Annotated in this window: 112 protein-coding genes, 1 tRNA gene and 1 other RNA gene (2 of these 114 running past the window's edge); 58 read left to right on the plus strand and 56 right to left on the minus strand. The window is 58.0% G+C overall.

Annotated elements, in window-relative coordinates; translation table 11 throughout:
* The 7 genes from QMG40_RS06420 to QMG40_RS06450 all read left to right on the plus strand — a co-directional run.
* Positions 1-34, plus strand: partial view of a carbon-nitrogen hydrolase family protein gene (locus QMG40_RS06420; RefSeq protein WP_283529191.1) — the 3' portion only. The gene continues 773 nt to the left of window position 1, outside the view; the window shows 34 of its 807 coding nt (coding positions 774-807); its start codon lies off the left edge, out of view; its stop codon occupies positions 32-34.
* Positions 35-97: 63 nt separating this feature from the next.
* On the plus strand, positions 98-610 hold the full coding sequence (locus QMG40_RS06425; protein WP_283529193.1) for an SUKH-4 family immunity protein: 513 nt from the start codon (positions 98-100) through the stop codon (positions 608-610).
* A gap of 77 nt (positions 611-687) precedes the next feature.
* Positions 688-1,104 (plus strand): CoA-binding protein, encoded by a 417-nt coding sequence (locus tag QMG40_RS06430; RefSeq protein ID WP_283529195.1) that lies wholly within the window; start codon positions 688-690, stop codon positions 1,102-1,104.
* 75 nt (positions 1,105-1,179) lie between these two features.
* Complete coding sequence (locus tag QMG40_RS06435; protein ID WP_283529197.1) at positions 1,180-2,070, plus strand: polysaccharide deacetylase family protein; 891 nt, start codon at positions 1,180-1,182, stop codon at positions 2,068-2,070.
* 64 nt (positions 2,071-2,134) lie between these two features.
* Positions 2,135-2,710, plus strand: a complete 576-nt coding sequence (locus QMG40_RS06440; protein WP_283529199.1) for a dihydrofolate reductase family protein — start codon at positions 2,135-2,137, stop codon at positions 2,708-2,710.
* On the plus strand, positions 2,707-3,111 hold the full coding sequence (locus QMG40_RS06445) for an MmcQ/YjbR family DNA-binding protein (protein ID WP_283529201.1): 405 nt from the start codon (positions 2,707-2,709) through the stop codon (positions 3,109-3,111). Before QMG40_RS06440 ends, QMG40_RS06445 begins: the two co-directional genes overlap by 4 nt.
* The gene (locus tag QMG40_RS06450) at positions 3,089-3,664 is read left to right on the plus strand and encodes a DUF1990 family protein (protein ID WP_283529203.1); all 576 of its coding nucleotides are present in this window, start codon (positions 3,089-3,091) and stop codon (positions 3,662-3,664) included. The genes QMG40_RS06445 and QMG40_RS06450 overlap by 23 nt, the downstream gene beginning before the upstream one ends.
* 29 nt (positions 3,665-3,693) lie before the next feature.
* On the opposite strand, the gene purL is transcribed toward QMG40_RS06450, so the two are convergent.
* From purL to QMG40_RS06475, 5 genes are all read right to left on the minus strand, one after another.
* Positions 3,694-6,003, minus strand: a complete 2,310-nt coding sequence (gene purL / locus QMG40_RS06455) for a phosphoribosylformylglycinamidine synthase subunit PurL (RefSeq protein WP_283530122.1) — start codon at positions 6,001-6,003, stop codon at positions 3,694-3,696.
* 9 nt (positions 6,004-6,012) lie between these two features.
* Positions 6,013-6,765, minus strand: coding sequence for a phosphoribosylformylglycinamidine synthase subunit PurQ (purQ, locus tag QMG40_RS06460; RefSeq protein WP_283529205.1), 753 nt, complete (start codon positions 6,763-6,765; stop codon positions 6,013-6,015).
* Between the two features lie 2 nt (positions 6,766-6,767).
* Complete coding sequence (gene purS, locus QMG40_RS06465) at positions 6,768-7,019, minus strand: phosphoribosylformylglycinamidine synthase subunit PurS (RefSeq protein WP_283529207.1); 252 nt, start codon at positions 7,017-7,019, stop codon at positions 6,768-6,770.
* 197 nt (positions 7,020-7,216) lie between these two features.
* On the minus strand, positions 7,217-8,134 hold the full coding sequence (locus QMG40_RS06470; RefSeq protein WP_283529209.1) for a 3-methyladenine DNA glycosylase: 918 nt from the start codon (positions 8,132-8,134) through the stop codon (positions 7,217-7,219).
* Positions 8,135-8,138: 4 nt separating this feature from the next.
* Positions 8,139-8,645: a MarR family winged helix-turn-helix transcriptional regulator gene (locus tag QMG40_RS06475; protein WP_283529211.1), complete on the minus strand. Its 507-nt coding sequence runs from the start codon at positions 8,643-8,645 to the stop codon at positions 8,139-8,141.
* Positions 8,646-8,759: 114 nt separating this feature from the next.
* On the opposite strand from QMG40_RS06475, the gene QMG40_RS06480 reads away from it, so the two are divergent.
* From QMG40_RS06480 to xdhC, 5 genes are all read left to right on the plus strand, one after another.
* Entirely contained in the window at positions 8,760-8,984 is a 225-nt protein-coding gene (locus tag QMG40_RS06480) for a hypothetical protein (protein WP_283529213.1), read from the plus strand.
* A 111-nt stretch (positions 8,985-9,095) separates the two neighbouring features.
* Positions 9,096-9,329, plus strand: coding sequence for a hypothetical protein (locus QMG40_RS06485; protein ID WP_283529215.1), 234 nt, complete (start codon positions 9,096-9,098; stop codon positions 9,327-9,329).
* A 348-nt stretch (positions 9,330-9,677) separates the two neighbouring features.
* A complete protein-coding gene (locus tag QMG40_RS06490; RefSeq protein ID WP_283529218.1) occupies positions 9,678-11,153 on the plus strand; it encodes a xanthine dehydrogenase small subunit in 1,476 nt (491 codons plus the stop codon).
* Positions 11,150-13,567: a xanthine dehydrogenase molybdopterin binding subunit gene (gene xdhB / locus QMG40_RS06495; RefSeq protein WP_283529220.1), complete on the plus strand. Its 2,418-nt coding sequence runs from the start codon at positions 11,150-11,152 to the stop codon at positions 13,565-13,567. Before QMG40_RS06490 ends, xdhB begins: the two co-directional genes overlap by 4 nt.
* Positions 13,568-13,569: 2 nt before the next feature.
* Positions 13,570-14,376 (plus strand): xanthine dehydrogenase accessory protein XdhC, encoded by an 807-nt coding sequence (xdhC, locus tag QMG40_RS06500; RefSeq protein ID WP_283529222.1) that lies wholly within the window; start codon positions 13,570-13,572, stop codon positions 14,374-14,376.
* 33 nt (positions 14,377-14,409) lie between these two features.
* Here xdhC and QMG40_RS06505 read toward each other — a convergent pair whose 3' ends face one another.
* The gene (locus tag QMG40_RS06505) at positions 14,410-15,696 is read right to left on the minus strand and encodes an aspartate kinase (RefSeq protein WP_283529224.1); all 1,287 of its coding nucleotides are present in this window, start codon (positions 15,694-15,696) and stop codon (positions 14,410-14,412) included.
* A 315-nt stretch (positions 15,697-16,011) separates the two neighbouring features.
* Here QMG40_RS06505 and QMG40_RS06510 point away from each other — a divergent pair, with 315 nt between their 5' ends.
* Positions 16,012-17,001: an ABC transporter ATP-binding protein gene (locus tag QMG40_RS06510; protein WP_283529226.1), complete on the plus strand. Its 990-nt coding sequence runs from the start codon at positions 16,012-16,014 to the stop codon at positions 16,999-17,001.
* The gene (locus QMG40_RS06515; protein ID WP_283529228.1) at positions 16,998-18,161 is read left to right on the plus strand and encodes an ABC transporter permease; all 1,164 of its coding nucleotides are present in this window, start codon (positions 16,998-17,000) and stop codon (positions 18,159-18,161) included. Before QMG40_RS06510 ends, QMG40_RS06515 begins: the two co-directional genes overlap by 4 nt.
* A gap of 113 nt (positions 18,162-18,274) precedes the next feature.
* On the opposite strand, the gene ilvD is transcribed toward QMG40_RS06515, so the two are convergent.
* Positions 18,275-20,167 (minus strand): dihydroxy-acid dehydratase, encoded by a 1,893-nt coding sequence (gene ilvD, locus QMG40_RS06520; protein ID WP_283529231.1) that lies wholly within the window; start codon positions 20,165-20,167, stop codon positions 18,275-18,277.
* Positions 20,168-20,245: 78 nt separating this feature from the next.
* Here ilvD and QMG40_RS06525 point away from each other — a divergent pair, with 78 nt between their 5' ends.
* Positions 20,246-21,082: a helix-turn-helix transcriptional regulator gene (locus tag QMG40_RS06525; protein WP_283529238.1), complete on the plus strand. Its 837-nt coding sequence runs from the start codon at positions 20,246-20,248 to the stop codon at positions 21,080-21,082.
* Between the two features lie 20 nt (positions 21,083-21,102).
* Here the strand turns inward: QMG40_RS06525 and recR are convergent, their stop codons facing one another.
* The 3 genes from recR to ffs form a co-directional block, all read right to left on the minus strand.
* Positions 21,103-21,702, minus strand: coding sequence for a recombination mediator RecR (gene recR, locus QMG40_RS06530; protein ID WP_283529240.1), 600 nt, complete (start codon positions 21,700-21,702; stop codon positions 21,103-21,105).
* Positions 21,703-21,778: 76 nt separating this feature from the next.
* Complete coding sequence (locus QMG40_RS06535) at positions 21,779-25,081, minus strand: DNA polymerase III subunit gamma and tau (RefSeq protein WP_283529242.1); 3,303 nt, start codon at positions 25,079-25,081, stop codon at positions 21,779-21,781.
* 83 nt (positions 25,082-25,164) lie between these two features.
* Positions 25,165-25,260: signal recognition particle sRNA small type (gene ffs / locus QMG40_RS06540), an RNA gene on the minus strand.
* Positions 25,261-25,435: 175 nt separating this feature from the next.
* Between ffs and QMG40_RS06545 the strand changes: the two genes are divergently transcribed.
* Positions 25,436-25,648, plus strand: a complete 213-nt coding sequence (locus tag QMG40_RS06545; RefSeq protein ID WP_283529244.1) for a hypothetical protein — start codon at positions 25,436-25,438, stop codon at positions 25,646-25,648.
* A gap of 338 nt (positions 25,649-25,986) precedes the next feature.
* Positions 25,987-26,074 (plus strand) — tRNA-Ser (locus QMG40_RS06550).
* A gap of 220 nt (positions 26,075-26,294) precedes the next feature.
* Here QMG40_RS06550 and QMG40_RS06555 read toward each other — a convergent pair.
* Complete coding sequence (locus tag QMG40_RS06555) at positions 26,295-27,182, minus strand: Cof-type HAD-IIB family hydrolase (RefSeq protein ID WP_283529247.1); 888 nt, start codon at positions 27,180-27,182, stop codon at positions 26,295-26,297.
* A 119-nt stretch (positions 27,183-27,301) separates the two neighbouring features.
* Here QMG40_RS06555 and QMG40_RS06560 point away from each other — a divergent pair, with 119 nt between their 5' ends.
* On the plus strand, positions 27,302-27,601 hold the full coding sequence (locus QMG40_RS06560) for a type II toxin-antitoxin system VapB family antitoxin (protein ID WP_283529249.1): 300 nt from the start codon (positions 27,302-27,304) through the stop codon (positions 27,599-27,601).
* Between the two features lie 136 nt (positions 27,602-27,737).
* On the plus strand, positions 27,738-28,415 hold the full coding sequence (locus tag QMG40_RS06565; protein ID WP_283529251.1) for a LytR C-terminal domain-containing protein: 678 nt from the start codon (positions 27,738-27,740) through the stop codon (positions 28,413-28,415).
* 49 nt (positions 28,416-28,464) lie between these two features.
* Here QMG40_RS06565 and QMG40_RS06570 read toward each other — a convergent pair whose 3' ends face one another.
* Genes QMG40_RS06570 through QMG40_RS06580 form a run of 3 tightly spaced genes read right to left on the minus strand, consistent with a single transcriptional unit; the run spans position 28,465 to position 30,615 of the window.
* The gene (locus QMG40_RS06570) at positions 28,465-29,091 is read right to left on the minus strand and encodes a TetR/AcrR family transcriptional regulator (RefSeq protein WP_283529253.1); all 627 of its coding nucleotides are present in this window, start codon (positions 29,089-29,091) and stop codon (positions 28,465-28,467) included.
* A 58-nt stretch (positions 29,092-29,149) separates the two neighbouring features.
* On the minus strand, positions 29,150-30,412 hold the full coding sequence (locus tag QMG40_RS06575) for a type II toxin-antitoxin system HipA family toxin (RefSeq protein ID WP_283529255.1): 1,263 nt from the start codon (positions 30,410-30,412) through the stop codon (positions 29,150-29,152).
* Positions 30,409-30,615 carry a helix-turn-helix domain-containing protein gene (locus QMG40_RS06580; RefSeq protein WP_283529257.1) on the minus strand — a complete coding sequence of 69 codons (207 nt, stop codon included), beginning with the start codon at positions 30,613-30,615 and terminating at the stop codon, positions 30,409-30,411. The genes QMG40_RS06575 and QMG40_RS06580 overlap by 4 nt, the downstream gene beginning before the upstream one ends.
* A 182-nt stretch (positions 30,616-30,797) precedes the next feature.
* Here QMG40_RS06580 and QMG40_RS06585 point away from each other — a divergent pair, with 182 nt between their 5' ends.
* The gene (locus tag QMG40_RS06585; protein ID WP_283529259.1) at positions 30,798-32,150 is read left to right on the plus strand and encodes an MFS transporter; all 1,353 of its coding nucleotides are present in this window, start codon (positions 30,798-30,800) and stop codon (positions 32,148-32,150) included.
* Between the two features lie 34 nt (positions 32,151-32,184).
* On the opposite strand, the gene QMG40_RS06590 is transcribed toward QMG40_RS06585, so the two are convergent.
* The gene (locus tag QMG40_RS06590) at positions 32,185-33,705 is read right to left on the minus strand and encodes a DUF5129 domain-containing protein (RefSeq protein WP_283529261.1); all 1,521 of its coding nucleotides are present in this window, start codon (positions 33,703-33,705) and stop codon (positions 32,185-32,187) included.
* Positions 33,706-33,883: 178 nt separating this feature from the next.
* Here QMG40_RS06590 and QMG40_RS06595 point away from each other — a divergent pair, with 178 nt between their 5' ends.
* Positions 33,884-35,938 carry a PhoX family protein gene (locus tag QMG40_RS06595; RefSeq protein ID WP_283529263.1) on the plus strand — a complete coding sequence of 685 codons (2,055 nt, stop codon included), beginning with the start codon at positions 33,884-33,886 and terminating at the stop codon, positions 35,936-35,938.
* Positions 35,939-36,073: 135 nt separating this feature from the next.
* Here the strand turns inward: QMG40_RS06595 and QMG40_RS06600 are convergent, their stop codons facing one another.
* The 19 genes from QMG40_RS06600 to QMG40_RS06690 all read right to left on the minus strand — a co-directional run bounded on the left by QMG40_RS06600 (position 36,074) and on the right by QMG40_RS06690 (position 50,828).
* Entirely contained in the window at positions 36,074-37,018 is a 945-nt protein-coding gene (locus QMG40_RS06600) for an FUSC family protein (RefSeq protein WP_283529266.1), read from the minus strand.
* Between the two features lie 48 nt (positions 37,019-37,066).
* Positions 37,067-38,311, minus strand: coding sequence for an ABC transporter ATP-binding protein (locus QMG40_RS06605; protein WP_283529268.1), 1,245 nt, complete (start codon positions 38,309-38,311; stop codon positions 37,067-37,069).
* Positions 38,312-38,342: 31 nt separating this feature from the next.
* Positions 38,343-39,185 carry a carbohydrate ABC transporter permease gene (locus tag QMG40_RS06610; protein ID WP_283529270.1) on the minus strand — a complete coding sequence of 281 codons (843 nt, stop codon included), beginning with the start codon at positions 39,183-39,185 and terminating at the stop codon, positions 38,343-38,345.
* Positions 39,182-40,138, minus strand: a complete 957-nt coding sequence (locus tag QMG40_RS06615; protein ID WP_459252969.1) for a carbohydrate ABC transporter permease — start codon at positions 40,136-40,138, stop codon at positions 39,182-39,184. The genes QMG40_RS06610 and QMG40_RS06615 overlap by 4 nt, the downstream gene beginning before the upstream one ends.
* Positions 40,139-40,149: 11 nt before the next feature.
* Positions 40,150-41,460, minus strand: coding sequence for an extracellular solute-binding protein (locus QMG40_RS06620; protein WP_283529274.1), 1,311 nt, complete (start codon positions 41,458-41,460; stop codon positions 40,150-40,152).
* Positions 41,461-41,802: 342 nt separating this feature from the next.
* Complete coding sequence (locus QMG40_RS06625; protein ID WP_283529276.1) at positions 41,803-42,810, minus strand: hypothetical protein; 1,008 nt, start codon at positions 42,808-42,810, stop codon at positions 41,803-41,805.
* Positions 42,807-43,232 (minus strand): PadR family transcriptional regulator, encoded by a 426-nt coding sequence (locus QMG40_RS06630; RefSeq protein ID WP_349361606.1) that lies wholly within the window; start codon positions 43,230-43,232, stop codon positions 42,807-42,809. Before QMG40_RS06630 ends, QMG40_RS06625 begins: the two co-directional genes overlap by 4 nt.
* A 405-nt stretch (positions 43,233-43,637) precedes the next feature.
* A complete protein-coding gene (locus QMG40_RS06635) occupies positions 43,638-43,853 on the minus strand; it encodes a hypothetical protein (RefSeq protein ID WP_283529279.1) in 216 nt (71 codons plus the stop codon).
* Positions 43,854-44,370: 517 nt separating this feature from the next.
* Positions 44,371-44,577: a hypothetical protein gene (locus QMG40_RS06640; RefSeq protein WP_283529281.1), complete on the minus strand. Its 207-nt coding sequence runs from the start codon at positions 44,575-44,577 to the stop codon at positions 44,371-44,373.
* A 34-nt stretch (positions 44,578-44,611) separates the two neighbouring features.
* The gene (locus QMG40_RS06645; protein ID WP_283529283.1) at positions 44,612-45,388 is read right to left on the minus strand and encodes a hypothetical protein; all 777 of its coding nucleotides are present in this window, start codon (positions 45,386-45,388) and stop codon (positions 44,612-44,614) included.
* A gap of 1,076 nt (positions 45,389-46,464) precedes the next feature.
* Complete coding sequence (locus QMG40_RS06650; RefSeq protein ID WP_283529285.1) at positions 46,465-46,791, minus strand: hypothetical protein; 327 nt, start codon at positions 46,789-46,791, stop codon at positions 46,465-46,467.
* Between the two features lie 250 nt (positions 46,792-47,041).
* Positions 47,042-47,803, minus strand: a complete 762-nt coding sequence (locus QMG40_RS06655; RefSeq protein ID WP_283529287.1) for a potassium channel family protein — start codon at positions 47,801-47,803, stop codon at positions 47,042-47,044.
* A 9-nt stretch (positions 47,804-47,812) separates the two neighbouring features.
* Positions 47,813-48,064 carry a recombinase family protein gene (locus QMG40_RS06660; RefSeq protein WP_283529289.1) on the minus strand — a complete coding sequence of 84 codons (252 nt, stop codon included), beginning with the start codon at positions 48,062-48,064 and terminating at the stop codon, positions 47,813-47,815.
* Between the two features lie 273 nt (positions 48,065-48,337).
* Complete coding sequence (locus tag QMG40_RS06665) at positions 48,338-48,865, minus strand: DUF427 domain-containing protein (protein WP_283529292.1); 528 nt, start codon at positions 48,863-48,865, stop codon at positions 48,338-48,340.
* Between the two features lie 271 nt (positions 48,866-49,136).
* Positions 49,137-49,472, minus strand: coding sequence for a GntR family transcriptional regulator (locus QMG40_RS06670; protein WP_283529294.1), 336 nt, complete (start codon positions 49,470-49,472; stop codon positions 49,137-49,139).
* Positions 49,469-49,846: a hypothetical protein gene (locus QMG40_RS06675; protein ID WP_283529296.1), complete on the minus strand. Its 378-nt coding sequence runs from the start codon at positions 49,844-49,846 to the stop codon at positions 49,469-49,471. Before QMG40_RS06675 ends, QMG40_RS06670 begins: the two co-directional genes overlap by 4 nt.
* A gap of 117 nt (positions 49,847-49,963) precedes the next feature.
* Positions 49,964-50,146 (minus strand): hypothetical protein, encoded by a 183-nt coding sequence (locus QMG40_RS06680; protein WP_283529298.1) that lies wholly within the window; start codon positions 50,144-50,146, stop codon positions 49,964-49,966.
* A 77-nt stretch (positions 50,147-50,223) separates the two neighbouring features.
* Positions 50,224-50,361 (minus strand): hypothetical protein, encoded by a 138-nt coding sequence (locus QMG40_RS06685; RefSeq protein ID WP_283529300.1) that lies wholly within the window; start codon positions 50,359-50,361, stop codon positions 50,224-50,226.
* Between the two features lie 41 nt (positions 50,362-50,402).
* Positions 50,403-50,828 carry a PLD nuclease N-terminal domain-containing protein gene (locus QMG40_RS06690; RefSeq protein WP_283529302.1) on the minus strand — a complete coding sequence of 142 codons (426 nt, stop codon included), beginning with the start codon at positions 50,826-50,828 and terminating at the stop codon, positions 50,403-50,405.
* 84 nt (positions 50,829-50,912) lie between these two features.
* On the opposite strand from QMG40_RS06690, the gene QMG40_RS06695 reads away from it, so the two are divergent.
* Complete coding sequence (locus QMG40_RS06695) at positions 50,913-51,299, plus strand: DUF4229 domain-containing protein (RefSeq protein ID WP_283529304.1); 387 nt, start codon at positions 50,913-50,915, stop codon at positions 51,297-51,299.
* Between the two features lie 9 nt (positions 51,300-51,308).
* Here the strand turns inward: QMG40_RS06695 and QMG40_RS06700 are convergent, their stop codons facing one another.
* From QMG40_RS06700 to QMG40_RS06710, 3 genes are all read right to left on the minus strand, one after another.
* Positions 51,309-52,187: a 1,4-dihydroxy-2-naphthoate polyprenyltransferase gene (locus QMG40_RS06700; RefSeq protein WP_283529306.1), complete on the minus strand. Its 879-nt coding sequence runs from the start codon at positions 52,185-52,187 to the stop codon at positions 51,309-51,311.
* Positions 52,188-52,273: 86 nt separating this feature from the next.
* Positions 52,274-53,416: an AMP-binding protein gene (locus QMG40_RS06705; RefSeq protein ID WP_283529308.1), complete on the minus strand. Its 1,143-nt coding sequence runs from the start codon at positions 53,414-53,416 to the stop codon at positions 52,274-52,276.
* Between the two features lie 12 nt (positions 53,417-53,428).
* Positions 53,429-54,382 (minus strand): 1,4-dihydroxy-2-naphthoyl-CoA synthase, encoded by a 954-nt coding sequence (locus tag QMG40_RS06710; protein ID WP_283529310.1) that lies wholly within the window; start codon positions 54,380-54,382, stop codon positions 53,429-53,431.
* Between the two features lie 359 nt (positions 54,383-54,741).
* Here QMG40_RS06710 and QMG40_RS06715 point away from each other — a divergent pair, with 359 nt between their 5' ends.
* The 5 genes from QMG40_RS06715 to secA2 all read left to right on the plus strand — a co-directional run bounded on the left by QMG40_RS06715 (position 54,742) and on the right by secA2 (position 60,775).
* Positions 54,742-56,181 (plus strand): choice-of-anchor A family protein, encoded by a 1,440-nt coding sequence (locus QMG40_RS06715; protein WP_283529312.1) that lies wholly within the window; start codon positions 54,742-54,744, stop codon positions 56,179-56,181.
* A 132-nt stretch (positions 56,182-56,313) separates the two neighbouring features.
* Positions 56,314-56,922 carry a GNAT family N-acetyltransferase gene (locus QMG40_RS06720; RefSeq protein WP_283529314.1) on the plus strand — a complete coding sequence of 203 codons (609 nt, stop codon included), beginning with the start codon at positions 56,314-56,316 and terminating at the stop codon, positions 56,920-56,922.
* The gene (locus tag QMG40_RS06725; protein WP_283529316.1) at positions 56,919-57,599 is read left to right on the plus strand and encodes a tyrosine-protein phosphatase; all 681 of its coding nucleotides are present in this window, start codon (positions 56,919-56,921) and stop codon (positions 57,597-57,599) included. Before QMG40_RS06720 ends, QMG40_RS06725 begins: the two co-directional genes overlap by 4 nt.
* Before the next feature lie 195 nt (positions 57,600-57,794).
* Positions 57,795-58,286: a nucleoside deaminase gene (locus tag QMG40_RS06730; protein ID WP_283529318.1), complete on the plus strand. Its 492-nt coding sequence runs from the start codon at positions 57,795-57,797 to the stop codon at positions 58,284-58,286.
* Positions 58,287-58,402: 116 nt separating this feature from the next.
* Positions 58,403-60,775, plus strand: coding sequence for an accessory Sec system translocase SecA2 (gene secA2, locus QMG40_RS06735; protein WP_283529320.1), 2,373 nt, complete (start codon positions 58,403-58,405; stop codon positions 60,773-60,775).
* A gap of 54 nt (positions 60,776-60,829) precedes the next feature.
* On the opposite strand, the gene QMG40_RS06740 is transcribed toward secA2, so the two are convergent.
* Together QMG40_RS06740 and QMG40_RS06745 are read right to left on the minus strand one after the other, a co-directional pair.
* Entirely contained in the window at positions 60,830-61,771 is a 942-nt protein-coding gene (locus QMG40_RS06740; protein ID WP_283529322.1) for a hypothetical protein, read from the minus strand.
* Between the two features lie 172 nt (positions 61,772-61,943).
* Entirely contained in the window at positions 61,944-62,702 is a 759-nt protein-coding gene (locus tag QMG40_RS06745) for a M50 family metallopeptidase (RefSeq protein ID WP_283529324.1), read from the minus strand.
* A 249-nt stretch (positions 62,703-62,951) separates the two neighbouring features.
* Between QMG40_RS06745 and QMG40_RS06750 the strand changes: the two genes are divergently transcribed.
* Positions 62,952-63,248 (plus strand): hypothetical protein, encoded by a 297-nt coding sequence (locus QMG40_RS06750; protein WP_283529332.1) that lies wholly within the window; start codon positions 62,952-62,954, stop codon positions 63,246-63,248.
* Positions 63,249-63,251: 3 nt separating this feature from the next.
* On the opposite strand, the gene QMG40_RS06755 is transcribed toward QMG40_RS06750, so the two are convergent.
* The gene (locus QMG40_RS06755) at positions 63,252-63,968 is read right to left on the minus strand and encodes a hypothetical protein (RefSeq protein WP_283529339.1); all 717 of its coding nucleotides are present in this window, start codon (positions 63,966-63,968) and stop codon (positions 63,252-63,254) included.
* 171 nt (positions 63,969-64,139) lie between these two features.
* Here QMG40_RS06755 and pta point away from each other — a divergent pair, with 171 nt between their 5' ends.
* Entirely contained in the window at positions 64,140-66,245 is a 2,106-nt protein-coding gene (gene pta, locus QMG40_RS06760; protein ID WP_283529345.1) for a phosphate acetyltransferase, read from the plus strand.
* Positions 66,245-67,384 carry an acetate/propionate family kinase gene (locus QMG40_RS06765; protein WP_283529351.1) on the plus strand — a complete coding sequence of 380 codons (1,140 nt, stop codon included), beginning with the start codon at positions 66,245-66,247 and terminating at the stop codon, positions 67,382-67,384. Before pta ends, QMG40_RS06765 begins: the two co-directional genes overlap by 1 nt.
* A gap of 19 nt (positions 67,385-67,403) precedes the next feature.
* On the opposite strand, the gene QMG40_RS06770 is transcribed toward QMG40_RS06765, so the two are convergent.
* The gene (locus tag QMG40_RS06770) at positions 67,404-69,635 is read right to left on the minus strand and encodes a S9 family peptidase (RefSeq protein ID WP_283529359.1); all 2,232 of its coding nucleotides are present in this window, start codon (positions 69,633-69,635) and stop codon (positions 67,404-67,406) included.
* Positions 69,636-69,837: 202 nt separating this feature from the next.
* Here QMG40_RS06770 and QMG40_RS06775 point away from each other — a divergent pair, with 202 nt between their 5' ends.
* The 4 genes from QMG40_RS06775 (at position 69,838) to paaZ (ending at position 75,010) form a co-directional block, all read left to right on the plus strand.
* A complete protein-coding gene (locus tag QMG40_RS06775; protein ID WP_283530126.1) occupies positions 69,838-71,055 on the plus strand; it encodes a thiolase family protein in 1,218 nt (405 codons plus the stop codon).
* Positions 71,055-71,870, plus strand: coding sequence for an enoyl-CoA hydratase/isomerase family protein (locus QMG40_RS06780; protein ID WP_283529368.1), 816 nt, complete (start codon positions 71,055-71,057; stop codon positions 71,868-71,870). Before QMG40_RS06775 ends, QMG40_RS06780 begins: the two co-directional genes overlap by 1 nt.
* A complete protein-coding gene (locus tag QMG40_RS06785) occupies positions 71,867-72,793 on the plus strand; it encodes a 3-hydroxyacyl-CoA dehydrogenase family protein (protein WP_283529376.1) in 927 nt (308 codons plus the stop codon). The genes QMG40_RS06780 and QMG40_RS06785 overlap by 4 nt, the downstream gene beginning before the upstream one ends.
* Before the next feature lie 87 nt (positions 72,794-72,880).
* Positions 72,881-75,010: a phenylacetic acid degradation bifunctional protein PaaZ gene (gene paaZ, locus QMG40_RS06790; protein WP_283529385.1), complete on the plus strand. Its 2,130-nt coding sequence runs from the start codon at positions 72,881-72,883 to the stop codon at positions 75,008-75,010.
* A gap of 32 nt (positions 75,011-75,042) precedes the next feature.
* On the opposite strand, the gene QMG40_RS06795 is transcribed toward paaZ, so the two are convergent.
* The 3 genes from QMG40_RS06795 to QMG40_RS06805 form a co-directional block, all read right to left on the minus strand.
* Entirely contained in the window at positions 75,043-75,657 is a 615-nt protein-coding gene (locus QMG40_RS06795) for a TetR/AcrR family transcriptional regulator (protein ID WP_283529392.1), read from the minus strand.
* Between the two features lie 63 nt (positions 75,658-75,720).
* Positions 75,721-77,043, minus strand: a complete 1,323-nt coding sequence (gene paaK / locus QMG40_RS06800; RefSeq protein ID WP_283529406.1) for a phenylacetate--CoA ligase PaaK — start codon at positions 77,041-77,043, stop codon at positions 75,721-75,723.
* Complete coding sequence (locus QMG40_RS06805) at positions 77,040-77,480, minus strand: hotdog fold thioesterase (RefSeq protein ID WP_283530128.1); 441 nt, start codon at positions 77,478-77,480, stop codon at positions 77,040-77,042. Before QMG40_RS06805 ends, paaK begins: the two co-directional genes overlap by 4 nt.
* 281 nt (positions 77,481-77,761) lie before the next feature.
* On the opposite strand from QMG40_RS06805, the gene paaA reads away from it, so the two are divergent.
* Genes paaA through QMG40_RS06835 form a run of 6 tightly spaced genes read left to right on the plus strand, consistent with a single transcriptional unit; the run spans position 77,762 to position 82,645 of the window.
* Entirely contained in the window at positions 77,762-78,829 is a 1,068-nt protein-coding gene (gene paaA, locus QMG40_RS06810; protein ID WP_283529415.1) for a 1,2-phenylacetyl-CoA epoxidase subunit PaaA, read from the plus strand.
* Positions 78,830-78,831: 2 nt separating this feature from the next.
* Entirely contained in the window at positions 78,832-79,182 is a 351-nt protein-coding gene (paaB, locus tag QMG40_RS06815; RefSeq protein WP_283529451.1) for a 1,2-phenylacetyl-CoA epoxidase subunit PaaB, read from the plus strand.
* Positions 79,179-80,090 (plus strand): 1,2-phenylacetyl-CoA epoxidase subunit PaaC, encoded by a 912-nt coding sequence (gene paaC, locus QMG40_RS06820; protein ID WP_283529468.1) that lies wholly within the window; start codon positions 79,179-79,181, stop codon positions 80,088-80,090. The genes paaB and paaC overlap by 4 nt, the downstream gene beginning before the upstream one ends.
* 5 nt (positions 80,091-80,095) lie before the next feature.
* Entirely contained in the window at positions 80,096-80,641 is a 546-nt protein-coding gene (gene paaD, locus QMG40_RS06825) for a 1,2-phenylacetyl-CoA epoxidase subunit PaaD (RefSeq protein WP_283529485.1), read from the plus strand.
* Entirely contained in the window at positions 80,641-81,831 is a 1,191-nt protein-coding gene (gene paaE / locus QMG40_RS06830) for a 1,2-phenylacetyl-CoA epoxidase subunit PaaE (protein WP_283529502.1), read from the plus strand. The genes paaD and paaE overlap by 1 nt, the downstream gene beginning before the upstream one ends.
* 31 nt (positions 81,832-81,862) lie before the next feature.
* Positions 81,863-82,645, plus strand: a complete 783-nt coding sequence (locus tag QMG40_RS06835) for an enoyl-CoA hydratase/isomerase family protein (protein ID WP_283529508.1) — start codon at positions 81,863-81,865, stop codon at positions 82,643-82,645.
* Positions 82,646-82,716: 71 nt separating this feature from the next.
* On the opposite strand, the gene QMG40_RS06840 is transcribed toward QMG40_RS06835, so the two are convergent.
* Together QMG40_RS06840 and QMG40_RS06845 are read right to left on the minus strand one after the other, a co-directional pair.
* Complete coding sequence (locus QMG40_RS06840; protein ID WP_283529514.1) at positions 82,717-83,550, minus strand: SDR family oxidoreductase; 834 nt, start codon at positions 83,548-83,550, stop codon at positions 82,717-82,719.
* Positions 83,547-85,229, minus strand: a complete 1,683-nt coding sequence (locus QMG40_RS06845) for an FAD-binding oxidoreductase (RefSeq protein WP_283529521.1) — start codon at positions 85,227-85,229, stop codon at positions 83,547-83,549. The genes QMG40_RS06840 and QMG40_RS06845 overlap by 4 nt, the downstream gene beginning before the upstream one ends.
* 17 nt (positions 85,230-85,246) lie before the next feature.
* On the opposite strand from QMG40_RS06845, the gene QMG40_RS06850 reads away from it, so the two are divergent.
* The 3 genes from QMG40_RS06850 to QMG40_RS06860 are packed head-to-tail and all read left to right on the plus strand — an operon-like array spanning position 85,247 to position 88,433.
* A complete protein-coding gene (locus QMG40_RS06850) occupies positions 85,247-85,945 on the plus strand; it encodes a TetR/AcrR family transcriptional regulator (protein ID WP_283529528.1) in 699 nt (232 codons plus the stop codon).
* Positions 85,945-87,516, plus strand: coding sequence for a glycerol-3-phosphate dehydrogenase/oxidase (locus tag QMG40_RS06855; protein ID WP_283529535.1), 1,572 nt, complete (start codon positions 85,945-85,947; stop codon positions 87,514-87,516). The genes QMG40_RS06850 and QMG40_RS06855 overlap by 1 nt, the downstream gene beginning before the upstream one ends.
* Entirely contained in the window at positions 87,513-88,433 is a 921-nt protein-coding gene (locus QMG40_RS06860; protein ID WP_283529541.1) for a diacylglycerol/lipid kinase family protein, read from the plus strand. Before QMG40_RS06855 ends, QMG40_RS06860 begins: the two co-directional genes overlap by 4 nt.
* Before the next feature lie 31 nt (positions 88,434-88,464).
* On the opposite strand, the gene QMG40_RS06865 is transcribed toward QMG40_RS06860, so the two are convergent.
* Positions 88,465-89,007, minus strand: coding sequence for a CGNR zinc finger domain-containing protein (locus tag QMG40_RS06865; RefSeq protein ID WP_283529550.1), 543 nt, complete (start codon positions 89,005-89,007; stop codon positions 88,465-88,467).
* Positions 89,008-89,388: 381 nt separating this feature from the next.
* Between QMG40_RS06865 and QMG40_RS06870 the strand changes: the two genes are divergently transcribed.
* Positions 89,389-89,613: a hypothetical protein gene (locus QMG40_RS06870; protein ID WP_283529557.1), complete on the plus strand. Its 225-nt coding sequence runs from the start codon at positions 89,389-89,391 to the stop codon at positions 89,611-89,613.
* A 10-nt stretch (positions 89,614-89,623) separates the two neighbouring features.
* Positions 89,624-90,820: an MFS transporter gene (locus tag QMG40_RS06875; RefSeq protein WP_283529576.1), complete on the plus strand. Its 1,197-nt coding sequence runs from the start codon at positions 89,624-89,626 to the stop codon at positions 90,818-90,820.
* Positions 90,821-90,854: 34 nt separating this feature from the next.
* Here QMG40_RS06875 and QMG40_RS06880 read toward each other — a convergent pair whose 3' ends face one another.
* Positions 90,855-91,757, minus strand: a complete 903-nt coding sequence (locus tag QMG40_RS06880; RefSeq protein WP_283529593.1) for a phosphatase PAP2 family protein — start codon at positions 91,755-91,757, stop codon at positions 90,855-90,857.
* A 59-nt stretch (positions 91,758-91,816) separates the two neighbouring features.
* Between QMG40_RS06880 and QMG40_RS06885 the strand changes: the two genes are divergently transcribed.
* Both QMG40_RS06885 and menD read left to right on the plus strand, forming a co-directional pair.
* On the plus strand, positions 91,817-92,806 hold the full coding sequence (locus tag QMG40_RS06885; RefSeq protein ID WP_283529600.1) for an o-succinylbenzoate synthase: 990 nt from the start codon (positions 91,817-91,819) through the stop codon (positions 92,804-92,806).
* Between the two features lie 63 nt (positions 92,807-92,869).
* On the plus strand, positions 92,870-94,630 hold the full coding sequence (menD, locus tag QMG40_RS06890) for a 2-succinyl-5-enolpyruvyl-6-hydroxy-3-cyclohexene-1-carboxylic-acid synthase (RefSeq protein WP_349361607.1): 1,761 nt from the start codon (positions 92,870-92,872) through the stop codon (positions 94,628-94,630).
* A gap of 107 nt (positions 94,631-94,737) precedes the next feature.
* Here the strand turns inward: menD and QMG40_RS06895 are convergent, their stop codons facing one another.
* From QMG40_RS06895 to QMG40_RS06910, 4 genes are all read right to left on the minus strand, one after another.
* Positions 94,738-95,541: an amino acid ABC transporter ATP-binding protein gene (locus QMG40_RS06895; RefSeq protein WP_283529617.1), complete on the minus strand. Its 804-nt coding sequence runs from the start codon at positions 95,539-95,541 to the stop codon at positions 94,738-94,740.
* Entirely contained in the window at positions 95,538-96,512 is a 975-nt protein-coding gene (locus tag QMG40_RS06900) for an amino acid ABC transporter permease (RefSeq protein WP_283529633.1), read from the minus strand. The genes QMG40_RS06895 and QMG40_RS06900 overlap by 4 nt, the downstream gene beginning before the upstream one ends.
* A gap of 3 nt (positions 96,513-96,515) precedes the next feature.
* Positions 96,516-97,451, minus strand: a complete 936-nt coding sequence (locus QMG40_RS06905; RefSeq protein ID WP_283529640.1) for an ABC transporter substrate-binding protein — start codon at positions 97,449-97,451, stop codon at positions 96,516-96,518.
* Positions 97,452-97,630: 179 nt separating this feature from the next.
* Positions 97,631-99,013 carry an isochorismate synthase gene (locus QMG40_RS06910; RefSeq protein ID WP_283529649.1) on the minus strand — a complete coding sequence of 461 codons (1,383 nt, stop codon included), beginning with the start codon at positions 99,011-99,013 and terminating at the stop codon, positions 97,631-97,633.
* Positions 99,014-99,127: 114 nt separating this feature from the next.
* Here QMG40_RS06910 and QMG40_RS06915 point away from each other — a divergent pair, with 114 nt between their 5' ends.
* From QMG40_RS06915 to QMG40_RS06925, 3 genes are read left to right on the plus strand one after another with little or no spacing between them, the layout of a single operon-like run.
* Positions 99,128-99,868 (plus strand): demethylmenaquinone methyltransferase, encoded by a 741-nt coding sequence (locus tag QMG40_RS06915; protein ID WP_283529657.1) that lies wholly within the window; start codon positions 99,128-99,130, stop codon positions 99,866-99,868.
* 17 nt (positions 99,869-99,885) lie between these two features.
* Positions 99,886-101,205 carry a geranylgeranyl reductase family protein gene (locus QMG40_RS06920; RefSeq protein WP_283529665.1) on the plus strand — a complete coding sequence of 440 codons (1,320 nt, stop codon included), beginning with the start codon at positions 99,886-99,888 and terminating at the stop codon, positions 101,203-101,205.
* A complete protein-coding gene (locus tag QMG40_RS06925) occupies positions 101,205-102,308 on the plus strand; it encodes a polyprenyl synthetase family protein (RefSeq protein ID WP_283529672.1) in 1,104 nt (367 codons plus the stop codon). The genes QMG40_RS06920 and QMG40_RS06925 overlap by 1 nt, the downstream gene beginning before the upstream one ends.
* A 6-nt stretch (positions 102,309-102,314) precedes the next feature.
* Here QMG40_RS06925 and QMG40_RS06930 read toward each other — a convergent pair whose 3' ends face one another.
* From QMG40_RS06930 to QMG40_RS06940, 3 genes are all read right to left on the minus strand, one after another.
* A complete protein-coding gene (locus QMG40_RS06930) occupies positions 102,315-102,926 on the minus strand; it encodes a hypothetical protein (RefSeq protein ID WP_283529679.1) in 612 nt (203 codons plus the stop codon).
* A 62-nt stretch (positions 102,927-102,988) separates the two neighbouring features.
* Positions 102,989-103,408 carry a hypothetical protein gene (locus QMG40_RS06935; protein ID WP_283529687.1) on the minus strand — a complete coding sequence of 140 codons (420 nt, stop codon included), beginning with the start codon at positions 103,406-103,408 and terminating at the stop codon, positions 102,989-102,991.
* Positions 103,409-103,458: 50 nt separating this feature from the next.
* Positions 103,459-104,109, minus strand: a complete 651-nt coding sequence (locus QMG40_RS06940; RefSeq protein WP_283529691.1) for a trimeric intracellular cation channel family protein — start codon at positions 104,107-104,109, stop codon at positions 103,459-103,461.
* 110 nt (positions 104,110-104,219) lie between these two features.
* On the opposite strand from QMG40_RS06940, the gene QMG40_RS06945 reads away from it, so the two are divergent.
* Positions 104,220-105,164 (plus strand): ABC transporter ATP-binding protein, encoded by a 945-nt coding sequence (locus tag QMG40_RS06945; protein ID WP_283529711.1) that lies wholly within the window; start codon positions 104,220-104,222, stop codon positions 105,162-105,164.
* A gap of 1 nt (position 105,165) precedes the next feature.
* Complete coding sequence (locus QMG40_RS06950) at positions 105,166-106,386, plus strand: ABC transporter permease (protein WP_283529721.1); 1,221 nt, start codon at positions 105,166-105,168, stop codon at positions 106,384-106,386.
* Positions 106,387-106,391: 5 nt separating this feature from the next.
* Here the strand turns inward: QMG40_RS06950 and QMG40_RS06955 are convergent, their stop codons facing one another.
* A complete protein-coding gene (locus QMG40_RS06955; protein WP_283529728.1) occupies positions 106,392-107,744 on the minus strand; it encodes an NAD(P)/FAD-dependent oxidoreductase in 1,353 nt (450 codons plus the stop codon).
* A gap of 363 nt (positions 107,745-108,107) precedes the next feature.
* Between QMG40_RS06955 and QMG40_RS06960 the strand changes: the two genes are divergently transcribed.
* From QMG40_RS06960 to QMG40_RS06985, 6 genes are all read left to right on the plus strand, one after another.
* Complete coding sequence (locus QMG40_RS06960; protein ID WP_283529734.1) at positions 108,108-108,794, plus strand: sirohydrochlorin chelatase; 687 nt, start codon at positions 108,108-108,110, stop codon at positions 108,792-108,794.
* A gap of 190 nt (positions 108,795-108,984) precedes the next feature.
* Positions 108,985-109,806, plus strand: a complete 822-nt coding sequence (locus tag QMG40_RS06965; RefSeq protein WP_283529741.1) for a hypothetical protein — start codon at positions 108,985-108,987, stop codon at positions 109,804-109,806.
* Between the two features lie 169 nt (positions 109,807-109,975).
* Positions 109,976-111,712 carry a nitrite/sulfite reductase gene (locus QMG40_RS06970; protein ID WP_283529759.1) on the plus strand — a complete coding sequence of 579 codons (1,737 nt, stop codon included), beginning with the start codon at positions 109,976-109,978 and terminating at the stop codon, positions 111,710-111,712.
* A 17-nt stretch (positions 111,713-111,729) separates the two neighbouring features.
* A complete protein-coding gene (locus tag QMG40_RS06975) occupies positions 111,730-112,458 on the plus strand; it encodes a phosphoadenylyl-sulfate reductase (protein WP_283530132.1) in 729 nt (242 codons plus the stop codon).
* A complete protein-coding gene (gene cysD / locus QMG40_RS06980) occupies positions 112,455-113,393 on the plus strand; it encodes a sulfate adenylyltransferase subunit CysD (protein WP_283529767.1) in 939 nt (312 codons plus the stop codon). Before QMG40_RS06975 ends, cysD begins: the two co-directional genes overlap by 4 nt.
* Positions 113,393-113,394: a 2-nt sliver of a sulfate adenylyltransferase subunit 1 gene (locus tag QMG40_RS06985; protein WP_283529774.1), read on the plus strand. It continues 1,372 nt past the right edge of the window; only 2 of the gene's 1,374 nt are visible here; only part of the start codon is in view: it crosses the right edge, with 2 bases visible at positions 113,393-113,394; the stop codon falls past the right edge of the window. Before cysD ends, QMG40_RS06985 begins: the two co-directional genes overlap by 1 nt.

Consider the following 113,394-nt stretch of genomic DNA (forward strand, 5'->3'; position numbering starts at 1 on the left):
TGAAAGTAATTCAGTGGTGGTCCCTGCCAGCTGAAACTCGCCGTTGACGCCAGCGACCAGCTGTCATTAGTGTCAAGAGTACGAGCAGGAGGCAATCATGAATGACGAGAAGATTTGGGCAGTGCTGGAAGTGATGTATCCAGGGGCACTTGAAGATGTGCCGTTGGATGGGCAATGGCTCAAGCCACCTTTTGCCGATGATGCATCCGGGCGTGCAATCGTTTGCAACGACGAGGATTTCCAGTTCGTGGTTGTCGATCGCAGCAGCACCGCCCTGATGTATGTCTGTGAAGATGAAGAGACTCTCATCGCCTCTTCTTTGGAAACCTTTCCGGCCATTGTGGCGGCGTGGGCTTCCATTGACAGGGACACTGTTGGGCCGGAAGATGATGAGGACTTTTCCGAGGTAAAAAAATCTTTCCACACCCAATTGCTGGCCCTTGATCCTGGTGCAGCGGCACCCAATGAGTTCTGGGCGGCTTACACGGAAGAGCTCACCAGCACCGATTACGTGGACATTGATGACCTGCCTGAAGAGGACGAAGAGCAAGAAACCGACTCCGGGGACAACGACCGGCCCGGCACGGGTGAATCATTCGTTGACGCCTAAATAAAGAAGCGAAATATTGTTCCTAACCGCGACCGTCACGAACGGACTGAGGCGACCACTGCGGTTACGCTTCAGATATGGCACACATCAATGACCCGGAGCTGATCCGTACACTTATGACCACCCCGGGGCGCTGGGCCGTGGTGGGACTTTCCAATAATCCTCAGCGTGCTGCTTTCGAGGTGGCCCGCTTTCTGCAGCGGGACCTTGGCCAGGAGATTATTCCCGTGAGCTTAAAGGGTGATGACGTCCATGGTGCACAGGGCTATAAAACACTCGCCGCAGTGCCAGGGAGCATTGATGTGGTTGATTGCTTTGTGAATTCTTCCCGAGTGGGGGAGGTTGTGGATCAGGCTATAGCCGTGGGTGCCAAAGCGGTTTGGCTTCAGCTGGGTGTGGTTGATGAGGCTGCCGCCGCGCGGGCAACCGCAGCCGGACTAGACGTGGTTATGGACACCTGTCCCAAAATTGAAGCCGGACCCCTGGGGCTTTAACCTCAAAGTCCACTCCCGTCATGCATCTTTGCAGGCAGTACCCCCACGCGCCCATACCCAGCCCGAAAAGAAGACATGCCACGCCATCTTCACCAATCCCGCCGCCTCAACCGCGTGATCGGTTCGCTGAGTATTGCCTTCGTCCTGTTTCTGGCCGCAGTGGGCGTTTGGTACGTGCTCACCACCTCCGCAAACTCCACAGCGGCGTCTCCGGCGGCAGCGCTCTCTCCTGCCCCAACCCCGGCGAGAGAAACTCCTTGGGCACCTGCGCGGGCTTCAACACCGTCCGCACCTGTTCCGACCCCTGACGCTAGCCCGGCCACAGGACATGCCGATACTCTTGACGGATTGATTCCGGACTACGTGCTGCCGCCCATCGAAAACGGGATGGTCCCTGTACTGACCAAAATTCCGACAGCACAGAAGGTGGTGTTTCTGACCCTTGATGATGGAGCTGTGAGGCGGGACTCGGATCTGTTGCTGCTTGAAGAGGAACGCATCAAAGCGTCGCTGTTTTTGGCACACACTTTCATTGCCTCGGACCCGGCTTTTTACCATAAGTATATGGCGGGCGGACACCTGGTTGAGAACCACAGCATGAGCCACAATTTGGGATTCATCAACTTGAGCTACGAACAGCAGAAGGCTGAAATCTGTGGCATGGCCGACTTTGCGGAAAAACAGTACGGCCGGCGTCCGGTCCTTTTCCGGCCACCCGGGGGACCCTACACTCAGGCAACACGACAAGCAGCAGCTGCGTGCGGCATGAAAGCGATCGTGGACTGGGAAAGCAAGGCAAATGCGGGGGGAATGGATTATCAAGTGGGAGCGGCGCTGCGACCGGGTGAGATTGTGCTGATGCATTTCCGCCCAGAGTTCCCTGCTGACCTGGCTGCTTTTGTGAAAGCACAGAAGGCGGCAGGTCTGAAGGTTGTGCTGCTGGAGGACTATTTGGGTGTGAAGTAACTTTCCGCCCCGTAGCCCGGAAGTGGACGAGCGGTGACCCTCGCCAAGCTGTAGCGTTAGATCCATGACGGCAATTATTTACTACACTGCGGCAACGTTGAACGGCTTTTTGGCTGATTCAAACCATTCACTGGAGTGGCTTTTTGCTGTGGATGAAACGGATGGGCCGGACCTTGCCGCGTTCATGGACACGGTGGGTGTTTTCGTTGAGGGAGCATCAACTTACGAATGGGTCTTAGCGGCTGAGAACCTGATTGCAGAACCGCAAAAGTGGCAGCAATATTACGGCAGGAAACCCACCTACGTCTTCACTAGCCGCACGTTGCCCGTGCCCGAGGGAGCCGACGTTCGCTTCGTTAACGGTCCTGTGGCTCACGTGCTGGCGGAGATCAAGGACGCTGCGCGGGAGAAGAACGTTTGGGTTGTAGGAGGAGGAGACGTGGCCGGTCAGTTCCTTGACTGCGATGCTTTAGATGAAATCACTCTCACAGTGGCTCCGGCGGCACTGGTTGCGGGGATGCCGTTGCTACCCAGGACACTCGGTGCCGAGCGGCTCAAGCTCCGTAGCGTCAGCCAACAAGGCGAATTCGCCGTCCTGAACTATGAGGTCCGTCCTGGCGTAAATGGGGCCCAGCCATGAGTATCAGTGTGGATATCTTGCGTGCTGCAGCTCTGGCTCTGACGGGTGCATATGAAGACTTCCCGTTTGGGCCGGAAATTAGTGTTTTTAAGGTCAAGGCGCCAAGCGGGGATCGCCCAGGAAAAGTGTTTGCGTTAGGTGATCTAGAGGGTGAGCCGTTGCGCATCAGCTACAAATGCGATCCTGAGCTGGCCCCAGTGCTGCGTGCGGCGAATCCCGGAATTACCGGTGCGTACCATATGAACAAAAGGCATTGGAACTCCGTGGATACCTCGTTGGTGGAGACCCAAATGGTCCTGGACATGCTGGAGGATTCTTACGATCTGGTGGTGGATGGCTTGTCCAAGAAGCAACAAGTTTCGTTGAAATGGAGTGCGCGTGTCGGAAAAAACTATTCCTAGTTTGAACTACCCATACCTTGGATTGACCCGTTTGGCGGCACAAAAAAGTGTTGGCGAAATGGAATGGCCGCAGGGCTTTGACCACGTCGATAAGACTATGGCGGTTGGAGCGGGATCCGAGGCTTACACAGCGCTGGCCGAGGGCATCATGACCTGGGAGATTCAACGGCGTTCCGGTCTGCAAGTCTCGGCACCGCCGCGGGCGGTAGTTGGTGCCCGCGTTGTCAGTGGGTTTGGGGTGGGCAGACTCCGGCTTCCGGCACCCTGCGAAGTGGTCTGGGCGCTGGAATCCAAGACGCTCTCTGGGCCCGACGGCAGTGAGGTTCAGATGACAGGTTTTGGGTATGGCACTTTGCCTGGGCATCCGGCGTTGGGCGAGGAGGCGTTCATCGCGATGAAAGCCTCTGATGGTCGCGTGTTCTTTAGATTGTTGGCTTTCAGTAAGCCTGCAGGGTTTATCTACGCCTTGGGCGCCCCTGTTACAAAACTCGCCCAAGCCGGTGTTAGCCGGTCGTATCAAAAGGCCGCACGCACACTAGCAGGAGGTTTTTAGCCACAACTGGGCCCCTCGAAGTTGGGGAACTAGCCGAAGTATTTCGGCAGGGTGCCCTCGTGTGCTTCGCGGAGTTCGTCCAGTGAAGCACTGAACAGGCCCTGTATGTCCAGGGCTTCACCAGCGGCGTCAACAACACCAATGCGTGCAACCGGGAAGTTCCGGGCAGTGCACATGTCGTTGAAACGCACTTCTTCGCTGCGTGGAACCGCCACAATGGCGCGTCCCTGTGATTCGGAGAAGAGCAGGGTGAATGCGTCGACGCCGTCACGGGCGCCTACTTCATCCAGGGCCACGCGGGCACCGGTGTTAAAGCGCAGCGCCGACTCAACCAAGGCTGCGGCAAGGCCGCCTTCGGAGAGGTCGTGGGCTGAATCGATCATGCCGTCACGGGAGGCGTTGATTAGAATCGCACCCAGTTCGCGTTCGCGCTCAAGATTCACAGCCGGCGGGAGCCCGCCCAAGTGCCCGCGCAAGTTGGCCCATTCGGAACCGTCCAGGTCATTTGCGGTGTTACCCAGCAGATAAATTGCCTGGCCATCCTCAGTCCAGCCCGACGGCGTGCGGCGGGCAACGTCGTCGAACTTGCCCAACACGGCTACCACGGGGGTGGGGTGGATGGGTATGGAGCCAGTCTGGTTGTAGAGCGAAACGTTGCCGCCGGTGACCGGGATGCCAAGCACCATGCAGGCGTCGGAGAGGCCCCGGATGGCTTCGGCCAGCTGCCACATAACATCGGAGTCCTCTGGGGAGCCGAAGTTCAAGCAGTCGCTGACAGCCATGGGGATGGCGCCGGAGGTGGCAACGTTGCGGTAAGCCTCAGCCAGGGCAAGCTGGGCACCGTGGTACGGGTCAAGGAAGGTGTACCGGCCGTTGGCGTCGGTGGCCAGGGCAACACCCAGACCGGTCTGCTCATCAACACGGATCACACCGGCGTCGTCCGGAAATGCCATGGAGGTGTTGCCGCCCACGTAGCGATCGTACTGGTTGGTGATCCAGTCTTTCGAGCACAGGTTGGGGGAGGAAATGAGTTCTAAGATGGCAGCTTTGAGTTCCCCCGGTGTGGCGGGGCGGCCAGCGTCCTGAACTGACCCGGTAAAGGTGTCAGCCTGCAGAGCATCCTGCCATTCCGGACGGGCATAGGGGCGGTCGTACACAGGACCGTCGTGGGCCACCGTGCGGGGATCGACGTCGACAATGACCGCGCCGTCCCACTTGATGATTAACCGGCCCGTGTCGGTGACTTCGCCAAGCCAGGAGTACTCCACGGCCCACTTATCCATGGCCGCTTCAAATGCGGCAACGTTCTCCGGTGAGACAACAGCCATCATGCGTTCCTGAGACTCTGACATGAGGATTTCACCAGGTGTCAGGGAAGGATCGCGCAGCAATACGCTAGTCAGCTCAACTTCCATGCCGCCGTCGCCGTTGGAGGCCAGTTCACTGGTGGCGCAGGAAATACCAGCGGCGCCCAAGTCCTGGATACCTTCAACCAAGGATCCCTTAAACAGTTCCAGGCAGCATTCAATGAGGACCTTCTCGGCGAAGGGGTCACCGACCTGAACGGCCGGGCGCTTGGAGGGCTTGGTGTCATCGAAGGACTCTGAAGACAGGATCGAGGCCCCGCCAATGCCGTCGCCACCTGTGCGTGCGCCAAAGAGCACCACTTTATTGCCCTTACCGGAGGCATTAGCCAGGCGAATATCCTCGTGGCGCATGACGCCAACGGCCAGCGCATTAACTAGAGGATTGCCCTGGTAAATAGAATCAAAGACCATTTCGCCGCCAATATTCGGCAGGCCTAGCGAGTTGCCGTACCCTCCGATTCCAGCCACTGCACCGTGCATAACCCGGGCTGTGTCCGGGTGGTCAATGGCGCCAAAACGTAGCGGATCCATGACAGCCACCGGGCGTGCACCCATGGAAATGATGTCGCGGACAATGCCGCCAATGCCAGTAGCTGCGCCTTGGTAGGGCTCAATCATTGATGGTGAGTTGTGGGATTCAATTTTGAACGTCACCGCCCAGCCGTCGCCCAAGTTGGTGACGCCGGCGTTTTCGCCAATCCCCACCAGCATGTCTTTCTTCATCTCCGGCGTCACCTTTTCGCCGAACTGCCGGAGATGATTCTTGGAAGACTTGTAGGAGCAGTGCTCGCTCCACATGACCGAGTACATGGCTAGTTCCGCGGCGGTGGGGCGTCGCCCCAGAACTTTCACGACGTCGTCGAACTCGTTTTGCTTCAGACCAAGCTCGGCCCAGGGAAGCTCAACCTCGGGGGTGTTGGCCGCATTTTCAACTGTGTCGATGTTGAATTTTTTTGCGGACTCTGTTGAAATCTCGCTCATTTACTTATCTCCCAGAAGTGTGTTCAGCACTGAGGTGAAGAAACCTAAGCCGTCGGTGCCGGTGTGGCCGGGGCCGTACCCTTGTTCAACGGCGTGTTCCGGGTGCGGCATCAGGCCCACCACGTTCCCTGCCGCATTGGTGATCCCGGCAATGTCGCGTCGGGAACCGTTGGGATTGCCGCCCAGGTAACGAAAGGCCACCCGGCCCTCAGCTTCGAGGGCGTCAAGAGTTTTCTCATCCGCAATGTACTGACCGTCCTGGTTCTTCAGGACAATCGTGATCTCTTGGCCTGCGGAGTAAGCGTTTGTCCACGCAGTGGTGTTGTTCTCAACGCGCAGTACCTGGTCCCGGCACAGGAACTTCAGGTGGTCGTTCTTAATCATGGAGCCGGGCAGCAAATGTGCCTCGGTTAGGATCTGGAAACCATTGCAAATACCCAAAACTGGCAACTTGGCCTCGGAATTGGCGGCATCAATGATCTTGGACATCAACGGAGCGAAGCGGGAGATTGCACCGGCGCGCAGGTAGTCACCGTAGGAGAAACCGCCAGGAATGATGACAGCATCAACGTTCGCCAAGACGGTGTCGCCATGCCAAAGATCGACGGCGGTTGCACCGGAAAGACGCACAGCTCGTGTCGCGTCGCGGTCATCAAGGGTGCCGGGGAAAGTGACGACACCGATGCGGGCTCCCGCCAGCCGGGAGTCGAGGGGAGCCTCTGTGGCTGCGCCAATCAGGGGAGTTTCGCTCATAGTTAGTCCGCCACAACTTCAACGTTGACTACGTCTTCGATGACTGGGTTGGACAGCATGGTCTCAGCGGCTTCCTTGGCCTGGGCCAGGATCTCGTCGGTGACCTCGCCATCAACGAAAAGTTCAAAACGCTTACCTTGACGGACAGCGGAGAATGCGGTGAAGCCCAATCGGGGAAGTGCGCCAACAATGGCTTTTCCCTGCGGGTCCAGAATTTCGGGCTTGAGCATAACGTCGACAACGATCCGGGGCATCGAAGGATCTCCTGGTGATTAAGAGGGGTGGCCGCGGAGGTGCCGTCTTACGCCGTCATATCAGTTCGGTGACAGTGACCTGAACCAGTGAAAGTAGCGCTCCGCGAGCTTGCCGTTCCATTCTACGCAAGTGTTTGCGAACTGTGGAATTGCGGTAGTTTCGGCAGCTTTTTGACCCCCGAATTCAGAGATTTCGCTTAGTTTCTTTGCAGGGCTGCCAAGGCGGCACGGAGCCGTTCACGCAGCACCGCAGCCTCGGCACTAAAAGCCCGTTGATGAGCCACGTAATCAGCCTTACCCGCAACAGTCTCAATCTGGATGGGCGGGTAGCCCCATTCGGCAAGGTCGTAGGGAGAGGCGCGCATGTCCATGGCCCGGATGCGCCAGGACAATTCAAAACAGTCCATGACCAGCTCACTAGGCAGGGCGGGCGTGAGCTTATAGGCCCACTTATACAAGTCCATGTTTGCATGCAGGCAGCCTGGTTGCTCCAGCTCGCGCTGATTTTCCCGCGTGGGGGTGAGCTCGTTGCGTCCCGAAGCCGCCGGGGTGTAGAAACGGTACGCATCAAAGTGGGTGCAGCGGATCTTGTTGGTTTCAATGACCTCATCAGTGCCATCAGAGCCTAGCCGCAGCTGCAAATATTCATGCCGCACGGCGGTGGCTTCCTGCTTGTAAACCATGGCCCATTCATGCAGACCAAAGCAGCCGAACTGTGCTGGCCGGCCCCCGGTTCGGCTTAGGATGATCTCGGCAAAATCCACGGCGTCCTTGCGCTCGTGCAGGAACTTTTCAAGATCAAGAACGACGGCGGGAGTCTCGCTGGGTGCCCCGGCAAGCTTCCTTTCACCCTCATTTGCAGCACGGTAGAACTTCCACGCAAGACGCTCAGCCGCTGCTGAACCGGTGAGAACCACACCAGTGCCCGGGTGCCAACGCGAAAGTTGACCGGGTTTTTGGGTGTAGTAAGTGAAGAGGAAATCCTCCACGGGGTGCTTTTGATTCGTGGAGCGGCGGGCCAAATATGGTGCGGCATAGCGGTTCACCCGGTTTTGGTGGGCTGCGGCCAAGGTCAGCCACGTGGGCTCGGCCAACAGTTGCGGGGCGGAGGTCATGCTTCTAATTATCCTTTATAGCTGGGGCGTTTGGGGCCGCGGTAGTCACCAGGGGCGGGCTCCCGGCGTCGTCGATGTGAGTGGCCGCTTCGATCAGCGCCACCATGCTCTGGTGTAAGGCGAGGGCACTCTCACGGTCCAGACCAAGGCGCTCCATCATGGTGCCGGGCACCGAGAGCGCCTGCTGGCGCAGCGCGGCACCTTTCGGGGTGAGGTCAACGGCTAAGGCCCGTTCGTCAGCGCGATCGCGCGTGCGTGTGAGAAGGCCAATGATCTCCAGCCGCTTCAGCAGTGGGGAGAGGGTAGCCGGTTCCAACAGCAGGGCGTGGCTAATGTCTTTTACGCGGCGCGGGGTTTTCTCCCAAAGTGTGAGCATCACTAAATATTGCGGGTGGGTCAGCTGCATTTCAGAGAGTACCGGCTTGTAGGCGGCGATGACACTTCGGGAGGCGACGCTGAGCCCAAAGCACAATTGGCGCTCAAGTAACAGGTCATTCTCTAGGGCGCTCATGGGGATACTCCATCATTTAGTTAGTGCACTAACTAACAGGCTACTATGAACGTTACAGCCTTTTTCAACCGGGTCGCGGAACTTATTTGTCCCCGCACAGCAAGGAAAGTTCAGATGCCAAAGTCTCGCCTTGTGCACAAATTCATGCGTTTTACAGGGCTCTTGCGCTACATTCTAGGTCCGGCAAATAGTAGCCCCGTAGACCATGAGATGACGCCCCAGAACAAGGTTTTGCTCGCCAGTCAACAGGCAGCAGCCGCACAATTTGTGGTCCTGAAGCGGGTCGATGGCAGCAGTTACCTTGTCGCCAGGGACCCGCAGGATCAGTCCCTGCGCTAGCCGGTCCGGCAGAAGTCCTCCCCTTATTCTATCGGTGCTTTTAAACGGTTTTAAGCGTAGAATTGGGGGACTCTGAGCTTAGAAACTTGCTCCACGAAGAGGGTGTTGATGATGAGAAATTCGGAGACGTTCGTCAATAAATTCATGCATGCCACCGACCAGTTCCAAAAGGTCTTCGGTCCCGCGGACCAAGGCGATATGGATTCGCCGGTAGTCCATCGCCACGACCAGTTTGAAGACAGCAGTGACGAGCAACTAACGCACTACGATGAGCATACGAATTCACAAGGTGAGCACTACGCGGAGCGCAAAGGCGAGGCGGTAGCAGGCGCTGAAGAACGCTAAGGAAATTAATGGGCAGCTTGGATTAGTAGACGGTCTTGCGGAGGTTGGCCCGCCAAGTGTCGAAGGGAGCCACCGCGTTTCCTGTTTCGGGAGCAGCGTTCGGCGCCTTGGCAAGTTGCGCTGCCTTGGTCAGTTATTGAGAGGGGACTGCTAGCTTGTTCATTGCGTGGATCCTTGTGCTCGGCGGGTGGGATTACTTTACTGCAATGATCCCTTGAATCCAGGCATAATGAGGGAGTTCATCTCCAGATACTGCAGTGCAGCTATTTACAGTGCAAGACTATGAAGTATAGATTATTGGGATTTGGCTCACATAATCTGCGACGTCGAAGAAGCCGGAGCACGCAAATGCACACACCCGAACCCTCAGCGGCAACAGAAGTAACATTCATCATCAATGGTTCCGAACGCCCATTCGGTCAGCGCGGCGTGCACACCACGGCACTGGAGTGGCTGCGTGAGAACCGTCTGACAGGTGCCAAAGAAGGGTGCGCCGAAGGTGAATGTGGCGCTTGCGCGATTCTTGTCGCCCAGACCGACCGTTCAGAGGGAACTCATTGGAGCGCTATTAACTCCTGTCTGGTGCCCATGGCGGCCCTGGATGGGCAAGAACTGGTGACCAGCGAAGGGCTAGGAACACCGGAGCAACTCCATCCTGTTCAGGAAGCACTGGCGTTAGCTGGTGGCTCCCAATGCGGATACTGCACTCCCGGTTTTGTGTGTGCTATGGCGTCGGAGTTCTACCGAAAAGACCGTGAGCCGCTGCCTGAGCTGGCGCAGAAATGCACCCATGGTGAAGTAGGCGCCAATGGATTCGATCTTCATTCACTGAGCGGCAACCTTTGCCGCTGTACTGGATACCGCCCCATCCGCGACGCAGCCTATTCCTTAGGTGAGCCGGGCGATGAGGCATTGGCGCGGCGAAGAGATGCGCCTGCTCCTGAGTACCGAGAAACCAATCTAAGGCGCTCTGATGGACAGTTTGTTCGTGCCACTACCCTAGCTAGAGCCGTGGAGCTACTGGCGGCAAACCCCGGCGCGGTCCTCGTGGCGGGGAGCACCGATTGGGGTGTTGAGGTAAACCTCCGTGCCCGCCGTGCACCCATGGTCATTGCCATCGATCGAATCCCCGAACTGGACTCAATCGTGGTGGGCGAGCACCTAATCGAGATCGGCGCTGCTGTTGCGCTCAGCGAGATCGAACGGGTACTCAATGGAAAAGTTCCTTTGTTGGCGCAACTCATTGTGCAATTCGCGTCCCCGTTGATTCGTCACCGGGCCACCATCGGTGGCAATCTCGGAACAGCTTCTCCCATCGGTGATTGCGCTCCTGCCTTGCTTGCCTTGGACGCGGAGGTGGTGCTTGCCTCGAGTAACGCGGAAAGAACCCTTCCCCTGGCCGAGTACTTCACTGGCTACCGCACAACTGTTAAGGAACCGGGGGAGCTCATTAGATCCGTGCGTATTCCGCTGCCACTTTCACCCCTGACGGTGTTCCAAAAGATCGCCAAACGCCGCTTTGATGACATCTCCAGCGTTGCTGTGGCCTTTAGTCTGGACATAGAAGAGAACATGGTCCGTAAGGCGCGGATCGGTCTCGGCGGTGTCGCCGCCACACCGCTGCGTGCCTACGCAACAGAGGAGTTCCTGGTTGGGCAGCGCTGGAATCGTGAAACCGTGGCCCGTGCTGCGGCGGTTTTGGGAGCAGAAGGCACCCCGATGAGCGATCACCGGGCCAGTGCCTCCTACCGCTCAATCATGCTCTCGAATGCTCTTATCAAACTACATACGCAGAACACCCTGATTGTGGAGGCGTTGTCGTGAGCCATCTTTCAGCCCGTCCGCCCACCCCCGTTGTGGGTGAAGCAGTGCCCCACGAGAGTGCCCGTCTTCACGTGAGCGGGCAGGCGCTCTACACCGACGACTTAGCTCAACGTACTCACGATGCACTCACCGCGTGGCCTGTGCAATCACCCCATGCCCATGCGCGGATCCGTTCGATCAACACCACAGCGGCGCTGGCGGTTCCCGGCGTCGTCCGTGTCCTGAGTGCAGCGGATGTGCCAGGTATCAACGATTGCGGCATCAAAAATGACGAGCCACTCTTCCCTTCGGAAGCCATGTACCACGGTCACGCCATAGCGTGGGTGCTAGGGGAGGACCTAGATGCTGCCCGTGCAGGTGCCGCCGCCGTCGTGGTTGACTACCAGCCACTGCCTGCCCTGATAAGTGTTGCGGAGGCCATCGAAGCGAAGTCGTTTCAGGGGATGTCCAGGACGGTGAGCCGCGGGGATGTGGACACGGCCTTTGCGCAGGCCGCCCACATTTTTTCTGGTGTCACCGAGTTTGCCGGCCAGGAACACTTCTATTTGGAGACCCAGGCATCCTTGGCCACAGTGGATGAGGGTGGCCAGATTTTTGTTCAAAGCAGTACCCAGCATCCCTCGGAAACCCAGGAAATCCTTGCCCACGTGCTGGGCCGGTCCAATCATGAGATCACGGTTCAGAGCCTTCGCATGGGTGGCGGGTTTGGTGGGAAGGAAATGCAATCGCACGGATTTGCTGCCATTGCCGCTCTTGGCACCTTACTCACCGGCCGGCCGGTTCGTGTCCGTCTGAACCGTACCCTGGACATGACGATGACCGGCAAACGGCACGGCTTCCATACCTCCTGGGAGGCCGGCTTCTCGGAGGACGGGAAGTTGCTGGCGCTGAAGGCGATGCTCACCGCGGACGGCGGCTGGTGCCTGGACATGTCCGAGGCCGTGTTGGCGCGGGCGCTTTGCCACGTGGACAACAACTATTTCATTCCCAACGTCCACGTCGATGGTCGGGTGGCCAAGACCAATAAAACCTCCCAAACAGCTTTCCGCGGTTTTGGCGGTCCCCAGGGCATGCTGATGATTGAGGATATTCTGGGCCGCAGCGCGCCCCTTTTGGGCATGGCTCCGGAGGATTTACGGCGCAAGAACTTCTACCGCGACGGCGAAAACACACCCTACGGGATGCCGGTGCGCCATGCCGAACGCGTCACCACGCTTTGGGAACAAGTGCTTCAGCGAAGCAATTTCACGCAACGGCGGCGGGAAGTTGATGCGTTCAACGCCGCGAACCCCCACACCAAACGCGGTTTGGCTATCACGCCGGTAAAGTTTGGAATCTCCTTCAACCTGGTTGCATTCAACCAGGCTGGCGCGCTGGTGCACGTCTACAAAGACGGCTCCGTGCTGATCAGCCACGGCGGAACCGAAATGGGTCAGGGCCTCCACACTAAAATGCTGCAAGTGGCAGCAACCTCCTTGGGAATACCGCTAACTAGCGTGCGGCTGGCACCGACCCGCACTGACAAAGTACCCAACACCTCTGCCACCGCTGCCAGTTCGGGAACTGACCTCAACGGCGGCGCGGTCAAAAATGCCTGCGAGCAAATCATCGAGCGGATCTCCGGCATCGCCGCGGGCATGCTCGGGGCCTCGGGCGCCGATGTGCGCTTCAGCAATGGACTTGTCACCGCTTTGGGGGTCCACGACCGCAGTTTTACGTTTGCAGAAGTGGTCATGAAGTCCTATCTGCAGAGGGTGCAATTGTGGGCTGCGGGTTACTACCGTACCGAAGGCCTGCATTGGAACCCGGAACTGATGCAGGGCGAACCCTTCAAATACTTTGCCGGTGGAGCATCTGCCACCGAGGTGGAGGTGGACGGGTTTACCGGGGCGTACAAAACCCGGAGGGTGGATATTGTCCATGATGCGGGGGATTCATTGTCCCCAATAATCGATGTGGGTCAGGTTGAAGGAGGCTACGTTCAAGGCGTGGGGTGGCTGACGTTGGAGGATCTGCGCTGGGATGAAAGCGACGGACCCACTCGTGGCAAGTTGCTGACTCAGTCGGCTAGTACGTACAAGCTTCCAAGCTTCTCGGAGATGCCTGCAGAGTTCAACGTGCAGCTGATGGAACACGCAGCGGAGGAAGGGGCCATCTACGGTTCGAAGGCGGTGGGGGAGCCGCCCTTTATGCTCGCTTTTAGCGCCCGGGAAGCTCTTCGTGATGCTGTCGCAGCGTTCGGCCCGAAGAACCGCTGTGTGGAATTGGCATCCCCGGCCACCCCGGAAGCCGTCTTTTGGGCTGTTCACGACTCCTGCAAAGCAGCAGCGGAATCCGCCCAAGTGGAATCCTGCCAAGTGGAATCCGCCCAAGCGACAACGCCTGCGTCAGCAAGCGTGGGAGCCCCGAGGTAGGCGTGGATTGGCTCGCAGCACTAGTCCACCTCCGCGAACACAATGAGATCGGGGTGCTCGCCACACTCGCGCACGTGCGCGGCCATGCGCCTCGCAACGCCGGGGCCAAGATGGTTCTCTCGGCCACGAGGAGTTGGGGAACCATTGGGGGAGGTAACTTCGAGGCTAGCGTGATCGACAGGGCTCTGGAACTCATGGCTGCGGGATCCCATGGCTCAGAGTTCATGACCTTTGCCCTCAACGACAAGGTGGCCAGCGTACATGGAGTCCAGTGCTGCGGTGGAGAGGTAAACGTATTGCTAGAAGTGCTTAACCCGCGCAGGACAGTGGCAATATTCGGGATGGGCCATGTTGGTTATGAAATCGCCCATATTCTAGCCAGGCAGCCAGTGAATTTAGTTCTTGTGGATTCACGCGAAGCCGAACTATCGCCCGTTCGTCTAGAACCGCTTATGAGTGGAGAAGCACATATTAGTGTGCGCCACGAGCCGGCCCCCGAAGTGGTGATCAGGGACCTTCCGGCAGGAGCCACACTTCTAGTGCTCACACATGATCACAGTGAGGACCTCATGCTGTGCGAGGCTGCGTTACGCACCGAACCCTTTTATATAGGACTCATTGGGTCCCGCAGCAAATGGTTGCACTTTCGTCAAAAACTGCGGGAGGAAGGTTACGAAGAATCCGAGATTAAGCGGATCACTTCCCCCATCGGCGACGCCACCATAACCGGTAAGGACCCAGTCAGCATTGCCATCGGCGTTGCATCGGATCTATTAGTCCGCTGGGAAAAAGCCAACGCCGATACCTGAATGAATGCTAAAAGGTCTTAGTTTTATGCAGCCTTAGCGGCCCGTACCGCCATAGATCGTTGCCTCATCTTCACTGTCCAAACCAAAGACGTGGTGCACTGCGCGTACCGCGACGTCGAGCAGATCAGCGCGCGTCACCACGGAGATGCGAATCTCGGACGTGGAGATCAAATCGATGTTCACACCGGCGTCGGACAGAGCCTTGAAGAAGTTATAAGAGACGCCAGGATTCGATCGCATGCCTGCACCGATGAGGGAGAGCTTGCCGATCTTGTCATCGTAAAGAAGGTCTTCAAAACCAACTTCTTCCTGCTGGGCACGCAGGGCGTTGAGCGCATCTTCGCCTTCAACCATGGGCAGTGTGAAAGAAATATCTGTTTTACCGGAACCGCGGGTTGAAATGTTCTGCACGATCATATCGATGTTTGTGTGGGCGCCTGCAATGATGCCGAAGATCATTGCCGCCTTGCCCGGAATATCCGGTACGCCAACAACGGTGACTTTGCCTTCGGACCGGTCGTGGGCAACGCCGGAGATGATTGGCTGCTCCAAGGCAACTCCCTCTGAAATCTTGATTTTGTCGTTTGGACTGGGCAGAACCCACGTTCCCTCATTGTCGCTGAAGGATGAGCGCACATGGATGGGCAGTCCAAAACGCCGGGCGTATTCCACACAGCGAAGGTGCAGGATCTTGGCACCAGAGGCAGCCATTTCCAACATTTCTTCACTGGAGATCTTGTTGATTTTTTGAGCGGTGGGAACCACGCGGGGATCAGCGGTGTAAATCCCGTCAACATCTGTGTAAATTTCGCACACATCAGCGTTCAGCGCGGCAGCCAGGGCAACTGCCGTGGTGTCAGAGCCGCCGCGGCCCATGGTGGTGATCTCATGGGTGGTGCGGCTCATGCCCTGGAAACCGGCCACAATGGCCACTTTGCCCTTATCCAATGCCGTGCGTACGCGGTGCGGATCAACGTCAATGATGCGGGCTTTGCCGTGGATGCCGTCGGTGATCATGCCAGCCTGGCTGCCAGTGAATGACTGTGCAACCCCGCCTTGTGCGCTGATACCCATGGCCAACAATGCCATCGAAATACGTTCGCCGGCTGTCATCAACATGTCCAGCTCGCGAGCCGGAGGGTGTTCGGAAACCTGTGCCGCAAGATCCAACAGTTCATCGGTTGTATCGCCCATGGCAGAAACAACCACCACAACTTCATGTCCTGCGGCTTGAGTGCTGACAACTCTACGTGCCACGCGAAGGATGCCCTCGGCGTCGGACACGGAAGATCCGCCGTACTTTTGAACAATCAGGCTCATGGGTGCTCACTCATTGACTTACCTAACGCAACACTAGGAGAGAAAAAATTTGCTGCCAATCACGCCGGAGCCGCGCCAACGCGCTGGATAGGTGCGGCATCATCAGCGCGGGAGGCAGTCTAAAGCAGTTTAGCGCGGAGCCGGGGCAACGCAGAATTTGTGTGTCCACATGTTGATACTTTACCTCCGGCTCTATCTCCAAACAGCTTTGTTGCCAGAACGCAGAAGATCAGTCGGTGGGATGAGGTATTGCCTACACACCCCGCCGTAGGCTGATTCATATCCGCAACTGCGGCCCATAGGGGGAGGGAATCCATGACAGAGCAGCATCAATCCAGCCAAGATCCACCGGTGAACCATGTTCACAGGACTGTTCCACCAGGGATGTTCAATGGGCTTTGTGCCACCGGAGTCTCGCGCAGCTTTGGTGAGGTTCACGCCGTCGTAGACATGGATCTTAAAGCCCCGGCAGGCCAGGTAACAGCCCTCATTGGACCAAACGGTGCCGGCAAGACAACACTGCTGCTAATGCTGGCAACACTGCTGGCCCCGGACACTGGCAGTATTAGTGTCGCGGGCATCGACCCGGTCAAAGATCCCAGTGCTGCCAGGGCAAAAATTGGTTGGATGCCGGATACTTTGGGTGTGTGGGAAGCCCTGACAGCTCGGGAGATTCTGGGCACCATGGCCAAGTTCTACCAGTTGCCCAAGGCCCAGATCCCGGTGCGTGTGGCGGAACTGCTTGAGCTGGTAAATCTTTCCTCGTTGGCGGACCAAAAAGCCCGGGTACTCTCGCGCGGACAACAGCAACGTTTGAGCCTGGCTCGCGCGTTGATTCATGATCCCCAAGTTTTATTGCTGGATGAACCGGCCTCGGGTTTGGACCCGGGGTCGCGCATAGCGCTACGAAATATTCTGCGTCAGCTTGCCGCTCAAGGGAAAGTTGTTGTGGTTTCATCCCACGTACTTGCCGAACTTGATGAAATTGCTGACGGGGCCGTATTCGTCAACCAGGGCCGAACAGTGATGACGCAGTCCGTTGAACAAGCGTTCGTGCAGGGCCGGAACTACTCTATTGCTGCTCTTGATCCGGATAAGTTGGCAGCCGAGCTCACCTCATTGGGCGTAAGTTTTTCGGCGGGAACAGGGCGCCGAGTTTCGGTCACAGTGAATGCAGAATCGGAACGGCACGCGGCCCAGCTACTGAGAGATTTGGTGGTGGCAGGTGTGGATGTATGTTCCTTCGCCCCTGCAACAGGGGCCCTGGAAGAGACATACATGAGCATGAAGGTGGATCAGCCATGAGCGTGAAACAATATTCTTCAGGTGTCTCTGCCGTGGTGGGCATGGAATTGCGGCAGCGACTGCGTTCTCGCGGCTGGTACATCATGCTGGTTATTTGGTTTGGGCTCATCTGGTTGGTGACAGCACTGACCTGGATCAGCTGGAAGGCGCAGTCAGATTACAACTTTGATCCCGGGTTTGGCAGGGGGAGCCCGGGACCGTTGATCTTTGAAGCCGTTTTGGCGTTTGTTTTACTCTTTGGATTATTGGTGGCACCGGCATTTTCGGCCAATGCCATCAGTGGCGATCGATCCGCTGGCACCTTGGCCATCATGCAGGTGACGTTGTTAAAGCCAGGTCAACTGATATGGGGTAAGTTTCTCGCCTCGTGGATTGCCGCACTGGCATTTTTGCTGGTGAGCGTACCGTTCTTGATCTTCGGCATTGCACAAGGTGGTGTGAGCGTTGGTTATATTTTGGTGGGCCTACTCATGCTCGCCTGTGAACTAGGGGTTGTATGTGCCCTGGGAGTGGGTATTTCGGCACTGGCCACCCGGCCACTTTTCTCAATTGTGGTGACTTATTTGGTGGTGGCTGCGCTGGCCTTCGGCACGCTCATCGCCTTCGGGCTTGGCATGATGCTCAGCAACGGAACCGTGCAGGTAAACCAGAGCTACTACAAAAATATGGAGATGTATCAGGGCTCGGAGGGATTCGAGGCGGAATCTGATCGGGAATATAAGGACGATGAGATGTACCCCGCACCTCCCAACCCCAAGGACATCACCGATGAAAATCAGGAGTATGCCTGTTTTGGTCCTTTGGTGGAACAGCAGGCACCTCGCTCGGAAAGGGTGGCCTGGATGTTAGGCATGAATCCGTTCGTGGTGGTAGCAGATGCCATTCCCTACCCGAATACAAACGACTCGATGCAACAGGGCAGCTCAAGTGGAATGTTCGAGATGATCAGTCAAGGTGCCCGCTACGTCCAGGCAGGCCCCGAGTCCACGTATCAGTGTGCCAATGGCAAGGTCGCGGCACCGTATCTCACCAAGCAGGCGCCGCTGTGGCCATTAGGACTGGGATTGCAACTGTTGGTGACGGCGGGAGTGTTGGCACTGGGGTGGCGTTCACTGCGCACACCGGCAGGGAAACTGCCCAAAGGGACCCGCGTGGCCTGATCCGTGCCCTGCGAGCCCCCGACGCTGCGCGAGTTGCCACTTATGGCGCCCAAACACACGTTTTGGGGGCCATAAGTGGCAACTCGGTGCGGAACAGAGCCGGTAGCGGGGCCTTAGACGGAAACCGAGGTGCGTGGCGCGCGCATTAGCACCGCTTCCTCTGGAATCTGACGGATGGCACCCTTGTCGGCGCTGGTAGCCATAGAGGCATAGGCCTTCAACGCAGCAGAGACCTGGCGAACACGTCCCACGGGCTGGTAGCCCGTGGTTGCCTCGAGTATTTCCCGGCGGGCGTTGAGTTCGCCGTCGTCGACCAGCAGTTCCATGGAGCGGTTCGGAATATCGATCCGGATGCGGTCACCGTCCTGCACCAAGGCGATGGTTCCTCCGGCCGCGGCCTCGGGGGAGACGTGGCCAATTGAGAGCCCGGAGGTGCCGCCGGAGAAACGGCCGTCGGTGATGAGTGCACAGACCTTGCCCAGGCCCAAGCCCTTCAAGAACGAGGTGGGATAGAGCATCTCCTGCATACCGGGGCCGCCGCGCGGGCCCTCATAACGGATGACTACCACGTCTCCTGCCTTGACAATCTTGCTGAGAATCTTTTCCACGGCTTCGTCCTGGGATTCGCACACCACAGCCGGTCCCTCAAACGTCCAGATGGACTCGTCAACACCGGCTGTCTTGACCACGGCGCCATCTATGGCGATATTTCCGCGTAGCACCCCCAGGCCGCCGTCCTTGGAGAAGGCGTGCTCCACATCGTGCAGGCACCCTTCCACAGGGTCGGTGTCCAGGGAAGTCCACTCGGCGGATTGTGAGAATGCGGTGGAGGAGCGTTGGCCTCCCGGTGCCGCGGTCCACAAGGCAAGGGCCGCGTCGGTGGCTTTCCCGCCGCGGATGTCCCAGTCATCAAGCCATCCCGTAAGGTCCTTTGAGTGGACCGAGTTGACGTTCGTGTGGAGCAGCCCGCCGCGGTTGAGCTCACCCAAAAGGGCGGGGATGCCGCCGGCCCGGTGGACGTCCTCCATGTAGAAGGTTTTGTCCCCTGCCACGTTCGGGGCTACTTTTGCCAAGCACGGGACCACCCGTGACTTCGCGTCGATGTCGTCAAGATCGTATTTCAGCCCGGCCTCCTGCGCTGCGGCCAGCAAGTGCAGGATCGTGTTGGTGGAGCCACCCATGGCGATGTCCAAAGCCATGGCGTTATCGAAGGCTTCGAAGCTGGCGATCGAACGCGGCAGGACGGACTCGTCGTCGTCCTCATAGTAGCGTTTGGCGATCGCCACGGCGGTGGCACCGGCACGCTCGTACAGTTCCTTGCGTGCGGTGTGGGTGGCCAGCAGTGAGCCGTTGCCGGGCAATGACAGCCCAATGGCTTCGGTGAGGCAGTTCATGGAGTTGGCCGTGAACATCCCTGAGCAGGAGCCGCAGGTGGGGCACGCGTTGGCCTCGATGAGGTCAATGTCTTCATCGGAAATGGAGGAGTCCACGGCGTCGGAAATGGCGTTGACCAGATCCAGGGTGCGGATGGAACCGTCGGTCATGGTGACCCGTCCAGCTTCCATGGGACCGCCGCTGACAAAAACGGTGGGAATGTTCAGGCGCAGAGCAGCCATGAGCATGCCGGGGGTGATCTTGTCGCAGTTGGAGATGCAGACCAGCACGTCGGCGCAGTGCGCATTGACCATGTATTCAACGGAGTCGGCAATGAGGTCGCGGGAGGGAAGAGAGTAGAGCATGCCTCCGTGGCCCATGGCGATGCCGTCATCCACGGCGATGGTGTTGAACTCGCGGGCAATGGCGCCGGCTTCGTGAATGGCGTCGGAAACGATCCGGCCAACAGGGGCGAGGTGGGTGTGGCCGGGGACAAACTCGGTGAAGGAGTTTGCGACGGCCACGATCGGCTTGCCGATGTCCGCTTTGGCAACGCCGGAGGCCATCATGAGGGCGCGGGCGCCTGCCATGTTGCGGCCGTGGGTGACTGTTCTTGAACGTAATGGGGGCATAAGAATAGTTAAGCAGCTTTAGTGGCCGCTCCGGAAGACGGTGCTGCTACTAGTAGTGGCAGTGCTAGATTTGTTCAAATGAATGAAGAACGACGGCGTGAGCTGGGTCAGTTTCTCCGGGACCGCCGCGGGGCGTTAGTCCGTGCGGAGCATGGCTTGCCACCTATAGGACGAAGCCGCATGATGGGCTTGAGGCGCGAAGAGATTGCCGCTTTCTCTGCCGTTAGTGTGACTTGGTACACCTGGTTGGAGCAGGGGCGGGACATTAATGCTTCCCGCCAAGTCCTTGAATCTGTTGGCCGGGTACTCCGACTCAGCACGGCTGAGGCGGCCTATGTTCTGGCGCTGGGAGGCCACGTAGCCGAACCAGCCACTGGAACTGTCATAGAGTCTGTGCCCCCACATCTGCAGGCCCTGTTAGATGCTTGGGATTTTCCGGCCTTTGCGGTGGCCCCTGGGTGGGGGATCGCTGGATGGAATCACGCCTACGAATGCCTATATTCACGTATTTCGGAGGTTGCCCCTGAGCAGCGGAACCTGTTGTGGCTGATTTTCACTGATCCGGCTTTGCATCGAATGCTGCCGGACTGGGACGTTACCTCACAACATTTCGTCGCAGAATTCCGGGCAGAGGCCGGACCCCGGCTGGGCTCGATGACACATGCCGTTATTGTGGCGAAGTTGCAGGCGGCCAGCCCTGAATTTGCACAAATTTGGGCCCGCCATAGCGTGAAAGGGTTCGCTTCGCGGCAACGCGTGTTTGTGCACCCGGTTGTTGGCGAACTGGTTTTTGACCAGCACCGGCTGGTGCCTTCCGACGTTCCAGATCTGCATTTTGTCTTGTACGTGCCCACCGCCGGTACACCCACAAAACAGCGGCTTGCGGAGGTGGCTGAATCTACGCCGAAACGCTAGCCGGTGCGGGTCCGCAACCTTTAGGTGAGAGCGTTGCGACGGCCTTCAAAGGCACGGCCAAGCGTGACCTCATCCGCGTATTCCAAGTCTCCGCCCACAGGTAGACCGGAGGCCAGCCGGGTCACTGCGATGCCGATGGTTTTGAGCATGCGCGAGAGGTAAGTGGCCGTGGCCTCGCCTTCGAGGTTGGGGTCGGTAGCGATAATGATTTCCTGAATCTGGCTGTCGTTCAGGCGCGTCAGTAGTTCGCGGATGCGCAGCTGGTCAGGACCAATACCCGCTATTGGATTAATTGAGCCCCCCAGCACGTGGTACCGGCCGCGGAAGGCCCTGGTCCGTTCCACTGCAAGGACGTCTTTAGATTCCTCCACCACACAAATAATGGTCGGATCCCGGCGCGAATCACGGCAGATATTGCACAGTTCGGACTCGGTGACATTGAAGCATACGGTGCAGAACTTTACGCGTTCCTTGACAGTCACGATCGACTTAACCAAGCGTTGCATATCCTCGGCGTCGGCCTCCAGAATATGGAAAGCAAGCCGCTGGGCAGATTTAGGCCCGATTCCAGGCAAACGCCCCAGCTCATCGATAAGCTCTTGAACTGCTCCCTCGTACACAATGCCTCTTGTCTATTGGTTCAAAATCTATGGTTTCACAATGTTAGTCGCAGGTTAGTCGCAGTGCCGTGTTTGGTCAGTTTGACGGGTTCAACTGCCGCTCTTCGATCAATACTCCGCCTAGAATACGCTCAACCGCGGCTTGACCCACCACTCCGGATTCCTCCAGTGTCACGTCGTCAGGACTTGGAACGTCCTCAACATACGGCTTGGGGGCTGCCAGTGATGGCGCCTGTGCGCGAGCAGCCTGAGCTTCGGTGCTGTTGGAGAGACGATGGTACATGCTCTGTTTGGCGCCAGTCTGGGCGGCACTATTAGATGCCTCCTTCGGCGCCGGAGCCTCCTGCTGCTGCGCCGTATCCGTTTCCACGGGGCTTATTTCCACGGGGCTTGCCGGGACGCTCACTGTGGCAACAGTTGGATACGTGGTGGAAGCACCCAGCGGCGAGCTGATTGTTTCCTGTGCCGTGTTGAAACCAGGCGCTTGCGGTGGTGTAGTTTCCGTTATGGAGCTTGAGGCTCCTGGGGATTCTTCAGCTACTTCTGCAGATGCCGCTTCGTCCTTAGCTGTGTCTAATCCTGCTTCTGAAGCTGCATTTGACCCTGTGCTTAACCCTGTGTTTCCGCCTTGACCGGCATCGCTACTGGAATCTTGGCCGGCTCCTTTGGTGGTTCCTTGTGCCCAGTCCGGGGCGTTGGAAATGGAACCCCACCCCGGATCGGCAACATTCTGCCGGCTTGTTTGGCCCAGCGAGGCGCTCCAATCCGGTTGGGCAGGCTGGTTCCCCTGCTGGTCTGAGCGCTGGGCAATTTGTTCAGCCAGCATGGCGCTGCGTCTGGGCGCCTCAGCTTCCATCGGAGCCGCACTCACTGGTGCAGCGGCAGGGGTATCCCAGCCCGTGGTCCACGCCGAAATGGGTGAAACCTTTGGTGGTGAATAGGCGGGGACGGGTGTCTTTTCGCTAGCCGGTTGTTCTTCTGAGCGCGACCCGGTGGATGTTTCCTGGGCTGGTTGCTGGTGGCTTCCGGCCTCAGGTTGGGTTGCTGAGGGATCGTAGGGGTCAGCTGGAGCATAATCAGCCGGCGGGTAGGAATCCGGATGGGGTTCGTCCCAAAGATCGCTTGGCTCAGTGGGCCCGTCCCACGGCGCCTGGGCGAGGGTAGGCTTTTGAGTTCCAGGAGAAGGCTGGGTTTCAGCGGATTCGCCAGGCTGCGGCTGTTTTTGCGCGGGGTTGGCATCAGTTGGTTCAGCAATGGGTAAACCCCAAGAGTCTCGCCGCACTGGAGCCGGGGCGGCGGTGGGGCGTTCTTGCTGTGCAGCTACATTCTCCGGCGCTGTGGCATTGCCATGATCCCCTTCACGTTCCTGTGAAGGGTTACCGGGTTGAACTTTTGGGTTTGGCTCAGCGCTCGCTCTCGTAGCGGGGGCTTCGCCGTCGGCGGGCAATATCTGTACGCTCATGCCAAGCACCTGGTTGATGGCCTGTTGCAAGTTTTCCAGGTGGCCGTTGTTGCTGAACGTTTCGATGAGACCAGATGAGGGCAGGCCGACGCGGAGTTCCCGTCCGTCAAATACTTGTGGCACAACGTTTTGATTCACCATGGCCCAGGACGCCATACGGATGCTGCGCAGGGCTCCCAAAATTTCCGGCCAGGCCCGACGAATGACTTCAATGCCTGATGAGCCAGTGCTCACAGCACCGGCTGATTCATTGCTGGCTGAACCTTGGCCGGGTGCAGCGGGAGCCGTATTTACAGTGGGCGCGGTAGCGCCAGTGCTTGCTTTAGTAGCAGCAGTAGTAGGTGCGTCGGGCTCTTGTGCGCTACTTTGCGGCGTTGTAGCTTTTTGATTCTCAGCAGGTGTTGGCAGATCATCCCACGTGGGCGCCGTTTGGGCTGCTGCTGGTTCCTGCTGAGGGGGGGCTTGTGCAGGGGTCTGCGGTTGGTTCGCGGTAGTTGCCCAATCCTGCGCGGGAGCAGCGGCGGGTGCTCGGCGTGCCGCAACTTCGGCCCCGGCAGCCTCTTTTGCCCGTGCCAGCTGTGCACGTACGGCAGCCAACCCGCCACCTGAGGTGTCGCCAGCAGGATCGGCGGGGAACGGCGTCGAACTTTGAGGGGCAAAATGTTCGGGGGCAGGGGTCTGTGCGGGCTGGGCTGCTTGGGCAGCCCCAGCGCCCGGATTGCCTGCTGGAGCCGCAGTGGGGGTTCCGGCGTAGTTAAGGCGACGTTCCAACTGGTCAAGTCGGGTTGCCATGCCTCGAACGGAGGAGTCAGTTCCGGGCAGCAGAAGACGTGCGCCTAATAGTTCAAGGTGCAGGCGTGGCGATGTTGCGCCAGTCATTTCGTTGAAGGCCGCGTTGGTAACGTCCGCAGCCCGGGAAAGTTCAGCGGCACCTAATTGGGCTGCCTGTGTTTGCATGCGGGCAATGAGCTCATCGGGTGTGCCGCGCAAAATGGCGTGGGCACTTTCCGGCATGGCCTGAACAATGATGAGATCACGGAAACGTTCGAGGAGGTCTTCCACGAAACGACGGGGATCGTGACCGGTTTGCACAACCCTATCCACCGACTTGAACACGGTGGCGGAGTCGCTGGCGGCCAACGCCTCAACAACATCATCGAGCAGCGAGGAGTGGGTGTAGCCAAGCAGGTCGATTGCTAGATCGTAGTCAAGACCGGCCGCTCCGGCCCCAGCCATCAACTGGTCAAGAACTGAAAGGGAATCGCGCACTGAACCGCCACCGGCGCGGACAACAAGGGATAAGACACCGGGGGCAACAGCAACCTGCTCTTGTTCGCACAGTTGTGCCAAATAAGCCATCAACGGCTCGGGTGGCACCAGCCGGAAAGGATAATGGTGCGTGCGGGAGCGGATGGTGCCAATCACCTTGTCAGGTTCGGTGGTGGCAAAGATGAACTTGATGTGCTCCGGCGGTTCTTCAACGATCTTTAGCAGGGCGTTGAAGCCGGCAGATGTGACCATATGGGCTTCGTCAATGATGAAGATTTTATAGCGGTCACGGATGGGGGCAAACGTGGCGCGTTCACGCAGATCGCGCGCATCGTCAACGCCACCGTGGCTGGCGGCATCAATTTCTATAACGTCCAGGGAGCCGGAGCCTCCGCGCGCAAGCTCCACGCAGCTATCGCATTCACCGCAAGGATTCGCCGTGGGGCCCTTGGCGCAGTTCAGGCAGCGGGCAAGAATTCGGGCCGATGTGGTTTTTCCGCAACCGCGTGGGCCTGAAAACAAGTAGGCGTGGTTGACTCGGTTCTTCTCCAGGGCAGCCATTAGGGGACCCGTGACGTGTTCCTGACCGATGACTGTGGCAAACGAATCGGGACGGTACCGGCGATACAGGGCTGTTGGTGCACTCACAGTTGATACCCTATCTAATCTGCCTGACAAAATGCCGGTCGGAGCCGCAGACTGGGCAAATTTGGGGATAAGTTTTTGGGAAAAGTAAAGACCCCTCATGCACCCGCCAGAGCCCGCTTACCCTTGCTACCTTCCGGTCCTGGGGGAGTTCACAGGGTGACGCCACATGAGGGGCCGAAAAACAGCCTACCCGACTGTTGCGATGCGTGCGAATCCAGCTGCAACTAGGAAGGCGTATCAATTCCTTGCCCGCGGTGGTAGCTTCACCTCATAGGGGCACCGATGCCATTGCCAACCCGGTCCCGCAACGTTTGGCCCCTGCGTTGCTTGGGCCACTGTAGGGAGCGGACCGCCATGTTGACTTATGGTTTCTTTGAATGGATTTTCTGGGTGCTGGCTTTTTGCACGGGAATTTTGGCGCTGGCACGTATTGAAGTGTTTTCAACCCACTCCTCTCAGCGTGTTCATCGCCATTCAGGTCAGCAGATACTCCTGTGGATCATGACCATAGCGTTTGCGCTCTCAGGTTTTGTCACAGCAGCGCTGGCTATGCGGGCTGGGTACTGATTTCGGCCACGAATGGGTGAAGTGAGTGCTGTCGAAACTCGTTGTTACGTCTAAACGTCGCATTAGTGACGGGCGAATATGACAATCTTGTAAAGTTGGATAGGTGTTGTAGAGGCGGCGGAGCACCGCTGACTGCGACGCTTGGGTGCCTTGCGTGCCCGATCCTGCTGCATGGTCTGCCTTTGGCATTGACCGCTAGGGGGGAATGAGGGCGGTGGGGCTTGAACGGGGCCGTATTGCCCTTATTTCTTGCCATCACCAAAAAGAGCCCGCTTCGATTCGTGACTTGGGTACTTTGTCAGGTACTCTTGAACCTGCTGTGTTTCGCACAGCAAGCTGGAGGATTCGCCTAGCGGCCTATGGCGCACGCCTGGAACGCGTGTTGGGTTAACGCCCTCGGGGGTTCAAATCCCCCATCCTCCGCCAGCGGAAGACCTGGAATCATAAAGATTCCGGGTCTTCTTTCGTTTAACCACACACCCCTGAGACGCTCGCTCACTCCACGTCCTGTTTTGCGAAACGCTCGCTCATCCACGTGAGCGAGCGTCAGCTGAAACACAACGTGGACTGAGCGAGCGTCAGCTGAAACACAACGTGGAGTGAGCGAGCGTCAGAAAAAAACGGACGTGGAGTGAGCGAGCGATGGTTAGTGGGGCAGGGCGTCCAACCAAAATTGCAGGAACGCAGCCCCGGCAAAGTCGTTGATCACCTCGTCACCAAGCCTCAGATCAGCGGCAGTCATAATGGGGTAGGGCTTGGCGGGAACGCCCTCAGCCGGCCGTACATCCACATGTTTGACCTGGTGATCCTGATGGTGGAGCCAGTCGGCCATGGCGTAGTCCGTGCGGGAATCGCCCACCGTGCGCCAGGCCTGGGGAATAATGCCTTGAGCTGCCAGCAGTTCAACTGCGCGGCTGGCCCCCAGATCCTTACCCAAACGCACTGACTCTATATCTGTGGAAATAATCGACGGATCAACGCGGTAATCAATACGGCCCGTTGACGCCGGCGCCCGGTGCTCAAGGCGCACAGCACCCAAGTCGTGGGTCGCCAGCAAAGCCAGCGCATCGGCGTCGAACGCTTCTTGCTGGGTCAAGTAGCCGCTGCTGTCCACGTCAACGTGCTGCTCTACGGAGACCATGGCCCGTTTGGTCTCGTCAAAGAACATGTGGCTGGCATATTTGGCGGCCACAAGATCTCGAATCTCATCGCCAAATGCTGCGGGCATCACAAGGGAATCATCCACGTGAACTGGACCCGAACCCTCGGGGGTGAAACTAAACCACACAGCACCCTTTTCGCAGATGGCATGCACCACGGAGCCTGCCGGTAGCCCGGCAACAAGCATCGGCGCCATGAGTTGCTCGGCGATGAATGCATCAGATCGTCCGGTGTTGAAGACCACCGGGATGCCTCGACGGACCAGCTCAATCAGGTTAGTGATGATCTCAGGTGACACCCGGCGGTTCACTGGGCTGGCTAGCGGGCCGTCCACATCAAGGAGCAAGGCAAGCGGAGGTTGCAATAAAGTCATGGATCCATGATCCCAGCGCTGCGTGCGGAAGACCAGTTTCGGTAACCTTTTGGCAACACACTCCGCGGTTCGATGGCACGACAGTTCCTTTAGGGACGTGAAGTCCCTAGTCTGAAGAGGTGATCTTCAAAGCTGTTGGCGACAAACGCCCGTACCCAGACCATGGCTACATAACGCCCAAAGACTGGGCGGGTGTTGCGCCGCGCCAGGTCAGGTTGGCTGAACTTGTCACTACCAAAGCACAGTTGGACCTTGAAGCGCTTCTGGCCGAGGACTCCACATTTTTTGGCGACTTATTCCCGCACGTAGTGCAATGGCGCGACACGCTGTACCTGGAGGACGGACTGCATCGAGCTGTCCGTACCGCCCTGCACCAGCGCACCATCCTGCACGCCCGAGTTTTGGTGATTGATGACTAGGCGCCCGGAGGAACCGCCCAAGAGCTCTTCCTCCGCACCCGACTCTGTCGATGAGGTCCTCTTGACCCCACGTGAAAAGCGAAGAGTGGTTCGAGAAGCGCGCCGGCAAGCCCTTGACGCCGCCTATGAGCTACGCATGAAACGTAAAAGGGCCAAGGACGGGACGTCGTGGCGTGGGCATCATATTGTTGACTCGCAGGGACTTGCCGAAGCTTTCCCGGATCCCGAAACACCGGAAATCTCTTCCAGCACGGTGCGGCGTCGCATCACCCACGGCGTCACTTTGGTGCTGCTGATAGCGCTGGTGGTAGCCGCCGTCGTACTAGTGGGTATGGTGCAAAGGGGGGAGCTCGTACTGAAATTGGGGGCCGACAAACCCACCCCGACGCCGGAAATTTGCCCCGCTGAAACACTTGACTACCCCGCCAATAAAACCGTCACAGTGAACGTTTATAACGGCGGGAGCATCGAAGGTAAAGCCGGCCAGGTGGCGAAGGAGCTGACGAAGCGCGGTTATCCCGTCAAGGCGATCGAGAATAAGTCCACGGACTATGCCTCGCCGACGGTTGTTATTTCAGGATCTAGCGGCCATGCCGCGGCCTTTAATATGCAGCGAAACTTCCCCAACTCCGAATATGTCCAAGATGACCGTGCGGACGGCACTGTCGATGTGATTGTGACAGGCCTGTTCAACGGACTTGTGGCCCCGCCCAAAGTGGATCAAACCCCGGGAGCTCTCTCTTGCCCGCGGCTCAGCCCACCACCCAGCCCACCGCCCAGCGAACCGGCGGTCACCGCGCCAATTGGCGGATAGTCAGGCTGCCCTAGCCGCTCTGGCCCCAGCTGAGCGCTAGAAAACGCCGCTAAGCAAGAACGGTTGGTCGGCCTTGCTCATCGAAAGTAGCGCCAACGCCCGCTTGGATAAACCTCACCGCCGCGGCAATGTTCTCTTCATCGGGGATCTCGGTGTTGCGCCGTGAAGCACTGGCTGTCAATGAACCGTGGATGAGCTGCACCAACCCTTCAACGTCAGCCTCCGGCAGGAAGCCTTGATCCATGCCCGTGCGCAGAATGTCTATTAGCAAGGTGTTAAGTTCGCCAACATGGACACCTAATTTTGCAAAGGACTCACTGGAGAGCACCGAGCGCATGGCTGGGCCCGGCGGGAGGTGCCGGCGGGTGAGATCCTCAAGCTGCGCGCGCACGTAGACGGACAAGCGGTCCACGGGATTCGCCAGACCATCCAACCTGGCCTTTAGATCGGTAACAAATTTGCCGGTTTCATCCAGTGCGTAAGCCACCAAAAGCTGTTCAAGGTCGGCAAAATAGTTATAGACGGCGGTTCTACCCACGCCCGCTGTCCTGGCCACATCAGTCATTGTCAGGCCCGGAAGGCCGTGCGTAAACAGGAGCTCGCCGAAAGCGTCGAGGATCTTACGCTGCGTTTGGGCGCGCTGTGCCGCGTTCGTGGGGGCGGCTATTCGAGGCATGCTGACAGTTTACCGGCAATTCGTCAGTAAAAGTGCACGGGTGGGTTTACGGTGGGTTTCACCGCTGGATTGCGGCGCGCCGAATCCCCAGAACGCGCACGACGGCGTTGCTCACGTGCCGCTCGAACGGCAGTTCCGCCGTGGTCATGACCGAGGCTGCCAGTGCCTTGTCAATGCACTTTGCCACCAGCCGCTCCGGGATGTGCAAGGCGCGGCCAAAACGGAGCCAGTCATTGCGATCCAATCCGGTGCGACTGCCCGCACTGCCTCCCACGGGTAGTGCCATACCAGGGTCACGGGAGGGGTCCCCGTCAGTCAGGTCGGTCAGGATGCCTCCGGGAACCCCGGCGGCGAACCCCTGCTCAATCTCCGCCGCCAGTGTGCACTGTAAATCGTAGGCAGGAGCTATAAACCATTCACCATTGGGATGCTGAAGCACGGAAATATTCTTGGCATGCAGATCACCATTGCCCGTCAACCAGGCAAAAAGAAACTGCAGAAAAATGTTCCGCGCCGCTAAGCCGCGAGCCGCACACATGCTTACTGCAGTGGCAGCAACTGCTTCACTGGGTACCGAATATTTTCTGCTTGGCCCCAAACCCATTAGTTGGGCACAATCCTCAACCGCCAACGAGCCAACCGGTGACCTATCAAAACGTGAGACGAGCAACGCGGCTTGACCAACGCCGTCGAACACCAAACGGGCATCCGCCACGGGGATTGAAAGTGCCCTGGCCTTGTTCAATAGCATGAACTCCGTTTCCACCTGGCGGGTGTGGCTTCCATCGTTGAACTTCAGGAGATAGGCGCGGGTGGGGTCCTTGTCGTGACGGTATGAGGCCGTGACCTTGTTTTGGGCACCTGCCAAAGCGGAGCGGTCCACCGGTCCGCTCTCCGCGCAAAAGTCAGCAAAACGAACGTTGTCCATCGATTTGTCCACCGTCAGCAGTGCCGGAATGCGCTCGGGTTTGGTGGCAGCCGGAACGATTTGGACATCGCCCACGGGATTTTCACCCGCGGCAAGAAGCAGTGAGAATTCATCGGTGAGGGTGGTTTTTGCGGCCCACCGCAGTTTGGCCAGGCGCGCACCTTCTGGCAGGAGGCCGGCGAAGAATGCCGGCACGTTACCGGGGCCGAATGTCACTGGGACGTCAAGGACCGGCAGGGTGGAGGCGATCGCTGTGCCGCCGTCGCTGAGGTAACCGGGCAGGTAGGAAAATACAACACCCAGACTGGGGTAGCGGGTCAATGTTGCCGCCGCTTGGCCCTTCTTATAAATTACTGCCTGAGAAACGGTTTTGGCATCTTCAGGATTCTTCATGAACCAGACACTTTCAAACTCAAGCTCATCCCCAGCGCCGATGCCACAGCAGTGAGGATGTCCAACCGCACGGTTGCCCGGCCATTTTCCAGGTCGCTAAGTACTCGCGTGGAGATGTCGGCCAGGTCAGCTGTTTCGTTTTGTGTCAGGTGCAACGATTTGCGCCTAGCCCGGAGGGTAGTGCCCAGATCGGTGGCATCCATGTGTGGTCCGGCTCTTTCCTGGTGGGTCTAGCGAGTCTGGCGGGTCTATGGTGCGTGCACTGTGCCCGTTGGCACCATCCTATGTGGCAAGCCACGATTTTCTGCACGATCTTACCGAAAATGTTTGTCTTGCATCGTGAGTACATAAGCGAAGCCGGCTCGGGATTGGCTAGGGTGGGGCAGTGAACAACTTTCTGGTGAAGAGGCCATGGACAGGGCGCATCGGTGCGCTTTTGGGCATTCTACTCATGGCCCTGAGTCTGCGCCCGGCCGTATCCGTGGTTCCTCCGCTGCTGGGGGAACTGGGCGGCGAACTTGATTTTGACGCCAGCAGCACGGGTCTGCTCGCCATGTTGCCGCCGCTCATGTTCGCCGTCTTTGGTCTGAGCACGCCTGTGCTGATTCGTCGGTTTGGGCTTGAAAAAGTTCTAGTTGCGTCCATACTGCTCGCCATGGGCGGGCAGTTGGTCCGTGCCCTCACAGTTGATGTCTGGTCCTTCCTGTCTCTCACGGCAGTGGTCATGGCCGGGTATGGGATTGGCAACGTGGTGCTGCCACCACTGGTTAAGAAGTACTTCCCTGACCGCGTGGGTATCTTGACCGCCGGGTACGTGACGCTTTTAGCTGTTGGCACTGCCATCAGCCCGCAACTTGCCGTACCCGTTGCTGCCGGAAGTAATTGGCGGGTCTCCGTGGGGATGTGGGCCTCGATGAGTTTTCTGGTCCTGCTGCCATGGGTTAGCCAATTCCTGCGGGACCGAAAGCAGAAGAACCGTATCGCTAGTGATGGACGGGACGACGCCGGAGCTCCCGCCCATCTGGGCGCGGCCAGCCTCAACAACGCCGCTGCTGACAACGCCGCTGCATACAACGCCGCTGCCAACAACAAGGCAGAAATTCCCAAGCTCAGGCCATGGCGTTCGCCGGTTGCGTGGGGCCTAGCTATCTTTCTGGCTGGAAATTCCGCTCAAACCTACGTCTATTTCACTTGGTTGCCGCCATATCTCTCCAGCCAAGGTCTGGACTCGTCGACCGCGGGCACCGCGCTGGCATATTTCGCTATTGTGGGTCTGCCCGTGAGCTTGTTGGTGCCGTTGTGGGTTCCTCGATTGAAAAACCCGATTGTGGCTGTCAGTGTCTTCGCGGTGTGTTGGTGCATCGGTCACGTTGGTCTCTACCTGGCCCCAATGGACGGCACGTGGTTGTGGGTTACCTTTGCCGGCTTGGGGCAGGGCACCTTTGCCACCGCTTTGCTGATGGTCAATTTGCGCTCGCGGACCACTCACGGCTCATCGGTGCTCTCCGGTTTTAGCCAAGGCATCGGCTATGCCGGGGCGGGTATTGCGCCGCTTTTCTTTGGCTCCATGCATGACACGACAGGTTCTTGGGCGGGATCATTCGCCATGCTTGGCATTTGCTTGGTCGTCATGATGGCCGGTGCAGTGATGATAAATGCCAAACGTTACATCGAGGATTCAGAAGAGCAACCTAGCGTTCCTGATGCCACAGGACATGGAGTGAAGCTCGCGGACTAAAGGGCAGCCGCTGCCCCTGGTGCACGGCAGCATGCTAGAAGCTTGACGAGCTGCCAGAGCCAGAGAAGCTGCCGCCGCTGGATCCATAGCCTGTACTGCTGCCGGAACTGGCGTCGCTGCGTGCGGTATCGACGTTTCTTTGGGCTGTGATGTAGCCGCTGTTGAAGGAATGCACTGAATAGAAACTGTTCCAGCCGTAGATGGAGCCAAAGATGGTGGCTTGAGACATGCTGATGTCATCTCGGCGGCTGCGCTCCATGGCAGCACGCATTTTTTCCTTCTCGGAACTGGTTTTTGCGTACTTACCGATCATCAGCTCCGAATGTTGTTGCAGTAGCACCGTCAGCTCCGCGCGCATTTCTTTGAGACGGTCCAACGCCGCTTCGGGGGAGATGAGTCTTGATTGGAAATCTCCACCAAGCTGTTCAAGATCATGAGATCTCTGGGCGTGTAGTGACGCCAGTGCCTCTGTTGTTGCCAAACCCTGCGCTTCAGGTTGGGCGATCAATGCAGTGAGTTGCTCCATATCATCCATCAAGGGCCGTACTTGCCGCTCCCAGGCGCTTTCCCAGCCGGAATACCTGTTCAGGAGAGTGTTGGTATCAGCAATCACATCGTCCAAGTTATCCAGTTCCTGCGCAAGTTCGGCATAGCGGGCCACGATCTTGACGTTGCGGCCCTTCGACATGTCCTTATCAGTGAAGGAATGGACACGTTGATTCAGTTCGCCGGCTTCGTGATAACGCGTGCTGAAAGTGCGGTATTTTTCCAGCACCAGTGAGCCGTATGTGGAGGACTCCGGAATAGTTTTAGCATTGAGCTCCGTGACATCCAGGGCCAGACTGACACTGGAAAAAGCGGCATCACCGCGTTTAAGATGCTCGCCAGCCTTCTTCCGGTTATTCCGGCGAATGATCAGCACAGTGCCAAAGCCCAGAGCCGCAAGACCACCTGTGACGCTTGCGGTGATGATGAATGCTGCCGATAGATACCAGGGCTGGTTGATCAGCGAAGCACCCTTCTTGACGCCAGCAATGGTGCCGTCGGTCCACTGGGCTTCACGGAAAAGCTCTTTGGAAGCTTGCTGGATTGACTCCTGTTTACCCAGTGAAACTTTGCGGTCTTCACCCATGTAGGTGCCTACCTGGCGACCAGCAGGATCAAAAGCAAAAATAAAAAGCCCGTCAGCCCATTTTTGTCCGTCAGCGGTGATCCATTCCGGGTGTTTCTCACGGGCGAACTGCAAGACTTTTTCGTTGAAGTTGTCGCTTCGAGCGCCATTGCGGGTGTAAATCACCACCGTGGTGGGCTCGTGGAATTTAATCTGCTCCAGCGCTGTCATCAGCTGCGGGAGGTATAAAACTCCTGCGGTGTCTTCAACCACAATGTCAGTGGCAGTGACCTGCGTAGGCGCCGGTGCGCTGCCCGCGCTGCCCGCGCTGCCCGCGCTGCCCGCCGGTGCAATGCCCGCGGGTGCGCTGCCCGCGGTGGCGGCCGGGACAATGCCCAAGAGGGCCATAAGCATGAGGGCAAGAATCCCCAGAATCTTCTTCATAGGTTCAGCCCACACTGTGCCGGTCCAAAGCGCAAGTCCCTACCACGACAGCTCCACACCATGAGGGCGCAACCAAAACGTTGGCAGGGCGTTCACGCTGTGTTTAGAACTTCCCACCCGGCTGGTTTTTTACCCATGCCACGGTGGCAGCACCGAACAATGACAAAGAAAGTCACCGATGAACGCAACGAAGATGTTTTTGCCCATGCTCGGCCACACCAGGGGTAAGCGAAGCGCTGTTACGTGCAGCTTGAAGTGTGACAACGCCTGCTCCAAGGCCGTTTGCAACACTTCAACGAACAGTTATTTCCGCGATATCGCCTCCTTGGCCTTAACCCGACGGACGGCGCTGGGACTGGGGCTAGCCGGAGCCTTGAGTGCCGCCGTCGTACTTACCGGCTGCGGAACCGAGGCCGGCAGCGGGACTTCGGGTCCTACTGCCTCCGGCAAACTGGAGTTCACCCCCATCAAGGCCGTGGACGCCGCCGTGGATAGGTTCGACGTGCCGACTGGCTTCGGCTGGGCACCCATAGTGCGTTGGGGAGACCCGTTATTTACGGACACACCCGACTTCGATTTTGCCGCCCAGACGCCGGACGCGCAGGCGGGTCAGTTTGGCTACAACAATGACTACTTGGAGATTTTGCGCCAACCCGATGGCAAAAAGGGTTTGTTGGTGTGTAACCACGAGTACGTTAATCCATCGATCATGTTCCCAGCGGCACCGGTGGATGAGGCCGAGACCGTTGCGCGTCGCAGTATTTTCCGCAACGCCGTGGGCATGAGCGTGGTGGAGTTGGAACGGGCCAAGAGGGGTACGCCGTGGAGCTATGTGCGCGGTGGGAAGTTGAACAGGCGTGTCACTGTGGATACAAAATTTGAGCTGACGGGCCCGGTTGCCGGATCGGATCTTGTCAAGACAGCGGCAGATCCGGAAGGTCGATTCGTGTTGGGCACACTGGGGAACTGCGCTGGCGGTACAACCCCGTGGGGCACAATTCTCTCCGGTGAAGAGAACTTCAACGGATTCTTCCGCACGAACGGCAGTTCGGCGCAGGACCGCCGCTACGGGTTGGAAGATGAAGAAACCAAGATGGGCTGGGAGCTCGATGACCCGCGCTTTGACGCACGCGGGGAGGACCACCGCAACGAGCCAAACCGCTTCGGTTACATTGTTGAAATTGATCCGGAAGACCCAAACTCCGTTCCTAAGAAACACAGCAGTTTGGGGCGTTTCAAGCACGAAGGTGCCAATGTGATCGTTGCCGATAATGGCAGGGTGGTTGCCTACTCGGGAGACGATGAGCGCTTTGACTACCTGTACAAATTCGTTTCCAAGAACAAATATAAAAAGGGCGACAAGGCACACAATATGACCCTGCTCGCCGAGGGGGACCTGTACGTGGCCCAGTTCGCTGGCAGTGCTGAGTCGGAGATTGACGGGACAGGCAAGCTACCGGCGGATGGCAATTTTGATGGCACCGGAAAGTGGCTTCCTCTGGTTGTTGGTGGAAAGAGTGCCATCAGCAGCATGGGTGTGCAGGAAGTATTGGTCTACACTCGGCTTGCCGCTGACATTGCCGGTGCCACCAAAATGGACCGTTGTGAAGATGTGGAGCCGAGCCTAAAGACAGGCAAGGTCTATGTGGCCTGCACCAATAACTCCAAGCGCGGCGTGGAAAAGGGTGCAAAGGCTGATGAGGCTAACCCGCGTACCGAAAACCGGGACGGGCACGTCATTGAAATCACCGAAAAGGGTGATGACGCCACGGCTACGGCCTTCAACTGGAATATCCTCCTGCTGTGTGGCGATCCGGCTAAGAACACCAGCGCCTACTTCGGCGGGTTCCCGGTGGATCAGGTCAGCCCCATTTCCTGCCCTGACAACCTGGCCTTTGATGCGGCAGGGAATCTCTGGATATCCACGGATGGTGCACCTTCGGTGATTGGTTACAACGACGGACTGTTCAAGGTGGGGCTGGAGGGCAGCAACCGCGGCAACGTCCAGCAGTTCGCTTCCATGCCGCGGGAAGCGGAAACCTGTGGGCCCATCATCCACGAGGAGGAATCGATGGTTTACGTTGCGGTCCAACACCCGGGTGAGGACGGCGATTACGGTGCACCGACCTCCATGTTCCCCGACTTTGTGGCCGCTGGAGCCTCGCCGGCCGCCGGTCAGGTCAGCGGACCCCGGCCCTCAGTGGTGCAGATTTTCTTGGAGGGCGCCAAGTAAGTACGACGGCGTCACTTGCCTTCTCAGCGTTGGCCCAAGCAGCCGCCGTGCGTAGGACCGCGGCGGCTGCTTGGGGCGGCTGCTTGGGGCGGCGTTGCTTGGGGCGCGGCCAGCGCTCCTTGGGACTGTGCGCTTCTAGCCAGGGGTTGCTTCGCGTCGGGATTCCCAGTGCCGGAGCAACAACGCGATCAGCACCGCCACAATTATTCCCATCACAGTGAAAATGACACGCTCAATAGTCAACTCAAACCCGCGGTCCACATCCCCGAGGGAAGCGAAGATCAAAAGCATAGGCGTCAGAGCCAAGGCCTGCATGAGGTAAGCACCGCCCATGGAATACCAAACCAAGAAAAATAAGCACGCCACGGCCACAATGCCAGCTCCCCAAACAGGCAAGAAAACCACGGCAAGCAGCGCAATCACGGCCCCTAGAGCGGTTCCAATGAGTCGCCCGTTGAGAGTCTCTCGGCGCTGGTTTGGCAACGGCCGCAAGGCCATCAGGACTGTGACAGCAATCCAGTAGCCGTGGGGAACGTTGTTAGCTAGGGTCCAAAACATGATCGCTGCGCACAACAAACCCACAGCGATGCCGTGCTCCCAAGCAACACGTTTCTCCACAGGAAGAGTTGGGGCCTGGAATTTCAGCAGCCTGGTGATGAAAGCGCCTACCAAACCACCAGCGAGAATCCACAGAATCGTTGACCACCAGCTGAGATCGATGGGGCCAGGACCAAAAAGGATCACCATGACTGGGGTTAGGGAGAGTAGCCCAGCGGAGCGTTGGTTAGCGGCGGCAAATAAGATTGCGGAGACAAACATGAGTAGCGCAATGGCCCACGGCGTTGAACCTGCCAAGGTTGCCAACCCGCCAAGCGCGGCACCCAGAGCTACCAGGACCACGGCTTGGCGCGGACGGCTTACGGGGGTGACAGCCATTCCCAGCCCCATGGCCAAGCCGAATCCCATACTGGCTGAGACCCCTGCCAGGATGCTTACCAGGGCGGAGGGAATCAGGATTGCAACTAAGAGCTTCAGCGTTGTGGGCAGGGTTCCCGGTTGTGGACGGCTAAAAATTACCATAACGGCGTTCCTGTAGGCGGGGTTTTGAGCTGGTCTGCTTGCTTTGCCTCACGCCTCCTGCCGGGCAGAATCGATTTCCTCGGCCCGTTCAGCGTTGGCTTCTTCCGTAAGACGGGCGCCTTCCTCGGCATCACGGGTCAGGTTTTCACCCGTTTTGGGATCGAAGAGATGTAACCGGCGCGTGTCCAGCCACAGTTCCGCCGGACGCCCGCCACGAATCTTACTGGCGGCATCAAGGGTCACCACCACTTGCGGACGTAGTTCGTCAGCGTCCATATCGCGTGCCAGGCTGTCAAGCATTTCCCTGACTTCTGGGGCCGGATCGAAATGAATGTAGCCATATTGTTCATTGCCCAACCACTCGGTGTGGGTTAGTTCGGCAGTGAAAGTGGAGCCGTGGTGTAACTTATGCTCCTCTACTAGTGAAGCGTCCTCGAAGAACTCGGGGCGCACCCCCACCAACAACACAGGCAAATCCTTGCCTTTAGCTGCCTTCTCAGGAGAGATTTCAATTTCCCCGAGGGCAGTTTTTAGCATGTTCCCTTCGAGGCTGGCAGGCAGGAAGTTCATGGAAGGTGAGCCGATGAACCCGGCAACGAACAAGTTGATGGGCTGTTCATAGAGCTCGCGAGGAGAAGCTATCTGTTGCAGCTCACCCTTCTTCAGCACAGCAACCCTGTCACCGAGGGTCATGGCCTCGGTTTGATCGTGGGTGACATAAACCGAAGTTGTTGCCAACCGGCGCTGCATCTGAGAGATTTCAGAGCGCATTTGTCCACGTAACTTGGCATCCAAGTTGGACAGTGGCTCATCGAAGAGAAACGCATCCGCCTGCCGGACTATGGCCCTGCCCATGGCGACTCGCTGACGTTGACCACCGGAAAGGTTAGCTGGTTTACGCTGCAGATGGTCGGTGAGCTCCAGCATTTTTGCTGCGTCGTTAACCAAGCGCTGAACGTCATCTTCGCTGTGCTTGTTTTTAGCCAAACGCAACGGGAACGCGATGTTCTCAAAAACTGTCAGGTGCGGGTACAGGGCATAGTTTTGAAAGACCATGGCCAGGTTGCGGTCTCGGGGAGCCTTGTCATTTGAGAGTTTCCCGTCAATGAGCAGTTCTCCGGAGGTGATGTCTTCCAGCCCCACGATCATGCGCAGGATGGTGGATTTTCCACAGCCGGAGGGACCCACCAAGATGACAAATTCGCCGTCGGCGATGTCGATGCTGACATCGTTCACTGCAGGAAAACCGTCCCCGTACTTTTTAACGATGTTGTTGAGGGTGATAGCTGCCATGCTCGCGATCCTATTCTGTGAGTAAGGGTATTCAGCCCTTGACGGCGCCCTGGGTCAAGCCTGAGACAATCTGGCGCTGGAAAAGCAGAACCAGCAGGACCACGGGAATGGTGACAATGATTGCTGCGGCGGAGATGGCACCGGTGGGCGCCTCAAATTGGGAGGCACCGGTGAAGAACGCCAGTGCTGCCGGCACTGTGCGCGCTGTTTCGGTGGAGGTGAGGGAAATGCCGTAAACAAAGTCATTCCAGGCGATGAAAAAAGCGATGATCGCCGTGGTGAAGACCCCGGGTGCGGCAAGCGGAACTATTGCTTTGCGGAAGGCCTGCCAGGTAGTGGCGCCGTCCACTTGGGCTGCCTGCTCCAGTTCCCAGGGGATCTGGCGGAAGAATGCGGCCAGGGTCCAGATGGAAATGGGAAGTGTAAGGGATAGATAAGGGATGATCAGCCCCAGCCAGGTGTCGTACAAGCCAATGTTGCGCCACAGGTTGAACAGCGGGGTGACGATGGAGATAACAGGGAAAATTGATACGGCGAGTGCGGTTGTCAGCACCACTTTTTTACCCGGGAAGTCCAGGCGGGCAATGGCGTAGGCGCATAGGGTGGCCAGCACCACGGCGATGAATGTGGCAATGAGCGCGATGCCGATGGAGTTGCGCAACGCTGACAAGAATAGACCCTGGGCGTCGCCCACCAAGATCTGCTCGTAGTTCTCCAACGTCCCCGCGCCAGAGGACGGCAGGAACTTCCCTGAGGTGAGGTCGCTGGGTGCCTTGAAGGAGGTTGAAAGGATGGACGCTACCGGGAATAGCGCGTACAGCAGCACCAAGACGGTAATGACCGCCCAAATGACTTTTTGCTTTCCGCTTGTCATGATTTACCTCCCTGCGATCCGGCGAGATCCACTTTGAAGAGTTTGATGGCCACAAAACAAATGATCAGCACACACACGAACAGCAATACCGAGATAGCAGAACCGAGACCTATCTCCAGACGCGAAATAGAGGTGCGGTAGGCCAGCAGGGAGAGCACTTCGGTGCCGTGGGCGCCGTTGGTCATAATGAAGACGTTGTCAAAGATCCGGAAGGCATCCAGGGTTCGGAACAATACGGCCACCATGATGGCAGCCTTCATGTTAGGCACAATCACCTTGCGCATCCGTTCCCACCAGGTGGCGCCATCCACTTCTGCGGCTTCGGTAAGCTCACCGGGTACTTGGGCCAGCCCCGCCAGCAAGAGCAGGGAAATAAAGGGGGTGGTTTTCCAAATCTCCGATGCCATGATGACAAAGAGTGAGGGCCAGAACTCGGCGAACCAGTTCAAGTCCGTACTGATGCCAGGTATCCAACCAAACCAATGGTTGATGTAACCGGAGTTGATATCGAAGGCGTAGAACCAGGCGTAAGCGGAAACCACAGTGATGATGCCATAAGGGACCAAAATTGCTGTGCGCAGCAACCCTCGGAGGGACTTGATGGCCTTGTCCATCACCAACGCCAAAGCGAAACCCAGAATCAGTTCAATAATGACTGTGACAATCGTGATGATGACTGTAACGCCTAAGTCTCGCCACCACACCGGATCTGACAGGACAGTGATGTAGTTGGCGAACCAGATGAACGCTTTGTCATCGGGTGCGGTCAACCGCAGGGAGAACAGCGAATCCCAGAACGCCTGAAGGATGGGGTAGAGGGTCACGGCCAGCATCACGATGAAGGCCGGACCGGCAAGATACCAGCCCAGTCTGCGTTCGGATTTGGCCCGGTCACTAAGATTGGCCCGGCGGCGCTGGCTTTTTACTGGGGCGCCAGCCCTGGACTCCTTGATTGAGGTGGTGCTCACAGCAGCCTGTCCCCTCTAAGTACGGCAAGGATGAAATCTTGCGATTCCTGCGGTGTGGTTTTGGGATCCACCGACGCCGGTGGTGTCCAACGCTGCTGCAGTCCGGTGGAGATCTCGTTGTAGAACGGGGTCTGCGGCCGGGGTGCGGCGAGCTTGAGTGATTCACGGATGGTGGTGGCCATCGGGAACTGCTTTTCTACCCGCGGATCATCGTAAGCGGTGGAATTTGAGGGAGGGTTTCCATTGGTCACAAAGTACGTGGCCTGATTCTTGGGTGAGGTGATGCACTCGATCGCCTTGTAAGCGAGTTCCTTGTTTTGAGAGTGGGAGCCAACTCCTAAGTTGATGCCACCCAGCGGAGGCGCGGTGTCCTTGTCCGTATCCACTCGTGGATATAAGGCCCAGCCAACGTCATCAAGGACGTCCTGTTTAACGCTTCCGGCTTTCACCGCCGCATTGGTGGCCGGCCAGACAAAGGGGTAATTGACCATGAACGAGCCCTTGTCCCCTTGAAAAAGGATCATGGAATCATTTTCCGTAGAGGTGGGAAGCCCGGGACCAGCCAGGTTCTTCTTACCTATAGCGCCGATGATGGTTGCAGCCTGCTCACCTGCCGGGGTGGTCAGGCCCAATTTGATCTCATCAGCTTTGGCTCCGGGGTTGAGCAGGATGTGCCCGCCCGCGGATTCGATTAAGGCGTTGATCCAAACGGTCATGGATTCAGCCTGAGCGCCTTGGACACCCAGATACTTTTTCTCCTCGCCCGCTGCTTTCATGAGCTGTTCCCAGGTGACTGGCTTGGTCATATCCAGTCCGGCTGCTTTTGCAACGGACTTGCGGTACCAGAGAATTTGGGTGTTGGCCCAGAACGGAACAGTGACAAGTTTTTTATCCCATGTGGCCCCTGCCAGGGCGCCATCGAGAACATTCTTGGAGGTCCGCTCAGCAACGTCCGCAGGGACTGGAGCCAGGAATCCGGGCTCAGCAAGTTCGGGAATGAACGGAGGGTCAATGCTCATGATGTCCAGGGATGAATCGCCTGCTGCCAGACGGCGGGCCAGCTGCTCGCGCTGTGCGGCTGCGTCCTTGGGGAGGAGGGAAGTTTCGATCTTGTAAGCGCCATTGGCGTCGGTGGTGCACACCGCAGCAAGGTCCGCTTGGCCGCCGTCGTCCGGGTTGATGTACCAGGTGAGGGTGGGGACGCCGTCGGAGGGGGTGCATCCGGGCAAGAGTATGGTGCCAACTGCCAGCGCCGTAATCCAGGCCAAAGATCGAAGCCTTCGCCGTTTCCCGCCTGTACGATTCATGCCGGCACTGGTCCTTGGCATATTTACGTTCCCTCCCAACGTAGCCACCAGCCGGGTCCCTTACGCAAAGGCCCGGCCAGCTGTGATCTCCACCATAGTCGCGAGGGGTGCCCTTGGCTATGGGCAATTTGGGTGGCTATTTTCAGTCTTCCCAATGAATGCTCGACGTCGGAACTTTCCTTGGGCGCACGGGTCTTCTTGCGCTGGGGAAGGGTGAGTGGCAACAATGTGTCGTGTCTTGTTCGTTGGGCCAGTTCAAGCTGATGAGTTGGGTATTGACTGGGCGACCGCCACGCGTCCGGGGTAAGCCGAACCGGGCATCGAGTGAGAATTCAGGTCGAATTATTTTCGCCACGTTCTGATCGCCAAAGTGCCGAAGAGGCCCATGGCTCCCAGTGGAAATAATGAGCTCCACGTAAGCCCGCTGGTACTGAGGGTATCTACCGCTAAGACAACATACGTTAGCGCGATGACGGCATACAACAAGGCCTCTCTACGCTGCGATGCTCGCCGTGGCTTGTCGGAGACTTCAAGAATTTCTAAAGCGTAGACCTCAGGTGAACCGAATTCATCATAAGGATGAGAACATCCACTTTCATGCCAAAAATTCTGGGCTTCGGCAACTTGCTGCTGCGTTTCGATTCGCGAAAGCTGGTAGCGTCCGCGTAAAATTCCTGCGAGCTGATTGAACCATATTTCCGGTGCTTGATCGGAGAAAGTGGCCACGGGTGTCGGTGAATAAGAAAGTGCCTCCGAGATGATCAGTGCCCCCAGCGAGACTAGAAACGGCAGAAGTGTTGGGAGCTGGAGTAAAGCTGTGTGGTCGGACACCGTGGCAGCGAGAACAGCAGAGGAAACCAGCCCCACAAGACCGGCCAGCCACCAAGTCCACCCCCAGCGCACGTGGCCGGCATAACGCTGCTGGAAGCCAAAGAGCGCACCTACCAACGCTACTGTGCCACCCACAGTCAGGGATAACCCTGACGGTGTCAGGAGGAACGACCAACCGCTCACGATGAACAGCCCAATACTCAGGGATGCACCTGTCAGGCCGGTAGCCGTCAAGAGCACTTTCAATCGATCCCGAGCAGAAATTCCGTCGTTGCCAACTCCTGCGCGAATTTCAGCAGGCACCCGCTCTCGATGAATTTGCTCGGCGAATGTCACAGGGGATCCGAAAAGTTCACCAGCTCTACACCCAGACTCTTCGCTGGCTAGCTGAGCATCGTGGAGGGCTTCACTGGCCAACTCGGAAGAGATATTGGGCATTGAAGCCAGAGATTCCGCAAATTCCTGACCCCACTTTTCATCTTCTGGGTTGGACCATTGTCTTTTTGAACTTAAGTTCATTGAGGTGCTCCAGTTCGAGAACTTTTTGGTTGATCATCCGTATTTTTTTGGGGACCAGATTGCGGAATCAAAACATCCTTTATTCTCATCGCAAAAGGCTCCCAGTGGTGCTGGAAATCATTGAGCTGCTCGCCACCTGCTGCGGTTATTGTGTAGACCTTGCGTCCGGGCCCACCTTCGCCCTCCTGCCACTTCGACGTTAGAAGACCGTCGTGTTCAAGCCGAGCAAGAACGGGATACAAAGCGCCACCTTTGATCGGTCCAATCCCGCTCAATTGCAGCTGTTGCACCACGTAATACCCATGAGCACTTCCAGAAGACAAAATTGCTAACGCGCAAGTGGGTAGCACTCCGCGCAGCCACTCTTTCCATGCTCGAGGAGGCAGGCGCTTTGGCGATCTTGATTGTGAGGTCCTACTCACCCTTCGAGGTTACCGCTCAACTCCGAGCGGCGGGTTGCTGCGAGCCACCTCTACGGTGCAATCCGGGTAGTTACTTTGTACCCGCCTCAGGTTCCCTAGCTTGAACCCCTGTAGCGTCACCTCCGCTGCGGCCGTCTAGGCCCTTTGGTTTGCTGTGTGCTTAGCGATCAACCCTTTAGGGAGTCTGTCTGTAGCCAAACGGTTGGGAAGGATGAGGGATAGACGATTCGTTGGGGCAGGAAGGCGTGGGAAGATCCCGGTCCTTTGAACAGCGCAAAAGGTGCTCCTCAGGCTGGTGGAACAGTGTCTGAGCAACATCGTTCCCCGAGCCTAGAAGCACCCTTCGTCCCGTTAGTCGACTCTAGCGGCGCAGTTGCCGCAAAACCCTCAGTGAATAAATTTGTGCTATTTCTTCTCTTCGAGTTTTAGTGCGATGCCAAGGGCAAAGAACGTTGGGGCCCAATGCCCAACGAAGATTCCCCAACGATCGGACTGTGCCTTGGAATGGTCTTTTTTCGCACGGCTGACCAACCAAGAGCTGAGGGATAGCACGATGGATGCAAAACCACCGGCGTAGGCATACTCACTCTTGATACCTGCATTGTGCAACATCTCGATCATGGGAACGCTCTCTTCGTGTAAAAAAATTACTTGGACAATCCGACTCTGCCACAAGAGACCCCAAAATTGAAGAGCCAAATATGAGGCACAGCAGGGCCAGCGCAGAGAACAGGACCCGTCGCTTAGCCGTGCTTTAGCGCGCTCCTTATTTTTCCGGATCAGTTCATGTCCGGCTGCGCCAGGGGGATGGCGGTATTTTATGGTGTCGAGGATTTAGGGTGTCGACGCGAGATTTCTCGAGTGTATTCTCCGTCGCAGTGGGGGAGTCGTCCGTGTGTGGTGAAGAAGTGGGTCTGCCTAGGGTTTGGTTTCGTTGAGTCGATGGCGCAAAAAAGCCTGTGTAACTGCCTTCGACATCTCTACTCGATCCGACGCGGTGTTTTGTGACCTCAGTGCCTCATAACCCATGGGTTTTGAGACTTTGCCGGCTACCTATGTCAATTGGATGTCTGTCCGGGACGGGTCACAGTGATGCCCCCCTTATTGCACACAAGGAGGGTCATCACTAATGTGTGTTTTAGGTGGTGGTTGTCCGCTTCGGGGGCCGCAGGAGGATCAGGGCGACAATTAGGATCGCAGTGATGCCTCCCAGTGTCACGGTGATCCAGAACTGGTGGGGCTCGTAAGCTCCGAACAGTGCCGGCAGGCTCAGGATCAAAGCTGATGCCATAAGGACCATAGCGATAAACAAGCCCATGAATACCCGGGTGGTTCTCCTAGTCATAACTGCTCCTTCGTACCGGGGGTAGGTGGGTGTCTTAGAAGCAAGTGGCCACGGCGGTAATTGATGCGCCGCCGACGGTCGCGAAGCCGGCAATACATGCTACACAGAAGGGCACGCCAACTCCTACTGCTGCAGCGGCGCAAGCACCTGCGCAGCTGTAGGCGATGATGCTTCCCACGACCCCTCCGACTCCTAGGACGGTCGCAATGCAAGCCCCGGTGTTCTTATCAGTGCTCGAGTTGGCATCCTTGGCTCCTGGCGTCTGGGACGCGACGAGGTCTGCTTCAAGTTCAGCGTCACTCATAAAGGCGAGGTCGGTGGCTTGGTTACTTGTCTGTGTCCCGTCGAGATAAGTCTCGATAGCGAAATTCCCAGCCTCGCTCTCGCTCACGAGGGTCTCAGTGTACTGGAGGCGATCGCCTGAGCTGTCGAAGACCATCGCGATATTACTCGTAAGGCTGTACGGCCCACCTACCGGAACCGTCACGGTCGTAAAGAGCCCCTGGTCCGTGGCGATGGTGCTGACCTTGCTCTCGGATATCTTCAGCGACTCCGTAGAAGCGTGGACGCTAACCTGGCTGCTGGAAATGGCCGACAGTGCCACAGCAGTCATATCCGCCGCTTCCTGTTCACCCACAGCTATCGTCGTGAGCACCGTCTTGTCAGCTACCTGGGATGTGCTCGCTGTCGGATTCATTGTCATCGGTGCTGCATTGCTAGGGGCAGCGTTCGCAGCGCCAGCGGTCGAAACTATTAGGGCCAATCCTGCGAATGAAGCAAAGAGGGATGGAATTCTTCTTTCCTTTATCATAAATTTGTTTCCTTTCTCGTGCTTTTCTCGCAATTTATGACCACACCATTAGGGCCTAAATAATAGGGTGAAGCCATACGAGAAGTAGAGACATATGAAAATATTCAGGAAACTTTTTTCCTGATGCATTTGACGCTATCAATGCATTTTTTATAGGTCAACCCCTAGAGGTGAGTCTTGAGGTTTCCTTGAATGCAGACCACCAGAAATATCACCTTGATCACGACCGTCACCTCACCGGACCCTGGGTGATCCCGGATGCTGCCTATGGGCTTGCATAGTGCCCTGTCCCGATTCATGACACATAAAATTCAAATAAGGAACACAAAAAATTTGCCCATGATTTTCATATAAAGACAATTCTTCGAATTTGCGGTCGTTGAAATCAAGGTTCAATCACGGATATTCGGTAGGTCCCGTGGATGCACGAAGGCTCGCTTCTCCACAGATAATAACCACCAGCAAATTCTCTTCCTATACTCATCTCGTGGCCACCGACGTAACCACTGCAACAACTGCTCCTAGGTGCCTCGAATCCCATGCGATGCGAAGCGCCTCGATGACTATCTGGTGCGCACCACTTCCCGTGGACATGAAGAGCGACATTTTTAGCGAAATGAATTGTCACTATTACAGCCTTCATGCGGTTCTGGTGCCGGAAACAGATCCCCGTTTCACAAGATGTGAGCAAGTCTATGGGACCACCTATAAATAGCAAGCATATGTCAGGATACAATTTGCCCGTTTGGATAGTCGACTGTTGTCTTCGCCTGTCCAAATGGGGGATTATTCAGATTTTTGAACTGGCTTTAAATGCGCATCGCTTTTCTGTGGGGCTAGGAAACCTAGATGAGAAATAGATGACATCTGGCGCAGGTCTTGTCATCAGCAAGTTTTATAGTCAGGATTATTAATGAACTGGGGATATATGAAAACTCATAGTCGCATTATTACTGGAGCACTTGTTGCGCTCACTGCTTTCGGCCTCATGTGAAGAAGGCGCAACACAGGAACTTGCTGCAACTCTGGAAGGAGTCTTCACGAGAGCGATTGTTCTGGACGATTCCGGTGTTGCCTCAATCAACGAAGCTGAGCTTCGCTCCATCCTTGGGGACGCAGAAGCATCCAAGATCATCACCGAGTTCACTGCAGCTCAGCAAGGATGTGTGCAGATTGCAGTTCGGCTTAGAAATCAACGTTGCGAGACCGATCCATAATCCGGTCTCAGCAACTGCGGCTTTCATCTGACTGAGGCTGTGCGAGTGCAGAACTGGCTTCACGAGTGTCGTGGCGATCTCGACTGAATCAGTTACATCTGGTCGCATGACACTCAATGCAAAGGTTGCTGATTCGTTGCCGCAGCTGGCGACGATGCAGGTGAGTTTTTCTACGATAGGTTCCATGTTGTTCTCCTCCAGTAATGGCCCCTAAGCTAGGCGGAACCAAGTATCGATCCAAGAGAAGCGAATTTGAGTGACGGACCTCTGCTGTGTGGGTGTCCACCAAGGTGTACCCGAGCGAACATAGTGGAGCCACCAGATAGCGTACTCAACCAGGGGTCTCAACTACGGACCCAGAGCTACATGGTTTATACCGAGATGAGGAGTTCCTTCTGCGCTCCCGGTGGACGTGGGACAAGTAAACGGTCGATGGTCACACGATGGGCAAAGAACCAGTGGCTTTGGTCGTGGCCGGTGTCTCTGGATTTTGGTGACGTGCTCCACCGGTCATTTCCAGACGTAGTGCCTTGATTTCTTGGTGGAGCAGTTCGATATGTTCGGCTGTCAGAGTCTGAGTTTTAGCGTCTTCGGCTGAGACCTTGTCGACCAGCCAGCTTGCCAGGGTCGCGGTAACAATGCCGAGTAGTGCTATGCCGCCAATCATGAGCCCGACGGCTATAAGGCGCCCCGTGGTTGTCACCGGGTACAGGTCGCCGTATCCGACTGTTGTGATGGTGACTATGGCCCACCACGCTGCCTCGGCAAAAGAGTGGATAGACGCGTCTGGTGCGGTTTTTTCGGCGTCGTACATTGCCAGAGCGCCGATGTAGGTCAAGAGCGCAGATGCGGCAATGACGTAGGTGACCACGCGCCCGCGTAGGGCGTTGCCAGCTACTCGTTGAAGGACTCCGATGAGGGTGACTAAGCGAAGGAGCCGCAAGGGTCGCAGCATTGGCAAAAGCACAATCGCCAATTCGTGTAGATGTTTGAAGAACCAGTTCAACCGTTGTGGCGCCAACCATAGTGAGATTCCGTAGTCAATCAAGAACAGTGCCCATGTGGTCATCATGAACCAGCCTGCTATCAGGGCCACCGACTCCGACGCCAGTACTTGGGCAGAATAGGCTGCTAGGAACAGGACTGAAATGATGATTAATGGCCACTCGGAGGCACGTTCCCATTGCTCTAAAGTCATGACGGAAGCCTATAGGTCCCTACTGGGTTCAAGATCACCGGACTGTGCATTGGCTAATTTCGAACGCTGTTTCTTTAGGGCGTGTGCTTGCTTGACGTTGGGGTGGGTGGCGGTGACTTCTTGTCGTCCTGCTATGCGTCCGTGAGAGGTTGTGATGCCATCGCGGAGGGAATGGAAGTTCATGCCCCGTGCTTTGAAGCCATCCAAGAGTTCGAGTACGTATGAGGTTTTGCGACCTGGTCTGTCCAACTTCCAGACCATGACTTAGTCTCTGTCATTGAGGAGGTCCAGCACCTCGTCGAGTTCGGTGCGGCTGGTTTTGGTTCCACTCATTCCGTTAGCGCGGTAGATCTGTTCACAACCGGTAGCTTCCAATCCACGTCGCGAGGTACCGACGCGCGGGAGTGGTTAATGAGTGTCTTGTCAAAGGTTCATTTGGTTGGATGAAGGGGCAGTGGTGTGCCTAATAATTAACGTTCTTCTCGAGCTCTATGAAGTTGGCACATACGGTCCGTAAGCAGCCAGCTTCCCTGCTCACCACCCGGTTGTACCAGGGCCTCCTTTGAATGGTCCAACGATCTGCGGTGTAATCCAACCGCCATAGAAGTCGCCCTCTTGGAAGGTGACTTGGACGCCGTCGACTTCGCAAGAGTCCATATGACTGGGGTAAAGCGCCACCCGGGTACTCAGGGCTTCGAAGCCCTGGCTGGGATCCGGGTAAGTCCATCCGGCACGGGCAGCAATGACGCCCCCGGCGGTGACGTCGAAGTAATGCGCCACCCCTTTGAATTCGCAGAAGCTGGTGCCGTTGACCGGGATGAGGGCACCGGCAGGAAATGCGTCCAGAGGCAAGTAATAGACAGGCGGGTGGCTGGTCTCTAGGACGCGTGCTGCCTTGGTGGTATCGGCAATGATTTGTCCACCAAGTCTGACAACAACCCGTTCCGATCTCTGCTCCAGTTTTGGGGGCCGGGGGTAGTCCCACACCGATTCTTGGCCGGGCAAGGGTTTGATGGGCTGGGGGCGACGGGGGAACCCTGAGTTACTGTGAGCAGGAGTCATTTGCCTACCCTGTCATAGATCCACAGTTCCGGTACAGCAACATCTTTGAGTCGTGGCTTGCCGGCTTGTTTAACATCTGGCTCTAGAGTCTCCGACCCGCAGGTGGCAGATTTAGTGCCGCGCTAAGCGCGGAGAGGGACTCTTCGAATGTGACAAAAACTGGAACGTACTTTGGGTGATTGCGATTCCCGGGTCCAGATGCTGCTCAGTGAGCCTGGTCGCCAGTCAAGGTAGCGGAAATAGACCACCAATTGGTCGTGTTAACAGTGCACTACTTTAACTCGTAGGGGGATTTTAGCGCCGCTGGTGTTTCGTCTCGTGGTGACTTGGCCAGATATCGGGTAGTTTCTGGGGCGGGTTTGGTGATTGTGGCGGCCGTGAGGCTGATGCGAGTTCCGCTACCCGTTCTAGTGAGCAGAAACCCTTCAGATTCCAGCGATCGGTAGGCCTTTGCGACTGTGCCCGGGGCCACTCCGAGGTCTTTAGCGAGTTGGCGTACTGACGGCTGGCGTTCATCCGCCGCGAGCAGGCCGCTGGCGACCAGTCCATGGATATGGTCATGAATCTGATCCCTGGGTGGCGCGGACCCGGACAGCTTGATCATCATGGCAGGACCGCGATCGGCGCGCGCTGACGGGTTGGAAAGGCGGACAACACGAGAATGACCCATAGTGTTACACCCAGTGCAGCGCACAGTATCGATGTGCCGCTGAACGTGGGTGCAAGGGCGGAGAGTGTGGTCCAAGATGTCATGGGGCCCGCGGAAGTTGTGAACACTGCTCGCAGTGAAGAGGTCGCTACGAGCGAGTTGAAGATAAGCCCCAGGTGCAACAGCAGTGCACCCGTCCCTGCCATGACGAGGTTCCAGCTCCTCGCTATGCACCCGCGGATGTCCTGTCCCCGATCCGGTGCCAGAGCTGGCTTGGCGATGAACAGCAAAGCGAGGATAGCAACCGCGATCAGCAAGCCAGTGAGGATCATGGACGGAACAGAGTAGAACCATCCGCCCTTCATCGTCTTGTGTCATCTGACTGAGACATTAATGTGTCAGTGAAGTGCTTAGCTCAGGCACTGGATCCCAGCTTTCGGCGCCTATTCTTAGCTGTCTTTAGGCTTCTTCCATGCGGCGTTCGGGGCGAGCTGGGAGACAGCGGAAATCTTGACCCTGTTGGCCGCGAGTACTCCCTGGACTGGTTTGTCCTCTTGGCTAAGAACCATCGAGCGCGTGCGGCGGACGATCTCAGAGGCCGTGGTGGAGGGCTTCCAGACAATGTCCGCCAAGACAGATAATCCGCCCGCGTCGACGTGATGGGCTCCGAGGCTTTTCCTTACTTCCAGCGCAATCGCGGGTAATGAATTCAGGGTCCATCACCAGTGATGGATAAGTTATGAACTGCCTCAGCAGCAACCAAGTTCCAAACTATGTCCTGATAGTGGCCGGTATTGCCATCCTGGGTGCCAACCGATTCGCAGCCACCACCGTCGTTTGAAAGCACGGCATGAGCCTCCGAGGTGAGGCCGCCAATACCGAGAGAGGCTACTTTTTGGTGTCGTCGTTGGGGTGCTCTTCGCGAAGCTTAGCCTCACGAGCATCAAGATCAGCTTTGAGTTTGCGGAGCCTTTCGGCTTCACTTTTCTGAGCCCGGTTGACTTCCAAATTACGCAGAAATTCCGGGTTGTCATCCGGGGCAACCGAGCGTCCTGAACTGCCCTGGAAGGACGGTCCCCGCTGGCTTCCAGTAGAACCATTTGACCTCTGGGCGGAGCCAGGAGCCGCCGCAGCATACTGTGGCCGCCCGAAGAGGAACCACAACGCAACACCAATAACGTTCAGCAGCACAATGACAACGATCCAGGCAGACTTCGGAATGCTTCGCACGTCGCTGGGTTCACTGCGAAGGCAGTCAATGAGTCCGTAGACAAACAGGACCACAGCTAAAGCCGTGGGAATAATATAGCGCATACCTCAGTCTAGCGTTGAGTGCCCAATTGAGCCTCTTGGACAGTTGCCGGGCAGACACTCAGTTTCAGCGGCTAAACTTGATTCGTGGCTTTCTTCAAATACTCCCTTATTCGCGGCGTGCTCTTCCTGGCGTTCTTCCTTATCGCCTACTTATGGATAGATTTATCTCCGCTTACAGCTGCCTTGATTGCGGCGCTCGCTGCGTTTTTGGTCAGCTTCTTATTCCTCCGCAAGCAACGTGATGGTGCTACAGCGGTGGTTGCTGACAGATTTGCCCCGCAGGCCACCACCACTCAGTCGGCCGGCGCGCTGGCGGACGCAGATGCAGAGGACGCGCTGATCGATGAGAACCCGGACATCTGGATCGACGCCGACCGCAAGCCTGGCGAAGCCAATGCTGATGCTGCCAAACCCGATGCTGCCAATGTTGACGTAAATAATGCTGATGCCACGAAAGGCGAGCTAGCCTAACGTCCGCCGCTACAGCTCTGTCAGCACCATAGCCGCAGCGAAGAGGACGCTGAACCCAAGGTTGATCAGACCCGTCTGCTGCAGAACCGGGATCAGCGACTTACGCTTCTTGCCCTTGAGCATGAGCCAGCAGGGCATCAGCATGAACGGAACAAGCAGCAGCACCAGCAGAATCCACGGTTTTACAGGTGCTATGAATATCATCAAGGCAAGCGAGAGCGCCATCATGACCACATAGCTCCGGCGCGCGTTCTTATCCCCCAACCGCACGGCGAGAGTTAGCTTGCCCACCTCGGTATCGGTGGGAATATCCCGGACATTGTTAGCCATCAAAAGTGCGACGGCGATCAGTCCCGTTGAGAAGGAACCTAACACTGCCGCCGTACTCACGGACCCGGCCTGGGTGAAAGTGGTACCTAACGTTGCTACGGGTCCAAAGAATACAAACACAAAGACATCACCTAGCCCCATGTAGCCGTAGGGACTTTTGCCGCCTGTGTAACCCCATGCCGCAAATACGGCGCCAACGCCTACTAGCAGCAGCCACCACGCTTGGGATGCAAGCACCAGAAACAGCCCGGCCAACATGGCCAGCCCAAACATGGTGAAGGCAGCCATTTTCACGTGCGACGGTTTAGCCGCGCCACTGCCAACCAAGCGCAGTGGGCCCACCCTAACCTCGTCCGTGCCGCGGATGCCATCAGAGTAATCGTTGGCGTAGTTCACGCCAATTTGTAGCAGCAGAGCCACCAAAGCGGCCAGAACTGCCCGGTCCCAGTGCAAAGCACCCAGATCGTAGGCCGCGGCAGTACCGATTATCACGGGAGCCACGGCCATGGGAAGGGTCCTCAAACGTGCCCCGGAAATCCATTGACCCAGAGTGGCCACAGTGTTGCTCCTTATTATGCAAACGAAAAAATAAACACGAACCCGCTAGGGGAGTTCACAACTGTAATTGTGCCCTCTCATACGGGCTAACTGCTTTGCGCAGCACCGGTGAGGGCCGCCAAAATTGCCGTCCTGTCAGGTTTGCCATTGGCTAGCAGCGGCAGTTCGGAGACGAAAAGCACAGTTTTAGGCACCAGATGGGCTTCCATGATCTCCGCGGCGCCAGCCAACAACTCTTCTTCTGTGCAGGAAGCAACCACCATTGCAGCCACTTGTTGTCCCCATTCTTGAGATGGAACGGGTGCCACAAAAGCCTCCCGCACACCCTGGACCCGGTGGAGGCCGTCCGTGACAGCCCCGGCGGAAACCTTCAAGCCGCCGGTGATGATGACATCGTCAACCCTGCCCAGCACGCGAAGCCGTCCCGCATTATCCAGCTCGCCCAAATCGCCGGTGGCATACCAACGCACCAGTTCGCCGTCGTGCTCTTCAGTGAAGAATGAGGCGGCCGTCAGCTGGGGATCGACGAGGTAGCCGCTCGCTACAACCTCGCCGCCCAGCACCACTTTGCCGTCGCGGATGGCGAGCTGCACGCCGTCGAGCGGGACGCCGTCGTACACGCAACCGCCGCAACTTTCGCTCATGCCGTAGGTGGTGATGACGTTGAGCCCGGCACCGCGCGCGGCCTCCAGCAGCACGGGGTTGATGGGGCCACCGCCCAGCAGGATGGCGTTGAAGCGGCGCAACACGGTGAGTGTTTCGGCGCTCGGGTTGGTCAACAGGCGGGTGAGCTGGGTGGGGACTAGCGAGGTGAAACGGGTTTTGTCGGTAAGCTCCAGCGCGGCCTGCGTGAATGCCTCGGAGGTGAAGCCGCCGCTTAGATCCATGGCCCAGGGCCGGGTCCCGGCGAAGAGGCTTCGCACCAAAATTTGCAGCCCGGCCACGTAGTTTGTGGGCAGGGCCAGCAGCCATTGGCCTTCCCCGCGCAGCGCCATGGCAGTGCCCACACTCGATGCCGCCAGCGCCTCAACGCTGAGCATTGTGCGCTTGGGTGTGCCTGTGCTGCCTGAGGTAAGGACGACGGCGGCAATGTCGGTTTCGCTGCCAGCCGGGAGTCCCAGCTCGGTTTGCGGGATCAGGGCGAAGCTGCCATCGGGGGCGATTTGCACTGCGGGACCTTCGCCGTGCAATGCGTCGGAGAGGGCTTTGAGCAAGGGTTCAATGGTCATGGGTGCCTGTGCTTAGAAGTAGTACGGGAAGGAGGACCAGTCGGGGTCGCGTTTTTCCAGGAACGCTTCCTTACCTTCTACAGCCTCGTCGGTCATATAGGCCAAACGAGTGGCTTCGCCAGCGAAAACCTGCTGGCCGGCGAGGCCGTCATCGGCTAAGTTGAACGCAAATTTCAGCATCCGCAGGGCCTGTGGGGATTGGCGAGCAATGTCCGCTGCGTATTCCAGTGCCACGTTTTCCAGGTCCTTATGGGCAACCGCCTCGTTGACCGCCCCCATGCTGACCATCTCATCTGCTGAGTATTCGCGTGCCAGGAAGAAGATCTCGCGGGCCTTCTTTTGGCCAATCTGGCGGGCCAGCAATGCCGAGCCGTAACCGGCGTCGAACGAGCCCACTGTGGCGTCCGTTTGCTTGAACTTGCCGTGCTCACGGGACGCGATGGTCAAGTCAGAGACAACGTGCAGGGAGTGTCCCCCACCTGCTGCCCAACCATTGACAACCGCAATGACCACCTTGGGCATGGTGCGCATGAGGCGCTGAACCTCCAGGATATGCAGGCGTCCCGCGCGGGCCGGGTCAATGGTTTCCTTCGTTTCCCCTTCGGCATACTTGTAGCCGTCGCGGCCGCGGATGCGCTGGTCCCCACCGGAACAGAAGGAATGGCCGCCGTCTTTAGGGGAGGGGCCGTTACCGGTGAGCAACACAGTGGCCACATCCGGGGTCATCCGGGCGTGGTCCATGGCTTTGTACAGCTCATCCACTGTCCCGGGGCGGAATGCATTGCGCACCTCGGGACGGTTGAAGGCGATGCGCACAGTGGGCAGATCGCGCACGATCCTGCCGTCGCCGTCGCGTTCAACCTGCCTGTGGTAGGTCATGTCGGTGAAGTCGAAGCCCTCCACCACACGCCACCGGGTGGGGTCGAAGATCTCTGATACCTGTTCGGGAAGATTCGTAGCGCTCACCCTTGTGATTCTAGCTGGCCGGGCGCTAGGTGGGCGGCGGGCAATAAGACTCAGGTGCAGGAAATGTTACGGTGATGGGTTTTCGTGTTGCGGGCCGTCCTGATTTAGAGCCTCTTGCGGTGAGCGAGCCGCTTCTACGCATTCCTCTGAGACCGTCAACACCGCAATCCAGGGATAGAGGTGAATTTGTTTTGAGTGATTTTCTGATTACTGCGGCGGTCCTTTCAAGCTGTCTACCCATAAGCAGAAGACGGCTATTCATTTGGTTAGGCTCATGAAGATATCTAGTCCTTTTGGATAGGTAGAGCTTCAATGCAACTGCGTTTAGGCCGCAGTCGCTTCAACTGAAAGTAGATCCCATGAATCACCCCGCTTCTCTCACAACTCCCCGTCCCGGACGGCTAGTTCTCCTTGGTCTAAGCACCGTGGCGGCTGCGCTGACTGTGAGTGGGTTCTTCGCCATGGTACCCATGGCCCATGCGGATGGTTCTTTTGCCTGCCCCGATACGCCTCCTGGTATCAACAACGGAAGCGTCTTTCCCGGTTATGACAACAACACCAACGTTTTTGTGGGTAGCAACTTTTCTGTGGCAGAGACAGCTGCGGAAGCTGAAGGCAAAATGGTAGTCATGGGCAATGCTTCCTTTGAAAAAGCAGATATGAGTCGGTACAACGTTGGCGTAGTAGGAGTTGGCGCCTTGGTTCCGCCCACACCCAACTCCGACATGTTGCTGGTCGGTGGAGATCTAGGCAGCAACGGAACCACAATTGACGTTGGCTCGCTCATTGGTGGGGCTGTGCGCATCGGCGGCGAAAATAAGGTTCCAACGGGAAAGCTGGATGTCAATGGCGCCACCGTCACGGCATCGGATTCAACAGCGGTATCTGATTACACCGAGTTCCCGGCACTGCTGACCCAGCGATCTAACGCTTTCTCCGCCAGCGCGGACACAGGTGCCGCCGCCTTCGAATCGTGGGGTGCCATCACATTCACAGGCGATAACGCTTCGAGGGTGCAGACGTTCACAGTCCAAGGGAACACCCTTGGCTCTGAGAGCAAAGCTGCTTCTCTGCAGTTTCTGGATATTCCCGACGGTGCTCAGATTGTTATTAACGTTATTGGCGGGCCGTCCGCCGGTCTGTTTCTCAATGCGGTGCTGGACGGTGCGGGTTCGCCCATCTCGACAACCGGGAGTTCGGTCTTCGCTGACTTAGCCTCACGGATCGTATGGAATTTCGAAGCAGCCAAGGATGTCAGAATCGGCGGCTCTGCCCAGGTTCCCGGGCTGATCCTAGTGCCCACCTCTGGTGGGACAACAGATATTTCCGCACCCGGCACCAATGGACGAATCCTGGTGGCCGGAGACCTGTTGCATCGAGGCTCGGGCTCAGAGCTACACCGATATGCACTGGCAGGCGACAAGACGTTTGGCTGTAAAGTCCCCGAGGGCTCCGCCCCTGTGACGTCAGCGGCAGTCACTACTGCGGCGTCCAGTACAACGTCGGCCGCGGCCACTAAGCCTGCTCCTGGTGCCACGACGACACCTGCGCTACCTGCTGTAACGACATCTGCTGCGACTGCAGCAACCACCACAGTCGCGGCGTTAGGAATCACTCAGTCAGCACCCGCAAAGCTCGAAGCTGAATTTACAACCAGCGTAAGCGTCCAAGCAGACACCACGGAAGTTTTAGCGAATACGGGTGTTAGAGCGAGCAGTATTTTGATCTTCGGAGGTGCTGCGTTGTTGTTTCTGGTGCTGGGCGTACTTACTGTGACCACTGTCAGTCGCAGACACTAAATCCGGGCCGGGCGGCACTGCTTTTGCGCACGGTTTGCTGACAACCGCGCGCAGCAAGGTCTGTTGCGTACGGTTTGCGGACAACCGTGCGCAGAAACGGCGGTGGTGGGGGCATCCGCTAGTGTTTTCCACATGAGCGCACTTGTACCTGTAACCCTGCACGGAAAATATGTCACGCTTGAGCCCCTGGATGCAGCGCATCATGACGGGTTGGTTGCTGCCGCCTCGGATGGTGAATTGTGGAACCTCTGGTACACCACCGTGCCCAGCCCCGAGACGATGACCACGGAAATTCGGCAACGACTGGCAGCACAAGATGCAGGTACCGAGCTGTCATTCACAACCAGGCTTAATGATCCGCTCACTGGCGCGCCCGGGAAGATTATTGGACTGACAAGTTACTACGCCATTGACCTGAACGTCCCTCGGCTGGCCATTGGCTCAACCTGGAACGCCGCCAGTGTGCAGGGAACGGGAACAAATCCTGACAGCAAAAGGCTGCTGCTGGCTTACGCGTTTGAAACACTTGGCTGTGAAGTAGTGGAGTTCCATACGCATTGGATGAATGTGCAATCACGCGAGGCCATTGCCCGGTTAGGGGCCAAACAAGACGGAATCCTGCGGGCGCACCGCCGCCTAGCCAACGGCACTCTGCGCGATACCGTGGTGTTTTCCATCCTTGCCACCGAATGGCCGCAGGTGCGCAGTGGTTTGGATTTCCGTCTGGAGAAGAACCGTTGAGCGCGCCCCACTGGGAAGGAGCCGTCAACGCGCGGCTGCTTGCAGGAGATATTTACCGAATGGGTCGCAGCGAATGGCTCACCGAGCACGGTTGGCAGCAGCTGTATAACGACGGCGTCCGTACCGTCATCGACCTAAGGAACCCGGCGGAGCGCAAGCGCAGGCCAACCGACCCGGAGGTGAGCGCGCAAACGTTGGCAAGGTTCGACGTCGTACACTCACCAACGGAAGACCCGGAAGATCCGCGGTACCAAGAATTTTTCCTTCCCTACATGAACCATCCCAGGCTGTACACAGAGATAATGACAATGTTCCCGCGGCACGTGGCGGGTGTGTTTAAAGAGTTAGCGGCTGCACAGGGCAAGGTGGTGATTCACTGTTCGGCCGGGCGGGACAGAACCGGGTTGATCGCCACGTTGCTGTTATCGCTGCTGGACCAGGCTGAGCGGGTGCCGCGGGAAGATGAACTTGCCACGCGCGGGATCAATGCTTGGCATTTGGTGGCGCCCGTGAAGCACCCTTACGAGCGGCACTTGGCCGCAAATGAACTGGCACAAGTAGTCTCTGACCGCGCGGAAGCTGTGACGGAATTTGCCGCTGGAATAGACGTGTGGGCGTTCCTGCGCTCAAATGGGGTTAGTGCCGCGGAGATCGAAGCCGTCATTGGCCGAAGCTGATCCGAGTGGCAGTGAGTACTTTTCCTTGCTAGCTTTAGGCTTGTCAAAGGCGGGCTCTCCCCGATTTATGGGGTAGTCAACAACCAGGCGCAAACAATTGACCAGCGTATTTCAAGCTGGGGGTCGTTGTCCGTGGTCGGAAATGACCGGGGCGATTCACCCCTCAGTTTCCTCTGGAGCCTCAGAAAGGCACCCATGTACAACACCACCCTTGCAGCAGAAAACCTCGAAGTCGCAGTGAATATCGCCGCAGAAAATGTACGCAATTCTGGCGGACCTTTTGGGGCCTTGATCGTTACCGCGGACGGCACCCGGTTTGAAGGCCTCAACAGGGTCACAGCGGATAACGACCCCACTGCACACGCCGAAGTTACGGCCATTCGCAACGCCTGCCGCGCCCTAGGCACCTTCGATCTATCCGGAGCAGTCCTTTACACAAGCTGCGAGCCGTGCCCCATGTGCCTGGCCTCCGCGCTTTGGGCAAGAGTCTCACGGGTTGTCTTTGCCGCCGACAGGCACGATGCAGCGGATGCCGGGTTTGATGATGCAGCGTTTTACGAGTTTTTAGAGAAAGCGCCGGCCGACCGAGCTACGCTGATGCCCGTTGACCGCATCACCAGCCCCGGCTTTAACCACCTGGAGCCGTTCCAGCTCTGGTCATCCTTGGAGACAAGAATCGAGTACTAAAGCGCTCCACTACCCCTGGCTGGCAATTCACAAACGGACTCCCGTTGCTCCCAACTTTCCCGCACGAGTACCGTAAAGATCACCTGCAGGTTCATTTCCAAGAGACTAGAGGATCATTGCGCGGACCCACGAAATTCAAGAACTGGCTCTTCAACACTCCCGGTGTCACCGACACCGCAGGCCTTGACGGGCTTGTCAGACGCGCAGTGCTGCGGGCTGCAGGAGAAAATTGTAAAACTGTTGATGAAATGGTTGACGCGTTAGGGCGCGCCTCAGTGCCCGGCGCCTCCGGGCACGCTAGTTTCGGGCACGGCGCCGCTGACTGGTCCGATTCACAGCTGGAAGACTACTTGGTGTGTGCCAAGGTGGCTGCGGCAGAATCCCTTGGCATGACGGCCTTTGACACTCAACTTTTGGCAGCCGCCAATATGTTGCGGGGCACCGTGGTGGAGATGGACACCGGCGAAGGCAAAACTTTGGTGGGCGCGCTTGTGGCTGGCGCGCATGCCCTGCGCGGGAACCGTGTTCACGTACTGACGGTCAATGATTATCTGGCCAGCCGTGACGCGCACTGGATGGGCCCTTATTTTCTTGCCCTCGGCGTGCGCGCGGCCTCCGTTACCGCGGAGGACTCCACTGATCTGCGTAGGAAAGCGTATGAATCGCAGATTGTGTACGTTTCCGTTAACGAACTTGGCTTTGATGTTCTGCGGGATCGCACGGCCACCACGTTAGCGGAAATAGTGTTGGCCCCTTTCCATGCCTGCATTGTGGATGAGATCGATTCCGTGTTGGTGGATGAAGCTACAGTTCCGTTGGTCTTGGCGGGCCGGGCGCGCGGCGAATTGGAAAGTGTGGACGTCGATGACTTTGTCCGCGCGCTCAGACCAACCCTCGATTACACGGTGGAGGCGGACAAACGCAATGTGTCCCTCACGGACGCTGGCCTGCGTCAAGCTCAGGCGAGGTGGCCCGAGGTTGAACTTTACTCAGCGGACGGCACACCACTGTTTTCCTCCATCAATGTTGCCTTGCACGCACAGGTACTGCTGACACGCGATGTGGACTACATTGTGCGCGAGGGCAGAGCTGAGATCGTTTCCGATTCGCGCGGGCGGGTGGCACATTTGCAACGCTGGCCAGACGGATTACAGGCCGCCGTGGAAACCAAGGAGGGGCTGCACAAAACCGAGCAGGGTGAAGTGCTGGATCAGTTGCTGGTGCGGGATCTGATCAAGAGTTTCACCACCATCACCGGTATGAGCGGTACGGCCGTGGCCGTTGCGGAGTACCTGCGAACACATTACACCGTGAACACCGGCCGAATCCCTGCGCACAAACCGTGCATCCGTGACGATCGCCCGGAACAGATCTTTCTTACGGGGACCCAGCGCGATGCCGCGGTGATTGACGCAGCCGCAGCGGCCCACGCCACCGGTCAGCCAGTGCTGATTGGCACCCACGATGTGGCAACTTCTGAACGTTTCGCTGAAAGTCTCAGAGCCCTAGGTCTCAATTGCCAAGTGCTCAACGCCCGCAATGACACGGCAGAGGCGCAAATCATTGCTCAAGCCGGGCGCAGGGATGCTTTGACGGTGTCCACGCAGATGGCCGGCCGCGGTACCGATATTATCCTCGGTGGCGCCGCCGCTAGTGCAACTGCGCATGACGAGGTGGCTGCTTTGGGTGGGCTCCTGGTTCTGATTGTGGGCCGTTTTTACTCATCGCGCCTTGATGCGCAGCTGCGTGGCAGGGCTGGGCGGCAAGGAGACCCCGGTGTCAGCGTCATTTTTTCCAGCATGGAAGACCCCGCCGCAAATGGGCAGGAAGCCCACGGCCGGGAGCTAAGTGGTTCGGTGGCACAGCATGCGGACGACGACGGTTTGGTCACCCAAGTGGGTGTCTCAAAACTTCTTGACCGGGCCCAGCGGCTCTCGGAGCAGGAACGTTTCACCACGCAAGAGAACTCTTGGAAATACAACGAACTCATCGCCTATCAACGCCGGGTGGTCCTTGCCGAACGGGATAAGGTTCTCAACGATGATGTGGCTGCTGTTGAGCCGTTTGAACTGGTTGATGGTGCTGGCGGGGGTCAGTTTGCCAAACTTCGCGACGCGTTGGGGGACGCCAAACTCGTTGATATAAGCCGTCAGGTGCTCTTATTTCACCTTGACGCCCAGTGGAGCGATCACCTGGCTCTGTTATCGGAGCAGCGCGCTGCTATCCATCTGCGCGCCCTTGGCCGGCAAAACCCGCTGGATGAGTTCAGGCGTGAGACCATCTTTGCTTTTGATGGCTTCTTTGACCGCGCCCAACACGATGCTCGGGAGACTATGGCAGCCTTGGAAATTACCAACGATGGGGTTGATCTTGCCGCTGCCGGTATCCGCAGCGGCTCCACCACATGGACGTACGTTGTGGACGAGAACCCGTTTGGGAAGCAATCGGATCAGATTGTGAAGTGGCTTTTGAAAAAGCTGGGCAAATAGTTTCCCACACCATTTGATTTCCCGCATGACGCTGAGCGTTGGCCTAATTTTTTACTAGATTTTCCATTTGTTAATGCGGTAGGAGTTGGCAAGTAATTCAAGTTTTCCCGGGTTCTCGTCCCAGTAGCTTTTGTGGCCACTGATACCCATACGCTGCGGAGTGCCCCACGGTGTGACGGAGAAAAGATTAACGCCTTGGATCTCATCCCCCGCGGCAGTCTTGCAGCTGAAGTCTATGACCACGGCAAGACCACGCCGAAACTCGCGGGTTTCGGGTTTGCTTGACTGAAAATCTGAGACGCATTTATGCCCTACGAGAAGCTGCGGCAGGTCCGCGGCAGCAGTGCCAGCAAGTTTGTCCTGTGTAGCTTGGATAGCAGCCTTGACCTTGACTGGATCAGTGCCGTATTTGCCCTCGTCAGTTTCGGAGAAGAAGGCAAAGGCCATAGAGATTCCGTCCGCATCCTTTTCCTCGGTGCCTTGGGCCACCTGTTGCATTTCCTTGCCTGAGGACGGGTCTGTTGAGATGCCGAAGGTACCGTCATAAGTCCACGATTTCAGGCGTTGGAACGAGGACTCACCGGTGACGAATTTAGCGAATTCAGGATCACCATCCGCTGGTACCTGACTGGGCCCGGCCAATTTGTCCCAGCCCGGGGGCAACGCCGTTGCGCCATCGGGCATCCCGTCAGCAGCTGCTTTTTCTGTGCTGTTATCAGCCGTGGCGGACGGTTCCGACGCAGCATTCGTGGCGTCTGCACTGGGTGTGTGCTGCCCGGAGCTTGCTGAGGGAACGAGCTGCTCATCAGCTGCTTCCTTGGTCAGGGCAGGAATAATCCAAACAAATAGGGCAATCAGCGCCAGTCCCACGGCAACTGCCACCGAACCCAGCACGATTGCCAGGGTCTTGTGGTTATTCGGTTGCGGCGAAGGAGTGTAGCCGCCCTGGAGTGGAGCGTTGAGAGGAGGCGGGGGAGCCCCGTTGTTATTGCTCATGACAATCCTTTCCAGGTGGTTCTCCCGCCACGGAACGCGGGCACATATGCGAGAAATTAAAGGTTAGCTGAAACGTTTTTATTGCCCACTAGGTCATATGCCGTGTCGGATTTTTCGGTCCTAGCGGCTAATATTTCTCGCGGCAGCACTTATGAAGTACCCAAGGCGTGGCCTAGAGTGCCAGCATGCCCCAGAGAAGCCAAGTCGAGAACGTGGCGGAGCCGGCTATAACTAAGGCGAAGCCGCTGAGCCAGATGAATGAGGGGACTCCTGTTGAACTGTAGAGAATATAGGCATCAGAGCTGGCCAACTGGGCGCGTCGGCGGGTATGGACGCTGGCAACCTTGAAGAAGTCACGCACCGAACCAACGCCCAAGGCAATGCCCAGCGCCAAGACCACGTAGCTGACCGTCTGCGCATCGGCGAACATGACGAGGCTTTGAGCAATAACAGCACTGATCAGAGCCACGATAATGCCGGTGAAATTACGCAAGAAGATCAACGCCACCAAAAGAACAAGGGCGCCGATTGATGCCGCGGCACCCGCCCAGCCCGCTGAAACACTCCAAACAAGTGCGGCGCCCACTACCGCAGGGGCCGGGTAGCCCCAAAAACCCGACCACGTAGCGCTAAATCCCCGGCGGCCACTACTAACCAGCTGCCCTGAATGGTCCAGCCCAATTTTGAGCCCATGAATAAAACGCCCCGTCATTAAGGCGGCAAAGGCGTGGCCGAGTTCATGCACGAACGTCACGTAGAGGCCAAACCAGCGCCAGGTCACACGAGGGATGCTCAGTGCAACAGCGGCCGCCACAATTCCAAGCAAAAGAAGCGTTGAAACATCCGGTGCGTCCACGCGGGTAAAACCATTGAGCACCGCGCTCCACCAGTTAGCGGCAGCATCTGAGAATCCTCCAACAGCATTAGTCATAACGTGCACACTAAACGATGAAGCTCCAAGGCCGCTCATTTGCCGAACTACTTCGACTCCTGCGCATGGCCAGGTGCGCGTGCTGCGGCACGGCTACTTCTGCGGCACTTGAGCACATCACGGTGCGCGGGAGCCGAACTGGCGGGAGCCGAACTGGCGGGAGCCGAACTGGCGGGAGCCGAACTGGCGGGAGCCGAACTGGCAAGGGCCGGCGGGGCGGTGCGAGGTCCAAGAGCTAGGCTGGAACGCGTGAGCGAGCCAACAAATACCCTTCGTCGTTTTGAACTGACCCTGCGTAAACCGCCGCTGGGCTGGTTTCCTAAGCCCACTGTTGTGGTTGACGGCGTGGCCCAACCAACCCAGTGGGGCACCAGGAACTGGAAAATATCCGGAACAAAGAGTGCCACCGTGCGCATCTTCTTGTATAACCGGATGTGGAAATTTGGTGAAGTGAACTTCACTGTTGAGCCGAACACCCCGGCCCCCTTGGTGTACCGGGCTCCATGGCTTCCGTTCCTGAAAGGAAAGGTAAATAAAGCCAGTTAGGTCTTAGCTGACGCTTTTAGCTAACGGTGGCGCGGACACTATAGCGCCCCACCGTTGCCAGCCGTAGATTGCCAAGCAAGCTTGGGCGAAGAATAAAAAGATCAGCACCGAGCCTTGTGCTGCGAGGACTGTGCCGGCCAGCGAGACGAACGCGGAAGAGGCCACCAAGAACCACGCCCAGCGAGAACGCCGGGCCAGGCCCAGCATCCCCGCCGGCAGCAACCCGTACAAGAAACCTGAGACCACCATGGTGATAACAGGAAGATTGGAAGGGGAGAAAGAAAGATAGATCGAAACCACGGCGATCAAGGATGTTGCCGTATAAACCACTGCCATCAACAACGGAGCCACAAGGTCGGTGGGCTTATATTGGCGGAGGGTAATAGCACGGGTTAGCTGAGAATCGCGAGGGAACTTTTGGAATGCAACCAGCCCGTAGATGCCCACCCCAATGGTCAATGCCAGTGGCACTGCAATGCTGCTGACGAATAAGAGCAGTGCTAACGGGGAACGGATGCTGGATCCGGGGATATTGGCAAGCTCAGCAAGCCCGGGCATCAGGAAAGCAACGGCTACAAGCCACCAGCCCAGTTGATTGCGGCGCCCCAAAAGGATGATGGCGGCACACATCAATAAAGCGCTGACGATTCTAAAGGCAACAAACAGGGTGCTCATGCCGGTGTCGAGGCGGCCAAATAAGAGATCGCTCATTCCATCCATGCCTCCCACTGTAGGCGGAAGTGTGGCTGGTGCACCCTTCGGCGGGCAGCATAAGCCAGCACGGTGCAATAGCGCGCAGTAATAACCAGAGTGATTCCGGCCGCTTTCAGCTCCGCGCATCACCCCGGCATGCTTGGATAAGAGAAGACGCGCGAAAGGCGGAAATTGACTATGGCCCGTGGAATTTATGTCAGTGCTACTACTCCTGGTTCAGGAAAAACGTTAGTGTCCCTGGGGCTGGCTGATGCTTTGCACAGGCGCGCCGACAGGATCGGGTTTTTCCGTCCCATCACCTCGGCCGCTGATCCCGAGCAGGACCCCACAGTTCTCATGCTGCAACGCATGTACCAACTCACCCCGCAGGTATGCCGGGCAGGGATGAGCACCACGGAAGCTCGCGCGCTACTGGCGGCCGGACGCCGGCAAGAAATCGATACCCGCGCGGTGGAGATCTTCAGTGAAATCGCCAAAAATTGCGATGTCATTATTGTGGAAGGCACCGATTTGACCGGCCAAGACGCTGCCGTTGAGTTTGACCTCAACGCCCGCCTTGCCAACAACCTGGGCCTGCCCGTGCTGGCTGTTGTTGGTGCACGGGGGTTGGCTGCCGAGGAGATCGCCGACGCGGTAGACGTTGCCCGCAAGGAATTGGCCGCAGAGAATTGTTCCTTGTTAGCCATGATGGTCAACCGCGCCGACCCTGACGGACTTGAGGCAATCAAGGCGGCCGTGCGGCCAGGCCAGAGTAGCCGTCCTGTGTATGTGATCCCGGAGATTGCCGAAATTTCCCGTCCCACAGTGGGTGAGGTGGCTACCGCCCTTGGCCTGCGTCAGATGGCTGGCAGTTCCGAGCTGGAGCGTGATGTCCATGCGATTAAGGTTGCTGCCATGACGGTGGGCAACTTTTTGCACCAGTTTCAAGCCAACGATCTAGTGATTGTCCCGGGTGACCGCGCGGATGTCATGGTGGCAACGTTGGCGTCCGCGTTCTCCCCCGAGTTTCCTGTCCCTAGCGGCATGGTGCTCACAGGAGGTCTTGCCCCGGACCCGCACGTACTACCTTTTCTGGCGCATGCCCCGTTCCCCGTTTTTGCCTCCGACGACGACACTTTCAGTACCGCGCGCGCTGTGAGCGAAGTGCGTAGCGAGCTGACAACGGGGCAGCGGCGCAAAGTGGCCGCCGCGATGGGTGCCTGGGCACGCACTGTTGATGAGGGTGAACTGCTTGACAGGCTGACGTTGCCGCGACCCGCCACCATGACACCGCTGCGGTTCCTGCACGAACTGATCGAGCGGGCCCGCAGCGAACGCAAACACATTGTGCTGCCGGAGGGTACTGATGCCAGGGTGCTGGCTGCGGCCGAAATTCTGCACCGCCGCGACGTGTGTGATTTGACCGTATTGGGCTCGGTTCAGGCTGTGCAGGAGCAGGCTGCTGCCCAGGGCATCGAGCTCAGCGGGGTCAATATTGTTGATCCGGCCACATCCCCTTTGCGGGAATCTTTCGCTATTGAGTACCAGCGGCTGCGAGCCCACAAAGGTGTTGATCTGGCTCGCGCTCGTGAAGTCATGACGGACGGCTCATATTTTGGCACCATGATGGTGCAACTGGGGCATGTTGATGGGATGGTCTCAGGAGCGGGGCACACCACGGCAAACACCATTCGCCCGGCCCTTGAGTTTGTAAAAACACGGCCGGGGGTTCGTCTTGTTTCCTCAGTTTTCTTGATGCTGTTGGCGGATAGGGTGCTTGTTTATGGGGATTGCGCCGTGAACCCGGACCCCAACGAAGAACAGCTTGCCGATATTGCCATTGCTTCGGCGCAAACAGCCGCCCAGTTTGGTGTGGAACCACGCATCGCCATGCTCTCCTATTCCACCGGCGGATCAGGTTCAGGCCAAGCCGTGGATGAGGTTCGCAAAGCCACCGAGTTGGCCCGTGCGGCCAGGCCGGACCTGGCCATTGAGGGCCCCATCCAGTACGACGCGGCAGTGGATATGTCCATCGCAGCCTCAAAAATGCCTGCCTCCACGGTGGCCGGACAGGCAACCGTATTCATCTTCCCTGACCTGAACACCGGGAATAACACCTACAAAGCGGTGCAGCAATCCTCCGGCGCCGTGGCTGTGGGACCTGTCCTTCAGGGACTGAACAAGCCAATCAATGATCTTTCCCGCGGCTGCACAGTGGAGGACATTGTCAATACTGTGGCCATCACCGCCATCCAGGCCCAAGGCGCCTCAGCCTCCCAGCCCAGCAAAGTTAAGGATTTCTAATGCGTGTGCTTGTCATTAACTCTGGTTCCTCTTCGCTGAAGTATCAGGTGCGGGATACCGACACCAATGAAGTTCCCGCCAAGGGTTTGATAGAGCGCATTGGCGAGGGCGCCGGGGGGCCGGCCAACCATGGCGAGGCCATGGACCAGGTCGCGGCCCAGCTGGCAGGGGAGCTTGCTCAGAGGCCGATTGACGCCGTCGGGCATCGAGTGGTCCACGGTGGCGAGCGTTTCAGCGAGCCTGTGTTGATCAACAATGAAATCACGCGCGCCATTGAGCGGCTAAACCCTTTGGCGCCGCTGCACAATCCGGCGAATGTGTTGGGGATCCGCGCCATCACCGCCAAGTGGCCGCAGATGCCGCAGGTGGCAGTTTTCGACACGGCTTTTCACCGCACGCTGCCCGAGCACGCATGGCGTTATGCGGTGCCGGATGAGCTGTACAGGCAGTACGGGATCAGGCGTTACGGCTTCCACGGGACCTCGCACCAGTTCGTGACGGGGCGTGCCGCCAAGCTTTTGGGCGTGCCACTGGAAGAATTCAACGCCGTTGTGGCGCATCTGGGGAATGGGGTTTCGCTGACAGCCATTCAGGGCGGCGCCAGCATTGACACCTCTATGGGCTTTACCCCGTTGGAGGGTCTGGTGATGGGTACCCGCAGCGGCGATATTGACCCCTCGATCTTGATCTTTTTGCAGCGCCAGGGGATGTCTGCGGACAGTATTGATACGCTGCTGAACCGGGAATCCGGGCTCAAGGCCCTCTTCGGCGACAATGACATGCGCGCCATAGTTGAGGCCGCCGACGCCGGGGATGCGTCAGCACAAAAGACGCTCGCCATCACCTCCTACCGGTTGGCGAAGTACATTGGCGGCTATCACGTGGCTGTGGGCGGCGCTCATGCGTTGGTGTTTACGGCCGGAATTGGTGAGAACTCGGCCGGTTTCCGTGCCCGGGTCACGGATCGTCTAGGTGCTTTGGGTGTGATGCTCGACGGCGAAGCCAACCTTGCGCGTTCGGGCTCACCCCGGGTGATCAGCGCCCCCGGATCGCTGATCCCCGTCCTGGTGGTTCCGACGGACGAGGAGGCGGCGATCGCGGAGGCGACTGCCGCCGTCGTTCGTTCAGCAACTGACTAAATCCAGGATCGGGGCGGCTCTAGAGCAGCGTGCTTGCCCCGAGGGCGTCGGCCAAAAACGCGTAGTCCCAGGCGCGGGTTTTCCAGCCTTCGTACCGCCCGGATGCGCCGCCGTGACCGCCATCCATCTCAATTTTAAGCACAATGGGCTCGGTGCCGGTGGAAACCGAACGCAGTTCCTGCACCCACTTGGCCGGTTCCACATACAGCACCCGTGTGTCGTTGAAGCTGGTCACGGCGGCGATTTTTGGATACGCCACGGCCCTCACGTTTTCGTAGGGCGTGTACTCCTTCATGTACTTGTAGACCTGCGCGTCAGTGATCGGATTGCCCCACTCCTCCCATTCCAGGGCGGAGAGCGGCAACTCCGGATCCAAGATGGTGGTGAGAGCATCCACAAAGGGAACCTGCGCCACAATGGCCGCGTACTTTTCTGGGGCGAGGTTCGCCACGGCACCCATCAACAGTCCACCCGCCGAACCGCCCATGGCGGCGATCCGGGCCGGATCAACCCACCCCGATTCCGCCAACCAATCCGTTGCCGCCACAAAGTCACCAAAGGTGTTCTTCTTGTTCAGTTTCTTGCCGTCCTCATACCAGCGCCGGCCCATCTCGCCGCCGCCGCGCACGTGGGCCACCACAAACACCACGCCACGGTCCAGGAGCGAAAGCTGCGGCACACTGAATCCGGGGTCCATGCTGACTTCGTAGGAGCCGTAGCCGTAAATCACGCCGGCGTTGGATCCGTCGCGCACCAGATCTGCCCGGTGCAACACCGACAGCGGCACCAACGTGCCATCCGCCGCCTTCGCCCATTCACGAGTGGCCACATAGTCTTGCGCCCGGTAACCGCCCAAAACCGGGGTTTCCTTGCGCAACAACAGCTCCCCGTCAGCCTGGTCTACGGGCAGCACGTAATCATAAACGCGCGGCGGGGTGAAATCCGAGGTGTAGACAAGCCGGATCACAGGGGAGTTAAACTCGGTTCCGCCCATGGCAGCTGTGTACAGCTCTTCATCAAAGACAGGCTCGACGGCGGGACTCTGGTTTGCGGTGCCCAATGATTCCAGCGCGGTCACCTGAATCCGTTCAATGGTGTCCTTGCGTAAGGAAACAATCATGTGTGTTGCGGTCACGGTGGAGCCGTTAATGCGCACGGAATCGCTGTGCGGCACCACAGTTGCCCAGTTTTGTTCTGCCACAGGCTGGGTGAACTCCGCGGCGTCAACTAGTGAAATCATCGAGTTCACGGCGTCGCGGTTATGAGTTAGCAAGATCTTTTCGACTCCGGCCAAAAGGAAAGGCTCGGCGTCGTACAGAATCCCGGAGCTGCGCGGGATCAGGACCTGGAGGCCCCTTTGTGGGGCGGCAAATTCCAACAGACGGGTCTCGCTGAACTCGGAACAGCCAATGCTAACCATAAGGTGGCGACGGTCGGCGGAGAGCTCAAAGCCCGTCCACATGGCCACATCATCTTCTTGGTACAGCACCTCATCACTCTCAACCGGGGTTCCCAGAACGTGAGTTTTAACCTGGTAGGGGCGCCATGAATCATCGGCCACCATATAGTACAACGTGGTGGCGTCGGGGGAGAACGTCAGGCCGTAAAACACGTTCTCGATGGTGTCCGGCAGCAACTCGCCGGTACGCAGATCCTTGATCTTGACGGTGAAAAGTTCATCCCCTGCGTTATCCACGGCATAGGCATACAGGTTCCCGTCGCGGGTAACTGCCGCGCCACCCAGGGAGAAGAACGGCTGGCCCTGCGCTTCACGGTTGCCATCGAGGATGATGACTTCACCGGGAACGTCTACGCCGGCTTCCACCAACGGAGGAGTCCAATCCGCCAACGTCCCATCACTACTGGCCGCCACGCGGCACTGAATCCCATATGCCTGACCTTCCACCATGCGGGCGTAGTACCACCAGTCATCCTTGCGGCTGGGCACAGACAGATCGGTTTCCTGCGTACGGTTCTTGATCTCGTTAAAAATGTCCTGGCGAAGCTGTTCCTGTCCCGCGGTGACAATGTCCGTATAGGCCTGCTCGGCGTTGAGATGGGCCACCACCTCAGGGCTTTCCTTCTCCCGCAGCCACTCATAGTTGTCAACGAACCTCTCACCGTGATGGATTCGTTCAACCGGGACCTGCTTGGCAACTGGCGCAAGGGCAGGCGACCCCGCCGCCCCTGGCGCCGGTGAGGCGTGGGAGGTTGGGGTGGACAATTGCGCGGCAGAGTCGGGATTCGTCATGGAATCCACTGTATAGAGGGAGCCCCGCTTCAAGCACGGGTCTATGCCAACAGCGGAGAACCCCTACCGGGCACAGCCATGGTTGACCGTATGAGCATCACATGGAATATTTATAGAACGAACGGTCGGTAAATTGTTTTCTCCGACAAACCAGGCCGGCATAGACGCGGCGAACGCGAACGCGAAGGATGCACTCATGGCCATACCGCAGGCATTTTTGGTGGGTGGGGTCCGCACGCCCGTGGGCAGATATGGTGGAGCGCTCGCCAGCGTCAGGGCTGATGACCTTGGTGCTGTTGTCATCTCCGAGTTGGTTGCGCGCACAGGTATTGATCCGGCAGCAGTGGATGAGGTCATCATGGGCAACGCCAACGGTGCCGGTGAGGAGAACCGCAATGTTGCCCGCATGGCCTGGTTGTTGGCCGGGTTCCCAGACACCGTCCCTGCGATCACGGTTAACCGGCTATGTGCCTCCGGCATGAGCGCCATTACACAGGCCTCCCACATGATCATGGCGGGAGCGGCTGATGTGGTGGTGGCTGGCGGAGTGGAATCCATGTCGCGTGCGCCGTGGGTTATGGCCAAGCCGGAGAAGGCTTTTGCCAAGCCCGGAGCCATGTTCGACACCTCGATTGGTTGGCGCTTCACTAATCCTGCCTTCCTCTCCGGTGAGCTCTCCCGAGATGGCAAAATGACGTTCTCCATGACTGAAACCGCCGAAGAGGTGGCGCGGCGCTTCAACACTTCCCGCCTGGACTGCGACGCCTTTGCCCTGCGATCACACGAACGGGCGCTGGCCGCCATCGCAGCCGGAAGATTCAAAGAAGAAATTGTTCCTGTCACAGTGCGGGGGCGCAAATCCAACACAGTGGTGGATACCGATGAGGGCCCCCGCCCCGGCACCACCTTGGAGATCCTAGCCGGTTTGCGTCCAGTAGTTGCCGGAGGCAGCGTTGTCACGGCCGGAAATTCCTCTACGCTCAACGACGGCTCCTGCGCCATCCTGGTGGCCTCCGAACGTGCCATCAAAAAGTACGGGCTAACTCCGCGCGCCCGCATCTTAGACGGCGGCGCCGCCGGGTTGGCCCCGGAAATCATGGGCATGGGCCCTGTAGTCGCCAGCCGAAAGGTCCTTGACCGACAAGGAATCAGCGTGAACCAGCTGGCCGCCGTGGAACTTAACGAAGCGTTCGCCTCCCAGTCACTAGCCAGCATGCGCCAGCTGGGTCTGGATCCTGGCACAGTGAATAATGACGGCGGCGCCATCGCACTGGGCCATCCGCTGGGTTCCTCCGGATCACGAATTGTGTTGACACTGCTGGGCAGACTGGAGCGCGAGGGTGCCGCAGGGTCCCTCGGCTTAGCCACTATGTGCGTTGGCGTGGGTCAGGGTGCCGCCCTGTTGGTGGAGAGAATCTGATGCAGGAACCCCAGACGCACGTTCGCCGAACGCACCTAGTGCCGCCAAGCTGTGCCACGCTGTTGGTCACCGAAGACAAGGACTGCGTGGCGGTGCAGTTGAACCGGCCAGAGGTCCGCAATGCCATCAACGCGCAAATGGTTGCGGAATTGCATGGAATTTGCGCGTACTTGGAGTCCACCCCCAAGGTTCTGTTGCTCTCCGGTATCCCCAGTGATGGCGCCACGGGGAAGAAAGGAATCTTTGCTTCAGGTGCCGACATTGCCGAACTGCGCGAACGCCGGGCCCCTGATGCGTTGGCCGGCATTAACTCCGCGCTCTTTGTGCGAATCGCCGCGCTACCCATGCCCGTCATTGCAGCCCTTGACGGATATGCGCTGGGCGGAGGTGCCGAACTGGCCTACGCCGCAGATTTTCGGATCGGCACCAAGGCGCTACGCATGGGACAGCCGGAAACCTCCCTGGGCATCATGGCAGCAGCCGGGGCCACCTGGCGGCTGAAGGAGCTCGTGGGTGAACCGGTAGCCAAAATGATGCTGCTGGCAGGAAAAATCATCACGGGCGAAGAGGCGCTGCGGGTAGGACTAATCTCCGAACTAGTGGAACCAGCCAGGCTGTTAGAGGCAGCGCACGCGCTCGCAGATAAGATTTGCGCGCAGGACCCCCTAGCGATCCAGAGCACCAAACGGGTATTTCACGTGCCCCGAGAGGCCCACCCGGAGGCGGATAACGTGGCGCAGGCAGAACTGTTTGAATCCCCTGCCAAATTCGCGCTCATGCAGTCTTTCCTCAACCGGAAGAAGGACCCAAAATGACAGCCGCACAGAATATGGGCCAGGAGGGGGCAGAGGTGAAGCCAACGTTGCCGCAGGTTGTGGGAGTTCTCGGTGGTGGACGCATGGGGGCCGGGATTGCCCATGCATTCCTCATGGCTGGCTGCCGCGTTGTCATTGTGGAACGCGATCATGAATCAGTGGCCAGCGCCGCCGTGCGTGTGGAGCGCTCGGTGGGTAAATCACTTCAGGTAGTTCTAAAAAAGTCAGCAGATAAAGAGCGTGCCAGCGACTGTGAGGCAGACGCCGCACGCATCATGAAGCGGTTGCGGCTTACTACTGACTACACCCATCTTGGACCCTGCGGGCTTGTTGTGGAGGCTGTACCAGAAGTGTGGGCCATGAAGACGGCTGCGCTGGTCAATGCTGAAAAACAGCTGGCCCCGTCCGCGTTCCTGGCCTCCAACACCTCCTCGCTGTCAGTATCCCGGCTGGCTGGGGAACTAAAGCGGCCGGAGAACTTCCTGGGCCTGCACTTCTTTAACCCCGTTCCTGCCTCAACGTTGGTTGAAGTGGTTATCGCCAACCAAAGCGCACCAGCCCTGGTAGACACGGCAAAAAGCTGGGTTGCGGCGCTGGGCAAGACCGCCGTTGTGGTGAATGACGCACCAGGCTTTGCATCTTCCAGACTGGGGGTCGTGCTGGCGCTGGAAGCCATGCGCATGGTGGAAGAAAACGTGGCAAGCGCTGCGGATATCGATGCCGCCATGGTGCTGGGTTACAAACACGCCACGGGTCCGCTGCGCACCACCGATCTGGTGGGACTTGATGTGCGCCTTGAGATCGCCGAATATCTCGCCGAAACGTTGGGGGAGCGATTTGCGCCGCCACAAATTTTGCGGGACAAGGTTGCCCGTGGTGAATTGGGCAGAAAATCAGGCACGGGATTTTTTAACTGGGACTGAGGTGCCCACACTGCATGTGCACCGCAGCTGATGAGAAAAACTGCTTTCAACGAAGAGGGCATTCAACAAGGATGGGACGGTTTGGCAATGGCCACTGCAACGAAGGCTGGTTTTGTTCCCAGTTACGTAAAGGACGCGTGGTGGAGACCTGCGCAGAACACGCAAGGCACCGACGCCCGCGACGCCAGCACCGGTGAAGTGTTGGCTCAAGTATCGTCTGAGGGCTTGGATTACGCCGCCACGCTGGAGTACGGGCGCACGGTGGGTCAGGCCGAACTGGGCAAACTGACAATCCATGAGCGGGCCCTGAAGCTGCGTGAACTGGCTGCCCACCTCAACGGCTGCCGCGAAGAGCTTTACGCCGTCTCCGCCCAAACGGGCGCCACAAAGATCGATTCCATGGTGGATATTGACGGTGGAATTGGCGTGCTCTTTACGTTCTCCTCCAAGGGCCGGCGTGAGCTGCCCAATTCAAACGTCATTGTGGAGGGCCCGGTGGAGGTGCTCGCCAAAGACGGTTCATTCATTGGCGAACACATCTTCACCCGGATCCCCGGGGTGGCTGTGCAAATCAACGCGTTTAACTTCCCCGTATGGGGCATGCTGGAAAAGTTTGCACCTGCGTTCATTGCGGGGGTGCCTACCATCGTCAAACCGGCCACGCCCAGTGGTTACCTTGCCGAGGCAGCCGTGCGCATGATGGTTGACTCCGGGATACTGCCTGCGGGCTCACTTCAACTGATTTCAGGCTCGGCCCGGACTCTCCTGGACGAGCTTGATTACCGGGATATGGTCTCCTTTACCGGCTCAGCCAGCACGGCGAACCAGCTCCGTGAGCACCCCGCCGTGGCACTGGGCGGAGTCCGTTTCACAGCGGAAACGGACTCGCTCAACGCCGCCATTCTGGGCCCTGATGCCGTGAGTGGAACGCCAGAATTTGATGCTTTTATCAAGTCGGTTGTCACGGAAATGACGGTTAAGGCTGGGCAAAAGTGCACGGCAATCCGACGCATCATTGTCCCCAACGAACTTCGCCAGAGTGTCATTGCGGCGATCAGTGCCCGCATCACGGAGCGTGTTGTGCTGGGTGACCCGCGTGTCCCCGGCGTCACCATGGGCGCACTGGCTTCTCTGGAACAGTTGGCTGATGTCCGCGCCGCGGTTGAAACCATGATCGCGGCCGGGGGCGAGCTTGTCCATGGCAGTCTTGAAACACCGGAGGTCCGCGCTGCCGATGGAACCGTGGCCGTCGCTGCCGATGGCGCATTCATGTCCCCGGTGCTGCTGAACTGGGCTGATGCGCAGGCCCCCGAGCTGCACGGGTTGGAGGCGTTTGGGCCGGTCTCCAGCGTGCTGGGTTATGCCACGCACGACGGCGATGCCTCCGAGGCGGTCAGCCTCGCCGCGTTGGGGGCTGGCTCCCTCGTAGCCACTATCTGCACCAATGATCCCGCGATCGCCCGCCAGCTGGTGACAGGGATAGCCGCCCACCACGGCCGGGTATTGCTCCTGAACAGGGAAGATGCCCGGTCCTCCACCGGGCACGGCTCACCCGTGCCGCACCTTGTTCATGGTGGACCTGGGCGCGCTGGTGGCGGAGAAGAATTGGGCGGTATCCGCTCGGTCAAGCACCACATGCAGCGCACTGCGCTGCAGGGCTCACCGAACATGCTCACGGCCGTGACAGGCATGTGGCATGCCGGGGCAGACCAGGTTTTGGCCGGCGATCCGGACTTTGGGGCTTCCCCGGATGCTGTTCACCCGTTCCGGAAATCACTGGCTCAATTGCGTATTGGTGATGGCTTCGCCTCAGGGCTGCGTGAGGTCACCCCGGAGGCCATCGCCGCTTTTGCCGAGACCACCGGCGACACTTTTTACGCCCATACGGATGCCGAAGCAGCCGCAATAAATCCGTTCTTCCCCGGCATTGTTGCCCACGGCTATTTACTACTCTCATGGGCTGCAGGGTTATTTGTGGAACCCGCCCCGGGGCCGGTATTGGCCAACTACGGCTTGGAAAGTTTGCGCTTCATCACCCCCGTGGCCGCCGGCGACTCTATCCGAGTGACACTGACGGCTAAGAAGATCACTCCGCGCGTCACAGACGAGTATGGCGAAGTGTGCTGGGATGCTCTGCTGCACAACCAGAACGGTGAGATCGTGGCTACCTACGATGTCCTGACATTGGTGGAAAAGGAAAACACCATTTACGCCTAGACGCTAATGGTCGCCTCACGGAAGGCGCTGCATTAGCGGTGCAAGCCTTGAAAAGACATGGTGATGAGATCGTCGGCCAGCTTATCTGCGGAGAGCTGGCCGCCGGGTTTGTACCATTCCACAATTGAATTAATGGTGCCAAAGAGCAGCCGGGTGATGGTGCCGGGGGCAATATCAGTACGCAATGAACCATCTTTTTGTGCGGCAGCAACCAACTCGGTGATGGTTCGGTCAAAGGAACGACGCCGGGTAAGCGCCTCACGTTCCATCTCCGTATTCCCGCGCAATCGCAAGAGCAGGGTGACAAAAGGCAGCCTGGCCACCAGCACGGCAATGGTTTCCCTGAGCACAAATTCAAGGCGGGCATCGGCTGGTCCGGATGTTGCGCCGTCGCCCATCAACACCTCTTCCAAACCATCCAGGGCCTCATCCAAAGCCAGCCGCAGCAGATCCTCTTTGGAGGGGACGTGGTGGTAAATGGCGGACTTGGAAATGCCAAGGTGCTCGGCAAGAATACCCATGGATGTGGCCTCGTAGCCGTGTTTATTGAACACCTCCACGGCGATCCGCAGCACCGAGCGTTGATCGTAACCGGGGCGTCCGCGTCGGGAACCGGCGGTGTGAGCTGCATCTGTGGCGGAGGGCATGGTTCCTAGTTTCTCACGGGTCGGCACGGGTACGAGCTTGGGGCTTACACCGGGGCAGCCAGGTTAGGTGCGGTTGTCATAAACGCGCTTGAGCTTGCCGTTGGAGCGTTCAAGCGAGCCGGGCGCCACCACATCGATGATGACAGAGAGGCCAATGTGGGTTTTGATCTGGGATTTCAGCGTCAGTGCCGCAGTGTCACGATCCGCAGCGCTGGTGTTTTCACGGGGTTCGATGTGCACCCTCATCTCATCCATACGGCCGTGGCGGGTGAGTTCCAGCTGGAAATGTGGGCTCAGGGCGGGAATGCGCAAGGCAATTTCTTCCAACTGGGAAGGAAATAGGTTCACCCCGCGCAGGATGATCATGTCATCGCTGCGACCGGTAATGCGGGCCATCCGGCGCATGGCTGGGCGGGCTGTGCCGGGCAACAGACGGGAGAGGTCCTTGGTGCGGTACCGGATGATGGGCAGAGCTTCTTTGGTCAGGGAGGTGAACACCAGCTCGCCTTCTTCGCCGTCATTAAGTACAGCGCTTTCCCCGGGGGCCGGGTTGAACGGGTCAATGATCTCGGGGCGGAAGTGGTCCTCCCAGATGTGGTTGCCATCCTTGGTTTCCACCGATTCTCCTGCCACACCTGGGCCCATGACTTCGGAGAGGCCGTAGATATCGCAGGCCTGCAGGTCCATGCCCTGCTCCAATTCACGGCGCATTTCCTCCGTCCACGGCTCAGCCCCGCAGACGGCAAACTTCAAGGAGGTGGCACGGGGATCCAGGCCGCGGCGTGCCATGGCATCCATGATTGTCAGCAGGTAAGTGGGAGTGCACATGATGGCGTCGGGTTCGAAGTCAGTGATGAGCTGGATTTGTTTCTCCGTTTGGCCACCGGACATGGGGATGACGGTGGTGCCAAGGGCCTCGGCCCCGTAGTGGGCACCCAAGCCACCGGTAAACAGGCCGTAACCGTAGGCGTTGTGAACTTTCATGCCGGGGCGGATGCCGGAAAGGTGCATGCACCGTGCCACCAAGGACGCCCATAAGGCAATGTCGTTCTTGGTGTAGCCCACCACAGTGGGCCGTCCTGTGGTGCCGGAGCTTGCATGGACACGCACCACCTCGCTTTGCGGCACCGCGAACATGCCAAAGGGGTATTCCTGGCGGAGGTCTTCTTTGGTAGTAAAGGGAAATAGGGCAAGGTCAGAAAGTTCCCGCAGATCGCGTGGATGGACTCCAGCTTCATCAAATTTGCGTTTATACATCGACACACGCTCGTAGGCGTAGGCCAGTGTGTGCTGAAGCCGTGCAAGCTGCAGCGCCTGGAGCTCGTCGCGGCTGATTAACTCGCCCTGGTCATAAGCGCTGGGGGCTAGTGCGGAGGAATCAATCATTGTGGGAGGGACCTTTCCTGGCCTGTGCGCGGAGATGGGATGGTTCTGCTGCGGCCGCGAAACTCGGCAACCACCGCAGTGCCATCGTCGTTTTCAGCGAAAACCTGGACGTCATAAAGTCCACTGCGTCCACTCTGCTGGCGCCTGTTGGCAACAGCTGTGAGGCGCTGGCCTGCGCGGGTGGGGCCCAGAAAATTTATGTCGGCACCGGAGGCAACCGTGACAGTGTTTGCGGCGCCGTTTGGCGGCGTGCAATCCGATGGCGTGTAATCCGATGGATTGCACGCCAAGGCAAAGGCGGAGTCAGCTAAGGAGAAGATCATGCCTCCGTGTGTGATGCCAAAGCCATTCATCATTTCTGCCCGCAGTGTCATGGCAACGGTGGCGTGACCGTCGCCAAGGGCCAAAACCTCAAGCCCAAGCCATGCGGAGGCCATATCATTTCGCAGCAGCGGGTGCTCCGTACTTGGATTAGTGGCCACCACGTATTGCTCCTGACTTTTCCTACCGAATGTTCATTAGGTAATACCCTTGTGGCACGTTCTGTCAATGGGTCCTAAAAACGCGGGGACAGGATTGCAGTTGATGCAATGGCCCCTCAAGTCCGTTATAGAGCAGCCCTATTTGATTGACGAGGCCTGGCTCACACTATATCCTGAACGAACGGTCGGTAAATAAATCGGCAGGACTCGATTGGCATGATTTTTCAGGAGTAGTCGTGGCACACAACGAACAGCCCCAGGTCCCCCACGCTGGGGCCCCCCACACTGAGACCCCGCTCGCTGGGGGTCTCAGCGGTCAGGCCCCCGTCGCCCAGGCCCCCGTCGCCCAAGGTGAAGAGGATGCGGCCGGGCAGGCGAATTTTGACGCGATCATCGCCAAGGATTCCCGCGTGGAGCCCAAAGACTGGATGCCAGAGTCCTACAGGCGCTCGCTTGTGCGGCAAATTTCCCAGCACGCCCACTCTGAAATTATTGGCATGCAGCCGGAGGGGAATTGGATCACTCGCGCGCCAAGTCTGAAGCGCAAAGCGATCCTCATGGCGAAAGTTCAAGATGAGGCTGGACACGGGCTTTATTTGTACTCCGCCGCGGAGACGTTGGGTACCAGCCGGGATGACATGATGGAGGCCCTGGTGGCCGGACGCGCCCGCTATTCCTCGATTTTTAACTACCCCGCTGTGACGTGGGCAGACATGGGTGCCATTGGCTGGATGGTTGACGGTGCTGCGATTTGCAACCAAGTGCCACTCTGCAGGGCATCCTACGGTCCCTACGCGCGGGCCATGGTCCGGGTGTGCAAAGAAGAATCATTCCACCAACGGCAGGGTTTTGAAATCCTCTTGGAGCTGGCCAATGGCACCCCGGAACAGCGTGCCATGGCCCAGGATGCCGTGAACCGTTGGTACGCGCCATCACTGATGATGTTCGGTCCTCCAGACGATGATTCGCCTAACTCCAAGCAGTCCATGGCATGGAACATTAAACGTTTCAGCAATGACGAACTCCGCTCGCGCTTTGTTGGCATGCTTGCCGAGCAGGTCACAGTGCTGGGCTTGACGTTGCCTGATGAGCACATCCGCTTCAACGAGGACACCCGGACATGGGAACACGGCGCCCTGGACTGGGTAGAGTTCAAAGAGGTTTTGGCCGGTCGCGGCCCCTGCAATGCTCAGCGTTTGGAGCGCCGGCGCAGTGCCCATGAAGAGGGTGCGTGGGTGCGCGAAGCCGCCGCAGCGTATGCGGATAAACAAAGTGCTAAAAAAGCACAGAAGGTAGCGGCTTGAGAATGGGCACGCCAACATCACCCACGGGCACGGGCACGGGCACGAGCACCAGCCCAGCTCCGGATTCGGGCGTGCGGCGTTGGCCCCTGTGGGAGGTCTTTGTCCGTTCCAGCCGCGGCCTAAGCCATGTCCATGCTGGGTCCTTGCACGCACCTGATGCTGACATGGCACTTCGCAACGCCCGCGATCTATACACCCGCCGCAACGAAGGACTCTCAATCTGGGTAGTCCCCGCAGACGCCATTGCAGCGTCGGACCCCGATTCCAAGGGTTCATTCTTTGAATCACCGCAGGGCAAGGACTACCGCCACGCCACTTATTACACTAAGAGCGAAGGAGTGAAACACCTGTGAACCAGCCTTTGGGCGATTCTTCCGCCACACGCATTCTCCCCAACAGCTCCCAACGCTCGCAACCTCACGACGGGTCCCAAGCTGCTGTGGGCCCATCCGGCCACGTATTGCGACCCGAGGACATTGCGCTCGCAGCCCGTCAGGCAGCGAGTACGGGGGAGGGCCTGCCCGGTGCAGACGTGGCCGAATATGCTTTGCGTTTGGGCGATGATGCCCTCATCCTGGCTCAACGTTTGGGACACTGGATCTCCCGTGGCCCCGAGCTGGAAGAAGACGTGGCGCTTGGAAACATTGCTTTGGATGAGTTGGGCCATGCCCGCTCTTTTCTGAGCTATGCCGGCAGCGCATGGAACAAGAGCGAAGATGAACTGGCTTATTTCCGGCGCGAAGAAGAATTCCGTTCGGCGCATCTTTTTGAACAACCCAATGGCGATTTCGCCGCGACCATAGTCCGGCAGTTCATTGCCTCGAATTATCAGTTCCTGCTCTACCGGGCACTAATGGGATCCAGTGATCCTACTTTGGCTGCCATTGCCGCCAAGGCTGTGAAAGAAGTGGACTACCACGTGGACCACAGTAGCCAGTGGGTTTTGCGGTTGGCAGGGGGCACCGATGAATCCCGCCGTCGCATGGTTGCAGCCCTAAAGCTGATGTGGCCGTTTGCCGCTGAACTTTTCGAAGATGATTCGCTGACTGACAGGCTGGGCTCCGCCGGTGTGACACCCTCCAGCCTCAGGGCTGGCTTTGACCTCGCCACCGGCGCCCTACTGGCAGAAGCTGAACTGGATATCTCCGGTATTGAAAGGGCAACCGGTGGCGGACGCAGCGGCCACCACAGCGAACATCTCGGTTTTATGCTGGCCGAGATGCAGGTGCTCGCGCGCGAATTTCCCGGCGCGAGTTGGTGAGGGCCATGGTTGCGGATGCGCTGACGGCTCAGCAGGTGGCGTGGGAGATTGCCGCTACTGTGTGCGACCCCGAAATTCCCGTGCTGAGCATCGCGGATCTAGGCATCCTGCGAAGCGTTGAAGTTACCGCGGGCACTGAAATTACCGCGCACACTGGAGGTGCTGAGTCCGGTGGCGTGCGGGTCACGATTACTCCCACCTACTCAGGTTGTCCGGCCGTGGATGCCATCCGCGATGACCTCAGAGCAGCGTTTGCAGAGGCGGGCTACTCACCCGTGGAGGTGGTGGTGACGCTGTCACCGGCCTGGACCACCGATTGGATGAGCGCTGCTGGGCGGGTCAAACTACAGGACTACGGGATCGCACCTCCCAGCGGAAACTCCACGGCTGGTGGGCACAGCGGCCCCATCCGGTTGGCGTTACAAGTGAAATGTCCCCAGTGCAGCTCGCTGAACACCCGCGAACTGACCCGCTTCGGCTCCACATCCTGCAAAGCACTCTATGTATGCTCGGATTGTCTGGAACCCTTCGATTACTTCAAGGTGCTTTGATGAGTGTCCCCGTTGATGCCACGGCAAGGCGTAGAGCCGCTTTTCATGCGCTGAGTGTTTCACGGATCCGCCCGCTCACCGACGACTCCGTGGAGGTCACCTTTGCGGTGCCTGCTGAGTTGGCCGGGTTCTATGACTACTTACCCGGTCAATATGTGGCATTGCGCGTGCAACGCCCCGGTGCCGACGGCGTTGGACGTGAAATACGCCGCAGCTATTCCATCTGCGCCCTCCCCACACATTTTGCGGACGGCAGCGCGGAAATACAGGTGGCCATCAAGCGTGACATTGGTGGAGAATTTTCCACCTGGGCCACCACCGAACTCAGTGTTGGCACCGTCCTGGAGGTCATGAGCCCCATGGGCGCCTTCATCTCCCGGCACGGCTTGGTCAGCAACGTCCTCACCGGATTAAATCAGCCGGAGTCCATGGCGGGGCAAGTTGGTACTTATGTTGCCATAGCGGCCGGTTCGGGCATCACACCCGTTATGGCGTTGGCAAAATCGTTGCTGGCCGGACATCAAGAAACCCGGCTTGATCTGATCTATGCCAATAAGGCCACCATGGATGTCATGTTCCTAGAGGAGTTGGCGGATCTAAAAGACAGATACCCGCAACGGTTCGCCATTCACCATGTGCTTTCTCGTGAGCAACGCATTTCCCCACTGCTTTCCGGACGTTTAGATGCGGCCAAGCTGGAAGCGTTGCTTGGAACGGCAATCCACAGCGAGGAAGTTGATGAATGGTTTTTGTGCGGACCTTTCGAATTGGTTCAACTGTGCAGAGACCTGCTGGAAGCTCGCGGCATACCAAGAGAAAAAGTCCGTTTTGAACTGTTTTCCACGGGCCGCCCCGACCGTCCGGAAGGACAAATTGGGCATGTGGTCCCTGTGGATGACTCCAAGGAAAGTTACAGGATAAGTTTCACCCTTGACGGGCTTAAAACTACAGTCCTTAGCCCAACCCACGCCCGCGAATCCGTGCTGAACGCGGCTCTACGAGTCAGAGCCGACGTGCCTTTTGCCTGCACCGGTGGCGTGTGTGGAACCTGCCGGGCCAAGGTTGTTAAAGGAGCCGTGGAGATGAGCGAAAACTACGCGCTTGAGCCCGATGAATTGGCCGCTGGCTATGTTTTGACCTGTCAATCACACCCCACCACAGCAGAGGTGGACGTGGACTATGACGTGTAAAAAAGCTGGCACAACCTACTAAGGAGTCTCTTTGATTGAGCTGAGCATTACCAACCATGTAGCGGAGATTGTGCTGAATGCTCCGTGGAAACTGAACTCTCTTGATGAGGCCGGGCTGGGTGAGCTCAGTGAAGCCTATGACCATGCGGCTGTGGGAGTCGCTGCGGGGTCAGTGCGAGCGCTGCTGCTGCGGGGGGAAGGGCGGGCGTTTTGCGCAGGCCGCGACATTGCTGAGGTGGACGGCGCCAACGATGACGCCCGCCACTACCTGGAAACGTTGCTGACCCCACTCCTGCAAAAAATGAGTAATTTTCCTGCCCCCACCTTTGCCGCAGCGCAAGGAGCCTGCCTCGGGGTGGGACTGGGGCTGCTCGTCGCCACAGACGTTGTCTACGTGGCCGAGAATGCCAAATTTGGCTCCCCCTTTGCCAACCTCGGCGCTACCCTCGACTCTGGCGGGCACTGGTTGTTTACCGAACGGCTGGGGGCAGCGCGTACCTTGGATTTGATCTACACCGCAGAGCTGATCAGCGGCGCTGAAGCCGTGACGTCCGGGATGTTTAGCCGTACCAAACCCGCCGGGGAACTTCTGGACTTCACACGCGCCGCCGCTGTGAAGGCTGCCACCGGACCCACCCAGGCGTTCAACGCCAGCAAGTCGCTTGTGGGAGCGATTCGGGACCTCCGGCTGGGACTCTGGGACGCCGTCGTACTGGAAAACGCTGCCCAGATTGAGCTCTCAGAAACGGCAGACTATGCAGAAGGGTTCGCCGCCTTCGCCGGGAAACGGAAGCCAGACTTTAAGGGACGTTAAGGCGCCAGCGAAGAAATAACTGCGGGACCCGCCGCCTCCTGCCGCTCTGTCTAGGGGGAGGCGGGTCTGGTTTATTTACGGCCGGTGAAGTGCTCCATGGATTTATAGACGCCAAACACGCGGCCAGCCACCACATCCCAGGCGGCGATTGGCAATACCCCGCGCAGAGCCATGCTCAATTTCACTGTCCACGGCATCATCAGCATTGGCGTTCCTTCTTTCATGGCCCGCCACACCCGCTCCGTTACCGCAACAGGCTCCATCAGCGGTGTCATCATTGGTCCACGGGCACCCTCAAACATCCCCGTTTTAATGTAGGAAGGGCAAAACGTTGTCACCATGATGTGGTTGTGGCCCGCCTGTTTCAGTTCTAAGCGAAGGGAGTCACTCCACCCGATGACTGCCCATTTAGAGGAGGAATAAACACTCATGCGGGGGTTGGACAGCATCCCCGCGGCCGAGGCGACATTCACTATCCGAGACGTGCGGCCGCCCTCAATCATGGCTGGCAGGAACTCGCGGGTGATATGCATCAGGGCCAGAGTGTTAATGGCCATAGTGACAGCAATGTCCGCACGCTGATCGTGCTCCCAAAAATACTTTCCACGCACAATACCAGCGTTGTTAATCAGGATATCCGGGGTGCCGACCTCGTCCCGGACCTTTTGTGCCGCGGCCTCGATAGCCTCCAGCTTGCTGACATCCACCACGTAGCTGTGAATCTCTGAGCCCTTGCCTTGAAGCTTGGCGGCGGCCTTTTCCAGTAGTTCGGCATTGATGTCCCACAGGATCACATGTGCTGCGTGATCCTGTACGGCCAGGTGGGCATACATTTCGCCCATACCCATGGCAGCGCCGGTAATGAGGACGGTAGCTCCCGCAAGAGATTCTATGGTGCCGGTCATGATGGTTCCTTTAAGTGGGGTTCGTTGGGGATGAGCTTGCCGGGGTTCATGATGCCCTCGGGGTCCAGCGTGTTCTTGATGCTGGTCAGAACCGAGACGCCCAGGTGTCCGATTTCGGCAGACAAGTAGGGTGCGTGGTCCATGCCTACTCCATGATGATGGGTGATGGTGGCCCCTGCTGCCGTTATGGCGTTGGAGGCGGCCTCTTTCACGCGGGCATTTTGTGCCAGCCCGTCCTCCTCCAAACCCGCAAAGAAGGTGAAGTATAAAGATGCGCCGTCGGAGTACACATGGGAAATATGTGTTTGCACATAGGCGCCACCACCTCCAACTTCCAGGGCACCCAGGATGGCCTGGCGGATATCTCGGTATGTCTGCGCAATTTTGGTCCAGGTAGCTGCCGTTTCCAGTGTTTCCACGTAGACGCCACGGGTCAATAACTCATCGCGGAGGTACGGGCCGCTGAACCGGCCGTGCTCCCACGCCTTTCCGGGCAGCGGTCCCAACCAGATTCCACCTGCCTGCCGCAGAATTCGGGCACTGCGGCGGCGGCGGGCACGTACATGAGCGCGCTCGCCCTCCCAGACAAAGAGCGCAAGTGCCTGATTCCGTTGACCCCGGATACGCAGATAACGGGATAGGGCGCCGGTCTTCACCCCACCTAATTTGAAGGTCGACGCCGTTTCATCAGTGTCGCTGAGGCGGCAGACATGCGGCATGTCACCGCGGCTACCGTTCTGGCGCAGTTGCCGCATTGCTTCCGCGCCGGCAGCAAAGGACGGGAAGGACCATGCGCCGTAAACCTTGCTCTTGGGTGCTGGGGACACTTTTACAGTGGCCCTGGTGATGACCCCCAGTGTTCCCTCGCTGCCGATGATGACATCGAGTAGCTTCGGTCCGGCTGCGGTGCCAGGCGCCGATGAGCCAACATCGAAGTCTCCCATAGGGGTTTCCAGATGGGCCGACTTCACAAGCTCCTCTGAACGCCCGTAGCCGGTGGAGGCTTGTCCGGCGGACCGGGTGGCAATGTACCCGCCAAGCGTCGCCTCCTGATGGCTTTGGGGGAAATGTCCCAGGGTGAAGCCGTGCGGGGCTAAAGCTGCTTCTATGGCCGGGCCTCGAATGCCAGCCTCAAAACTGGCCGTACGGGACGTGGGGTCCACTTCCAGCAGTTGGTTCAGGCGGCTGAGATCGATGGTGATAACTCCGGTGAAACGCCCTCGCAAAGGTTCAACCCCGCCCACTACGGATGTTCCACCTCCGAAGGTAACCACAGCTATTTTTCGCTTTACGCAAAAGGCCAACACGGCGCCGACCTCCTCACTGCTGCCGGGGAAGACCACGGCGTCAGGGGCATCAAGGGCGTCCCCACTGCGACGTCGCAACAAATCGGGTGTGCTCTTGCCACCGGCATGGTGAATGCGGGTTTGAGCATCGGTTAAGACGCGCTCTTGCCCCGTGATGGAGCCAAGCTCTTGCAGGACATCCTGGTCCAATTTCACGGCTCCGAGGCGGACGTCGGCCAAGTTAACGGGCGGGTGGTTGGCGCCAACACTGGAGAGTTTCAACGTACGGCGCAGAAACTCAAGAGCTCCCGGGGTGAGTGGCCGGGCGTGGGTAGGATCGCCCCAGCCATACCAAACGGAGGGAGAAATTTCTTCTGTGAGGTGCGTCACCATAAGATACAGTGTGACACATGAAGTCACAACGTACCACCACGCAGGGTGTTGAGCCGCAGGCTGTTGATCCTAGGACTACTGACGCTGGGGAGGGCGCTGGTGCCTCGTCAGCTGATGAGAGGCTCCTTGCCGCCATCCGAGAATCCGTGGTGTTGCATGGGGTCAGGCACACCACAGCCAATGATATTGCCGAGCGGGCAGGCATCTCCCGCATGACCTTCTATCGGCGCATGGGATCAGTGGAGAATGCTGTGCTGGCGGCCCTGACGCAGGAGTTTCGTACCTACGCAGGTAGTGTGCGGATACGTGCATACGCGGGTAACGGTCGCGAGCAGTTGGTGCAGTTCGCTGTTGAAAGCGTGCGAGTGTTCGCAACCTCGGAGCTGCTGGATTCCATTGCCGAGCGGGATCCAGAATTCCTGATTCCCTATGTCACTGACAGATTTGGGACGGGCCAGCAACTCATTCTTGACCAGGTAAACGTACTGCTTGATGCCGGTTTCGCCGATGGCAGCATCGAGGCCACACCGGGCACCGCGACCACGTTGCTGCTAGTACTCCAAGGAGTTGCCTTGTCCTCTAAAGTGCTGAGGAAGACGGGCACTTTTGAGGATTCTTTGACGGAATTGGCGAAGATGTTGAGCCGATACCTCACGCCTACCGCGCCTTTTGCACCCTCAGCGGCTTGCCACTCAGCCGAAGAAAAAGTGGCGTGATGACTGTAAATGCTAGCTGGATCAATGAGGCAAGCCGGCGCCGCTCGCTGGAGCACGTGGGTGCACGCACAGTAGACGTTGTTGTTGTAGGCGGCGGAATAACGGGGGCAGGGGTGGCCTTGGACGCGGTGAGCCGCGGCCTAAGCGTGGTGCTGGTAGAGAGCTGCGATCTTGCCTCCGGGACTAGCGGATACAGCTCCAAACTCATCCACGGAGGGCTGCGGTACCTGGCCAAAATGGATTTCCAGGTAGCGTGGGAGTCTGCTGTGGAGCGGCGTTGGTTGATGGGGCGGATCGCCCCACATCTTGTCCATCCGCTTGGTTTTGTCATCCCGGATGCCCGTAGTGCCGCGGCGTGGGAAGGTCTGGCTGCCGGGGCTGGCGTGGTCATTTACGATGTGCTGCGCAGACTTTCGGGGCTGAGCTCGAAGGTACTGCCGCGTCCGCAGTTGCTGTCCAGGCAGGCGGTGGGGGCTTTGGTGCCTGCCCTTGATGAGAAGGCGCTGCGCCGCGGCTACCTATATTGGGATGGTCAGGTGATCGACGATGCCCGGTTAGTTCTGGGCGTTGCCCGAACAGCCGCCGGGCTCGGAGCGCACATTCTCCGAGATGTGCGGGCCACCGCGGTGACGGCGCAGAGAGTTAACGCCATCGACACCAGAACCGGGGCGCCCGTGCATATCCGTGCCCGAACCGTTGTGAACGCTGCCGGAGTTTGGGCCGCTGATTTCGAGCCGAAACTGCGCGTAACACCAAGCAGGGGCACGCACTTGGTGGTGCGGGCACAACGGCTGGGCAACCCCCACGCCGCCCACACGGTTGCTGTGCCGGGACACTTTGGGCGCTACGTTTTTGTGTTGCCACAACCAACCGGCGTTGTCTTCATAGGACTCACGGATGACGAAGATTATCAGGGGGACGGGCACCACCCTCAGGTCCCGGAACACGATGTCGACTTCCTCTTAGACATTGTTAACACCACCTTGTCGGTGCCGCTGACGCGCGCTGATGTGGTTGGCTCCTTCGCAGGACTACGGCCTCTTGTTCAGGGCGCGTCCGGTGCCGGTGGACGTGGTACCGCGGATGTTTCCCGGCGTCACCTGATCAGGGATGTCCCGGGTTCACCCATCACAGTGGTGGGAGGGAAAATGACAACGTACCGGCGCATGGCAGAAGACGCGGTCGACGCCGTGGTGTCACGGCTCGGGCTCAAACTGCCCTGCCGCACAAAATCCCTCCCGCTGGTGGGTGCCGCATCCGCGAAAGAGTTGCAGGATATTGACGCTCCGGCACGGCTGGTTGCTAAGTACGGGACCGAGGCTCCCGAGGTGCAAAAGCTGGGGAGGGTAAATCCGCTACTTGCGGAGCCGTTGTTTTCGGGGACGGACATCACCGGAGCTGAGCTGATGTTCGGCATTTTGGCAGAAGGGGCAGACACAGTGGAGGATCTCCTGGAGCGGCGTACACGGTTAGCCTTTATACCCACCGATGAGGCAAGGGCTTGCGCTGCGGCAAAGCAGATACTGGCTTTGGCTCTATCGCTGTCCACCGTCGAGGAGAGTGCCACATGAACCCCGGCGCTGGCGGCCTGGACAGTGGAAGGGCACTGCTGCTTGTGAACCCGACGTCGGGCCGGGGGCGTGGCTTGCGGTTGATGGCCAGCACCGCCGAGGCCCTGCGAGTTGCCGGGTTCCGTGTTGAAGTTTCTGTTACTGACGGGCTGGAGGATGCCACGGCCCAGGCAGAAGCAGGAGCCGCGGGGTCCTTGGTGGCTATTCTGGGTGGGGATGGTTTTCTCGGCGCGGCTGCCGCAGGTGCACGGAAATCGGGGGCTATCATCCTGCCGCTGGCCGGGGGGCGCGGAAATGACACCGTACGCCGTCTGGGACTGGGGCTTGACCCAGTCAAGACGGTCAGAGACATCAAAAACCTGAGCGTGCGCGAACTTGATTTGGGGCTTGTTAATGATCGTCCCTATTTGGGTGTTGCCAATGTTGGCTTTGATGGCTTGGCCAATGAATATGGCAACAATGCGCGGCTGAACCTTGGGCCGTTCGTGTACCTTTACGGTGGAATCAAGGCGTTTCTTGATTGGAAGGATGTTACTTTCACTCTCTCAGTGGATGGCAAACAAAGCACCTTCCCAGGCTGGTTCGTTGCCGTGGGAAACATTGGCCAGTACGGGGGAGGGCTGCGAATCTGCCCGCAGGCCATGGTTGACGACGGTCTGCTGGATGTTGTCTCGTTGGGCAAGGCAACGATTCTGGCGGTGGCGGCCACTTTTCTGCGTTCCTACCGGGGCAGCCATCTCCGACAAGAGAACGTAAGCTTCACCCGAGGGAAAGTGGTGTTGATCAGCGCCAGTAAACCGCTAAATATCTATGCCGATGGGGAAAAGCTGGCCGCGCTGCCAGCTCTGCTGGAAGTGGTGCCTCGGGCAGTGAAAGTACTGGTTCCGGCCAGCTCGGGCGTCTTACTCAACGGCTGATACGAATTCTCGGGGAAGGCGGCGGTGCGGGCTATGAGATCTCTGCTGATTTGGCCCGATGCCTACGTACCGCTGCACGGTTGGCGCATCTCACCGAACAGTATTGTTGGCGGCCGTTGCGAGTAGTATCAACCACTACCGCCCTACAACCATCGCCAAGTGACGTTCCGGCAGCGCAACGCCCAAGCCGGTGCATGCCGCGGGTGGTGAGATGTAAAGCGGTGCCAACGCTGATAACCGCGCGCAAAACATGTGAGAGATTCTGATTTTGATCGCGGTAGTGCAAATGCCAGTCTTCTCCGTTGTGCTCGGTAAGCCTTGGGTAGGCCGATGCTGTGGCCATGTGGGCATTGAGCAGGGCAGCGCGTTCATGAGGGTCGCGCGCATCAACAACAGTTAGCCAATCGTCGATGATCGCCCGAACCAGCCCGTAGTCATTCGCCGCTGCCGTAAAGTCGATTGTCATGCCGATATCCCGGGCGCGGGCCACAATGCCAGCCCTGTCGTCGGGAAACGCGTTGGCGAGCGAAGCGGCAAGAAGAACCGCATATTCTCCGTAAGGGTTGAGTTGCATAAGGCCATTACATCATAGTGTTTTACATGACGCTTTCTATTTCTTCAGAGACCAAAAAGACTAGCAAGTCCAATGAGCTCCATGAGCACACATGGCAACTAGAATCAGCCCACACAACTTCACAGGGCATCATTGTCTACATGAAATGCTCCAGCCCCTGCAATGTTCGACGGGTTGACCTCCACAATCCCGATAACGGGGATGAGGCGACAATCAGCAAAAATATCGGTGAGCTATGCTGACGCCGGGAGTTCGAAGCCTCAGCGTGACAAACGCGATGACTGATGTAAGCCATCCATGTGAAGTCCTCGCTGACTTATACGCACCCTCCGCTACCAGCCCCCGTGCGTTGCCCCATTGATGACGGGCCATTCTTATCAGGTGGTAGAGCAAGAGGTGCCCCTAGAAGGTGGAAACGCGACCGACGGTGTTGTTTGGATTGGCTCGACCAGCCGCAAGCAGTGGACTGCGAACACCCCGGCTCCGACCTGGTCTGTGGAGCTTGCCTGTGGAACTTGGTTGTTGGGTGGGCAGCGGTGGCCTTCGCTAATAGCTTCCAGCCGCTATGGCTCCGCCGTCCGCGACGTCTCCATCCGTCAGGTCTAGAGTAGAGCCAGTGAGCAAACCATCGAAACCAGGAGACTTCAGTCTGTGGTCCATTGCCCTTCCGGCATTTGGGCCATCACTGCTTTTTGGTATTGGCGAAGGGGCTATTCTGCCCATCATCCCGCTCAGTGCGCGCACCATGGGCTCGTCCCTGGCGGGGGCGGCTCTCATTGTGGCGTTGATTGGGATTGGTTCCCTGGTCAGTAATATTCCGGCCTCGATGATCACAGCTAAGTTTGGTGAACGGCTCGGCATGGTTGGCGCTGCCATCCTGAGCCTGTGCGCGCTCCTGCTCTGCGTTTTCGCCACCGAACTCTGGGCCTTTGCCGCAGGGATTCTCCTGATTGGCGCTGCCTCGGCAGTGTTCAACCTAGCGCGCCAAAGTTACCTCACCGAAGCTGTTCCGCCACTCTTGCGGGCCCGGGCCATGTCGACGCTTGGTGGGGTGGGCAGGATTGGTTTGTTCGCCGGACCGTTCATTGGTGCCTTGGTGATTCACCTGGTGGGGCTCAGTGGCGCCTACTGGGTGGCCGCTGTGGCCGTGGCTGGTGCAGGAGCCCTGGCTCTGTGGCTACCTGATCTTGTCAGCGACCAAGGTGAGCGCAGTGACGGGCCAGCCCCCACCCTGCGTTTCTTGGTTTCGGCGCATAAAGAAATCTTCCTCAGTGTTGGGCTTGGGATCCTCTTCGTCAGTGCAGTGCGCTCTTCCCGGCAGGTTGTAGTGCCGTTGTGGGCAGACAACCTTGGCCTGAGCCCTGCTGCCACCTCCCTGATCTATGGTATGTCCGGTGCCATAGACATGCTTGTCTTTTATCCAGCCGGCAAGGTCATGGATAAAAAGGGGCGCATAGCGGTAGCCGTGCCGTCCATGGTGTTGATGGGCGTCTCGCTGCTGCTGATGCCGCTAACCTCAGGAGCGCTCACTCTGCTGCTGGTAGCCATGCTGATCGGGTTTGGAAACGGCATTGGATCGGGCCTGGTCATGACCTTGGGAGCTGACTACGCACCACGGAACGGGCGGGCCCAGTTTCTGGGCGTATGGCGGTTCATCTCTGACATTGGTGGCTCAAGCGGACCAGCGATCCTTGCGGGCCTAACGGCTGTGGTGAGTTTATCTTTTGGCATTGCGGCCACCGGATTGTTGGGGCTGGTAGCGGCTGCCGTACTGGGGTATTCGGTACCCCGGCACAAACCCATCCAGCGCTAGTTCGGGAATCCAGACAGTTAGGCGAGCAGCCGAACTAACGCCGTGAACGGCGTCGAACAGCCAATGTCAGCAGTAATATGCCAGCACAAGTGAGGCCATAACCAACAACAACCATTTGGCCAAGTCCAATCAAGAAATAGCTGGTGGTACTAACCGCATCGGGCACTGAAACCGAACGTAAGATCAGGGCCGTTGCCACGCCCGCCAGCAGGGCCAACAGCCCGGCCAAAACAGTCCACCACCGCGCCGAGGCCCAGTGCCTATCCGAGCCCAACCAGACATTCCACTTCGGGCCTGTACGCATAACAACCAGCGCCGCCAGGGCAGTCCAGAACGCCACAATGAAGAAAGCCGCCAAGACATCTGATGGTCGGTGCCATTGATTGATGAGCGTGGAAATTCCCACCACAAGGGCGTAACTGCCGCCCACAAAGCCTGCGGCAGGGCGCCAGCGTGGGGAAACCACCAGGAACACGGCGGCTGCGGCGCTGGCGGCCAGGGTAGTGTGCCCGGACGGCAACGAATTCAGGGCCAGAGTGTTCACGCCGAGATTGGGTCGGTCCGGTAGCCCAGCCTTGATCACCTGGGTGGAGAGATTAGCAGCGGCCATGGCGACAATAGCGAAACCAGCCGCTTTCCACCTGCGTCGGGCAAGGGTGACGAATAAGACCACAAGCGCGGCGATGACCAGGGACGTCACGGGAAGTGAGTCAAGGACTTGGGCAGTCTGTATACCAATGCGTTGGCGGGCCGCCTCGGCCTCAACCAGGGCTGACTCGTCAATGAACTGTCCGGAGGTGGTGGTGATGAAAAACCTGTAACTAAGAGCCATCCCAACCAAGCTAATGAACGCCGCCGAGAAGAATGGCCAGGCGGCAATGCGTGAGGCGGCACGGCTGTGCGGGCCTGAACGGTGAGGGGCGGCATGGTTCTTCATCCCGCCTAGCTTCCCACAGATTCATGGGAGCTTGCTGTGGTTGGGGCTACAGTGAAGAGATGCTTCCACTCCCACCGCTTGAGCAGGTTCTTGCCGACGCCCATGTAGTCTCCCTGCCCATGAAGGTGAAGTTTCGAGGTGTGCAGACCCGCGAAGTGATGGTCTTTAAAGGTCCCGCGGGATGGGCGGAATTTGGGCCTTTCCTTGAGTACGACGACGCAGAGTCCGCCCGGTGGCTAGCCGCAGCTTTGGAAGCTGGCTGGCTGGGGTACCCCGAGCCAGCGCGCAGCTGGATTCCGCTGAACGCTACCGTTCCAGCAGTTACTCCTGAGAGAATTCCGGCGGTACTTTCGGCATTTGATGGTCTGCACACTGTGAAGATCAAGGTGGCCGAGGCTGGAGAGTCGCTGGCGCAGGATGCTGCCAGAGTGGGGGCAGTACGGAATTTGCTGCCAGAGGCCCGGATCAGAGTGGATGCCAATGGCGGATGGTCGGTGCCGCAGGCAGTGGCAGCGTTGCGCATGCTTTCAGTGTTTGGGCTTGAATACGCCGAACAGCCCGTTGCCACGATTCCGGAAATGGCTGCTGTACGTGCGGCGCTTGGTGGCTCGGTTTTGATTGCAGCGGATGAAAGCGTGCGCAAAGTTACTGACCCCCTGGCTGTTGCCCGCGCCGGAGCCGCAGATCTACTCGTGATTAAAGCAGCCCCCCTGGGAGGCGTCCGACGGGCGTTGGCAATCGTTGCCGAAGCCGGTTTGCCCGCTGTGGTGAGCTCGGCGCTGGATTCTTCTGTGGGCATCCGAACCGGATTAGCACTTGCGGCCGCGTTGCCACAGTTACCCTACGCCTGCGGGCTGGGCACAGTATCTTTGATGGAAGCAGATGTGGCAGTGCCAAGCCTGGTAGCGGTTGACGGCGGAATTGAGCTGCGCGAGGTTGTTGCTGATCCGCAGCTGCTTACCCGGTTTGCCGCATCGGCGCAGCGGCGTGCCTGGTGGCATGAACGTTTGAGCCGCTGCCATGCCCTGCTGGGTCCTGAACTGTTCTAACGCCCGGGGCATCGCCTAGCGCGCGTATGGGCATCCGGCGCTCTGTGTGACTAGAGTAGTGGCGTGACTTTACTTAGCTCCATGGATGCTGCCCGCCACGTTGTAGACGCCTTGGTCCGTGCGGAAGTTGCTCACGTGGTGGTGGCGCCAGGATCCCGCAGTGCCCCTCTTGCCTATGCCCTTGCTGAAGCGCAGGCAGATGACCGGCTCAAAACATATGTACGAATTGACGAACGAGTTGCCGGGTTTACGGCCCTAGGTCTGGCACTGGGGGCGAAGGCTCCCGTGGCGGTTGTGACAACGTCGGGAACGGCTGTAGGCAACCTACTGCCTGCGGTCATGGAGGCTAACCACAGCGGAACACCCATCGTTGTGCTCTGCGCGGACCGACCCGAAGAATTGCGGGGCACCGGAGCCAACCAAACAACACAGCAGCTGGACATCTTTGGCGATCACGTTCGTTTTGCCACGGATGTTCCAGCCGGTCTGGATCCCTCCAGCGCCATCTCAACAGCCCTAAGTGCTGCCCGCGGACGGTTAGAAGGTATTCCCTCCGGTCCCGTTCAAGTGAACCTCGCCTTTCGGGACCCGCTGACACCGGCACTGGACGGTTCGGAATGGGAACGGCTGCTGCCTGTGGTGAAGGCGGGAGATGGCCTGGGTCCTGAGCCCAGAAAGGCCATAAGCAGCCCGGTGGCAAGCAGTCCAGTGGTAAGCCTGCCAGTAACGAGCTTGCCCGTAACGAGCTTGCCGGCAACGAGCCACAGAACAGTGGTGGTGGCCGGGCACGGGGCAGGTGCGGAAGCGGAATACTTTGCCCGAATGTTGTCTCTACCGCTGCTCGCGGAACCGTCTTCCAATGCTCGGTTTGGACCCAACGCGGTTGGCCCATACCGGCTGCTCATTGAGGCCTTTGGCCCTGATAGCACTCATCCGATTGAGCGGGTGGTACTTTTTGGTCGGCCAACACTATCGCGGCAAATCAATGCGTTGCTGGCCCGCACCGACCTGGAACGGGCACTATTTATTCCCAAGCCTGTTCCCTGGTTCGAGGCTGGGCGGCGCACGGAACTGATGTTGACTCAATGGGATCAACTCGTTGGCTTCGCCGGGCAGGGCCCGGACGGCTGGCTCCAAGTGTGGCAGGAAGCGGCCGCTCTTGGCGAGAAGCAATTAGATGCGCTCTTCAATGATGCACCCCCCAATGCCAAGGAACTTACGGGCCCGGCGGTGGCGCGCGCAGTGTGGGCCAAGGCCCAGCAAGAGCCCAGTAGCAACCTCATGCTGGGTTCCTCAAACCCTGTCCGCGACGTTGACCTGGCGGGTAAACCCACCAGGGTAAACAACGTCACTGTGTTCGCCAACCGGGGTCTGGCAGGTATTGACGGCACCCTCGCCACAGCAACCGGGGTAGCCCTGGCTACGGGCCGGCCAACACGGGTGTTGCTAGGGGATCTGACCTTTTTGCATGACGTAGGAGCTATGAATACAGGTCCCACCGAAGAAATTCCGCACCTGCAAGCCATAGTCCTCAATGATGGTGGCGGAGGCATTTTCTCAGTCTTGGAGCACGGAACACTAGCGCACGCACCCAACTACGCGGCCGCCGTCGAACGCTTCTTTGGCACCCCGCACACAGTAGAACTGGGTGTTTTGGCGCAAGCTTACGGATGGGCTCATACGTTGGTGCGCACTCCCGCGGAGCTGGGGCAGGCTCTGGCCGCACCTGTGCAGGGGCGCAGCCTCATTGAGGTATCGGCCAGCCGGGCAGGATTGCAAGAGTTCCACGCACGTATCGCCGCAGCCTTGGCTGATTCACAGTAACAAAATTCACAGAAACAAAATTCACAGTAGCAAAATTCACAGCAGCAAAGGGCCCAAAAAAAGCTGGCCCGCAGCAGTGCACTGCTGCGGGCCAGCTTTATCTGCGGTTAGAGGACGCGGCTAAGGAATTCCTTGGTGCGTTCGTGCTGCGGATTGGCGATGATATCCCGAGGGTTACCGGTTTCAACCACCACGCCAGCATCCATGAACGTGAGGGTGTCTCCAACCTCGCGGGCAAAACCAATCTCGTGAGTAACCACAATCATTGTCATGCCTGACTTGGCCAGATTCTTCATGACTTCAAGGACATCACCGACCAGCTCGGGGTCCAGTGCTGATGTGGGCTCATCAAAGAGCATCAGTTCCGGTTCCATAGCCAGTGCCCGGGCAATGGCAACACGTTGCTGCTGGCCGCCAGAGAGCTGGGAGGGGTAGAAGTTGGCACGGTCAGACAAACCCACCATTTCCAACAGTTCCTGTGCCTTCAACTTCGCAGTCGCCTTTGACTGACGTTTGACCTGAGTAGGGGCCTCGATCACGTTTTGCAGCGCAGTTTTGTGCGGGAACAAATTGAAGCGCTGAAAAACCATACCGATTTCCGTGCGCTGAGTTGCGATCTGTTTAGTGTTTAGATCGTGCAGCTTCCCATTGACCTCGCGGTAACCGATCAGCTCGTTATGGACGTAGATCCGCCCGGCGCTGATTGTTTCCAGCAGGTTGATGCACCGTAGAAGCGTAGATTTCCCTGAACCAGAGGGCCCAATGATCACTGAAACTTCTCCGGGCTTGACTGTCATGTCGATGCCCTGAAGCACATGATGATCGCCGAAGAATTTATGCACACCCTGAATTTCCACCAGCGGCTTTACGCCGGCAGGGCTCACCTTATCCGTTGAGGTGGTCTTGGTCATTGCTTGCCACCTTCCGTGGTTCCGCCAATAGTTTTCTCTGGAGTTGCGTGGGCTGAGGCTGCGGCGGCAGTTGCCTTCACCGGTGCTTTCATCACATTGTCAATCCCCTTGCCGAAATGCCGTTCAACGTAGAACTGGCCCACCATGAGAACCGATGTGATCAACAGGTACCAGAATGCGGCAACCATGAGCAATGGGATAGGCAGGAACGTTCGGCTCGCGAGCGCATTGGTAACAAATGTCAGGTCCAAAGTGAATGGGACTGCCAGCACCAGCGAGGTCGTCTTAAGCATGCCGATTGTTTCATTGCCCGTGGGGGGAATGATGACTCGCATGGCCTGAGGCAAGATGATCCGCCACATGACCTTGGACCGGCGCATACCCAATGCTTCGGCCGCCTCCATCTGCCCGTTGTCAACAGATTTAAGCCCCGCCCGGAAAATTTCAGCCAGGTAAGCGGACTCGTTCAAACCCAAACCAACGATCGCACCAACGGTGGCGGTGATAACCGTTGAGGTGTCCCAGGAGAACAACTCAGGCCCGAACGGTACCCCAAGAATGATCTTGGGATAAAGCACCCCCACTGAACCCCAAAACAACAGCTGGGTATATACGGGGGTGCCACGAAAGAACCAAACCCATACCCAGGCCACATACCTGAACAAAGGATTCTCAGATTGCCGCATGAAGGCCAGCAAAATGGCCAGCACAATGGCGATCGCCATGGAGCTGACAGTTAAAACGAGTGTCCAGCCCACGCCTTGGATAACAAGGACATCAAAGAGATACGTCCTAAAAGTTTCCCAATAGAACTTTTCGTTGGTGGTCATTGACTGGATGACCATAACGAGCACCAGCAAAATAAATGCTGCGCCTACCCAGCGCCACGGGTGCCGAACCGGAACTGCATCAATGCGTTCCAGGTCGGCTCCCGGGCCCGGTGTCGACCCACGGGAGAGTAGTCGGCTCAACTGCTAGCCCGCCGTCGGATTTAGGACTGCTTTCTTCAAAGCGCCATCCTGGTTGTTCCACGTGGTTAGGATCTTGGTGTAATTGCCATCATCAATCAACTTGTTCATGACCTTTTCAATCACTCCGGCAAAGACCAGATCGTCCTTGGCAACGGCAATGCCCTGCTCAGCTGAATCGTAAGCCTCGCCCAATGTTTCCAACTGGCCATTAGTTTTTGCCAGTGCGTTATTGATGATGGGAGTATCGGCGCTCATGGCGTCAATGGCGCCACCGACCAGGCGGGTGGTGACATCGGTCTGATTTTTCAGCGATACGATCTCAATGGCAGGCTTGCCATCGGCAACACATTTGGCGGAGCGATCCTTCACATCAGGATCTTCTTCAACAGTTCCTGTCTGAACACCCACCTTCTTCCCGCAGAGGTCATCCATGCTGATGCCCTTGGGGTTGCCCTTTTCAACGGCCCACAGCACTCCGGCGTTGAAGTAGCTGACAAAGTTCACCGCTTTTGAACGCTCAGGGTTAATGGTGAAAGAAGAGATACCCAGATCGTAGGCGCTACCAATTTTGGGAATGATGGAGGAAAAATCTGCGGTCTGTACCTCTGCCTTCATGCCAAGCGTTGCAGCGATGGCCTTGGCGATGTCCACGTCGTAGCCGATAGGGGTCTGGCCGTCCTTATCCAAGAACTCCGCGGGCTCATAGGAAGTATCCGCGCCAACGTTGAGGGTGGTTTTGCCCTTCATTGAGGCGGGCAGCATGGCGATCAAGGCCTCGTCCTTGGCTACCGTGGTGGGGTCAAAGGTGGCGCCCTGCGAAGGGCCTCCGCTGCTTTCCGTGCCGCCGTCCTGAGATGCGGTGGTACAGCCTGTCAGCGCCAATGCTGCGACGGCCGCAACTGCGGCCAGGCGAACAGTCAGCTTTGTAGAGATTTGCATTTTTGTCCCTTTTTGTCTTGAAGTATTGCGTACATGGATCACTGCGTAGGTTGAATATAGTGTAACGCTGAGTGATTTGCATCACGGTGAACAATATTTCACCATTGAACAACTTATTGGCGCAGCTTGCAAGGCACGGTTGGTTGGCACGGTGCAAACTCCGCAGACACGGAATCGGCCTAAGGGTGGTTTGGCAGACCCAGGGCCTGCAGCATGGGCCTCAATTTTGCCCATGTCTCTGCCAGTTCGGCAGCCGGGTCGGACGCCTGAACAATGCCCGCGCCGGCGTAGAGCCGCACGTTGTGGGCATCCTCCAGTACTGCCCCGCGCAGGGCGATTCCCCACTCGCCATTACCGGCACCGTCAAGCCATCCCACGGGACCGGCATAGGGTCCACGGTCCATCTTTTCCAGCTCTAGGATGAGCTCTCCAGCATCCTCACGAGGCGTCCCGCATACCGCTGCTGTGGGGTGGAGGGCCGCTACTAGCGCCAACGAACTGGGCAGATGACCATTTGAGCTAGCGAGTTCGGCGGTGACATCTGAGGCCAGATGCCACACATTGGGGAGCTCCAGGATGAACGGTTCTGGTGGGAAAGAAAGGTCAGTTGCGAAAGGCGCCAACTGTCTGGTGAGGGATCGAACAGCGAAGTCATGTTCCTGGCGCTGCTTGGCAGAGCCGCCTAAGACAGCATCCGCAAAACCGGAGGAACCGGCGGGTTCATCCTCACGATCCAGGGTTCCAGCCAATACTCGGGCCTGGGCCATTGAGCCCTCCACCTTGATCAAAATTTCGGGTGTGGCGCCTACTAGACCGCGGACACCATAGGTCCAACATTCATCGTAAAGCTCCACCAATCGTTGCAGAATTGAAACTCTCTGCAGGGGTTCAGGGAACGTTGCAACAACATCTCGGGCCAAAACGACCTTTTCAAGCCCACCGCCGGCAATCGCCTGCACACCGGCGCTTACTGATTGCATCCATTGTTCCTCGGTGAGCGCTCCGGAACGCACGGTGCCCGCGGAGACTTCAGACGGCATGGAACACTCCTCGGAAGCGGCGCTTGAAAGGGGGCTGGAAATGCTCGGTGAGAGGGCCCCCGCAGCTGTTTCGCGGAAAAGATCCAAAGCCGACTCCGCGGTGGGAACCGTGCCATCAATGCTTAGCTGGGTGAGCCACGCGGCCCCATCGGCGAAACCAACCACGAGGGCCGGAACAATCAGCACCGAGTTAAAAGTGCTCTTTTTGGAGAAGGCAAAGGAGCCGAAAGCCATGGGACCGGTGCCCGGCATGCGCACAGAATCTTCAATCCGGGCCTCGCCTAGCAACTCCCGCCACCATGACTCTGCGTCAGCAAACCGTTCGGGGCCACGAGCGCTAAACGTAGTGATCTCGCCAAAGCCCAGCAGTCCTTGGCCGCGGCGAAGCCAGCACATGGGGTCGTCGGTGGAGGCGGCGCCTAAAAGGTGCGCGGGACCACTCACACCTAGCTCAGCCAGCGTGGCTGGATCCAGGGCCAGAGTCAGAGTGCGCAGCGAAGTAGTGCCCAAGGAAGCAGTCATGATGTCTCCAGATTACTCGCCTCGGTGCCGAACGCTGGAGAAGCTGCCGTGTGATGGCCCACAGCCAAAGGCCGCTGATGCACAAATCCAGCCAAAGTTTGAGAGACTATGAGGGTGAACCGTGCATCTTTGGAGAAGCGTCCGGAAGAAATGGCCGCCATGTTTGACGACGTGGCGCCTAAATACGACATCGTCAATGATATTTTGTCCATGGGACAGACCCGGCGGTGGCGTCGCATTGTGGTGGATGCTGTGGGCGCGCTACCCGGTCAGCGGGTGTTAGACCTAGCTGCTGGCACGGGAACTTCAAGTGAGCCTTTTGCTGACGCCGGGGTAGCCGTAGTGGCCTGCGACTTTTCGGTAGGCATGCTCAAAGTTGGTAAGCGTCGCCGCCCAGATATTGACTTTATTGCCGGGGATGCCACCAATCTGCCCTTCGCCGATGACTCTTTTGACGCCTCAACTATCTCGTTTGGGCTGCGCAACGTTGTGGATCCCAAGAAGGCGCTTCGGGAAATGTTGCGCGTGACAAAACCCGGAGGCAAAGTGGTTGTGGCAGAGTTCTCCCACCCCACACTTTCTCTGTTCCGCACTGTTTATACCGAGTATTTGATGCGAGCCCTGCCATCTATCGCCAAAAAGGCTGCCTCTAATCCGGACGCCTATGTTTACCTGGCCGAGTCCATCCGGACCTGGCCCAATCAAGACAAGCTCTCGGCTTGGCTCAGTGAGGTCGGTTGGGAATCGGTTGCCTACCGGAATCTCAGTGGCGGTATTGTGGCCGTGCATCGCGCCGTGAAGCCTCTGCAGAGCTCCGTGCCTGCATTCACCCCTGCCACCAACCCTGCCAACTAAAGGAACCCCCACCCATCGTGAAGGTACTTGTTGTAGGCGCCGGGCCTGCCGGATCCACCGCGGCCTACCACCTGGCTACCGCCGGGATCGAAGTCACAGTGCTGGAAAAGACACGTTTCCCGCGTGAAAAGGTTTGCGGTGATGGACTTACCCCCCGGGCCGTTCGTGAAATGCAACTTATGGGCCTGCCGCACGACCCCGCCGAAGGCTGGCGCCGCAATAAGGGTCTGCGCTTGATTGCCGGGGGTCGCAGTATTGAAGTTCCGTGGCCCGAGCTCAGCAATTTCCCCAACTACGGCCTCATCCGCACCCGCCTTGGTTTTGACGAGTCACTCGCCGCCCATGCTCGTGCCGCAGGTGCCGTGATCCATGAGGGGCACTCGGTCATGACAGCTTTAAAAGACGACGCCGGAACTGTTGTGGGTGCCAGGGCGTCAGTTTTGGATGAGACTGGGCGGAAGACGGGCCAGACGCGGGACTTCTTTGCCGACGTGGTGCTGGCCGCGGACGGCAACTCCACCCGCACAGCTGTCTCCCTAGGGCATGAAAAACGTGATGACAGGCCCATGGGCGTGGCCTACCGCACCTACTTCACCTCTCCTCGTCACGACGATGACTGGATGGAGGGGTGGCTGGAGCTGAAATCACCAGAGGGAAAAACACTCCCCGGCTACGGTTGGGTCTTTGGGGTGGGCGACGGCACTTCCAACGTGGGCTTAGGTATTTTGAACTCCTCCAAAGAATTTGGAAAATTGGATTACCGTCAAGTGCTGCGCGACTGGACCGCTGGTATGCCCCCCGAATGGGGGTTCACTGCTGAAAACCAAGTGGGTCCCATCCGTGGAGCGGCGCTACCCATGGGTTTCAACAGGACACCGCATTACTCTGACGGTCTCATGCTGCTGGGAGATTCCGGCGGCATGGTCAGCCCGTTCAACGGTGAAGGTATCTCCTACGCCATGGAATCGGCCCGATTCGCGGCCGAATTCATTGTCCGGGCAGCTGGAACAAACTCGGCGCTGGCCGCTAATTATGCGCTCTCGGGCTATAGCGGCTTTGTTCGTGAGCAGTGGGGAAGCCACTTCACCTTGGGCCGGATGTTCGCATCCCTCATTGGCAAACCCGGCATCATGAAGTTGGCGTTGCGCACAGGAATGCCCTTGCCGGTGCTGATGCGCTTTGTGGTGCGCCTGATGGCCAACCTCACCGACAAGGACGAACATGGTTTTGAGGATAGAGTGATTCATTTACTGGAGAAAATGGTTCCCGCTACCGGAAACCAGGACATGTCCGCCACCGCCAAGCAACAATCCCTTCCAATAGTTAGTGTTAAGTAGTGACTACTTCCGCGAACCACAGCTGGGCCCCTGCCGGTCAAGGGCGCCCTGAATCGCACGATCCAAATCCCAGCACCATGGCTATCGCCACGGAGATGCAACTGCCGTCAGGTTTTTCAGCCGTAGCGGGCGATCCAGAACTGGGTCCCTCCATTTCCATGAGCCTGGCCAGAGTGGAGAAGAGGCTGCGGGAAGCGATTGCGCATTCTGACCCGCTTGCTGACGCCACCAGCCGCCACCTAGTTGAGGCGGGCGGCAAACGGATTCGTCCGTTGCTGGTGCTCCTGGCTGCCCATCTTGGCGACCCCAACCGCGCACAGGTGGTGCAGGCCGCCGTCGTAGTTGAACTGACTCACCTTGCCACTTTGTACCACGATGATGTCATGGATTCCGCGCCCTTTAGGCGCGGAGCCCCCACGGCTCACGAGATATGGGGCAATACAGTGGCAATCCTAACCGGGGATCTGCTCTTTGCCCGCGCTTCAATCCTGGTCTCGGAACTTGGTGGAAAAGCACTGGGCATCCAGGCCCGCACTTTTGAACGGCTCTGCCTGGGTCAACTCCATGAAACTGTGGGACCGAGTGAAGACGAAGATCCCATTGAGCACTATCTCTCCGTCATTGCCGATAAGACCGGCTCACTTGTGGCGGCCTCGGGACAGCTTGGCGCTATCTTTGCGGGGGTTGATGAGGGCATCGAGGAGATTCTGCTTGAGTACGGTGAAAAGGTGGGTGTGGCTTTCCAGCTCGCCGACGACGTTATTGATGTCACAGGGCTAAAGCAGGTTTCAGGGAAGTCCCCCGGGACGGATCTGCGCGAAGGCGTACCAACGCTACCCGTCCTGTTACTGCGTAAAACTGCGGCCGCCGGTGACGTAGCTGCTGTGTCCGTGCTGGAGCTAGTGGACGGAGATCTGAGCCGTGATGAGGCTTTGGCCGCTGCCGTGACGGCTCTGCGCGAGCACCCTGTGACAGCGCAATCGTGGGCGGTGGCTCGTGAGTGGTCCGCGGCTGCTATTGCCGCACTTGCGCCACTACCAGAAAGCAGCGTCAAAACAGCACTAGCAACATTTGCCGAAGCCGTGGTGGATCGCGACGTTTAGTTGCGCTTAAATTCTTGGCTTGTTAGTTTCTGAACCAAAGCCAGGAAGGTTGAAGGGACTAGCCCCTGCAACACTATTGTTCCAGTTGGTGGGGGCATTCTGGCGTCGTGCCGCGGCTTCCGCGGCATTAGCTAGGCCCGCGTCTTCAACACTGAGCATCATGGAGCTGTGCTGGAGGTTGAAGAAACGGATAGCAATTCTGCGTCCATTCACATTCCATACACAAGCAGGCACCATGGGATCGTGCCAGGGGTTGGCCGGCTCACCGTAAAGGGCAGTGAACTGGCGGCGGAAATCCTCATAACCTTGGCGGGTTGAGGGGTTATCCGTGTCCATGGATGAGTAAAGGTGCATACTTATCCCCACGAAGCGGCCATTGTGAGAGGTCCACGAGGACATGATTTCACGCGGCTGCCCCAGACCCAGTGAGTAGTGTTGAGTCTCCGTGGCCGTGGCGGCGTCTTCCCAGCTGGCGCCAGAAGTGAAACCAAGGTCCAGGAACAGAGTTTTTCGATCAAACTCTGAGCGTGGCCATCTACCGTCGACCATCTGTTCGACCAGGCCCACAATGTCAGCTGGGTCCGGAACTAAGGAGGATAAAGGCTGCTGTGCGTCCATAACGCAACGCTACCGCCACCGGATGAATATTCCCATAGCTGGAACCTTATAGTTACACAGGATCAGTCTTCGTCCCCGAATACCCAATCGAGCATGTCGAACACAAACTCGCTGAAGGTACCTTCTTCGTTAATCCATTCGCCTGTGGCGTTGTTCCGTCGCCACACGATCGGGTCGGGGACCTCGCCTTGATCGGCAAGCATGCCCCAGGTGTAAGCCTCATCCTCGTCTTCCAGAAACAGAAGGTAACCGTCCTCTATTTCAAGTTCTTCAGGGTCCCAGAAGTAGTAGTAGGCCTCCATGAGCTCTTCGCAATTACCCAAAGCATGCAAAAATTCGCGCAGGGCTAGCGGCACCGTGATCTGTAATTCGCCAAACACGGCGTCGAGGTCTTCCCACGTGATGCCATCGGCATCCTGCCACGTGCCCTCCAGATACAAGGGCACCAGAGCGCGGAACTTCTCTACGAACATGTCAGACATTCAAATCTCCGAAAATTGGCGTGCGGTGCAGTGATGCGCTTTCTACAATTCTAGCCGCGAGTGGGACGTCTCGCAGCCCAGCTCCGGGCAGCGAGCGGAGCATGCCAGCCGTAGCGCAGACTGAGCAGACGCAGCATGAACACCACCACGGCGGCCACGGTTCCTGTGGCCAGGTTCAGCCAGTCTAAATGCCACAACGCTGTGGTCAGGGCTGCCCCCGCAAATGCTGGGATGGCGTAAAGATCCTTTGGGTCAAAGATTTTAGGTACGTCGTTGGCTGTGATGTCGCGGAGGATCCCGCCACCCACCGCGGTGGTGACACCCAACAAAATGGAGGCCACAGGGTTCATTCCGCTTTCAAGCGCCTTCAGCGAACCGGTGACGCAAAACAAAGCCAGCCCGCCGGCGTCGAACATGTAAAGCAGCCTTCCGCTGCGCTGGACATTTTGCACAGTGAAATAAACCAAGGTGGCAGCAAGGACGGGTGGGACCAAATAAATCTGGTTCACAAAGGCGGCGGGCGGGCCCTGGTTCAGGACGATGTCCCTGACCACGCCACCGCCCAAACCCACCATGGAGCCCAGCAGAACCGAACCCACCAGATCAAATCCCTTGCGGGCCGCCAGCAGACTGCCAGAGACGGCAAAGAAAAAGACGCCCAAAAGATCGAGCACTAACGGAAGGTCAAAGGTCATGGGCATATTCATCAGTAGGTGCGGAAAGGTGGCAGCAGCGCCAAGCTTACGGCGTGTTCGCAAATCCGGCCAAAGGAGCGCTCATCAGCTGGGCGGTTTATGACTAGTGTGAAGACATGGATGCAGCACCGCCACTAATTCATGTGCAGGACTTCCACATGCAATTTGGCCAAAAGAAAGTCATTGAGGGGCTGTCCTTTGACGTTGCGCGGGGGGAGACTTTTGGTTTTCTTGGCAGCAACGGCAGTGGAAAGACGACGACGATAAGGGCTTTGCTAGGTATCTACCGGCCCACATCGGGAACCCTTGAGATCAACGGCAAAGTGTTCAGCGACGATTACGGGGCCCGGCTTGGCTACCTTCCGGAGGAGCGCGGGCTGTACAAAAAAGAGTCCGTGCTGGATGTGATGAGTTATTTTGGTCGGCTTAAGGGCCTCTCAAAACAGCAGGCACAAAACTTTTCCCGGCAGTACTTGGACAGGGTGGATCTTGGGGACAAAGCTGATGTGCGCGTGGACAAACTCTCCGGTGGCGAGCAGCAGAAAATCCAACTGGGTGTGACCATCATGAACGAACCTGAGTTGTTGATACTCGATGAACCCACCAAAGGCTTTGACCCGGTGAACCGGCGGCTGCTGATGGACATCATTGAGGAACGCAAGGAAGCCGGTGCCACTGTCATGATGGTCACTCACCAAATGGAAGAAGTTGAACGGTTGTGCGATCGTATAATTCTCCTAAAGGACGGCAAAGCTGAGGCCTACGGCACCATCGATGAGGTACAAAACGACTTTGGTGGACGAACCATCAAACTCAAATATTCCGGTTCAATCCCAGAGTCCCCGCACTATGAAATCACTCTTCACGAGAGAAATTATGCGGAATTGTCATTACCCGATGAGGTGGATGAGGCGCTGGTGTGCAAAGAACTGGTTCTTGCAGGGGTGGTTGTGCGTGGTTTTGTTGCCGCAAAGCGCAGTTTGGAAGACATCTTCATCCAGGTGTATGGGGAAGCCGCAGCCCAGGCTTCCCCCGGTACGCTCAAGGACTTGGTGAACTGAAATGGCCCGGCACAACTTGCGTACAGTGGTGGAATTTGAGTTCTTTAGAACCGTGAAAAAGCGCCGCTTCTGGATAGCAACCTTGGCCATCCCCGTGTTGTTGGGGATCGTTTTTGCCTTGGTTTTCGCTAGCAGTTCCTCCACGCAATCCCGCACCGAGGCGCAAAAGAACGAGACCCTTAATTTCAGCTACTCCGACGCTTCTGCTTTGATCGACCCGGCGTTGGCGACAGACATGGGTGGTTCCTTGGAAAAACAGCCAAGCACCGCCGTCGACCGTGTCAAAGAAGGGAAACTCAACGCCTACTTCAGCTTTCCGGCGAACTTGTCCCAGGACCCGCTGCTGGTCTTTGGTGCAGATCAAGGAATCTTCAAAAACGGTACGTATGAGGCTGTGGCCAAGCAACTTCTCATACTCTCAGCCCAAAAACATGTGGGTTCACCAGAGCTGACACAGGCACTCCAGGGGAAATTCAGTACCGAATCACAAACGTTTAAGGATGGCGAAATCTCCGGCGGGCTGGAGACAGTTGTGCCGCCAATGCTGTTTTTGGTGCTGTTTTACGTGGTGATCATCCTGCTCGCAAACCAGATGCTGGCCTCCACACTGGAGGAGAAGGAAAATCGTGTCACCGAAATGATCCTGACAACGCTCAACCCCACAACACTTGTGGTTGGCAAAATGATTTCGCTGTTCCTACTGGGCGCCCTTCAAGCGTTGGTGTTTACCGCGCCTGTGGTGCTTGGTTACGTGTTCTTCCGCGAACAGCTTGCTATGCCTGAATTTGATCTCTCGAATTTGCAACCGCAGTTCGTGCCCATGCTGGTTGGAGCGCTATTGTTCGTGGGCGGCTTCATTTTGTTCACAGGCGTGCTGGTGGGCATTGGCGCCGTCATGCCAACGGCCAAAGACGCTGGTACCGTCTTTACGCCCGTGATGATCCTCATGTTCATCCCGTTTTACATTGTGACAATGATTGTCAGCGATCCCGGCTCAGTCATTGTCCAAATCTTCACATTCTTCCCCTTTACGGCTCCTATCACGGCCATGTTGCGCAACGCCTTCGGCTCTCTGGATGGCGTTTCAACTGTCATAGTCATTGCAGAACTGTTTATTTTTGGTGCTCTGGCTTTGCGCATTGCTGTGCACCTTTTCCGCTACGGATCCATTGAATATTCCCGGAAACTCTCGTTGCGCACGGCGTTCGCGAAGAAACGCTGAGAGTCCTAGTCCTGCCTTGTAAACGTTTCTAAAAAGGCCCTCCGCGGGTGCTCAACCTCCGGCAGTGCTGTCAGGTCACGTTTAGCGAATGCGCCAGCGAACCAAGCCGCAAACACGTGCCATTTTCGGTTAAATGTGGGCACTGCAAGCCCGTGGTAAAGCCTGTCGACGAGCCAGGCTGGCCTGTTTTTTAGTTCAATACCCAGCACGACGGCGGCGCCACGCCCCACCCCGTAACTCGCCAAGGTGCCCAAAGATTTATGCCTAAACTCGATCAACGGTTCTCCGTCAAGATCAGCAACAATATTTTGCGCCAACACTTTTGCCTGGCGCATGGCGTTTTGAGCGTTCGGAGCATAGAAGGCAGGCTGTTTGGCCGCATTGAGGTCAGGGACTTGCGCATTGTCACCGGCCGCCCAGATGCCTGGCACCGGGATGCCGTCTTTGTCGATGACCTGTAACTTGGAATTGGCGCTGACATGCCCCTTCGGTCCTCGTGGCACATCAGTGTTATCCAACACGGGGTTGGGTTTGACTCCGGCTGTCCAAACAATGGTGTTTGCCTCAAAGGTACTTCCATCACTGAGCACCACCTGTCCATCAGTACATGACTTCATGGTGGTCTTCAGCCGAACACCGACACCACGTTCACGTAATTGGGCCAGGGTGAACTTTGAGAGTGTGGGCCCTACTTCCGGAGCTACTCGGTCCAAGGCCTCGACTAGGACGAAGCGCAGCTCGCTACGGTCAAGCGTGGGGTGTTCGTCCACAGCAAGTTTGGCCAGATCACTGAGCTCGCAGAGGGCTTCCACACCGGTGTACCCGCCGCCAACGAACACGAACGTCAATGCCTTGGCTCGCTGGGCCGGGTCAGTTGCTGCGTCCGCCGCGGCAATATTGCCCAGTACCTTGTTGCGGACATGGACTGCCTCAGCCAATGTTTTGAAACCGATTCCCTGCTCCTTTAGCCCCGGCGTGGGGAAGGTTCTGCTGACGGCACCCATGGCTAACACCACGTGGTCAAAATCCATTGTGGAGGTGGCTCCTGTGATTGATTCCACGTGCGCGGTGCGTTCGCTGACATCCATTGAAATCAGCCTCCCGCGGAACAGGTTCATACCTTTCAAAGCGCGGGACAAATCTACTGCAACACTGCGGGCGTCAAGCTCACCACCTGCTACTTCCGGCAGGAGAGGCTGGTAGGTCATGTATGGATTAGGTTCCACCACAGTGATCCGCGCCGCGGAGCGGGGGAGGGATCGGCGCAGACCCCACGCAGTGTAGAGGCCCACATAGCCTCCGCCAAGAATCAAAATATGTGGGATCTTATGCGGTTGTTTTTCGTCTATGGCACCCATTACATGGCCCTCCTATACGTTGTGCCCCAACAGTAAGCGCCAAGCAGTAATCGTCAAGCAGGACGCGGAAACAAGGACACCGCTTGCAATGAGATTACAGCGGCAACAGCCGCCATGGCCAGTGTCATGTTTCTTGTGATCGTGGCAGGTGGGCTCCTTTTGGGCTCCAGATTCTGTCCGGTCAGTTGCTATTCTTCTTGGGGCCTTCCACCGGAGTAAAGCGCAATCGGTTCAGCTATCGTGATCAGCAATTCTCTAAAAATTCAGGCCGACTTCTGGCGCAAAGTAATCATGGCTTTGAGTATCTTGTGCCGTACATTGGCAGCAACGAGTCAACCGAGTCATCGAAAAAGGATGCTGACCATGCCGCTACAGACGCTCATGATTGCCTGTGCCCACGGCACCAACAATGCACAGGGCCAGGCACGCATCAATCAGGTGCGGGACGAGATTGCTGCTTTGCGTCCCGAACTTTGCGTCATGGAAGCCTACGTCGACGTCCAGAAACCTGCCCTTCCAGATGTGTTGTCAGGCCTAGCACCTGGGATCCGGGCCGTGGTGGTTCCATTGTTACTGACAGTGGGATTCCACATTCAAGTAGATATTGCCGAGGCTGTTGCTGCCCGCGCCAACACGGTTGCCGCTGCACCACTTGGACCGGATCCAAGATTGGCAAAGCTGCTCGATGAGCGTCTGGGGACACTGCCGGAAGATTGGGGCATAGTGCTGGCGGCGGCGGGGTCCTCACGCCCAGAGGCGGCTGAAAAAATTGAGGTGCTTGCCGCCGATTTAGCTGTGCGGCGCCCCCAACGGATTCTTCCCGGGTACGGGGCTGGGGCGGAGCCTTCTGTTCATGATGCCGTGGCACAGCTGCGATCTGAGGGGGTTGGCGGGGTTGCTGTAGCCTCCTACTTATTGGCGCCGGGACATTTTCATGATCAGCTTGCCAGCGCCGGCGCTGACCTCGTGGCGCCGCCGCTATTGCCCTCTAGCCTGGTGGCAGAACTTGCTCTGGAACATTTTGACGCGGCTGTGTCCCGGGCGGACTAGCCCCGAGCACCTCTTCCGCGCGTGGTTCGCTGCGAATACTGCGCCACAAACATTGTGGCGCAGTATTCGCAGCAAACCACGCGCAGAATCGATGTGCGTTTACTCCTCCACAGCACGGGCTCCTCAGCAGGTCATCCACATTCTCAACTTTGGGCTCCTGCGCTTAGAGCTGTGGGCGCATGCTGGGTTGATGAATCAAAAGAAGTCAGTTGAAACGGTATTGACATTACTGGGGAAGACCGCCCCGAGGAAAGCACTTTTGGACCGTGGTGTGACTGCGTGGGCGCTCCAGCAGGCCGTCGCCTCCGGCTCGGTAAGCCGCAGTGGGCGAGGGGTCTATTCCTTGCCAGGTGCGGACGCTTTCGATATGCACTTGGCTCAGAGTTTAGCCACCCTTGACTGTCTTAGCCGGGCTGAGCGCATGAAATTGTGGGTTCTGCACAGTCCGTCCCAACCACACGTGGCGACATCTCATGGGAGGGCAGTGGCGGGTTGTGTTGTGCACCGGGTTCGCGGCAGGGCTACATTTTGGGACTGCCTTCGTCATTGTCTTCAGTGCAGCTCCGATATGGAGGCGCTCTGCATTTTAGAGTCCGCGGTGGTGCTCAAGAAGTGCACCATGGCCCAGTATCGGCGGGTCTTCACCAAGAGAAAAGATGCACGTGCGCGCCGGATTGTGGACATGATTGATATGCAATCAATGTCCATTGCTGAAACGTGTGGACGTTACCAGCTCAGGAATGCTGGGTACACGGTCCAGGTTCAGGCCTACATCAAAAATGCTGGACATCTGGACCTGCTTGTCGATGGGGTGCTCGGCATCGAAGTGGACGGACAGAAGTACCACAACACGCCAGAAGGATGGGTTGAGGACCTTCGGCGGGACACCATGTACGTGCTCAATGGCGTCTGGCGGCTTCGAATTCCGGCAGCCATTGTGCTTTATCGCCCCGAGATTATGCTCCAGTGGGTGGAACAAGCCTTGGCAACCATCGCTTCAGCGCGTCGTTAACCTCGGATCTTGTGCAGCAAACATTGTGGCGCAACGTTGGCGAACAACGGCGCGCAGAAGTGGCGCATACATGAGCACCAGAATGGTCGGTGTGACGAATTGTTGCCCGAGGTGAAGCCGCGTTGCATTCGTGATTGTTGCCGGGCATGAGGCAATCTACGCTCGTTCCATGACACAGACAGCTCTAGCCGGAGCGAGCGCCGCGGCCGATGCTCCCGCCACCCGCAGACGTCCCGCCACTAAGCCCCACGGCCAGTGGAAGGTGGACGGCAAGGCTCCCATGAACCCGGTTGAGGTATGGAAGCAGGACGATGACGGTTTGTCCGTGCGTCACCGCATCGAGACTATTTATTCCAAACAAGGTTTTGATTCCATCACTGATGACGACCTGCACGGACGCTTCCGCTGGTGGGGACTGTACACGCAGCGTAAACAGGGGATCGACGGCGGCAAGACAGCCTCACTTGAACCGCACGAGCTCGAGGACAAGTTCCTGATGCTGCGCGTCAGGATCGACGGCGGGCGCCTCACCACCGAACAACTACGCGTTATTGGCCAACTTTCCCGCGATTTTGCGCGGGGCACTGCAGATTTGACCAACCGGCAGAACATCCAGCTGCACTGGGTTGAGGTGGAAAATGTGCCTGAAATCTGGCGCCGTCTGGAAGCGGTTGGGCTTTCAACCACTGAAGCCTGCGGCGATGTTCCCCGCGTAATCCTGGGCTCGCCAGTTGCTGGGATAGCCAAGGAGGAACTCCTTGATCCGACGGATTTCATCCAGGAAATCAACCGACGCTTCATCGGCAACCCAGAATTCTCCAACCTGCCCCGCAAGTACAAAACCTCCATCACCGGCCACCCCAACCAAGACACTGTGCACGAGATCAACGATGTCTCTTTTGTGGGTGTTTTGCACCCTGAGCTGGGTCCCGGCTACGACCTCTGGGTAGGCGGCGGACTTTCAACAGCACCCCGGCTAGCCCAGCGGGCTGGCGTATTTGTGCCGCCGGAAGATGGGCCCGCAGTTTGGGAAGCCGTTACCAGCGTCTTCCGCGACTATGGCTACCGCCGGATGCGCAACAAGGCCCGCATGAAGTTCTTGATCGCAGACTGGGGCGTAGAAAAGTTCCGTCAAATCCTTGAAGAAGAATACTTGGGCCGCAAACTTCCGGACGGCATTGTTCCGCCGCAAGCCAAGGATTTAGGCGACCATGTGGGCGTCCATGAACAAAAGGATGGCAAGTTCTTCATCGGCTCCAGCCCCTTGGTGGGTCGGCTCTCCGGGGACACCCTGGTTGCCCTGGCGGACTTGTTGGAAGCGCAGGGTTCGTACAGGTTGCGCACTACCCCGCATCAAAAAATTCTGGCTTTGGACATAGACACAGCGAATGTGGAAACCGTCATTGCCGAACTGGGCGCTCTCGGATTGTCAGCCAGGCCCTCAATTTTCCGCCGCAACACCATGGCCTGCACAGGCATTGAGTTTTGCAAGCTGGCGATCGTGAATACCAAGGACACCGCCATCCACGTCATTGAAGAGCTGGAAGAGCGCATGAAGGATTTGGTTGACGCTGGCGTGCTGGGAGCGCCCATCACCTTGAATATCAACGGGTGCCCCAACTCCTGTGCTCGGATTCAGACAGCAGATATTGGGCTCAAGGGCATTGTTGTTCCCACGGACGACGGCGGCACAACAGGTGGTTTTCAGGTTCACCTTGGTGGTGGGCTGGCCTCACGAGACCGGGAAGAGGCTGGGCTGGGGCGCACCGTCCGTGGGCTCAAGGTGGCTGTCGATGAGCTGTCCGATTACGTGGAGCGGGTCATTCGCAGCTATGCGTCCCACCGTCTGGCTGATGAAACTTTTGCCGAGTTTGCCCACAGAGTAGATGGGGAGCTGCTGACGTGAGTTTTTCAAGCACAAGCGTGTCAGAAACGCCCGCTAAAGCCAGGGGGCTTCGCTCCGAGACTGAGCTACGGGCGCTCGCCACCGCCGGTGCCGCGGAACTAAGCGCGGATGCGTCGGCACAGGCCGTCATTGGCTGGGTGGTGGCGAATTTCGCCACGGGTGCGGCCGCCGTCGCCTGTTCCATGGCCGACGCCGTCCTGCCGGCCTTGGTGGCCGAGCAACTCCCCGGTGTTGATGTGCTGTTTCTGGACACCGGATACCACTTCCCGGAAACCTACGCGACGCGTAATGAGGTGGCGGAGAACTTGCGTGTGAACGTGGTTGATGTGCTGCCGCTAAACACCGTGGCAGAGCAGGACTCGCTACTGGGCAAAGACCTCTTCGCCCGTGATCCTGCCCAATGCTGTGCACTGCGTAAGGTGGAGCCGTTGTCCCGGTCCTTGCAAGGTTACGAGCTCTGGTTCACTGGCGTGCGACGCGACGAGGCACCCACCCGAACCAACACACCCTTGGTGGAATGGGATGAAAAGAACGGCCTGATCAAGGTGAATCCCGTTGCCACCTGGACGTATGAGGAATTGATTCGTTACTCCGAGGAGCACCTTTTGCCGGTGAACCCATTGTTGGGCCAGGGTTACCCATCCATCGGCTGCGCGCCCTGCACCAACAAAGTGGCCCCCGGCGCCGATCCAAGAAGTGGACGCTGGGCCGGAACCTCCAAAACAGAATGCGGACTACACGTATGAGTACTCAAATAATTGACAATGACCTGAGCGCACTAAACGAGTCTGCGCTGAATTCCCTTGATCTGCTGGAATCTGAAGCCATCCACATCATCCGCGAAGTTGTGGCCGAATTTGAGCGCCCGGCGCTGCTGTTCTCCGGAGGTAAAGACTCCGTGGTGATGCTGCACCTGGCTACAAAGGCTTTTTGGCCGGGCAAAGTGCCCTTCCCTGTGTTGCATGTGGATACCGGGCACAACTTTCCCGAGGTAATCGAGTTCCGTGACCGTACGGTGAAACGTCTGGGCTTACGCCTGGAAGTGGGCTCCGTACAGGAATTCATTGACAGCGGCGAACTGAGTGAGCGCGCTGACGGAACGCGTAACCCGCTGCAGACGGTTCCGTTGCTGGATGCCATAGCCAAGAACAAATTTGACGCCGTCTTTGGTGGGGGCCGACGTGACGAGGATAAGGCACGTGCCAAGGAGCGCATCCTGTCCTTGCGTGACGAGTTTGGCCAGTGGGACCCGCGCAATCAGAGGCCAGAACTATGGAACCTGTATAACGGCCGCTACACCGTGGGCCAGCATGTACGCGCGTTCCCGATCAGCAACTGGACCGAATTGGATATTTGGCGTTATATTGCGCGGGAAAATATAGAACTGCCAGGGCTGTACTACGCCCATGCGCGTGAAGTGTTTGAACGCGACGGCATGTGGCGTGCCGTGGGTGAAGTCTCCCAACCCCGCCCCGATGAGGAAGTAGTTCTCAAACAAGTGCGCTACCGCACGGTGGGGGACATGTCCTGCACTGGGGCTGTGGCATCCAAGGCAGCCACAGTTCACGACGTGGTGCGCGAAGTTGCCGCCTCAACCCTGACCGAACGTGGCGCCACCCGGGCCGATGACCGCATCTCCGAGGCAGCCATGGAAGACCGCAAGAAAGATGGCTACTTCTAAT

Source organism: Arthrobacter antibioticus, assembly GCF_030063205.1.
Taxonomy (GTDB): Bacteria; Actinomycetota; Actinomycetes; order Actinomycetales; family Micrococcaceae; genus Specibacter.

Excerpts from the sequence above, each read along its gene's own strand:
- QMG40_RS06425 (WP_283529193.1), top strand. The coding sequence starts at position 98 with ATGAATGACGAGAAGATTTGGGCAGTGCTGGAAGTGATGTATCCAGGG.
- QMG40_RS06430 (WP_283529195.1), top strand. The coding sequence starts at position 688 with ATGGCACACATCAATGACCCGGAGCTGATCCGTACACTTATGACCACC.
- QMG40_RS06435 (WP_283529197.1), top strand. The coding sequence starts at position 1,180 with ATGCCACGCCATCTTCACCAATCCCGCCGCCTCAACCGCGTGATCGGT.
- QMG40_RS06440 (WP_283529199.1), top strand. The coding sequence starts at position 2,135 with ATGACGGCAATTATTTACTACACTGCGGCAACGTTGAACGGCTTTTTG.
- QMG40_RS06445 (WP_283529201.1), top strand. The coding sequence starts at position 2,707 with ATGAGTATCAGTGTGGATATCTTGCGTGCTGCAGCTCTGGCTCTGACG.
- purQ (WP_283529205.1), bottom strand. The coding sequence starts at position 6,765 with ATGAGCGAAACTCCCCTGATTGGCGCAGCCACAGAGGCTCCCCTCGAC.
- purS (WP_283529207.1), bottom strand. The coding sequence starts at position 7,019 with ATGCCCCGGATCGTTGTCGACGTTATGCTCAAGCCCGAAATTCTGGAC.
- QMG40_RS06470 (WP_283529209.1), bottom strand. The coding sequence starts at position 8,134 with ATGACCTCCGCCCCGCAACTGTTGGCCGAGCCCACGTGGCTGACCTTG.
- QMG40_RS06475 (WP_283529211.1), bottom strand. The coding sequence starts at position 8,645 with ATGAGCGCCCTAGAGAATGACCTGTTACTTGAGCGCCAATTGTGCTTT.
- QMG40_RS06480 (WP_283529213.1), top strand. The coding sequence starts at position 8,760 with ATGCCAAAGTCTCGCCTTGTGCACAAATTCATGCGTTTTACAGGGCTC.
- QMG40_RS06485 (WP_283529215.1), top strand. The coding sequence starts at position 9,096 with ATGAGAAATTCGGAGACGTTCGTCAATAAATTCATGCATGCCACCGAC.
- QMG40_RS06490 (WP_283529218.1), top strand. The coding sequence starts at position 9,678 with ATGCACACACCCGAACCCTCAGCGGCAACAGAAGTAACATTCATCATC.
- QMG40_RS06505 (WP_283529224.1), bottom strand. The coding sequence starts at position 15,696 with ATGAGCCTGATTGTTCAAAAGTACGGCGGATCTTCCGTGTCCGACGCC.
- QMG40_RS06510 (WP_283529226.1), top strand. The coding sequence starts at position 16,012 with ATGACAGAGCAGCATCAATCCAGCCAAGATCCACCGGTGAACCATGTT.
- QMG40_RS06515 (WP_283529228.1), top strand. The coding sequence starts at position 16,998 with ATGAGCGTGAAACAATATTCTTCAGGTGTCTCTGCCGTGGTGGGCATG.
- ilvD (WP_283529231.1), bottom strand. The coding sequence starts at position 20,167 with ATGCCCCCATTACGTTCAAGAACAGTCACCCACGGCCGCAACATGGCA.
- QMG40_RS06525 (WP_283529238.1), top strand. The coding sequence starts at position 20,246 with ATGAATGAAGAACGACGGCGTGAGCTGGGTCAGTTTCTCCGGGACCGC.
- QMG40_RS06545 (WP_283529244.1), top strand. The coding sequence starts at position 25,436 with ATGTTGACTTATGGTTTCTTTGAATGGATTTTCTGGGTGCTGGCTTTT.
- QMG40_RS06555 (WP_283529247.1), bottom strand. The coding sequence starts at position 27,182 with ATGACTTTATTGCAACCTCCGCTTGCCTTGCTCCTTGATGTGGACGGC.
- QMG40_RS06565 (WP_283529251.1), top strand. The coding sequence starts at position 27,738 with ATGAAACGTAAAAGGGCCAAGGACGGGACGTCGTGGCGTGGGCATCAT.
- QMG40_RS06570 (WP_283529253.1), bottom strand. The coding sequence starts at position 29,091 with ATGCCTCGAATAGCCGCCCCCACGAACGCGGCACAGCGCGCCCAAACG.
- QMG40_RS06575 (WP_283529255.1), bottom strand. The coding sequence starts at position 30,412 with ATGAAGAATCCTGAAGATGCCAAAACCGTTTCTCAGGCAGTAATTTAT.
- QMG40_RS06580 (WP_283529257.1), bottom strand. The coding sequence starts at position 30,615 with ATGGATGCCACCGATCTGGGCACTACCCTCCGGGCTAGGCGCAAATCG.
- QMG40_RS06590 (WP_283529261.1), bottom strand. The coding sequence starts at position 33,705 with ATGAAGAAGATTCTGGGGATTCTTGCCCTCATGCTTATGGCCCTCTTG.
- QMG40_RS06595 (WP_283529263.1), top strand. The coding sequence starts at position 33,884 with ATGAACGCAACGAAGATGTTTTTGCCCATGCTCGGCCACACCAGGGGT.
- QMG40_RS06600 (WP_283529266.1), bottom strand. The coding sequence starts at position 37,018 with ATGGTAATTTTTAGCCGTCCACAACCGGGAACCCTGCCCACAACGCTG.
- QMG40_RS06605 (WP_283529268.1), bottom strand. The coding sequence starts at position 38,311 with ATGGCAGCTATCACCCTCAACAACATCGTTAAAAAGTACGGGGACGGT.
- QMG40_RS06610 (WP_283529270.1), bottom strand. The coding sequence starts at position 39,185 with ATGACAAGCGGAAAGCAAAAAGTCATTTGGGCGGTCATTACCGTCTTG.
- QMG40_RS06620 (WP_283529274.1), bottom strand. The coding sequence starts at position 41,460 with ATGAATCGTACAGGCGGGAAACGGCGAAGGCTTCGATCTTTGGCCTGG.
- QMG40_RS06625 (WP_283529276.1), bottom strand. The coding sequence starts at position 42,810 with ATGAACTTAAGTTCAAAAAGACAATGGTCCAACCCAGAAGATGAAAAG.
- QMG40_RS06635 (WP_283529279.1), bottom strand. The coding sequence starts at position 43,853 with ATGATCGAGATGTTGCACAATGCAGGTATCAAGAGTGAGTATGCCTAC.
- QMG40_RS06640 (WP_283529281.1), bottom strand. The coding sequence starts at position 44,577 with ATGACTAGGAGAACCACCCGGGTATTCATGGGCTTGTTTATCGCTATG.
- QMG40_RS06645 (WP_283529283.1), bottom strand. The coding sequence starts at position 45,388 with ATGATAAAGGAAAGAAGAATTCCATCCCTCTTTGCTTCATTCGCAGGA.
- QMG40_RS06650 (WP_283529285.1), bottom strand. The coding sequence starts at position 46,791 with ATGGAACCTATCGTAGAAAAACTCACCTGCATCGTCGCCAGCTGCGGC.
- QMG40_RS06655 (WP_283529287.1), bottom strand. The coding sequence starts at position 47,803 with ATGACTTTAGAGCAATGGGAACGTGCCTCCGAGTGGCCATTAATCATC.
- QMG40_RS06660 (WP_283529289.1), bottom strand. The coding sequence starts at position 48,064 with ATGGTCTGGAAGTTGGACAGACCAGGTCGCAAAACCTCATACGTACTC.
- QMG40_RS06665 (WP_283529292.1), bottom strand. The coding sequence starts at position 48,865 with ATGACTCCTGCTCACAGTAACTCAGGGTTCCCCCGTCGCCCCCAGCCC.
- QMG40_RS06670 (WP_283529294.1), bottom strand. The coding sequence starts at position 49,472 with ATGATGATCAAGCTGTCCGGGTCCGCGCCACCCAGGGATCAGATTCAT.
- QMG40_RS06675 (WP_283529296.1), bottom strand. The coding sequence starts at position 49,846 with ATGATCCTCACTGGCTTGCTGATCGCGGTTGCTATCCTCGCTTTGCTG.
- QMG40_RS06690 (WP_283529302.1), bottom strand. The coding sequence starts at position 50,828 with ATGCGCTATATTATTCCCACGGCTTTAGCTGTGGTCCTGTTTGTCTAC.
- QMG40_RS06705 (WP_283529308.1), bottom strand. The coding sequence starts at position 53,416 with ATGACCATTGAACCCTTGCTCAAAGCCCTCTCCGACGCATTGCACGGC.
- QMG40_RS06715 (WP_283529312.1), top strand. The coding sequence starts at position 54,742 with ATGAATCACCCCGCTTCTCTCACAACTCCCCGTCCCGGACGGCTAGTT.
- QMG40_RS06720 (WP_283529314.1), top strand. The coding sequence starts at position 56,314 with ATGAGCGCACTTGTACCTGTAACCCTGCACGGAAAATATGTCACGCTT.
- QMG40_RS06730 (WP_283529318.1), top strand. The coding sequence starts at position 57,795 with ATGTACAACACCACCCTTGCAGCAGAAAACCTCGAAGTCGCAGTGAAT.
- QMG40_RS06740 (WP_283529322.1), bottom strand. The coding sequence starts at position 61,771 with ATGAGCAATAACAACGGGGCTCCCCCGCCTCCTCTCAACGCTCCACTC.
- QMG40_RS06745 (WP_283529324.1), bottom strand. The coding sequence starts at position 62,702 with ATGACTAATGCTGTTGGAGGATTCTCAGATGCTGCCGCTAACTGGTGG.
- QMG40_RS06755 (WP_283529339.1), bottom strand. The coding sequence starts at position 63,968 with ATGGATGGAATGAGCGATCTCTTATTTGGCCGCCTCGACACCGGCATG.
- pta (WP_283529345.1), top strand. The coding sequence starts at position 64,140 with ATGGCCCGTGGAATTTATGTCAGTGCTACTACTCCTGGTTCAGGAAAA.
- QMG40_RS06765 (WP_283529351.1), top strand. The coding sequence starts at position 66,245 with ATGCGTGTGCTTGTCATTAACTCTGGTTCCTCTTCGCTGAAGTATCAG.
- QMG40_RS06770 (WP_283529359.1), bottom strand. The coding sequence starts at position 69,635 with ATGACGAATCCCGACTCTGCCGCGCAATTGTCCACCCCAACCTCCCAC.
- QMG40_RS06780 (WP_283529368.1), top strand. The coding sequence starts at position 71,055 with ATGCAGGAACCCCAGACGCACGTTCGCCGAACGCACCTAGTGCCGCCA.
- QMG40_RS06785 (WP_283529376.1), top strand. The coding sequence starts at position 71,867 with ATGACAGCCGCACAGAATATGGGCCAGGAGGGGGCAGAGGTGAAGCCA.
- paaZ (WP_283529385.1), top strand. The coding sequence starts at position 72,881 with ATGGCCACTGCAACGAAGGCTGGTTTTGTTCCCAGTTACGTAAAGGAC.
- QMG40_RS06795 (WP_283529392.1), bottom strand. The coding sequence starts at position 75,657 with ATGCCCTCCGCCACAGATGCAGCTCACACCGCCGGTTCCCGACGCGGA.
- paaK (WP_283529406.1), bottom strand. The coding sequence starts at position 77,043 with ATGATTGATTCCTCCGCACTAGCCCCCAGCGCTTATGACCAGGGCGAG.
- QMG40_RS06805 (WP_283530128.1), bottom strand. The coding sequence starts at position 77,480 with ATGGCCTCCGCATGGCTTGGGCTTGAGGTTTTGGCCCTTGGCGACGGT.
- paaB (WP_283529451.1), top strand. The coding sequence starts at position 78,832 with ATGGGCACGCCAACATCACCCACGGGCACGGGCACGGGCACGAGCACC.
- paaD (WP_283529485.1), top strand. The coding sequence starts at position 80,096 with ATGGTTGCGGATGCGCTGACGGCTCAGCAGGTGGCGTGGGAGATTGCC.
- paaE (WP_283529502.1), top strand. The coding sequence starts at position 80,641 with ATGAGTGTCCCCGTTGATGCCACGGCAAGGCGTAGAGCCGCTTTTCAT.
- QMG40_RS06840 (WP_283529514.1), bottom strand. The coding sequence starts at position 83,550 with ATGACCGGCACCATAGAATCTCTTGCGGGAGCTACCGTCCTCATTACC.
- QMG40_RS06845 (WP_283529521.1), bottom strand. The coding sequence starts at position 85,229 with ATGGTGACGCACCTCACAGAAGAAATTTCTCCCTCCGTTTGGTATGGC.
- QMG40_RS06850 (WP_283529528.1), top strand. The coding sequence starts at position 85,247 with ATGAAGTCACAACGTACCACCACGCAGGGTGTTGAGCCGCAGGCTGTT.
- QMG40_RS06855 (WP_283529535.1), top strand. The coding sequence starts at position 85,945 with ATGACTGTAAATGCTAGCTGGATCAATGAGGCAAGCCGGCGCCGCTCG.
- QMG40_RS06860 (WP_283529541.1), top strand. The coding sequence starts at position 87,513 with ATGAACCCCGGCGCTGGCGGCCTGGACAGTGGAAGGGCACTGCTGCTT.
- QMG40_RS06865 (WP_283529550.1), bottom strand. The coding sequence starts at position 89,007 with ATGCAACTCAACCCTTACGGAGAATATGCGGTTCTTCTTGCCGCTTCG.
- QMG40_RS06880 (WP_283529593.1), bottom strand. The coding sequence starts at position 91,757 with ATGAAGAACCATGCCGCCCCTCACCGTTCAGGCCCGCACAGCCGTGCC.
- QMG40_RS06885 (WP_283529600.1), top strand. The coding sequence starts at position 91,817 with ATGCTTCCACTCCCACCGCTTGAGCAGGTTCTTGCCGACGCCCATGTA.
- QMG40_RS06895 (WP_283529617.1), bottom strand. The coding sequence starts at position 95,541 with ATGACCAAGACCACCTCAACGGATAAGGTGAGCCCTGCCGGCGTAAAG.
- QMG40_RS06905 (WP_283529640.1), bottom strand. The coding sequence starts at position 97,451 with ATGCAAATCTCTACAAAGCTGACTGTTCGCCTGGCCGCAGTTGCGGCC.
- QMG40_RS06910 (WP_283529649.1), bottom strand. The coding sequence starts at position 99,013 with ATGACTGCTTCCTTGGGCACTACTTCGCTGCGCACTCTGACTCTGGCC.
- QMG40_RS06930 (WP_283529679.1), bottom strand. The coding sequence starts at position 102,926 with ATGGACGCACAGCAGCCTTTATCCTCCTTAGTTCCGGACCCAGCTGAC.
- QMG40_RS06935 (WP_283529687.1), bottom strand. The coding sequence starts at position 103,408 with ATGTCTGACATGTTCGTAGAGAAGTTCCGCGCTCTGGTGCCCTTGTAT.
- QMG40_RS06940 (WP_283529691.1), bottom strand. The coding sequence starts at position 104,109 with ATGCCCATGACCTTTGACCTTCCGTTAGTGCTCGATCTTTTGGGCGTC.
- QMG40_RS06945 (WP_283529711.1), top strand. The coding sequence starts at position 104,220 with ATGGATGCAGCACCGCCACTAATTCATGTGCAGGACTTCCACATGCAA.
- QMG40_RS06950 (WP_283529721.1), top strand. The coding sequence starts at position 105,166 with ATGGCCCGGCACAACTTGCGTACAGTGGTGGAATTTGAGTTCTTTAGA.
- QMG40_RS06955 (WP_283529728.1), bottom strand. The coding sequence starts at position 107,744 with ATGGGTGCCATAGACGAAAAACAACCGCATAAGATCCCACATATTTTG.
- QMG40_RS06960 (WP_283529734.1), top strand. The coding sequence starts at position 108,108 with ATGCCGCTACAGACGCTCATGATTGCCTGTGCCCACGGCACCAACAAT.
- QMG40_RS06965 (WP_283529741.1), top strand. The coding sequence starts at position 108,985 with ATGAATCAAAAGAAGTCAGTTGAAACGGTATTGACATTACTGGGGAAG.
- QMG40_RS06970 (WP_283529759.1), top strand. The coding sequence starts at position 109,976 with ATGACACAGACAGCTCTAGCCGGAGCGAGCGCCGCGGCCGATGCTCCC.
- cysD (WP_283529767.1), top strand. The coding sequence starts at position 112,455 with ATGAGTACTCAAATAATTGACAATGACCTGAGCGCACTAAACGAGTCT.